The 86,965-nt window shown below is 64.7% G+C and carries 69 protein-coding genes and 2 pseudogenes; 32 read left to right on the forward strand and 39 right to left on the reverse strand.

Annotated elements, in window-relative coordinates; translation table 11 throughout:
* Positions 1 to 484 precede the first annotated feature (484 nt).
* Positions 485 to 2,260: an SWIM zinc finger domain-containing protein gene (locus ACIP1U_RS10185; RefSeq protein WP_400314416.1), complete on the forward strand. Its 1,776-nt coding sequence runs from the start codon at positions 485 to 487 to the stop codon at positions 2,258 to 2,260.
* Between the two features lie 298 nt (positions 2,261 to 2,558).
* Here ACIP1U_RS10185 and ACIP1U_RS10190 read toward each other — a convergent pair whose 3' ends face one another.
* The 9 genes from ACIP1U_RS10190 to ACIP1U_RS10230 form a co-directional block, all read right to left on the reverse strand.
* A complete protein-coding gene (locus tag ACIP1U_RS10190; RefSeq protein WP_400314417.1) occupies positions 2,559 to 3,002 on the reverse strand; it encodes a hypothetical protein in 444 nt (147 codons plus the stop codon).
* Positions 2,974 to 3,684 (reverse strand): type VI secretion system Vgr family protein, encoded by a 711-nt coding sequence (locus ACIP1U_RS10195; protein WP_400314418.1) that lies wholly within the window; start codon positions 3,682 to 3,684, stop codon positions 2,974 to 2,976. Before ACIP1U_RS10195 ends, ACIP1U_RS10190 begins: the two co-directional genes overlap by 29 nt.
* A 41-nt stretch (positions 3,685 to 3,725) precedes the next feature.
* Positions 3,726 to 5,756: a T6SS phospholipase effector Tle1-like catalytic domain-containing protein gene (locus ACIP1U_RS10200; protein WP_400314420.1), complete on the reverse strand. Its 2,031-nt coding sequence runs from the start codon at positions 5,754 to 5,756 to the stop codon at positions 3,726 to 3,728.
* Entirely contained in the window at positions 5,753 to 6,238 is a 486-nt protein-coding gene (locus ACIP1U_RS10205) for a DUF3304 domain-containing protein (RefSeq protein WP_400314421.1), read from the reverse strand. Before ACIP1U_RS10205 ends, ACIP1U_RS10200 begins: the two co-directional genes overlap by 4 nt.
* Positions 6,239 to 6,418: 180 nt before the next feature.
* On the reverse strand, positions 6,419 to 6,868 hold the full coding sequence (locus ACIP1U_RS10210; protein WP_400314422.1) for a DUF3304 domain-containing protein: 450 nt from the start codon (positions 6,866 to 6,868) through the stop codon (positions 6,419 to 6,421).
* A 17-nt stretch (positions 6,869 to 6,885) separates the two neighbouring features.
* A complete protein-coding gene (locus ACIP1U_RS10215; RefSeq protein ID WP_400314423.1) occupies positions 6,886 to 7,842 on the reverse strand; it encodes a DUF4123 domain-containing protein in 957 nt (318 codons plus the stop codon).
* 187 nt (positions 7,843 to 8,029) lie between these two features.
* Positions 8,030 to 10,513, reverse strand: coding sequence for a type VI secretion system Vgr family protein (locus ACIP1U_RS10220; protein ID WP_400314425.1), 2,484 nt, complete (start codon positions 10,511 to 10,513; stop codon positions 8,030 to 8,032).
* A 593-nt stretch (positions 10,514 to 11,106) separates the two neighbouring features.
* Positions 11,107 to 12,141, reverse strand: coding sequence for an esterase (locus tag ACIP1U_RS10225; protein ID WP_400314426.1), 1,035 nt, complete (start codon positions 12,139 to 12,141; stop codon positions 11,107 to 11,109).
* The gene (locus tag ACIP1U_RS10230; protein WP_400314427.1) at positions 12,131 to 13,513 is read right to left on the reverse strand and encodes a 2-hydroxycarboxylate transporter family protein; all 1,383 of its coding nucleotides are present in this window, start codon (positions 13,511 to 13,513) and stop codon (positions 12,131 to 12,133) included. Before ACIP1U_RS10230 ends, ACIP1U_RS10225 begins: the two co-directional genes overlap by 11 nt.
* A gap of 133 nt (positions 13,514 to 13,646) precedes the next feature.
* Here ACIP1U_RS10230 and ACIP1U_RS10235 point away from each other — a divergent pair, with 133 nt between their 5' ends.
* The 6 genes and pseudogenes from ACIP1U_RS10235 (at position 13,647) to ACIP1U_RS10260 (ending at position 20,857) form a co-directional block, all read left to right on the forward strand.
* Positions 13,647 to 14,615, forward strand: a complete 969-nt coding sequence (locus ACIP1U_RS10235) for a LysR family transcriptional regulator (protein WP_400314428.1) — start codon at positions 13,647 to 13,649, stop codon at positions 14,613 to 14,615.
* Complete coding sequence (locus ACIP1U_RS10240) at positions 14,596 to 15,435, forward strand: ElyC/SanA/YdcF family protein (RefSeq protein WP_400314430.1); 840 nt, start codon at positions 14,596 to 14,598, stop codon at positions 15,433 to 15,435. Before ACIP1U_RS10235 ends, ACIP1U_RS10240 begins: the two co-directional genes overlap by 20 nt.
* Positions 15,436 to 15,505: 70 nt before the next feature.
* Positions 15,506 to 16,330: pseudogene (locus tag ACIP1U_RS10245) on the forward strand (TauD/TfdA dioxygenase family protein); the annotation flags it as partial.
* 24 nt (positions 16,331 to 16,354) lie between these two features.
* Positions 16,355 to 17,414: pseudogene (locus tag ACIP1U_RS10250) on the forward strand (3-keto-5-aminohexanoate cleavage protein).
* A 198-nt stretch (positions 17,415 to 17,612) separates the two neighbouring features.
* Positions 17,613 to 19,505 carry an McrB family protein gene (locus tag ACIP1U_RS10255; protein WP_400314431.1) on the forward strand — a complete coding sequence of 631 codons (1,893 nt, stop codon included), beginning with the start codon at positions 17,613 to 17,615 and terminating at the stop codon, positions 19,503 to 19,505.
* Positions 19,502 to 20,857 (forward strand): McrC family protein, encoded by a 1,356-nt coding sequence (locus ACIP1U_RS10260; protein WP_400314433.1) that lies wholly within the window; start codon positions 19,502 to 19,504, stop codon positions 20,855 to 20,857. The genes ACIP1U_RS10255 and ACIP1U_RS10260 overlap by 4 nt, the downstream gene beginning before the upstream one ends.
* A gap of 237 nt (positions 20,858 to 21,094) precedes the next feature.
* Here the strand turns inward: ACIP1U_RS10260 and ACIP1U_RS10265 are convergent, their stop codons facing one another.
* Positions 21,095 to 21,424, reverse strand: coding sequence for a DUF1484 family protein (locus ACIP1U_RS10265; protein ID WP_400314435.1), 330 nt, complete (start codon positions 21,422 to 21,424; stop codon positions 21,095 to 21,097).
* A gap of 640 nt (positions 21,425 to 22,064) precedes the next feature.
* Here ACIP1U_RS10265 and ACIP1U_RS10270 point away from each other — a divergent pair.
* The 3 genes from ACIP1U_RS10270 to ACIP1U_RS10280 all read left to right on the forward strand — a co-directional run bounded on the left by ACIP1U_RS10270 (position 22,065) and on the right by ACIP1U_RS10280 (position 25,005).
* Positions 22,065 to 23,039, forward strand: a complete 975-nt coding sequence (locus tag ACIP1U_RS10270) for an HNH endonuclease (RefSeq protein WP_400314436.1) — start codon at positions 22,065 to 22,067, stop codon at positions 23,037 to 23,039.
* A 57-nt stretch (positions 23,040 to 23,096) separates the two neighbouring features.
* On the forward strand, positions 23,097 to 24,443 hold the full coding sequence (locus ACIP1U_RS10275) for a hypothetical protein (protein ID WP_400314438.1): 1,347 nt from the start codon (positions 23,097 to 23,099) through the stop codon (positions 24,441 to 24,443).
* Between the two features lie 430 nt (positions 24,444 to 24,873).
* Positions 24,874 to 25,005, forward strand: coding sequence for a hypothetical protein (locus ACIP1U_RS10280; RefSeq protein WP_400314440.1), 132 nt, complete (start codon positions 24,874 to 24,876; stop codon positions 25,003 to 25,005).
* A gap of 41 nt (positions 25,006 to 25,046) precedes the next feature.
* On the opposite strand, the gene ACIP1U_RS10285 is transcribed toward ACIP1U_RS10280, so the two are convergent.
* The 8 genes from ACIP1U_RS10285 to dnaA form a co-directional block, all read right to left on the reverse strand.
* Positions 25,047 to 26,657 carry a type I restriction-modification system subunit M gene (locus ACIP1U_RS10285; protein WP_400314442.1) on the reverse strand — a complete coding sequence of 537 codons (1,611 nt, stop codon included), beginning with the start codon at positions 26,655 to 26,657 and terminating at the stop codon, positions 25,047 to 25,049.
* A complete protein-coding gene (locus ACIP1U_RS10290; protein WP_400314444.1) occupies positions 26,654 to 27,793 on the reverse strand; it encodes an AAA family ATPase in 1,140 nt (379 codons plus the stop codon). The genes ACIP1U_RS10285 and ACIP1U_RS10290 overlap by 4 nt, the downstream gene beginning before the upstream one ends.
* Complete coding sequence (locus ACIP1U_RS10295) at positions 27,790 to 29,076, reverse strand: restriction endonuclease subunit S (protein ID WP_400314446.1); 1,287 nt, start codon at positions 29,074 to 29,076, stop codon at positions 27,790 to 27,792. Before ACIP1U_RS10295 ends, ACIP1U_RS10290 begins: the two co-directional genes overlap by 4 nt.
* Complete coding sequence (locus tag ACIP1U_RS10300; RefSeq protein WP_400314448.1) at positions 29,066 to 32,134, reverse strand: type I restriction endonuclease subunit R; 3,069 nt, start codon at positions 32,132 to 32,134, stop codon at positions 29,066 to 29,068. The genes ACIP1U_RS10295 and ACIP1U_RS10300 overlap by 11 nt, the downstream gene beginning before the upstream one ends.
* A 296-nt stretch (positions 32,135 to 32,430) precedes the next feature.
* A complete protein-coding gene (locus ACIP1U_RS10305) occupies positions 32,431 to 33,171 on the reverse strand; it encodes a hypothetical protein (protein ID WP_400314449.1) in 741 nt (246 codons plus the stop codon).
* 133 nt (positions 33,172 to 33,304) lie between these two features.
* Positions 33,305 to 35,830 carry a DNA topoisomerase (ATP-hydrolyzing) subunit B gene (gene gyrB / locus ACIP1U_RS10310; RefSeq protein WP_400314451.1) on the reverse strand — a complete coding sequence of 842 codons (2,526 nt, stop codon included), beginning with the start codon at positions 35,828 to 35,830 and terminating at the stop codon, positions 33,305 to 33,307.
* Between the two features lie 214 nt (positions 35,831 to 36,044).
* Positions 36,045 to 37,160, reverse strand: coding sequence for a DNA polymerase III subunit beta (dnaN, locus tag ACIP1U_RS10315; RefSeq protein ID WP_400314453.1), 1,116 nt, complete (start codon positions 37,158 to 37,160; stop codon positions 36,045 to 36,047).
* A gap of 357 nt (positions 37,161 to 37,517) precedes the next feature.
* The gene (gene dnaA / locus ACIP1U_RS10320) at positions 37,518 to 39,329 is read right to left on the reverse strand and encodes a chromosomal replication initiator protein DnaA (protein WP_400314455.1); all 1,812 of its coding nucleotides are present in this window, start codon (positions 39,327 to 39,329) and stop codon (positions 37,518 to 37,520) included.
* Between the two features lie 805 nt (positions 39,330 to 40,134).
* Here dnaA and rpmH point away from each other — a divergent pair.
* The 5 genes from rpmH to tam all read left to right on the forward strand — a co-directional run bounded on the left by rpmH (position 40,135) and on the right by tam (position 43,960).
* Positions 40,135 to 40,269, forward strand: coding sequence for a 50S ribosomal protein L34 (gene rpmH / locus ACIP1U_RS10325; RefSeq protein ID WP_008650850.1), 135 nt, complete (start codon positions 40,135 to 40,137; stop codon positions 40,267 to 40,269).
* Between the two features lie 142 nt (positions 40,270 to 40,411).
* Positions 40,412 to 40,864, forward strand: a complete 453-nt coding sequence (gene rnpA, locus ACIP1U_RS10330; RefSeq protein WP_400314459.1) for a ribonuclease P protein component — start codon at positions 40,412 to 40,414, stop codon at positions 40,862 to 40,864.
* Between the two features lie 10 nt (positions 40,865 to 40,874).
* Positions 40,875 to 41,183, forward strand: a complete 309-nt coding sequence (gene yidD, locus ACIP1U_RS10335) for a membrane protein insertion efficiency factor YidD (RefSeq protein WP_400314461.1) — start codon at positions 40,875 to 40,877, stop codon at positions 41,181 to 41,183.
* A gap of 21 nt (positions 41,184 to 41,204) precedes the next feature.
* Positions 41,205 to 42,878 (forward strand): membrane protein insertase YidC, encoded by a 1,674-nt coding sequence (gene yidC / locus ACIP1U_RS10340; protein ID WP_400314463.1) that lies wholly within the window; start codon positions 41,205 to 41,207, stop codon positions 42,876 to 42,878.
* A 311-nt stretch (positions 42,879 to 43,189) separates the two neighbouring features.
* Positions 43,190 to 43,960 carry a trans-aconitate 2-methyltransferase gene (tam, locus tag ACIP1U_RS10345; protein ID WP_400314464.1) on the forward strand — a complete coding sequence of 257 codons (771 nt, stop codon included), beginning with the start codon at positions 43,190 to 43,192 and terminating at the stop codon, positions 43,958 to 43,960.
* A 45-nt stretch (positions 43,961 to 44,005) separates the two neighbouring features.
* On the opposite strand, the gene ACIP1U_RS10350 is transcribed toward tam, so the two are convergent.
* Positions 44,006 to 44,392, reverse strand: a complete 387-nt coding sequence (locus tag ACIP1U_RS10350) for a VOC family protein (protein ID WP_400314466.1) — start codon at positions 44,390 to 44,392, stop codon at positions 44,006 to 44,008.
* A 30-nt stretch (positions 44,393 to 44,422) separates the two neighbouring features.
* On the reverse strand, positions 44,423 to 44,860 hold the full coding sequence (locus ACIP1U_RS10355) for a PaaI family thioesterase (RefSeq protein WP_400314468.1): 438 nt from the start codon (positions 44,858 to 44,860) through the stop codon (positions 44,423 to 44,425).
* 188 nt (positions 44,861 to 45,048) lie between these two features.
* Between ACIP1U_RS10355 and ACIP1U_RS10360 the strand changes: the two genes are divergently transcribed.
* From ACIP1U_RS10360 to ACIP1U_RS10385, 6 genes are all read left to right on the forward strand, one after another.
* Positions 45,049 to 45,879, forward strand: coding sequence for a CHAD domain-containing protein (locus ACIP1U_RS10360; protein WP_400314470.1), 831 nt, complete (start codon positions 45,049 to 45,051; stop codon positions 45,877 to 45,879).
* 100 nt (positions 45,880 to 45,979) lie between these two features.
* On the forward strand, positions 45,980 to 47,407 hold the full coding sequence (gene mnmE, locus ACIP1U_RS10365; RefSeq protein ID WP_400314471.1) for a tRNA uridine-5-carboxymethylaminomethyl(34) synthesis GTPase MnmE: 1,428 nt from the start codon (positions 45,980 to 45,982) through the stop codon (positions 47,405 to 47,407).
* A gap of 36 nt (positions 47,408 to 47,443) precedes the next feature.
* On the forward strand, positions 47,444 to 48,688 hold the full coding sequence (locus ACIP1U_RS10370; protein ID WP_400314472.1) for a glycosyltransferase: 1,245 nt from the start codon (positions 47,444 to 47,446) through the stop codon (positions 48,686 to 48,688).
* A gap of 43 nt (positions 48,689 to 48,731) precedes the next feature.
* Positions 48,732 to 49,307: an OB-fold putative lipoprotein gene (locus ACIP1U_RS10375; protein WP_400314473.1), complete on the forward strand. Its 576-nt coding sequence runs from the start codon at positions 48,732 to 48,734 to the stop codon at positions 49,305 to 49,307.
* A gap of 27 nt (positions 49,308 to 49,334) precedes the next feature.
* A complete protein-coding gene (locus ACIP1U_RS10380; RefSeq protein ID WP_029046432.1) occupies positions 49,335 to 49,535 on the forward strand; it encodes a hypothetical protein in 201 nt (66 codons plus the stop codon).
* A 137-nt stretch (positions 49,536 to 49,672) separates the two neighbouring features.
* Positions 49,673 to 50,227 carry an Sbal_3080 family lipoprotein gene (locus ACIP1U_RS10385; protein ID WP_400314476.1) on the forward strand — a complete coding sequence of 185 codons (555 nt, stop codon included), beginning with the start codon at positions 49,673 to 49,675 and terminating at the stop codon, positions 50,225 to 50,227.
* 43 nt (positions 50,228 to 50,270) lie between these two features.
* Here the strand turns inward: ACIP1U_RS10385 and ACIP1U_RS10390 are convergent, their stop codons facing one another.
* The 3 genes from ACIP1U_RS10390 to ACIP1U_RS10400 all read right to left on the reverse strand — a co-directional run bounded on the left by ACIP1U_RS10390 (position 50,271) and on the right by ACIP1U_RS10400 (position 53,736).
* A complete protein-coding gene (locus tag ACIP1U_RS10390) occupies positions 50,271 to 51,242 on the reverse strand; it encodes a M14 family metallopeptidase (protein WP_400314478.1) in 972 nt (323 codons plus the stop codon).
* 415 nt (positions 51,243 to 51,657) lie between these two features.
* Positions 51,658 to 52,629 carry a Bug family tripartite tricarboxylate transporter substrate binding protein gene (locus tag ACIP1U_RS10395; RefSeq protein ID WP_400314479.1) on the reverse strand — a complete coding sequence of 324 codons (972 nt, stop codon included), beginning with the start codon at positions 52,627 to 52,629 and terminating at the stop codon, positions 51,658 to 51,660.
* A gap of 153 nt (positions 52,630 to 52,782) precedes the next feature.
* On the reverse strand, positions 52,783 to 53,736 hold the full coding sequence (locus tag ACIP1U_RS10400) for a LysR family transcriptional regulator (protein ID WP_400314480.1): 954 nt from the start codon (positions 53,734 to 53,736) through the stop codon (positions 52,783 to 52,785).
* 123 nt (positions 53,737 to 53,859) lie between these two features.
* Between ACIP1U_RS10400 and ACIP1U_RS10405 the strand changes: the two genes are divergently transcribed.
* Positions 53,860 to 54,699 (forward strand): MerR family transcriptional regulator, encoded by an 840-nt coding sequence (locus ACIP1U_RS10405; protein ID WP_400314482.1) that lies wholly within the window; start codon positions 53,860 to 53,862, stop codon positions 54,697 to 54,699.
* A gap of 186 nt (positions 54,700 to 54,885) precedes the next feature.
* On the opposite strand, the gene ACIP1U_RS10410 is transcribed toward ACIP1U_RS10405, so the two are convergent.
* The 6 genes from ACIP1U_RS10410 to ACIP1U_RS10435 all read right to left on the reverse strand — a co-directional run bounded on the left by ACIP1U_RS10410 (position 54,886) and on the right by ACIP1U_RS10435 (position 60,681).
* Positions 54,886 to 55,050, reverse strand: a complete 165-nt coding sequence (locus tag ACIP1U_RS10410; RefSeq protein WP_400314483.1) for a rubredoxin — start codon at positions 55,048 to 55,050, stop codon at positions 54,886 to 54,888.
* The gene (locus ACIP1U_RS10415) at positions 55,047 to 55,922 is read right to left on the reverse strand and encodes a metal-dependent hydrolase (RefSeq protein ID WP_400314484.1); all 876 of its coding nucleotides are present in this window, start codon (positions 55,920 to 55,922) and stop codon (positions 55,047 to 55,049) included. The genes ACIP1U_RS10410 and ACIP1U_RS10415 overlap by 4 nt, the downstream gene beginning before the upstream one ends.
* Before the next feature lie 25 nt (positions 55,923 to 55,947).
* On the reverse strand, positions 55,948 to 56,910 hold the full coding sequence (locus ACIP1U_RS10420) for an alpha/beta fold hydrolase (RefSeq protein WP_400314486.1): 963 nt from the start codon (positions 56,908 to 56,910) through the stop codon (positions 55,948 to 55,950).
* Positions 56,907 to 57,785, reverse strand: coding sequence for an SDR family NAD(P)-dependent oxidoreductase (locus ACIP1U_RS10425; RefSeq protein ID WP_400314488.1), 879 nt, complete (start codon positions 57,783 to 57,785; stop codon positions 56,907 to 56,909). Before ACIP1U_RS10425 ends, ACIP1U_RS10420 begins: the two co-directional genes overlap by 4 nt.
* Before the next feature lie 49 nt (positions 57,786 to 57,834).
* Positions 57,835 to 59,394: a flavin-containing monooxygenase gene (locus tag ACIP1U_RS10430; RefSeq protein ID WP_400314490.1), complete on the reverse strand. Its 1,560-nt coding sequence runs from the start codon at positions 59,392 to 59,394 to the stop codon at positions 57,835 to 57,837.
* 231 nt (positions 59,395 to 59,625) lie between these two features.
* Positions 59,626 to 60,681 (reverse strand): AraC family transcriptional regulator, encoded by a 1,056-nt coding sequence (locus ACIP1U_RS10435; protein ID WP_400314491.1) that lies wholly within the window; start codon positions 60,679 to 60,681, stop codon positions 59,626 to 59,628.
* A 114-nt stretch (positions 60,682 to 60,795) separates the two neighbouring features.
* Between ACIP1U_RS10435 and ACIP1U_RS10440 the strand changes: the two genes are divergently transcribed.
* From ACIP1U_RS10440 to ACIP1U_RS10470, 7 genes are all read left to right on the forward strand, one after another.
* Positions 60,796 to 61,434 carry a hypothetical protein gene (locus tag ACIP1U_RS10440; protein WP_400314493.1) on the forward strand — a complete coding sequence of 213 codons (639 nt, stop codon included), beginning with the start codon at positions 60,796 to 60,798 and terminating at the stop codon, positions 61,432 to 61,434.
* An 8-nt stretch (positions 61,435 to 61,442) separates the two neighbouring features.
* Positions 61,443 to 63,038 (forward strand): GMC family oxidoreductase N-terminal domain-containing protein, encoded by a 1,596-nt coding sequence (locus tag ACIP1U_RS10445; protein WP_400314494.1) that lies wholly within the window; start codon positions 61,443 to 61,445, stop codon positions 63,036 to 63,038.
* A gap of 201 nt (positions 63,039 to 63,239) precedes the next feature.
* A complete protein-coding gene (locus ACIP1U_RS10450; RefSeq protein ID WP_400314495.1) occupies positions 63,240 to 64,232 on the forward strand; it encodes a TetR/AcrR family transcriptional regulator in 993 nt (330 codons plus the stop codon).
* Between the two features lie 219 nt (positions 64,233 to 64,451).
* Entirely contained in the window at positions 64,452 to 65,345 is an 894-nt protein-coding gene (locus ACIP1U_RS10455; RefSeq protein ID WP_400314496.1) for a DUF1571 domain-containing protein, read from the forward strand.
* Between the two features lie 27 nt (positions 65,346 to 65,372).
* Positions 65,373 to 66,728 (forward strand): DUF2957 domain-containing protein, encoded by a 1,356-nt coding sequence (locus ACIP1U_RS10460; protein ID WP_400314497.1) that lies wholly within the window; start codon positions 65,373 to 65,375, stop codon positions 66,726 to 66,728.
* A 32-nt stretch (positions 66,729 to 66,760) separates the two neighbouring features.
* Complete coding sequence (locus ACIP1U_RS10465; protein ID WP_400314498.1) at positions 66,761 to 68,035, forward strand: DUF2957 domain-containing protein; 1,275 nt, start codon at positions 66,761 to 66,763, stop codon at positions 68,033 to 68,035.
* Positions 68,036 to 68,068: 33 nt separating this feature from the next.
* Positions 68,069 to 68,908, forward strand: coding sequence for an OmpW family protein (locus ACIP1U_RS10470; RefSeq protein WP_400314499.1), 840 nt, complete (start codon positions 68,069 to 68,071; stop codon positions 68,906 to 68,908).
* A 202-nt stretch (positions 68,909 to 69,110) separates the two neighbouring features.
* On the opposite strand, the gene ACIP1U_RS10475 is transcribed toward ACIP1U_RS10470, so the two are convergent.
* The 3 genes from ACIP1U_RS10475 to ACIP1U_RS10485 form a co-directional block, all read right to left on the reverse strand.
* Entirely contained in the window at positions 69,111 to 70,598 is a 1,488-nt protein-coding gene (locus tag ACIP1U_RS10475; protein WP_400314500.1) for an efflux transporter outer membrane subunit, read from the reverse strand.
* A gap of 1 nt (position 70,599) precedes the next feature.
* Complete coding sequence (locus tag ACIP1U_RS10480) at positions 70,600 to 73,752, reverse strand: efflux RND transporter permease subunit (RefSeq protein WP_400314502.1); 3,153 nt, start codon at positions 73,750 to 73,752, stop codon at positions 70,600 to 70,602.
* 72 nt (positions 73,753 to 73,824) lie between these two features.
* Positions 73,825 to 75,087 (reverse strand): efflux RND transporter periplasmic adaptor subunit, encoded by a 1,263-nt coding sequence (locus ACIP1U_RS10485; RefSeq protein ID WP_400314504.1) that lies wholly within the window; start codon positions 75,085 to 75,087, stop codon positions 73,825 to 73,827.
* Positions 75,088 to 75,651: 564 nt separating this feature from the next.
* Here ACIP1U_RS10485 and ACIP1U_RS10490 point away from each other — a divergent pair.
* Positions 75,652 to 76,389, forward strand: a complete 738-nt coding sequence (locus ACIP1U_RS10490) for a TetR family transcriptional regulator (RefSeq protein WP_400314505.1) — start codon at positions 75,652 to 75,654, stop codon at positions 76,387 to 76,389.
* 20 nt (positions 76,390 to 76,409) lie between these two features.
* Here ACIP1U_RS10490 and ACIP1U_RS10495 read toward each other — a convergent pair whose 3' ends face one another.
* Positions 76,410 to 77,546 carry an ABC transporter substrate-binding protein gene (locus tag ACIP1U_RS10495; RefSeq protein ID WP_400314506.1) on the reverse strand — a complete coding sequence of 379 codons (1,137 nt, stop codon included), beginning with the start codon at positions 77,544 to 77,546 and terminating at the stop codon, positions 76,410 to 76,412.
* A gap of 231 nt (positions 77,547 to 77,777) precedes the next feature.
* On the opposite strand from ACIP1U_RS10495, the gene ACIP1U_RS10500 reads away from it, so the two are divergent.
* Both ACIP1U_RS10500 and ACIP1U_RS10505 read left to right on the forward strand, forming a co-directional pair.
* Positions 77,778 to 78,452 carry a response regulator gene (locus ACIP1U_RS10500; protein WP_400314507.1) on the forward strand — a complete coding sequence of 225 codons (675 nt, stop codon included), beginning with the start codon at positions 77,778 to 77,780 and terminating at the stop codon, positions 78,450 to 78,452.
* A gap of 22 nt (positions 78,453 to 78,474) precedes the next feature.
* Positions 78,475 to 79,941: a sensor histidine kinase gene (locus ACIP1U_RS10505; RefSeq protein ID WP_400314509.1), complete on the forward strand. Its 1,467-nt coding sequence runs from the start codon at positions 78,475 to 78,477 to the stop codon at positions 79,939 to 79,941.
* A gap of 174 nt (positions 79,942 to 80,115) precedes the next feature.
* On the opposite strand, the gene ACIP1U_RS10510 is transcribed toward ACIP1U_RS10505, so the two are convergent.
* The 6 genes from ACIP1U_RS10510 to ACIP1U_RS10535 form a co-directional block, all read right to left on the reverse strand.
* Positions 80,116 to 81,600 (reverse strand): dihydrolipoyl dehydrogenase family protein, encoded by a 1,485-nt coding sequence (locus ACIP1U_RS10510; RefSeq protein ID WP_400314511.1) that lies wholly within the window; start codon positions 81,598 to 81,600, stop codon positions 80,116 to 80,118.
* 66 nt (positions 81,601 to 81,666) lie between these two features.
* Positions 81,667 to 82,575, reverse strand: coding sequence for a patatin-like phospholipase family protein (locus tag ACIP1U_RS10515; protein ID WP_400314513.1), 909 nt, complete (start codon positions 82,573 to 82,575; stop codon positions 81,667 to 81,669).
* Entirely contained in the window at positions 82,575 to 82,997 is a 423-nt protein-coding gene (locus tag ACIP1U_RS10520; protein ID WP_400314515.1) for a PaaI family thioesterase, read from the reverse strand. Before ACIP1U_RS10520 ends, ACIP1U_RS10515 begins: the two co-directional genes overlap by 1 nt.
* A 269-nt stretch (positions 82,998 to 83,266) precedes the next feature.
* Positions 83,267 to 84,781 carry a tripartite tricarboxylate transporter permease gene (locus ACIP1U_RS10525; protein WP_400314517.1) on the reverse strand — a complete coding sequence of 505 codons (1,515 nt, stop codon included), beginning with the start codon at positions 84,779 to 84,781 and terminating at the stop codon, positions 83,267 to 83,269.
* 28 nt (positions 84,782 to 84,809) lie between these two features.
* Entirely contained in the window at positions 84,810 to 85,283 is a 474-nt protein-coding gene (locus ACIP1U_RS10530) for a tripartite tricarboxylate transporter TctB family protein (RefSeq protein WP_400314519.1), read from the reverse strand.
* A 261-nt stretch (positions 85,284 to 85,544) separates the two neighbouring features.
* On the reverse strand, positions 85,545 to 86,513 hold the full coding sequence (locus ACIP1U_RS10535; RefSeq protein ID WP_400314521.1) for a Bug family tripartite tricarboxylate transporter substrate binding protein: 969 nt from the start codon (positions 86,511 to 86,513) through the stop codon (positions 85,545 to 85,547).
* Positions 86,514 to 86,965: the final 452 nt, after the last annotated feature.

The following is an 86,965-nucleotide window of genomic DNA, read 5'->3' on the forward strand; positions in this document are numbered from 1 at the left end:
CAGTCCACGCAACCCTCGATCTTTGGCTCGTGGGTAACGTTGGTCAGCGCGACCCGTACCTTCTCGGCGGGGGTGAGTTCCTGATTGGTAGTCATGACGCAATTCTCGATTTCAGATCGTCGGTAAAGCGCTGACGCATGGCTGCGAGCTGCAGCGCTCCAACGAAAGTCGGGGGCCCGCGCAAAGCTCCATACCAATCAACGCATGACGCGGAGTAGCCTTTCAGGCTACCCGGCAAACTCCGGATTTCTATAAGAGAGATCCTAAAATCGCGAATGATTTGGCGCTAAGCGCTGCAGCGCTGTCCAATGGCGCGTGAGCGAGGGCTGGCCGACTTTCACCGGAGCAATCGCCTCCTCGACGCCGGCATCCTCCAAACCTGTAGATCAGCCTCAACGTGACCGCGTCCGCAGCGCTCGGACAGGTATCATCGTGCCGATCCGCAGTCCGTCTCGACATGTCCTCAACAGGGCGTCATGTTTCCATGTCCGCACCCGCAGAACTCGCTGAAATTCTCACACTCGCCGAAGTCCTGGCGCAGACCGACGCCAGGACGTTCGAGCGCGGCAAGGCGTACTTCCATGAAGGTGTCGTGTCCCGCCTTGAGGAACGCGAAGGCGCGGTTCGCGCCAGCGTACGCGGAACGCACCGTTACCGTGTCGAACTGGCCGTCGCTGGCGATGGCGCACTCGCCTACGCCTGCAGCTGTCCGGTGGGCGATCAAGGCATTTTCTGCAAGCACGCGGTAGCCGTTTCACTCGCCTGGCTCGAAAACTCTGGCGAAGAGGTGTTCCATGCAGACGAGACCACCCAGGGGAAACCACGCAAGAAGCGAAAGACCTACGGGGATGTCATTCGCGAATACGTGGCGACGCTGGACAAGGACGCGCTTCAGGAGCTGCTGCTGGAAGCCGTCGAACTTGACCGGACGTTACGCGACAAGCTGCTATTCGCCGCGCGCTCGGCGCAGGCGACCGATTTGCCAGGCATGAGAACTGCCGTGCGGCAGTTCACGCGCATCTCCCGGCCGTTGGACTGGACGGAGGCTGACGAATACGGCAACGGCCTATGGTCGCTGGCTGAGATGTTGCGCCAGAGGCTTGCCGGGCCGCATGCCGCGCAAGTGGTCGAACTCGCCGAACTGGCAATTGCCGGCGCGGAAGAAAGCCTTGAGCAGATTGACGATTCCAGCGGCGGGGTGATGCCTGGCATCGTGGAGCTGGCGTCTGTCCATCTCGACGCATGCAAGCAGACCCGCCCCGACCCCGTGAAGCTTGCCGAGCGGCTTTTCCGCCTGCAGACGGAAGGACAATGGGATACTTTCTACGATGTCTTGCCCGCTTATGCAGAACCTCTGGGCAAGAGCGGGTTGCGTCGCTACCGTCAACTCGTCAGCGAAGCCTGGGAAGCCCTTGCTCCGCTACCCCCGGGCAATGAGCGTGGTCCGTCGTTCCAGCCGCACCGCCTGACCCTCGAGAACGCAATGCGAGCCCTGGCGGAGCTTGACGGCGACATTGATGCACTGATCCAAATTTGCGCCAAGGACCTGTCTAGTCCGTACCGCTTTCTTCAGGTCGCAGAACTTTGCGTGAAGCACGGTCGTCCAGACGAGGGACTCGCATGGGCCGAGAAAGGTCTTCGTAAATCGGGCAGTAATGCCGACTCGCGCCTGCTCGACTTTTGCATCGACGCATATCTGCATCGCGGCGAATCCGAACAGGCCTCTACATTCGCATGGCGTCGCTTCGAGATGCATCCGACGGCCGACACGTTCCCCGCCTTGATGAAGGTTGCTACGGCCGTCGGTCTGCATGACGAGACCCGGGAGCGGGCACTCAAGCTCTTTTGGGCGCTTGTCAAAGAGGAGGAGTCGACCGCAAAATCGAAGCGCAAATCCTGGCAGACGCCAACGCGCAGCGAACTGGTCAAGCTTTTCCTCTCCGAAAAAATGGACGACCTCGCCTGGGACGCCTTTGTCGGCGGCGCGGTGGCGACGCAACTGTGGCCCCGGATGGCAGCCGCCCGCGGCAAAACGCATCCCCGCGACGCGATTACCCTCTATCAGCGGCTGCTGCCGGTCGCAGTCCAGAGCGGCGCGGGTAGTGCTCGCTATGACGAGGCATTTGAAATCGTGCGGGCCATCGAAAACCTGCGGGCAAAGCTGGGCGAGCGCGCCGAGTTCAGCAGAGAACTGGAGGAGATCCGCGCTACCTATCGCGCGAAGCGCAACTTCATCAAGTTGCTCGCCACATTGTCCTGAGTTTGTCGTGTCCGCTTGATGTTCCCCATGGTGTCGACATTGATGGAAACGCCTCCAGCGCCAACGGTCTGCAGCAAGTCGTAAGCAAACTGCCGCGCCGCCTGCAATTCGGCGTCATAGAAGGCATCTCCGAAGAGCGGCACGCCCGGGTTCAGAGCGTTGTACGCCAGCCGCAGGTCAAGCGGGGCGCGCCAGATGGATCACGCTTTTGCCGCGCGTTAGAGGCGTTTCGCCAAAAGTAGAACGTCACTCGACGCGGACCCGCCACGCCTGCTCCCAGCCGTCTTGACCAGTCTTCTCATCCCTGACCGGCACATCGGGGAATGCCATATTGGCGGGCAACGTGAACGCCGGTCCACGAGTAGTGCCGCCCATCTGGAAACACTGGCACGTACTTGCCCGCCTGATGGCACATATCGCCGCTCATCGGCAACGGGCCGTAGCGCTGACGCAGCGACACCGGCATCTCGCGTGCCCGCGCCTTGCGTTCTTCCTGGGTGAGCACCGGATAATCGCGATTGATGCGTACCTCCGCCAGCACCGTCGAGGTCAGACCACCCTGTTCCGGGGGCTGAGCCCCCGGCCGGATATAGTCGAGCTGTACCTTTACCGGGAATTTGCTGCCCGGCACCTCCAGCGCTTGGTAACGGTAGGGCTCCGCAAACGGCGTGAGCGGATCAGCCGGGAAGCGGTTATAGGAAATCACCTCCCCATCAACGAACCGGTAACTGCCCACCTTCAATTGCAGCAGCCCCTCCAGCTCTTCGACTGCGAGCTTGTCCAGAAGCGGAGTGAAGTGAATCGAAACGAACGTTGGCACCTCTGCGCAACAGCCCGGCGCCCCCGCGTACCGCGCCCCAGCCATCGGTGCGCAGTTCGACCCCCTCGCCGCGCTTCTCGCGCCGACCCTCGTGATCGGGCACGCGCACGATGTAGCCCAGGCTGAGCATCGTGGCCTGGTGGTCGCTGCCGATCTGCGTCTGGATCTGAGCCTCGGTGTCATCCTGCAGGAAGGTGTTGTGGCGCTCGCCAAACAGCTCCTTGCTGCGAAAGCCCGACAGCGCGTGCTGGTCCGGCAGGGTCCACTGCGGCATGTTGACCCGGTTCGGCACCCGGCCGGTGACGATCGGGCAGTCGGGGTCGCCGTGCGTGAAATTGACAATCACCTCCTGGCCGATGCGCGGCAGGTGGCTCGCCCCGAACTGATCGCCTTGCCAGGCCTGTGCGACGCGCACCCAGCATGAACTATTGGCATTGCGCTGGCCGATCCGGTCCCAGTGGAACTGGACCTTGATGCGGCCGAACTCATCCACCCAGATTTCCTGGTTTTCCGGCCCGACCACGGTCGCCGTTTGCGGCCCGCAGGTGTGCGGTTTGGGGTGGGTGCGCTCGGGCCGAACTCGCGCGTGGCTGGCGATCTGCAATGAAGTACCCGGGAAGGAGAAAAGCAGTAGCGGGGCCAGTGCTATTCTGTCGCTGGGGTTGTCCGTTCTGCTTCGTTTTCCCAGCCGTCCGATTCCACTTTCTTCATGAACACCCACCGCTGCCTGAAATACCCCCCGCCCTCGCGCCGGGTATTGGTGGCAAGCCTAACTGCGGCGACCCGCAGCGCCGGCGCATCGTCATCGGTCATCACCGGGAAGACTAGAGGCTTGTCTGGCTTAGGTGGCTTCTTCCCATCTCGAATGGCCTGCGCTTGGGCATCGGCCCAATAGGGGTTCACGTTATACAGGCGCTGCTGGAAGCTGTTGAGGCGCTCGCCTTCGGCCAGCGCCTCGCACATCCTGTGGAACTCCTCCTCGCGGTCGAATTCCGTCATGGCGCCAGCCAGGTAGAAGCCCGCGAACGAGTCATGCACGTAGTCGGCCAGCAAGACGTCCTCGCTCCAGTGCGGAAACTGGCGTGTCTCGAGGGGGGCATTGAAAATCTTTAGCACCCAGTGCTCCCAGGGTGTGAGCGGATAGCCCAGTTCTGCCAGGGTCACCGGATACTGGTTAGCGCCCGCGCGTTCCTGCGGCGAGAGCGCCAGCCCGCCGCGCTCGTTGCGCATGGCGTTGGGCACGGCGCGCAGCTCCAGCAACTGCAGGTCCCAGCGCATGCGCGTGTCCGACTCTTCCAGGTCCTGCTTGTCCTGCGGATCGGTGGCGTACGCCGAGATGGCCGGGCCACGGTATTGCATCATGCGCGCGCGCCAGCGGTAGTAGAGCAGCATGTGCTTGCACACCAGCGTGCGGTAGTCGGTCGCCTCGCCGGCCTTCAGGCACTGCAGATAGAGATTGAAGGCCGACATCAGCTGCGGCGACACTTCGAAGTCGCGACGCACCCGCTCCGCCATCTTCTCAAAGCGAACGAACGGCACGCCGTGCGTCAAGGCGGCCCGATACATATGCAGCAGCGGGATCTGCGACAGCAGCGAGGCGTGGCCGCCGCGGGAACGCCCCTGCGCCCCCGGCACATATCCGCCGCCTACATCCGAATGCACGCCGGGGAACAGCCATTCCTCGACATTGCTCCCCGTCACGCGCGTGAGTGGGAAGTTCATGCGCACCTCGTGCGCGGCCATCAGGTGCACCGTCTTCCGTACCAGGGCCGGCAGCGGCTGCAGGATCTCGGCGGCCCATGCCGAATGGCCGCTGAGCATCCAGAGGCCAAACTGCTCATGCATCGACGCGGGCGGCCCCACGGATGCGACGGAATCAAACAGGCCGAGGAACTTGATCTCCGTGTCGATCGTGCCAAGGAAGCGGCCATCCTGCAGCACGTCCTGATACCAGTAGCAGAAGGCCCGCGCCTCGACCGCGCCGCGCGAGAAGCCGAACACCGACAGGCTGACCAGCGGCACGCTCGGCAGCTGTCTGGCCAGCAGGCGCTCGCGCAGCTTTTGCGAGAGCCGGTCGGTCAGGGGCTGGAACCAGTCGCGCCGCCGCAGCGGCGGGTCTTCGGGGTTCGGCCGCTGCTGATGGTAGACCTTGTTCTCATAGTCCTGAATTAGGGTCTTCATTTCTTCTTCGTCTAGCATCGGCAGGCCTTTGTAGACGGTTGCGTGCACCGCGTTGTAGACCTGCAGCACGGCCCACAGGATGCGCGCCTGACCGCCCTTGGCGAAGGCCTTGCCGTCTTGCGTTTCCTTGTCCTCGCCGATTTCGGGGAAGGGCGTGCCGACCCCGGGCATATAGAAGCGGAAGTACTGGAAGCTGCCCCGCTGATTGTTGTCCTCGACATCAGGATGGGCAAAATACAATCGGACGATATTGCTGTGGCAGCGCTTCTCTGGCGGCATGCCATAGTAGTCCCGCTTCATATTGTTGTTCGTGCCGTCGAAGAACAGACCCACCTTGACCACATAGTGACAGTTCGTAGCGGTGCCGTTCTCGCGGAGGAGGCAGGACGGCCAGTTGTCGATCTGGTCATCTTCCTCTTCCGGAGTGAGTCGGCAGTAGTCGGCGGCTGGCGCGTATTGTGTGCGCAGGCTCGGGGTGTGGACGGGCTGGCTCATGGGCGATCGCTCCTGCGCTGCTTGTTCGGGTTTACCGGGAAGGGGATCGGGTGCCCCTCGCCGTTGGGATACCAGTTCGACACGACCACGCGGATCACGTCGTTGGGGAAGAAGTGCACATACACGCTGCCAGGCTTGGTGTAGGGCTCGACCGGCACGCCCTTTTTGGTCTTCCAGTTGTCGTCCCTTCCGTCGTTGATCAACAGGTCGTACTCGATATCGACCGTCAGACCCGGGCGCCAGACGCGGGGCAGGCGCACGCAGCAGGTGCCTGGGCCGGCAGCACCGTACTCGCGCACATTGGCTCCGAATGCGCCATTGACGGTGAATCCGTAGAGATACTGGCCGGTGTGGTTGGCTGCGCCCAGCGAGACGTTGATATAGGACTTGTCGTCATCGCGGGTGGACAGTCCGCCGCTGGCGCAGGCCGAGAGCAGCGCGAGGGCCAGCATGGCGATCAACAGGCTGAGTCGTCGAAACATGGCGTCGTTTTCCTTGAAAAAAGGGGGGAAGGGATTCAGCGCCGCAGCGCCGTTATCTGGTGATCCTGATCGTCAGGTGTCAGCCGGCAGTAGTCGGCGGCTGGCGCGTACTGCGTGCGCAAGCTCGGGGTCTGGACAGGTTGGCTCATGGGCGATCGCTCCTGCGCTGCTTGTTCGGATTCACCGGAAGGGGATCGGGTGCCCCTCGCCGTTGGGATCCCAGTTCGACACGACCACGCGGATCACATCGTTGGGGAAGAAGTGCACATACACGCTGCCAGGCTTCATGTAGGGCTCGACTGGCACGCCCTTTTTGGTCTTCCAGTTATGCTCGCTGCCGTCATTCAGCGTCAGGTCGTACTCGATATCGACCGTCAGACCCGGGCGCCAGACGCGGGGCAGGCGCACGCAGCAGGTGCCGGCGATATCCCAGCCGTAGGCACGCGCATTGGCGCCGAAGGCGCCGTTGACATAGAAGCCATAGAGGAACTGGTCGGTATGGTTGACCGGTCCCCGCGAGACGTTGATATAGGACTTGTCGTCATCGCGGGTGGACAGGCCACCGCTGGCGCAGGCCGAGAGCGGCGTGAGGGCCAGCATGGCGAACAGCAGGCTGAGTCGTCGAAACATGGCGTCGTTTTCCTTGGTTAGGGGAGAGGGATTCGACGCCGCAGGGCCTTCAACAGATCGGACAGCAGCGCCTCCTTGCGGCTGGCCGCGAGTAGCGCCTGCTGGACCGCCGGATCCTGTTCGCAATCACCGGCATGGCGCACCGCAAAGCGGGCGTAGACAAAGCGCTGCTGCTGTTCGCCGATGCCCAACCGGTCCAGCGTCGCCAGCGCCTGGCGGACGACGTCGTACTGCTCGATGGGCGTACGCGCCAGCTGCGCGTGATAGGGGTTCTCGGCCATCCGGCTCAGATGCATGTCGGCCTCGCCACAGTCGATCAGGTGGATGAGCTGACGTTCGGTGACGCGGAAGTCCTTGGCCATATCGCCGGGCGCCGCCGGCGTTGCGTTCGGGCTGCCCTCAAGGGTCTGCAGATCGCCATGGCGCTCCACCACCATCCAGGCATCGATACCAGCGAAAGCATGGGCCTGCTGCTCGGCCGTGAGCCATCCCGGCGCCGGCGGCCAGACCCTGGTATCGGCAAAGCGCAGGAGCCAGCGTTTGCCCTGGCCGTCGGTGATGCCGGTCAGGCGCAGGAGTTGGGCCTTGATCACGTCGATCGCGTGCCGGCTTGTCACGAAGCCCAGTGCCGGGATGCCGCTGCAATCGGAGACCAGCGTCCGCACCTGCTGAGTCAGTCCGTCCGGATCTACTGACAGGAGGAGCAGACAGGGCGACCAGTCGCGCCCGCTGTCATAGCCAGGCTGACCGGCATAAACCGAGAGCGGCGCGGGCGAGCCGTGGGCGCTGCACAATTCCACAATGTCCGGCACGAGCAGGCGGTCTACCAGTGCGTACAGGTGCAAGTCGGGCGCCAGCGCGTGCCGGCGCTCCCATTCGGCGAGGATTTCGGCTGGCACTTGTGCCAAAGCCGGAGCCACTGCAAAAAACCACGAATCCCGTCCAACGGTCCTGGCACGCTCGAACTCTGTCATTTGGATCCCATGGAAACCACGGCAATGCCAGCCTTGGCGGACATCACCACACAATCGTGGCAAAGCACCGGCGCCAGAGGCTGCTGAGCGCAAGCACCCTGCAACAGGAACAAGACAAGACCCAGCCAGCGCTGTCTTGACCGGCGGCATCGCGCGCGCTGTCTGAAACAGGCGGAAGCTTCGGCCATCAGCCTCCCCTCTGCGCCTGGCTCAGTGCGGCGCCTTGGCGGGCGGCCAGCTGCATGCACTCCAGGCAGACGTCGTGCGGCATGCTGAATTGGGGGATGGCCAGCGACTTGGGCCCCGGCATGGCATGGCTGGCCGCATGCGCCTTCCAGGTGCCCGAAGTGCCATGCTCGATGCCGTCGGCATTGAGCCGCACATAACTGCCGCCACCATTGACCAGGACCTCCCTGGCGGCGGTGATCTCTATCCGCTCCATGGTGCTGATCACCCTGAGCACCTTCTGCGCAATGATCTCGATGTCATCGCTCTGCGCCTGGATCTCGACCTTGCCCTTGGCCGCGAACAGCCGCATGCCGCTCTTGCGAGCGAACAGCACGATCTTGTCCATGGCACTGGCCAGCCAGCTCTTGCCGGTGGCGATCGACAGGTGTTGGCCGGTGGTCAGGCCGGTATGGTGTTCGCTGTGCAGGTGAATGTCCTGCGCCGCGGTGGCCGCAATGCCTGCCGGGGCGGCTAGCACCAGGTGCGGGGCAGCAAATTCCCCTTGTTCGCCGCGACCTTTCAGGGTGTCGTGCTGGGCCTGCAGCGCCCGCACCACGTCCAGTTGTTGCCCCTCCTGGGCGCGCAGGTGCTCGGCCGCGTCGCCCAGTTCGTGGTGGATGTCGTGCGCGCGGGCCAGCCGCTGTACGGTCTCCGAGATGTCCTTGTGGTAGCTGACGGCGTCGGATCGGACCTCAGCGGTCAGCAGCAGCCCGGCGCCCCCGCGTAGCGCGCCCCAGCCATCGGTGCGCAGCTCGAACCCCTCGCCACGCTTCTCGCGCCGACCCTCGTGATCGGGCACGCGCACGATGTAGCCCAGGCTGAGCATCGTGGCCTGGTGGTCGCTGCCGATCTGCGTCTGGATCTGAGCCTCGGTGTCATCCTGCAGGAAGGTGTTGTGGCGCTCGCCAAACAGCTCCTTGCTGCGAAAGCCCGACAGCGCGTGCTGGTCCGGCAGGTTCCACTGCGGCATGTTGACCCGGTTCGGCACCCGGCCGATGACGATCGGGCAGTCGGGGTCGCCGTGCGTGAAATTGACAATCACCTCCTGGCCGATGCGCGGCAGGTGGCTCGCCCCGAACTGGTCGCCTTGCCAGGCCTGTGCGACGCGCACCCAGCATGAACTATTGGCATTGCGCTGGCCAGTCCGGTCCCAGTGGAACTGGACCTTGATGCGGCCGAACTCATCCACCCAGATTTCCTGGTTTTCCGGTCCGACCACGGTCGCCGTTTGCGGCCCGCAGGTGTGCGGTTTGGGCTGGGTGCGTTCGGGCCGGAAGATCTCCGCCGTGGACTGGGCCTGGAACGCGACCTCGCAGCGCCAGGCCTGCCCCTGGCCGGAGGCCTCGCCCACTTCCTCGAGCGTCAGGGTAGTGTGAAACACCAGGTATTCGCGGTTGGCCTCAGCCTGCGCAAAGCCCTTGAGGGTGAAGGTACAGCCCGGCACCACGGCGCGCACGTTGCCGCCCCCATAGACCCGGCTGCCATGCTGGCGGATTGTCTCCATGCGGATGCGCGACAGCAAGTCGCCTTCTTTCCACGGATCGTTGCCGGTGGCGGGCTGGGCGTGATCGCCGGGGTATTCGCGGATCTCGCCGTTGGCGTGGGCGGTGGCACGTGGATCGTCAGTGGCCACGGTCAGATCGGCGCGCGGCTTGACGAAATCGTAGTCCGTGCTGGTCCAACTGCCCGACACCAGCTGGTCCTGCACATGGAAATCGTACAGGTGCTCGGCGTCGGCCCGGTCCGAGGTCGGCCGCCAGGAGAGCACGTGGTATGCCGGGCTGGCAAAGCGGCGGAAGGCGCCATTGCCATCGGTCAACACCAGCCGGTGGTGGCCACCCGAATGCTCGAAGAACCACGAGATGCCCCATTCCTGGGTCAGGCGCTGGAAGAACCCAAAATCCGTCTCGCCGTACTGGACCTGATATTCGCGGCTGGGATAGCGGGCCACGTCCAACCGCTTCTCGACCGGGAAGTTGTAGTCCGCCAGCAGCGCATCGAGAATCTCGACCGCGGTCTTCTGCTGGAAGATCTTGAAGTCGCTGGTGAGCGTGGCCAGGAACAGCCAGGGTTGGAGCGTGACCCGATAGATAAAGTGGCGTCCCTCCGCAACGGGGCCCATGACCTCGGTCACAATGCCCGTGATTTCGCGCGTGCCAGCGCCAAGATTTCCGGTCAGTCCGGTGCCGCTGCCATCGAGTTCGATCTCCAGCGTCAGTTCCTTGCCCTGCAGCGCCGGCAGGTCAAGATTGGCGGCTGGGCCGACCAGTCCCCAGCGCTCGTCGGGCGTCTTGAGATCGATCGTATAGGAGAACAGGTCGTTCAGGCCTTCGGTGCCTTGCACGCGTGCGACGGTCAGGGCGGCCTGGCCGAGGATCTCGGGCAGGTCATCACCACGCAGGGTGACAGTACGGAAGGACGGCAGCGGCAGTCGGTTGCCCATTGGCAGCGCTCCAACGAAAGTCGTGGGCCCGCGCAAAGCTCGAAACCAACCAGCGCATGACGCGGGGTAGCCTTTCAGGCTACCCGGCAAACACCGGATTTCTATAAGAGAAATCCCAAAATCGCGAATGATTTGGCGCTAAGCGCTGCAGCGTTGTCCAATGGCGCGTGAGCGAGGGCTGGCCGTCTTTCACCGGAGCAATCGCCTCCTCGACGCCGACATTCTTCACACCTTTAGGTCAGCCTAAACGTGACCCGCATCCGCCGCGCTCGGCAGGTATCATCGTGCCGATCCGCAGCCCGTCTCGACATGTCCTCAACAGAGCGTCATGTTTCCATGTCCACACCGGCAGAACTCGCTGAAATTCTCATGCTCGCGAATCTTGACGCCAGGACGTTCGAGCGCGGCAAGGCCTACTTCCATGACGGTGCCGTGTCTGCCCTTGAGGAACATGAATGCGCTGTTGCCCTGAGTTTGTCGTGCCCGCTAGCTCATAGCGGTCACCGCCTCGCTCCATCTGTTGATAGGTGCTGCGCTGGTTTTGGCGGCAACGCCTCAGTCCTGCCCCCAACTGCACCTGCGAACATGCGACCTCAAGGATGGCCTTTCACTCCACGCGGCAAAGTCATCCGGCCGCCGCCTTCCACCGCACGACTGACCCACTCGTGGACGCGCTCGGCAATATGCAAGTTGTTGTTGTCCATCATCGGCAGATGCGAATTCCCGCGGATGCCCATGGCTGGCAAGTCAAATTCAGTAACGCCCGCCCCCGCTTGCTGCACGGCCGACAACCACTCGTCTACCTGCCGGCGATATATCGTCCATAACGAGTTCTGCGGAATATAGTCTCCCCAAAACACACAGTGAGGAATGCCGCGCAGTCGGCTTGCATCCGCCACTGCTGCCGATGGCGCACCGGCAGGTTCAACGAGGATCAGTCCCTTTACCAGTTCGGGCACCGACAGGGCGGCATGCTGAGCCAGGCGTCCGCCTTCGCTGTGCGCGAGAATCGTGCACGGGCCAACCCGTCGTATCAGTTCCACATAGGCGTCCAACGCCATGCCGCCTGTGCTGGTCCATCGCGCCACGAACTGCTTGGCGAGTTCGTCCAGCGCGTGTACGGGAAACCGCTGTCCCTGGAAGGCCTGGCGCTTCCCATTCGCAGCGTCATATCCCTCCACCGGGCCAAAGCGAAAGATGTCCCATGCCTGCTCCAGCGTTCGGTGCTCCGGAATTTCCGAGACCAGGCACGCAGGCGCCCAGGAAGCCCTGCCACGCTCCACCGCGTCGCTCACAAAGGTGTCGTAACCCTTGCGCATGAAATAGTCATGCCAACCCGGACGACCATCCGGTGTGCATTCCCAGGTGGCACCGGTCATGCCGCCACCATGCCACATCAGCAGCGGATACCTGGCCGTGGGCGCAGCCAGGGCGAATTGTTGGACATAGAGCTGTCCCACCTGATAACGCCCGTTCGGGTTGGAGACGCGTGGCTGGACGCCCGGAACCGTGGCAAGCTGCCGATGCGGCAGGTCGACCAGATCGACTGGCCGTCCGCCGACATGAAAGCCGCGCACTGCCCTGAGCGCGATGGGTCTTGTTGCATCGATCGGGGAATCAGTAGACATGGCGAATTGCAATCAGAGCCAACGTTACGGTAATGGCGCCGCCGATGCGGGTCGCAATCTGCGCAAACGGCATCAGCTGCATTCTGTTTGCCGCAGTGAGAATGGCGATGTCTCCGGCGCCTCCCTGGCCGCTGTGGCAACCGGTCACGACGGCCACATCGATGGGATACATAGCCACGAAGCGCGCCACAAAGAACCCGCTGGCAATCATCGACCCGACCGTGGCAAACACCGTGACGACGGTGGGCACCGTGAACGCACTCACAAACTCGCGCCACGGCGTCAGTGCGACGCCCAGCGCAAAGAGTAACGGCCAGGTGACGATGCCGGAGAAAAACTGATACACGCCTTTTCCGCCTTGCTCCAGCGCGGGCGAGATGGCACGACCAAGCTTGGCCGCGACGATCAGGAATAGCATGGTGATCGGCGCCGGAAAATCCAGAACCCGCTGGACCAATACGCCGATCAGATAGAACACGACGATAGTCACCATGGCTCCGGCAAGACTGACCGGATCGAACGCCGGAGCCGTTGCGGACGCGGACGCCGCCTTCCCGCTCGCCGTAGTTTGCGGGCCCCGCTGCAGCACACCTTCTCCTGTGAGGTGCGGAAAGCGTTTGCCCAGTACATTGAGCAGCCCGCACAGCAACACTGCGGTAAAGCTGCCAAGCATGACCACCGGAATGATCTGCGCGAACAACTCCGATTGTTGCTGTCCCGTAATCATCGCGTAACCCATTGAAAGCGGGATGGCGCCTTCGCCAAGTCCGCCGGCCATGATGGGGACGACGACAAAAAAGAATGCCCGGTAAGCATCCAGCCCCATCGCCATGCCGGTCAGTGTCCCGACGGCACCCGCGACGACCGAGCTGACTGTCAGCGGCACAAAGATCTTCAGGAAGCCACCAAGAAGCACCTCCCGGTCCATGCTCACAATGCTGCCGACAATGATGGCCGCGACATAGAGATAAAGGAAATTGGACGCCTTGACGAACTCCTTGATCGATAGCGCCAGCGAAGGCGGAATCAGGCCGTAGTAGGTCATCGCCGATGGCACGACAAACGCAAGAATCGCGGCGCCGCCCATCAGGCTGAGCATCGGCACACGGCGACCGAGTTCCATGAAGAAGAACCCACCCAGCGACAATACGGCGATCGCCATCGTGAGATCCGATGGCACCTGGCCAATGGTGGCAAATCCCACCACGATTGGGAGCAGCGCGAGATATACCGGCAACGGTACAACGCCAATCCGGCGATCCAGCAGGCGCCACCATTGCGCACGCAGCGCAGACGTGGGTGCCACGGTCGGCTCGGCCGCAGAGACCCGGGAGATCTCTGCGGCTGACTGGGAAACATGATCTGGTAGCACGATGTCCTCCTCCGTCTGTTCATGACCTCGGCCGCATGACGTAGCGGCTTCCGGGTCCGTAGTCTGTTGCTCATCGTCAATGCCGTCCAATATCTGTTTTGTTGGAGGGCATAAGTTCGTACTATGGCAACCTATGCAGAACGCCCGCAAACTGGACATCCCTCGCCTGATCGCCTTTATCGCAATTTGCGAAGAGGGCAGCATCACGGCCGCCGCGCGCAGGCTTGGGATTGCCCAGCCGGCATTGACCGTCACCGTGAGCAGGCTGGAGGATGTGCTGGGGACGGTGTTGCTGACGCGAGGAATTCGCGGGGTCAAGCCGACCGAAGCGGGACAACGCCTCCTGAGGCGCGCCTACGAGGTTGTGAATCTCGTCGAGTCCACGTTCCAGGAGCTGCAGGAGTGCACAGCCGACCCTGGCGGCGACGTTTCCCTGGGTCTGCCTTCCTCATCTGCCGCCGTACTCGCCCTGCCTCTGGTAGAACGCATCTCCATGCGCTACCCGAAAATTCGCCTGCGCCTGGTAGAAACGTTCTCCGGGTACCTGTGGAATTGGCTATCAGAAGGGCAGCTTGATCTGGCGGTGGTGTTTGACCGGACAGCGACGCCGGAAGTGCGATGCGAGCCCATCGCCAGCGAGGACATGCAACTGGTAGGCCGGCCAGGGTCGCTACCAGACGCAAGCACGGTGCAGGCAAGGACGTTGGACAGGTATCCCCTCGTGATGCCGTCGCGTCTGCATGCCATTCGGTCAACCCTGGAGGCCCATGCCGCACGAGAGAACGTGTCACTCGACGTTCGCGTTGAAATAGACGCCGGCCAACGGCTGATACGACTGGTGGAAACCGGTCGCATGTTCAGCGTTCTCGCCAAGAGTGCCGTGACACGGGAGATCCAGCAAGGGACGCTGGCGGCGTGCATGATCGACCCACCTATTACGCGCGCCGTATGCCTGGGACAGCGGCGCGCACGCATGGCAGATCCGGCAGTCCGCGCCGTTATCACGGAATTGGTCGCGGAGACCCAGGCGTTGATAGCTACCGGCATTTGGAAGGCAGCCAGCGCGGAGCAACCCCTGATGCATGAATATGCCGTCGGATAATCTGCCAATCAACTATCTGGAGAACCCCGCAGTGAAACGAAGCGCGCGCTGGAGACGCCTCGCCCTGGCGCTGGTTGGCGCCGTCCTGCTTGGCGACGCCGTCGCACTGATGGGAATGGGGCTATTCAACTTCGGCATTGTGTTGCCGGGATCTATTGGGATCGCGTTCCTGTTGCTCGCCCTGTGCTGGGATGGGGTGGCTCGGTGGCGGAAGTCAGATCGCCGGCGCCAGGTGCTTTGGCGCGCGGGCTGGATTGCGTTTGCTGTGTGGCTGGTGACTGTCGGGGCGTTCTTTTATGACATCCGCAGCGGCATGGGCGTCCCCGTGCCGGCAGGGACTTCAGTGAAGGCGATCGTCATCCTTGGGTCAGGTACGCCTAACTGCGAGGCATCGCCGACATTGATTGCGCGGCTGGATCAAGGGTTGATGCAGGCGCAGCGATGGCCGGAGGCCAAGTTGGTTGTGAGTGGCGGACAGGACTTCGGGCTGCGGTGTGTTGAGGCGGACATCATGGCGGACTACCTCGTATCGCGTGGGGTGGCGGCGGACAGGGTGATTCGCGAGGGGCGGAGTACGAGTACCGAGGAGAACCTGGTGTTCAGCCGTCAGTTGCTGGAGGGGCAAGGCGTCGATGCCGGGAAGACGATTGTGGTGGTGACCAGCGATTTCCACGTGCGGCGGGCGGTGGGAATTGCGCGGAAGGCAGGGTTCAGCGAGGCCTTCGGCGTGGGTGCCGGGACGCCTTTGTACCTTCGCTTCAATGCGTGGCTGCGTGAGTACTTCGCGGCAATCAGTAGTTGGGTCTTCAGGGAGTACTAGGGCTTCAGCTTGTGGCACTCCGCAGTGTCAGAGCCAGGTCGGCGCGATACCGGTTGCCTCGTGCCGTTTCGACGGCCTGTTCGCCGAGATCCGCGCCGCGCTGCTGCAGCACAAGGTGCTGTTCCTGCGTGACCAGGACATTTCCCGCGCCGAGCACGTCGCCTTTGCCGAGCGCTTCGGCAAGCTGGAAGATCACCCGGTCGCCGGCAGCCATCCGCAATACCCTGGCCTGGTGCAGATCTACAAGCGCCCGGACCAGCCGATGGATCACTACGAGAACGTCTGGCATACCGATGCGACCTGGCGTGAAGCGCCGCCCATGGGTTGCGTGCTGCGCTGCCTGGAAGGCCCGGCAGTCGGGGCCGACACCATGTGGGCGAACATGGTGCTCGCCTACGAGAACCTGCCCGCGCATGTGAAGACGGAGATCGCCGGCCTGCGTGCCCGCCACAGCATCGAGGCAAGCTTTGGCGCCGCCATGCCGATCGAACGGCGCCTGGCGCTGAAGGAGCAGTACCCGGACCCGGAACACCCGGTGGTGCGCGTCCACCCCGAGACCGGTGAAAAGGTCCTGTTCGTCAACGCGTTCACCACGCACTTCACCAATTTCCACACCGCGGCACACGTGCGTTACGGCCAGGACTACAACCCTGGCGGCGCTGACCTGCTGCGTTACCTGGTGTCGCAGGCGTTCATTCCCGAGTACCAGGTCCGCTGGCGCTGGAAGCCCAACAGCATGGCCATCTGGGACAACCGCAGCACCCAGCACTACGCGGTGATGGACTACGCGCCCTGCCACCGCAAGATGGAGCGCGCCGGCATCATCGGCGACAAGCCCTTTGGCATCGGCGAGCGCGACCTCAACGCCCGCACCCCCGAAACCGCACTGGCCTGAACCACATATCCGCAGGAGACAAAGATGGATTTCATCGACGGTTCGCTGTTCCCCGAGAACCAGCAGAAGCTGGTCATTACCGCCGCGCCTTACGGTCCGGAATGGATGCCTGCCGACTTCCCGGAAGACATTCCGGTGACGATGGAGGCACAGATCCAGAAGGCCGTGGACTGCTACAACGCCGGCGCTACCGTGCTGCACGTGCATGTGCGTGAAGCCGATGGCAAGGGCTCCAAGCGCTTGTCCAAGTTCAACGAACTGCTGGCCGGCATCCGCGCCCGCGTGCCGGACATGATCCTGCAGGTGGGCGGCTCGATCTCGTTTGCGCCCGAGAACGAAGGCGACGTCGCCAGGTGGCTGTCGGACGATACCTGCCACATGCTGGCGGAGCTGAAGCCGACGCCGGACCAGGTGACGATCGCCATCAACACCAACCAGATGAACGTGGTCGAGCAGATGTGCGCGGCCGACGTGGCCGGCACCTCGCTGGCCGAGCCGGCGAACTACCGCGCCTATCGCGAGATGACCATTCCCGCCGGGCCGGAATGGGTGGAAGAACACATCCACCGCCTCAGCAGCAACGGCATCCAGACCCACTTCCAGCTCGCCACCATCGCCCAACTGAAAACGGTGGAGCGCATGATGCGCAAGGGCACCTGCAATGTGCCGCTGCTCCTGACCTGGGTGGCCATTGGCGGCGGCTTTGAAGCGCCCAACCTCTACAACCTGGCCAACTTCGTGCGTGCCTGCCCCAACGGCTCGGTGCTGACGCTGGAAACCTCCATGCTCAACGTGCTGCCGCTGAACATGATGGCCATCGCCATGGGCCTGCCGTTGCGGCATCGAGGACAACATCTGGACCCAGCGCCGCGACCGCAAGATGGGCACCGTGGAGTAGATCGAGCAGCTCGTGCGCATGTCACGCGAGTTTGGCCGCGACGTGGCCAACGGGAAGGAAGCGCGCGAGATCTACAAGATCGGTACGTTCTATGACAGCGCGGATGAAACGCTGGCGGAGAATGGGTTCGCGGCGAACCGTAAGCCGGGGCAGGTTGGCTTCACGCGGCATGCTGGCTGCCGATAGTCGAACGTCGCCGCCCACAAGCTGCTGATAGTCGCCGGTGGACGGCGACGTTATGCCGGGCACCGCCCGGCCCGCCCTCCGTGCCGCCCCGAAACGTCGGAGGCAACGTGTACGGAAATTGACCTGCCTCCTTATTCATATAGTATTCAGCTAATTCCCCAAATCAGAGCACTTACCGCTAATACGCGCACCATAACTATGTCCATCAACAAACAAGCCTATCTAAACGAGGACGCTCGAACCCTCTTCGAAAGCCGCATATCCGAAGAAACTGGACGCGAATGGGCATGGCGTGCATTGGAGAAGATTCGCAACCGATTTCCCCGGGCCGATCACTGGACTACGGGCGGCAGGGACAAAAACTACATCGACATCCGGATCGGTGCGAAGAAGAAAGGAAAGAGCAGGGGGGTTCCGGCGATGTACCTGTACGTCGAGCAAAACGTGCCTTCGCTGTCATTGAATCGGAGATTTGCGGGGGGCGAGCGGCACAGCATCAATGCTCAGACATCTCCCGGCGACGACGCACTCGACGAGTGGCTCGATGGTGCCGAGCAACACCTCACGGATTTCATCAAGGATCACCTCCCGCAGTACAAAGACCCCGGCCTCGCTCCAAGCGATTTCCAGCCTGAGGACGCCGAAGCGGATGAGCTGCTAGCCGGCCCGGAATCTGCCAGTATCTCGCTCGATTCCGCCGAATCTGGCCCTCAAAACCTGATTTTGTTTGGCCCTCCCGGCACGGGCAAGACACACCGCACTGTCGATGAGGCGCTGCGCATTCTCGATCCCGCGCTTTTCCACAGCCGTCCCAGCCGCGAAGAACTCACGGCGGCGTTCGCGAATTTTGTAGCGAACGGACAGATAGTCTTTACCACTTTCCATCAGAGCTTCAGTTATGAGGACTTTGTAGAAGGGCTGCGCGCCACGACCAAGGATGGGCAGATCGAGTATGTGGTGGAGCCCGGTGTGTTCAAGCGGTTGTGCGACCGCGCGGCGCAAGGCGTTCCAGCGAGCGACGATCCGTTTGACAAGGCGCTTGCGGTGCTGAAGGAGAAGCTGGAAGCAGGTAACGGAAAAATCTCCATGCCCACCAGCCGGGGTAAGCAATTTGCGGTCATGTATGACAGCGGGTCCACATTTAGTATCTTCCCCGAAAGCAGCCAGGATCTAAAGGTGGGCTACACGGGCAATATGGACATGGTTCGACAGCTATACCGTACCGGTGATGAAACAGGTATTTACAACACATCGTACGTCAAAGGCATGCTCGCGTACCTCAAGAAGGAGTGTGGGCTGCGTGATTCGGCGCAGGCACTGCCCACCATGAAAGACCGAAAACCTTTCGTCCTCATTATTGATGAGATCAACCGCGGCAACGTCTCTCGCATCTTCGGCGAACTAATCACATTGATCGAGCCCGCTCGCCGAGCGGGCATGCCCGAAGCGCTGAGCGTCACTCTGCCGTACTCGAAGGAGTCCTTCGCGGTTCCGTCCAATCTGCACATCATTGGCACGATGAACACGGCCGACCGGTCGCTGACGGGGCTCGATATCGCGCTGCGCAGGCGCTTTTCGTTCACAGATATGCCGCCCAAGGCGTCCTTGCTCCAAGGCGTCGCCGTCGCCGGCATCGATATTGCGCAGCTGCTGTCGGTGATCAATACGCGCATTGAGGTGCTGCTGGACCGCGACCATGCGATCGGGCATGCGTACTTCATGCCGCTCAAAGCGGAGCCTGACCTGCCCGTCCTGGCGCGGATCTTCCGCAACAAGATCGTGCCACTGCTGCAGGAGTATTTCTTTGAGGACTGGCAGCGAATCCAATGGGTGCTGAACGATCACCGCAAGGGCAAAGGTCTCCGGTTCGTCGTGGCGCCGGACCTGGACGTCGGCGCGTTGTTCGGCACGCAGGTCGGCATCAATGTACAAGGTGCGCGCTGGACGCTGGATGCCGAGGCCTTCAACAAGGCGGCCGCATACGCGGGCATCATCGATGCGAACATCGGATCGGGGTCCACTGGTGCCGCGAATGACGCCACAGATGGCACCGGGAATACGTCGGACACAGCCAGCGCGGGCGCCGCATGACTACACGGGTAACCGTCCGCGAGCACGCCCGCCTGACCACCGATGCGCTCGCTGAGCCGACCCTCGACCGAGCGTATGTTTCCCCGACGGCATTCGACTGGCTCTGCGGCCTAAATGCGGGTTTCACACGAGCAGGCGCGTCGCTGGTGCACGTGGAGGGCCGGCGCTGGCTTGCTCTCGACAATTACGTAGGCGTACTGGAGACGCCGTGCGGCACGTCGATCGAGATCCTGCCCAAGCATGTTGATGACGATGCGGCGGCTGGCGACGACATCGCCAGCCGCGCGTTACTCAAGCGTATGATTTCTGCCACGTCCGGCTTGCGGGCCCGCGAAGCAGGTCCGGCGAGCCTCGATCGCTTTGACGCGCCGCTCAGTGAATGGCTGATGGGCCGATTCCTCAGCGCGCTCGATTACCTGGTCAAGCGGGGCGTGCGGTCAGACTACGCTCGTGTCGAGGCGGCGGAGCGCTTTCTTCGGGGGCAGCTCGACATTGCGCGGCAGATGCGGCAGCCGGCGGGCCGCGCGCATGTGTTCCAATTCCGGCACGAGGTCTTCCTGCCAGACCGCGCAGAGAACAGGTTGCTCAAGCTTGCCCTGGAGCAGGTGGCACGTGCCACGAAGATGCCGTCGCAATGGCAGCTCGCGAGCGAACTGCGCAGCCTGTTGCATGCAATACCGGCGAGCCGCGACGTCGATAGCGATTTCCGCCTTTGGCGCAATGACCGTTTGATGGCGCACTATCAACCGCTGCGACCGCTGTGTGAGTTGATCCTTCACCGACAGATGCCGCTCGCGCTGCGTGGCGCGTGGCACGGCATCAGCATGCTGTTCCCCATGGAGAAGCTGTTCGAACGCTATGTCGCTGGGGTTCTAGCGCGCCAGCTACCAACGGGCGCGCGGCTGCGCACGCAGCCGTCCAGCGCGTCGTTGTGCAGGCATCTCGATGGCGATGCCTTCCGCCTTGAGCCCGATCTACTGATCGAGTACGGGTCGCGGAAATGGGTGCTGGACGCTAAGTGGAAGCGGCTCGACGGTTCCGATCGCGGCAACCTTTACGGGCTAGCCCAGAGCGACTTCTATCAGTTGTTCGCATATGGCCACAAATACCTTGGCGGACGCGGCGAGATGGCGCTGATCTATCCATGCACGCGCAAATTCCCGGCGCCACTGCCTTCATTTGCGTTCGGCCATGGGCTAACTCTACGAGCCATGCCGTTCGACCTGGAGTCCGACCGGCTGATCGGAGGCGAACAGTTCGGGCTGCCCCTCGGCGGCCATGCCATGTCTAACACTATCGATGTTATCGACACCATCGAAACCATCGAAGCGAATGGGCTCGCAAGTGGATAGCGGGGCCGCCAACACCGCGCTCCGCGGTTACTCGAAAATAGGCGATCGCATAAATCGTTCGAGCAAATCTTCCACGCTTTCGATCGCTTGTAGCCCCTGGGGAAATTCTGGTTCAAGCCAGCCGCGCCTTACGGTCCGGAGGCTTTAGCTTGCAGCATGTCACAGTACAAACGACGCGAGGCCAGTTGGCTCGCGCCGTTTTGTTTTCAGGCCCGCATTGCGCGGGCCTGTCCCTCGTCAGACAAGCGCCTGCAGGCGGTCGGCGCACTGGTCGATCTGCCGCGTGAGCGGCGAAATCAGGGCGTGGAGGCCGATGCTGTCAGGAACATCGCCGGCCTGCAAATCCAGCAAGGTCAGGACGGATTGAAAACCGGCGCTGACGCGCAGAAGATCGTCGCTGACTTCGAGGATACGGTCCTCGAGGGTGACGGCTTTGCTGGGTTGCGGTGGGGTGGCCTTGGCGCGGCGACGGAACTGGGCGCGGTCGACTTTGGCCAGGTTTTCGGCTAGCTGGGCTTGTTTTTGGGCAAGGGTGGGCTCTTGGGGAGCTGGGGTGGTGGATGGCATTGTAACCTCCGGTCATAGTGATGGAGGCTCGCGGTCCGCTGTCAACCGGGTGGGCGAGCACGAGGCAGGGTTGACAGACCGGCAATGCACGAACCGGCGAATCCGAAGACTCCCCCGCGACGGCTCGCCCGTAAGGGCGTGCATAGGCGAAAGACGAGAGGATATCGCTTCGCTGCTCGTCGGTGCAGCATTGCACAGGCTGTCAAACCTGGTCGACCATTGTTTTGGCGACGTCGTAAGTCTCCGCCGACGGCCCCTGTCGAACAATGCGCGGATTCTCAAGATTTGTTAAGGGACCGTCACGGCCGAGGTAAGCGACAAGCACTTGTTCTTGCCTACAAGGGCGATCCAGCGGACGCCCGCCAAGGAAACGAAAGGATCGGATGAACCGCTCGACCAAGGACTATTTTCCTCTCCGACCCGCTGAAATTTCGCTTCCAATTGAAGAAAAAAGCGATACCATCTGCTGAAAACATATGGTACGCGCATCCCGACGCTGCCCGCGAAGGATGGCGAGACTCGCGATTGCCACAGGGACGAGTTAATTCTGGCTCCTCGGCCTGCGTCTCCGTCACCGCCCGAAGCTGCCATAGAAATAAGTGACGGACATCGCGGATCCGAGCCTAATTTCGAACGAAGAATGCGATTTTGGTGGGTAAATCATAAGAAGACCTTCGCGGCAGAACTACGAGGCGGCTACATCTGGTCTCCGAAAGTAAAAGCCAACGGCGCTAAGAATCAGACCTACGACAACCTTGCTGAAACGTCGCCCGGCGATGTCGTTTTCTCCTACGCGAACACCGCTATACGAGCGATAGGTATTGTTGCCGCGCGGGCAATGGAGAAATCAAAGCCCGCGGAATTTGGGGCTGCCGGTGATAGTTGGGCAAACGTCGGATGGTATGTACCGATTGACTGGAACCGGCTAGACGCACCGCTTTTCCCGAAAGAACACATTGATCGAATTGCGCCACTCCTGCCTGGGAAGCACTCACCCATACGGGTGAACGGCCACGGCAACGAGTCGTGCTACCTCGCATCTATATCCAATGCCCTGGGTGAATTACTCATGGCCTTGGTCGAGCGAGGGACGCCGGGTCTCCCCGGATTGCTGTCAGATTCCCAGCATGAAATCGATGACGCAAAAGCGGAGCGGGAAATCTTGGGCCAGCCTATTGAGGAGACTGAAAAGTCGCAGCTCATTAAGGCGCGGAAGGGTCAAGGAATTTTTCGGTTTAATGTGGAGCAATTGGAGTCGCGATGTCGCCTTACTCACGTTGCGGATAAGCGCTTCCTCATTGCTAGCCACATCAAGCCCTGGGCGAATGCGACAAACAATGAGCGTCTTGATGGGTCTAACGGTCTCTTGCTAGCGCCGCACGCAGATCGACTCTTCGACAGAGGCTGGATTTCGTTTGGTGACGGTGGTGAGGTGTTTCTCGCTGCATCAGAAATTGCTACCGTCATGATGGCGTGGGGCCTCGATCCGGGAAAAGGCGTGGGACCTTTTAGCGAAAAGCAAAGTGCTTATCTTGCCTACCACCGCGAACACATCCTCCGGCGTGGCAAAGGTGGACAAGAGCTCAATGCAATCGTAACGATGGTTGCGATTTGAGTGCGCTGCGCTCCGAGGTTCGGCTAGCTTAATGAAATAATCGTGACAGTTTGACACATGCCGGCAAATAAGACTGGTTTAGTAATTTACTTCGATGAAGAGAGGCGCCGCGATCTCCTTCAGGCGACGGCCGAAGGCAGCTACGCGCCCTTCTCAGATGCTCTCAGCATTCATGACTGGGAAATAGGACAGCTCAGCATTGCTCTTCTTTGTTTTTCTGAAGCAACGATCGACTACATCGCTCTGGCGAAGAAGGGAAAGCAGGTAGTAACTTCAAAATCGAAGGTTGAGTTTTCCAGCCTACTGAATTTGAAGAACATTCCTATTCAGGCTGTTGAGTCGCGGCTGACTCAGCGTCTTAGACAGTATTTCATTAAGGCATCGCAGGGTACTGGCGGAAGCATTCCAGATTCCACATGGTCCGCCCTCGTCGACGCCATCAAGATTGAGCGGCCACAGCTGACTGAAGAGATTGATCGTCTCCTTTCACTCCGTCGCTACTCTGGACTCCGACTGCACGGTGACGCAGCTGACATTCTTGTTCAAGAAAGAGAAGCGCTGGGTATTTCTCTAGACATTTTTTCCGGAAGCAACCAACTTAGAGAGCGGGTGTTGACCGAGTGGGCGCCAAAATCAGACTCAGTTGCGGAAGTCAATGAAGGCGATTCAAGCGCAAGGTTAGCGAACCTGCAGAGGGGGCGGTCGTCATTTTTGACCGGTATACCGCAACGCTACCTACAAGAGGAAGCTGCCATTCAGCATGACCTCTTCAACTGGCCGGGCATGACTCCAATCCATGAAGCGGGGATATCCACATTCGAGCAAGGTGGCCGCAAGCTCAATGTGATTTACGCGAACAGGAACGACCTCGAGCACACACTTGGCGTGGACTTGATCTACTACAACGAACCTTACGAACTGTTCGTTCTTGTGCAATACAAGCTGATGCGCGAAGAGAGCAACTTGTTCCTTTATCGGCCTGACCCGCAGCTTACACACGAGCTGGCGAGAATGGACAAACACTACCAGGCGACTCGGACTGTCTCCGCCATCCAATCACACGCCGAGTACCGCCTAAGCGATGATGGCTTTATGGTAAAAATGGTGCCGAACAGGGGGTTGACGCCAGCCTCTAGCGAACTGATAAAGGGCATGTACCTGCCACGAGAGTACCTGCATTTCCTCTTAGGGCCGAACGGCCCGAAGGGGCCCAAAGGCGGCACCCAGATCACGTTTGAAGGAGCCCCACGCTACCTTACTAATTCCCAATTCTCTTCTAGCGTTCACGCCGGGTGGATCGGCACTAGGGGAGTCCAGTCCCTGGCCATTAAAGGCATGATTCGGAACTACTACGAAACGGGGCGAGCACTCCTCGTCGCCTATGAGACCAGGGTCACGCCTTGAGTATTACCACTGAGGCGGGCTCGAGTGGCCTGACGAGAAGAGGCGTCGATACAGTGCTCCTGGATCGTTTGGAAAGCTCCCTGGCGCGCCCTCCCTTGAACGCAGTCTGCGCGGACTTCCTCAGTTATAGCGAAATTCGTCGCACCCTTGCTGGTTACACGAACCCGGCAACCCCGCATTAGAGGCTTTAAGCACTTGTTCAAGGCCAACGAAGGCGATCCAGCGGCGCCCGCCTATGGACGGAGGGGATCGCCATGAGGCGCTAAGCTTCCCGGCTCCCCGTCTCGTCGACGTCGTGCCTGAAGCAACCGCCAACCGTTTGCAAGAACGAGACGCCACAGGCAGGCACGCATCGGTAGGCGACGCTCGGAGCGATTAACAGGCATAAGGCTCGAGACCAAGCCGGTTCACAATCTTCCCGGAGCCCTGGGTGCAAGCCATTGATCGGCAGCCCCGGCGGCCGCCGGATGGCACACTTGCTCACCACGAGCGCCGCCGCCCGGAGCAGACCACGCTGGGCCGCCTGGTGCAGCAGCATGCCGAGACCGTCTTCGCAGGCTGAGGGTGACGCCGGGGCCTGCACGGACCCGTCAGTGTGAGTGACTATGGCAACGGCTTCAACTCCAGTTCTCTCAGGAAAGCGTTGTGCTTGTCCTTCGCAGCCGCAATCGCCTTTTCAATCTGCACCAGCTCTTGGTGAGTCTCATCCAGATCAATCTCCACCTCGCCCACTGCCGTACTGATATAGCGCGAGATGTTCAGGTTGAAATCGTTCTTCTCGATCTCGGCCATCTCCACTTTGCGTGAGTAGCGCGCCTCTTCCTCGCGGAACTGGTAGGTCTTGATGATCTTGGCGATATGCCCGGGCTTGAGTTGGTTCTGGCGCTTGCCTTTCTCGAAGCGCTCGGCGGCGTTGATGAACAACACGTCGTCCGGCTTCTTGCACTTCTTCAACACCAGGATGCAGACGGGGATGCCGGTGGAATAGAACAGATTGGCGGGCAGGCCGATCACCGTGTCGATGTGTCCGTCCTTCAGCAGCTTAGTGCGGATGCGTTCTTCCGCCCCGCCTCGGAACAGCACGCCGTGCGGCAGGATGATGGCCATCACGCCTTCGTCTTTGAGGTAGTGGAAGCCGTGCAGCAGGAAGGCGAAGTCGGCAGCGGACTTGGGCGCGATGCCGTGGCTCTTGAAGCGCACGTCGTCGGCCAGCGCGTCGGTCGGCTCCCAGCGGTAGCTGAAGGGCGGGTTGGCGACGATGACGTCAAAGCTCGGCTTCTTAGCCGGGTTCTGCTCCCGCATCATGTCCCACTCGTTAAGCAGGGTATCTCCGTGGAAGATCTCGAATTCCGTGTCCTTCACCCCATGAAGCAGCATGTTCATGCGCGCGAGATTGTAGGTCGTGATGTTCTTTTCTTGGCCGAAAATCTTGCCGATGGTGCCGCCGGCCTTGGCCACTTTCTGGCGAACGTTGAGGAGCAGCGAGCCAGAGCCGCAGGCAAAGTCCATCACGCTTTCCAGCCGCTTCTTGGTGCCGGTTTTGGGTTCCTGGCTGTCTAGCGTGACGATAGCGGAGAGAATGTCGGAAATCTGCTGCGGAGTGTAGAACTCACCCGCCTTCTTGCCGGACCCGGCGGCAAACTGGCCAATCAGGTACTCGTAGGCATCGCCCAGCGCGTCGATGTCAGTGGAAAACTCCGCTAGCCCTTCGGCAATCTTTTGGATGATGGCGCAGAGCTTGGCGTTACGGTCGGCGTAGGTTTTGCCGAGCTTGGGGGAGCTCAGATCGATCTCAGAGAAGAGGCCCTGAAAGGTGCTCTCGAATGATTCCGTCTCAATGTATTTGAAGCCAGCTTGCAGCGTGTTCAGCAGGTCCGCGTTCTGGGTGCGGGCCAGGTTGGCAACGCTGCTCCACAGGTGCGCTGGCTGGATGACGTAATGCACCTTGCGGCGCATTTGCTTCTCAAACGCCGGGATGTCGTCCACGTTGTTCGCATACCAGACCGCCAGCGGCTCCTTGCGGGAGTCGACGCCTACATCAGGGTAGTCCTTCCCCAGTTCCTTCTTCGCCGCCGTCTCGTAGTTGTCAGAGAGATAGCGCAGGAAGAGGAAGGACAGCATGTAGTCGCGAAAGTCGTCCGCATCCATCGCCCCGCGCAGTTGATCGGCGATGCTCCAGAGGGTGTTGCCCAGTTTTTGATTGGTGTCGGTCATGTGGTGGCCACTTTCGTTGGTGCTGATTCCTGTGCGGGCGCTGGTGCTGAGGCGTGCAGCACAAACTTGTACTTTTCTTTAAGCCCATTAAAGACGCGCTCAAACGTCAAGAGGTTGTCGGGTAGAACGTCATCGGACTCGAAATAATAAACTTTCTTGTGTGAGAGAGTATTTACGATGCTTGCCACCTCTTCCACATCATCAATTCCTATTTGCTTGAGGACGTAACTAAACTGCCCCACCCCTAGAAATGATGCGACATTTTCGAGTACCTGACGGAGAAGGGCAAAATGATAGGCCTTCACTTCACCTGCGGCGCGAGCCTGATCCAAAACTTGAAGAAGGCGGAGGTGATAGAGGAAGACATCCTTGCGGCAGCTTTCCAATGAAATCTCACCCTTCTTTAGGCTAAGGGTGCAAACACGCGCTTTGCCTTTGAATTTTGAGGCCTTCTCACCTTTCATCAGCCAGTCTGACAATATAGAAAAAAAACCGATGTGATGGGTGGTGATGACGAATTTTCTTTTTTCGAAGTGCTCTTCAATCAAGTCAAATAGCGTTGAAGCGGTGATGAAGATATTATGGTCGTCTAGGCTCGAGACAGGATCATCAATAAAAAAGTGGGCAGACTGCTTGTCTGCCCACCCCTCGACCTCAAAAAGGGCGAGGAAAAAACACCAGACAAAAATTCTTTCTTCACCCCGCGAAATCTTGCGTGGGACTTTGGAAATGTTGTTCGGATCTTTCGGGTCGGCGATTTCATCAAAGAACAACACAGACTTGATCCCATCCTCAGGATTGTCGTGAGGAATGAACTCAAACCTGTAGTCTGGCCGGAATCTATTCAGCTTGTCACGAATGTCGTCCTCCGTGAGCGCACCATGAAAGCGATTCAAGCTACTCTTCCTAATATCTAACTGGACGTTTACTTCACCGTTCTCCGAATCGTTGTCCCAAACAAAAAGGTCTTCGCTATAGGCGTTGTAGTAAACGCCCGAATGAGTGCCATCAGCGCCTTTGGTGGCATCCTTGAAGGCGACAGACAGTCTCGTCTTGCCAGTCGCATTGAACGCATAGATGAGAACAACTTGCTCTTGCGCGCGCGCAAGTTCCTTTGCGATCAGTTTGTGGCTCATTCCTTAGCGTCCTCCGGAGATGGGAAAAGCTGCTGCATCAACGCCTTTTTATGGTTCTTAAGGGCTTCGAGTTTTTGGGCTTCGACGGTGATCAAGGCGTCGAGGCTGCTCAGGCAAGAGGCGATTCGTTGTTGTTCGGAAAGCCGAGGAAATCGGATTCTGAATTTCAAAAAAGCTGCAAAGTGGACTCGCCTTTTTTCAATCAGTGAACCAATTGCCCTGTCGTCATAGAAGGCAACCATTCTCTCACTCCTGAAATATAACTCACAAAAACTCGAATCCACTGTATCGTCGCACCAGAAGATGTTGTAATACTTTGAGACGGCAACTTTTTCGGTTCCCGAGTGCCGTCCTATTGCCCCAAATCGCAAATTCATGGGATTGAGTGCAAAGTCATTCGGCAATACTAATTTGTATGCTTCTGCTTCGTCATTAACCAAAAAGGAGCGTTCATAGCGTTCAGTTTTTGGTGTCACTCCGTCCTCAATGGTTAGGCTGAAGAGCGGCACCTTCTCCTTAGAATACTCGTTTCGTTCGGTGACGAAATCGGAGAGTTCACGCATTTCCCACTCCCCGGCCCTTTGGAATTCGGGGAAACGGAGCCGGGGTTTGGTTTCTCCTTCGCGGGGAAAAAGCTGCTGCATCAGACCTATTTTATGGGTCCTGAGCGAGTCCACTTTACGCGCCTGCGCCGCTATTAGCTCGTCCACCGAACTCAGGCACTCGGCGATTTTTTGTTGTTCATCGGATGACGGCGCAGGCAAAGGCATTGCCATAAAGTCGTCGCTTGATATGGCCATCCTATCGTGGCGAGCACCAGTGCTGGATGCCTGCCGCATGTAGGTATGCCAGCCCGTAGTCTTGAAAAAGTGTTCGTAAAAGTCGCCCCTGTCGTCTTTGAATTTAAAGACTGTGTACAGTGGCGACATTACACCTGTGCCAATCTTGTTCTTCGATATGGGGCCGACGGGCGCTGTTGACGATATGCGTGGATTGTAGACGTAGCTGCCCAGCTCAACTATAAAATAGCCCTCAAGCTTGCCTTGCGTGGCTATATCCTTATCAAAAAAATCTCTCTGATCTACTACACCAAACTCAGCAGAATTTGTCAGCACACGAACAATCTTTTCGTCTCGATTTTTCTGTTTCGCAAGAATCGCCAAACGATTTAGAGGTATAAATTTCCACCCATCTGCCTCCCGAAACTCCGGAAACCGTAGCTTCGGCACCCGTGCGGGCGTTGCCTCATCCTTGATGGCGCTGGTTTTCGTCTTATTGCTCATACGCGCTGAGTCCTGAGATGTCGCGGCCACCGGCGCGTTTTGTGAGGAGGGGGTGCAAATCAGCCATAAGGGCGAGTTCGGCCTGAGTGCGGGCTTTCCATCCGAGGTCGAGCGGGGCCATGAGGTCGCTGAGTTGCTCGCCATCGAAGATCATGCGATCGAGGATGCCGTCCACGAAGCTTTGAAGGGCGCCGATGGCGAGCCCGTGCTTCGCGGCGATGTCGGCGAGTTCCTTGGCACTCTTCTCGGCCTTGAAGCGGGTATAGCCGTCGCGGATGGCGGCCTCAGAGAGGCCCTCACCCGCCTGGAGTGTGGCGATGTATTCTGCGATGTCGTCGCGCTCGTTCATGAACTTGGCATCGGCGCTGATGAGGCCGATGAGTTCCTCGCGGGTCATCTTAGCCTTGCCGGGCCCCTTGTCGGAGAACTTGGCGATGAGGCCCATGATGTAGTCGTAGTCGATGACGGCGGAAGCGAAGAGGACAAACTCGAAGTCGAGCTGGTCCACGAGGTCATCGGTGCCAGGACCATCACCTTCCTTGGCGTCTTTGCCCTGCTGCGCTCTGAGCTCTTTGGCAGTTTGCAGATACTGGCCTTTGAAGCCGCGCAGGTTTTCATCGGGCAGCACCTGCTCGATGGCGGCTTTGTTGTCTTCGCTGAGATCGGTGTATTGGTCCAGCTGGGTTTTGAGTCGCTGGACTTCTTTGAAGTGGCTGATGAAGGCGGCGCGGGCCTCGTCACCCTTCAGGTTGGCCACGGCGGAGGGCGTACAGGCAAGGCCCTGGGACGTCATGAAGTCGTCCAACTTCTGCACGGCGGTCTCCAGCTTCTGAATGACCACAGGCGCCTTGTCCACGAGCCAGATTTCGCGCGCCTGCTCGCTGGTCTTCTCGCCGGAGAAGAGGGCGATGGCGGCATCGACGGAATCTTGCTGGTGGCGAAAGTCGAGGATGTTGCCGTAAGGCTTGGTGCCGTTGAGCACGCGATTGGTGCGGGAGAACGCCTGGATCAAGCCGTGGTGCTTGAGGTTCTTGTCCACGTAGAGCGTGTTCAGGAACTTGGAATCGAAGCCGGTGAGCAGCATGTCCACCACGATGGTGATGTCGATCTTCTGCGCGGCCGGGTAGTCGGCATTGGGCCACTGCTGGTCCTTGATGCGCTTCTGCACATCCTGGTAGTAGAGGTCGAACTCGCTCAAGCGGTGGTTGGTGCCGTAGCGGGCGTTGTAGTCGGCGAGGATGGCCTTGAGAGCGGATTTCTTGCCCTCGGGGTCTTCTTCGTTGTCCGCCTGCTCCTGCGGCAGATCTTCCTGGATCTGCTTCACATCCGGGTCGCCCTCGGCAGGCGGCGAAAAGACGCAGGCGACGTTCAGCGGCTTGAAGTCGGGGTCGGCGGCCTGTTTGTCCGCCTGCATCGCCTTGAACAGCGCGTGGTATTCGATGGCGTCGTTGATGGACGCGGTGGCGAGGATGGCGTTGAAGCGGCGGCCGCCGGTGGCGGCATCGTGCTTGGAAAGAATGGCTTCGATGACGGCCTTCTTGGCAATGGCCTCGCCGGGCTTTGGTGGGTTCTTACCCTCAGGCTTGAAGTAGTCGACGTGGAAGCGCAGGACGTTGCCGTCCTCGATGGCATGGGTGATGGTGTAGGCGTGGAGCTGCTTCTGGAAGAGGTCCGCAGTGGTTCGCATGGAGGCTTGGGTATCCTCGATCTTCTGCAACGTGGCATTGGCCTCGAAGATGGGCGTGCCGGTGAAGCCAAAGAGCTGCGCCTTGGGGAAGAACGCTTTGATGGCTTTGTGGTTCTCGCCAAACTGGGAGCGGTGACATTCGTCGAAGATGAAGACAATGCGTTTGTCCTTCAGCGCTTCGAGCTGTTCTTTGTAGGTGGCCTGGCCGTTTTTGCTGCGCTGCTTATTACGCTTGCTGTTTTCGTCCAGCGCGAGACCGAGCTTCTGAATGGTGGTAACGATGACCTTGTCGGCGTAGTCCTCTGAAAGCAGGCGGCGCACGAGGGCGGCGGTGTTGGTGTTTTCTTCGACGCAGCCTTCCTGGAATTTGTTGAATTCTTCCCGCGTCTGGCGGTCGAGGTCTTTTCGGTCCACGACGAACAAACACTTGTGAATGTGGTCGTTTTCCTTCAACAGGGTAGAGGCCTTGAAGGACGTGAGCGTCTTGCCGCTGCCAGTGGTGTGCCAGATGTAGCCGTTGCCGTTGTCTTCGTCGATGCATTTGACCATGTGTTGCACGGCATAGACCTGGTACGGCCGCATGATCATGAGCTTTTGCTCACCCGCAAGCAGCACCATGTAGCGGCTGATGGTGCGGCCGAGGTCGCACTTTCTCAGAAAGTGTTCGGCGAACTCGTCGAGTTGGGTGATCTTGCGGTTGTCCTCGCCTGCGAACTCATAGATGGGCAGAAAGCGCTCGTCGGCATTGAAGGCGAAGTGGCGGACGTTGTTGTTGGCGAAGTAGTAGGTGCGGTCGCGGTTGCTGACGATGAACAGCTGCATGAAGCAGAGCAGCGTCTTGGTGTAGCCGTTGCCGGGGTCGTGCTTATATTCGACGATCTGCTCCATGGCCCTGCGTGGATTCACGCCCAGGGTTTTCAGCTCGATCTGCACACAGGGCACGCCGTTGATGAGGATGAGAACGTCGTAGCGGTGGTGGCTGTTGTCGGTGTTGATGCGGAGCTGGCGGACGACTTCGAAGTGGTTCTTGCACCAGTCTTTGATGTTCACCAGCGTGTAGTTCAGTGGCGTGCCGTCGTCGCGGGTGAAGGCATTGATGCCGCGCAGGGTCTTGGCAGCGGTGTAGACATCCGGGGTAACGATTTCATCCAGGAGCCTGGCGAACTCGGCTTCGGTCAGCTTGACGCGGTTGAGGGCCTCGAACTTCTCCCGGAAGTTCCTTTCCAGCGAGGCGCGATCGCGAATGCCGTCGCGGTATTCGTACTTCAGGTTCTGAAGCTTGCCAAGGAAGCCGTATTCGATGTGCTCTTCTTTGAAGACGGGGCTCGGTGCTCCGGACGCCAGATCATAGGTGAACTTGGATGAAGGCATTTGGGGAGGAACGTGCGTTGGCTATGGATCGGAAGGCAATGCGGGTGGCGGGTTGCCATGTATTGTATTGTGCCGGTTGGGGATGTACTACAACCACTTATAAGCTCGCCAGTGTGAGGATCCAACGCGTCGAGACGCCTCAGCTTATCTATACGCAGCGGACCGCTCTCAGTCGGGATTGACTTGCTCCCGCAGCTGAAATTCTTGGGTGTACCGGCCGAGCACTCGGCGCCTACGAAAGGCGTTCGACTAAAAATGTATATACAAATATCAAGATGCACGAAACATCGAAAGTATCAGGGCGCGATCAATTTTGCAGTGTCTTCTTCTGGGCGCCACAACTTCAGCGAGCGACTGCCAATTTCCTCGATGGAGACATCCTCGTGCAGCCACAGCGCCAGTCTTCCATTACCTTGGATCACTGGAAAACCAACAGCGACTTCCTTCCCACCATCTATTAACCTGTAGCAATATTCCTTTTTCTTTGCAGCCTCAAGGCAGCCTTGCGATAAGACTTTTATTTTTTCTTCGGCCGCCCTTGTACCGCCAAAATTGCCAATACGCGGTATAGCAACCAGAACGAGTGCAAGAATAAGCGGAAGATAGAGGAAAACAGAAACCGCGAATGCATTCGCCCCTATCCACATTGCGAATTTATCAAATTTACCACCTAAATGTACTATCTTTTTTATTCGCGAAGACCTCTCCAAAACTTGTGCGAGCCAACGCACCAGAGATGGAGCGAACCATATCAAGCTAACCACAGCAAAGAGACTAATAAGGGGCAACACACTTCCCATCATAAAATTCACCCACCCGGCAAGGCCATATGCAACTGCAATATAAGCAGCCACATACAGCTCACCATCCGCAAATGCAAATAAGACTGGGTCAACCCGCAATGATGTCAAGTAGGCTTCTGTGTATGCCCTTCCTACTAGATATGCCAACTTTAGTCCGATGCCGCCAGTAACGAGCACTCTGACTATCCATTGCGCTCGCATTAACCATGCTTCATTCTTTTCAGAAAGTTCCAAGGCAATCCCCCCCTACTGTTTATGCCAGGCTAGAAACAGAAGAAGCCCCATGAAGGGGCTTCCGTGACTATTTCAATTTTGGCTCAGAGATTTAAACTTCCTTTTTCGCATTACAATAATGCTGCCCCTCGAGTCAAACATCAATATTCCGTGCCACCAACGCATTAGATTCGATGAAGTTCCTTCGCGGCTCCACCTCATCCCCCATAAGGGTGGTGAAGATTTGGTCGGCGGCAATAGCATCCTCAATCTGCACCTTCAACAGCCGTCGCTGCGTAACATCCAGCGTCGTCTCAAACAGCTGCTCAGGGTTCATCTCCCCAAGCCCCTTATACCGCTGCCGAGAAACCCCACGCTCAGCCTCAGCCAGCAGCCATTGCATAGCCCCGTGGAAGTCATTGACAGTCTGATCGCGCAGCTTTTCACCTTCACCACGCTGTACCTTGGTGCCTTCCGGTGTCAACCCCTGGAAAGTCTTCGCAGCATTGGACAGCGCAGCGTAGTCAGCCCCGTGAACAAAGTCGGCATCCAGATGCGACAACCGCACGTTGCCATGATGGCGGCGCGCAATCATCAAGCGATGCTTGTCGGTCTTTTCGTCGAACTGCGCGTACACGTCCGCGGTGCCGTCGTCATTCACCGCAGCCCCAATCAACGTCTTGGCATGCATCTCCGCCAGCTTGGCCTTCAGCGCCACCGCTGAAGCCTCCGCCGCCGCAGCACTATCCAGGTCCAGCGTCACCCCGTCCGCAATGGCACGCAGGGCGTCGGTATCCACCACGCGCGACAAGCGGCCAATCACGCCCTCAGTCAGCTGATACTGCCGCGCCAGCTCGGTCAGCGCATCCCCACTGATCTCCGACCCATCCGGCCGCACCAGCGACGCCTTCTCCATCGCCAGCTTCAGCAGGTAGGCATTGAGCTCGACATCATCCTTGATATACCGCTCTTCCTTGCCATGCTTGATCTTGTACAGCGGCGGCTGCGCGATATAAACATAACCGCGCTCGATGATGTCAGGCATCTGCCGGTAGAAGAAGGTCAGCAGCAGCGTGCGGATGTGCGAGCCGTCCACGTCCGCGTCGGTCATGATGATGATGCGGTGGTAGCGCAGCTTTTCCAGGTTGTAGTCGTCCTTGCCGATGCCGGTGCCGAGCGCGGTGATCAGCGTCAGCACTTCCTGGCTGGAGAGCATCTTGTCGAAGCGGGCGCGCTCTACGTTCAGGATCTTGCCCTTGAGCGGCAGGATGGCCTGGAACTTACGGTCGCGGCCCTGCTTGGCGGAGCCGCCTGCGGAGTCACCCTCCACCAGGAAGAGTTCGGACTGGGCCGGGTCTTTTTCCTGGCAGTCGGCGAGCTTGCCGGGCAGGCCCATGCCGTCCATCACGCCTTTGCGGCGGGTCATTTCGCGGGCCTTGCGGGCGGCTTCGCGCGCGCGGGCGGCGTCTACGATCTTGCCGCAGATGGTCTTGGCGTCGTTGGGCGTTTCCAGCAGGAAGTCGGTCAGGGCCTTGCTGACGAGTTCTTCCACGGGCAGGCGCACTTCTGACGAGACCAGCTTGTCCTTGGTCTGCGAGCTGAACTTGGGCTCGGGCACCTTCACGGAGAGCACGCAGGCCAGGCCTTCGCGCATGTCGTCGCCGGTGGTTTCCACCTTGGCTTTCTTGGCGACTTCGTTCTCTTCGATGTACTTGTTGATGACGCGCGTCATCGCGGCGCGCAGGCCGGTCAGGTGGGTGCCGCCATCCCGCTGCGGGATGTTGTTGGTGAAGCAGAGCACCTGCTCGTTGTAGCCGTCGTTCCACTGCATGGCCACTTCCACGCCGATGCCGTCTTTTTCGGTGTTTGCGTAGAAGATGTTGGGGTGCAGGACGCTCTTGGCGCGGTTGATGTACTCGACAAAACCCTTCACGCCACCGGAGAAGGCAAAGTCTTCTTCCTTGCCGGTGCGCTGGTCGACCAGCTTGATATGGACGCCGTTGTTCAGGAACGAGAGCTCGCGTATGCGCTTGGAGAGGATCTCGTAGTGGAACTCGACGTTGGTGAAGATTTCTTCGTCGGCCAGGAAGTGGACTTCGGTGCCGCGCTTGTCGGTGGCGCCGATGACCTTCATCGGGGAGACTTCAACGGGCTGGCCGTCGGGGCCGGGCACGGTCTCGATGATGCGGTTCTGCACATCGCCCTTGGCGAACTCGATCAGGTGGACCTGGCCATCGCGGCGCACGGTCAGGCGCAGCCACTTGGAGAGCGCGTTCACGCAGGACACGCCCACGCCGTGCAGGCCGCCCGATACCTTGTAGCTGTTCTGGTTGAACTTGCCGCCGGCGTGCAGCTCGGTCATGGCGATTTCCGCCGCGCTGCGCTTGGGTTCGTGCTTGTCGTCGAACTTGACCAGGGGCGGGATGCCGCGACCGTTGTCGACGATGGAGATCGAGTTGTCGCTGTGGATGGTGACCTGGATCTCGGTGCAGTAGCCGGCCAGCGCTTCGTCGATGGAGTTGTCCAGCACCTCGAACACGAGGTGGTGCAGGCCGGTGCCGTCCGACGTATCGCCGATATACATGCCCGGGCGCTTGCGTACCGCCTCCAGGCCTTCCAGGATCTGGATCGAGGAGGCTCCGTAGGTGTTTTCCTGTTGTGCTGCTTGCGGTTGGGTCATGTTTTCCTACTCACGGCAAATGCGGAAACCGGCCATATCGGCAAATTTGCCAGGCCAGGGGCTTCCGCAAGGCGGTTACTAAAAACGGCAAAAGGGGCGGATCGCTTGCGATCCTGCCCCCGCTGCAAAAGGACTGCCCGATTGTTGGCGGGTGTCGTAGCGTGCCGTTTGCTGCTCCGGTATGTCGTTCTCTGCGTGTCCTGTTACCGGATCATCAGATGCGCATCGGCATGACGACGTACTTGAAGTTGTCGTCTTCCGGCACGGTAATCAGCGCACTCGAATTCGAGTCGCCGAGGCTGACCTGCACTTGCTCGGTCTTGAGGTTGGCAAGGACGTCGAGCAGGTAGGTCACGTTGAAGCCGATATCGAGCGCGTCGCCCGAGTAATCGAGTTCCAGCTCTTCCTGCGCCTCTTCCTGGTCGGCGTTGGTGGAGCTGATCTTGAGCATGTGCGTGTCGAGGATGCAGCGCACGCCCTTGAATTTGTCGGTGGTCAGGATCGCGGTGCGTTGCAGCGCCTGCTGCAGTCGCACGCGGTCGATCGCGAAGGCGTTCTTGTAGCCCTTGGGGATCACGCGCTGGAAGTCGGGGAACTTGCCTTCGACCAGCTTGGAGATCAGTTCGATATTGGCGAACGTGAACTTGACCTGGTTGGCGGCCAGCTGCACCGTCACCGGATCGTCGTTGTCTTCCAGCAGGCGCTGCAGTTCCAGGATGGTCTTGCGCGGGATGATGACTTCCTGGCGCGAGCCGACGCCAGCCGCTTCGTTCTCCAGCTCCACGCCGCAGTAGGCCAGGCGGTGGCCGTCGGTGGCGACTGCCATGACCTTCTTGCCTTCCACCACCAGCAGCATGCCGTTCAGATAGTAGCGAATGTCCTGCTGCGCCATGGCGAAGTGGACCATCGCCAGCAGGTGCTTGAAGGTCTTCTGCGGCAGGCTGACGCTGGCGTTGAATTCGCTGGCTTCGGCAACGGTCGGGAATTCTTCGGCGGCGAGCGTCTGCAGTGCGAAGCGGCTCTTGCCGGATTGCACGGTCATGCGCTTGTCGTTGAGCGACAGGGCCACGTCGCCGTCAGGCATGGCACGCAGGATGTCGAGCAGCTTGCGCGCGGCTACGGTGGTGGCGACGCTGTCGTTGCCGACGCCGCATTCCGCAAGCGTGGTGATCTGGATTTCGATGTCGGTCGACAGGAAGGACACGTTCGACCCGGACTTGCGAATCAGCAGGTTGGCCAGGATCGGGAGGGTGTGGCGGCGCTCCACGATGCCGCTCACGATTTGCAGCGGACGCAGCAGGTTGTCTCGCGAGGTTTTGACCAATTGCATTGAATTTATCCTTCGTCGTTTGTAGTCGGCGACCGCAGAACGCAAACAACTCCAAATTCACTTAGGAATCAAGGAGTTAATGTGCCATTGTACCAAGGATAAGCCGCTGCGGTGAAGCGGGGCGGGACCGGCCGGCGGGCCAGCTGTGCACAAAAAGCCACGCTGGCACTGAACGCGCCTGCCATCCCGGCCCGACTCACCGCAAAGCCTTATCGGTGGCCACTTTCCGGACTTTTGCTCCGGCGATGCTGACGTTAATTCCCCAGGCGCCACGGGTTGTCCGTGGCGCGCACCCTACAGTATGCCAGCCTCGGGGGCCGGCCCTTCAAAACTGACTTCCAGCCAGGACTGCGCGCATCAACCCTTGAGCGTCTGCTCCAGCACGTGCAGCTCGTGGTTGAGCTGCGCATCCTTGCTGCGTTCGTCGGCGATCTTGCGCACGGCGTGCAGCACGGTGGTGTGGTCGCGGCCGCCGAACAGCTCGCCGATCTCGGGCAGGCTCTTCTGCGTCAGCTCCTTGGCCAGGTACATCGCGATCTGGCGCGGACGGGCAATATTGGCAGGCCGCTTTTTCGAGTACATGTCAGCGACCTTGATGTTGTAGAAATCCGCGCAGGTCTTCTGGATGTTCTCCACCGAGATCTGCCGGTTCTGCACCGTCAGCAGGTCCTTCAGCGCTTCGCGCGTCACCTCGATGGTGATGTCCTTGCCGTGGAAGTTGCTGAACGCCAGGATCTTGCGCAGCGCGCCTTCCAGCTCGCGCACGTTGGAGCGCAGGTGCTTGGCGACGAAGAAGGCGACTTCTTCCGGAACGTTCACGTTCTCGGCGGCGGCCTTCTTCATCAGGATCGCCACGCGCATTTCCAGCTCGGGCGGCTCGATCGCCACGGTCAGGCCGGAGTCGAAGCGCGAGATCAGGCGGTCGTCGATGCCGGTGATTTCCTTGGGGTAGGTATCGCTGGTGATGATCACCTGCGCCCGGTTGGCAATCAGGGCCTCGAAGGCATAGAAGAACTCTTCCTGCGTGCGGTTCTTGCCGGAGAAGAACTGGATATCGTCGATCAGCAGCAGGTCGAGCGAGTGGTAGTAGCGCTTGAACTCGTCGAACGCCTTGCGCTGGTAGGCCTTCACCACGTCGGACACGTACTGCTCGGCGTGGATGTAGCGGATGCGCGCGCGCGGATTCTCCATCAGCATGTGGTTGCCGATGGAGTGGATCAGGTGGGTCTTGCCCAGGCCCACGCCGCCGTACAGGTACAGCGGGTTGTAGGACTTGCCGGGGTTGTTGGCGACCTGGATGGCGGCGGCGCGCGCCAGCTGGTTGGCTTTGCCGGTGACGAAGTTGTCGAAGGTCAGGATCGGGTTCAGGCGCGAGCGCTCGTGGACCGTGTCGCTGGGCTGGTGGCCGGGCATGCCGTTGGCGCCGCCCATCGCTTGCTGCGACGGGTGCGGCTGATGCGGCTGCGGTTGCACGCGGTAGGAGCGGGCGCTGGCTTCGGCGGGGTCCATGTGGACCACGTCGATATCGCCCATGTCGCTGGCGTGCTGGTTGCCACGGCCACCCATCTGGCCATGGCTCTGCCCGTGATGCTGGCCGCCCGGGCCCATGCCGGGCATCGGCGCACGCGCGCCGGCCGGGACCGGCGCGGCGGAGGGGTTGCCCGGATTGCCATATGGCGGCTGGCCCATGCCGTAGGCGGCGGCGGTGGGATATTCGCCATAGCCCGGCTGGCCCGGCTGGCCGGCCATGGGGTAGGGCGGTTGCGCGCCCATCTGCTGGCCGCCCGGGTAGCCGCCCATCCCCGTACCCGGGGCTGCGTGGCCGTCCATGCCCGGCATGCCCATGGCGCCGCCCTGTGCGTGCGCGCCCGGCCCGATGGCCGGTTGCGGCGCCTGCATATAGGCGGCGGCACGGCCGGAGGCCGCGGGATCGAGCACGAACTGGACGCTGACCTGCGCTTCCCAGTACTCGCAGGCCAGTGCGGTGATTCGCCCGGAGAACTGGCTCTTGACCCAGTCCAGCTTGAAACGGTTGGGCGCAGCAATCCGCAGCGCATGCGTTTCTTCATCGAACGCAACGGGCGCCAGCGGCTTGATCCACGTTTTGAACTGTTGCGGCGTCAGTTCGCGCTCGAGTTGCGCGGCTGCCGCCTGCCAGAAATCTTGCATCGTTTGTTGTTTAGTAGTTGCACCCGGGGATCGCGGCCCGGGCTCATCACAAGCGGCGTTTACGTTGCGTCGGCCGGGCCCTTGCTTGCCGTACTGGTAATCACTACCAGTTGGCGTACCCCCGCGGCATGCCATGCGCCAGCCAGCGAGCGATCGGCTCGCCGCACGGTGCGTGCGTTAACTCATGCGTTTTTCGCGGTGGGGGGCCCGGGTTGCGCCTGCGCCACGCAGCCCGTGATGTGTTTGGACCGGGATTGTACCCCCGCCCCCAAGTTATCCACAAAGGATAAGTCTGTGGACAACTTGTGCAAATGCAGTGGATTGCTGTGCACAACCCGTGCTGCAGTGCGGGGTGGCGGGTCGTGGAAAGCCGCGAAAATTCAGGGAAAACATAGACTTCGGCCTGAGTTGTCTTATATGTTGGCGGCGCGGCATGCACATAGATTTGTGCACTGGCCACTGTGGACAATGGTGCACTGACAGGTTCTTCGGTATGTGGCATATGTGCCGTCGCACAATGCCGTTTACCTTGACACCTTCTTTAAAACTGGGTTAAATGCCGGGTTCTGCGATGCGGCAGGGGATCACGTATGCGCATCGCCGGGTCTGGCCTGTTCGTGCCGTCCGCGCCCACAGGCCTACGCCTGCACTGCGCCGCCGGCCGGCAGCAAGACAGAACCAGAATCGTCGGCATTACCGCGGCAGTTCCTTGCCAGCGGCAGCCCCATGCGAACCATACGCGGCGGCCACGGCACCCCGGCACCGGCCGAAGCCGGGCACGCCCAGATCAACCAGAGAGTGCAACATGAAACGTACCTACCAACCTTCTGTTACCCGCCGCAAGCGTACCCACGGTTTCCGCGTGCGCATGAAGACCCGTGGCGGCCGTGCCGTCATCAACGCTCGCCGCGCCAAGGGCCGCAAGCGCCTGGCCATCTGAGGCCCGGGCAACCGGCCTGACGGCGCCAACGGCGCCGTCGATGCCTCTTGCCTCGGGTCCAGGACGGCCTGCGCAGTTTGCGCCGGGTTGCCGCCGGGTCCAGCTAGTCAGTCAGCAGTATTTCTCGCCAGCCTTGCCCAGCGTGTCAGCCCATGCCTTCCCCAAAGCCGCGAGGCTCACAAAGACGGATGAGTTTTCATCCGTTTTTGCTTTGCGGCCCCGGCGTCGCAGCACGCATTTCGTGCTGTACGTGCGCGCCAACGGCCGGGCCGAAGCCCGGCTGGGCGTGGTCGTGGGCAAGAAGTTCGCGCCGCGCGCCGCCGAGCGCAACCTGGTAAAGCGCATGGCGCGCGAGCTGTTCCGCCAGCGCCGCGAGCAGTTGTCGGGGCGTGATGTGCTGTTGCGCCTGCAGGCAAAATTCCCGCGGGCGGAATTTGCCACGCGCACGGCGGTCCGACAGGCGTGCGCGGCGGAAATCGCCAGCTTGCTGGAGGTGGCGGCCAGGCCGCTGCCGCCGCCGCCCGCTGCCAACCCTGCACCGCCCGCCCCGCCGCCGGCTTCTGCCCCGCAGAGCCAGCCACCGGGCAAGGCCTGACGGTCTCACCATGAAGCGAATCCTGCTTGCCCTGCTGCGTATCTACAAGATCGCCCTGAGTCCTTACCTGGGCTCGCAGTGCCGCTTCCTGCCGACCTGTTCCGACTACGCCCGCGACGCGATCGTCCATCACGGCGCCGCGCGCGGCAGCTGGATGGCCGCCTGCCGGCTGTGCCGTTGCCATCCTTTCGCACAAGGCGGGTATGATCCCGTGCCGGGCACGGAAACCGACACAGCCGGGGCGGACTCCGCATCGGGCCGTTCCGTCCATGCCGCGGCAGGCCATGCGCCTGCCGCGATCCGTCTGCCCAGACCCTGATTTCTCCGACCACAGCCAGACATGGATATCAAACGCACCATCCTCTGGGTCATCTTCTCGATGTCCCTCGTGCTGCTCTACGACAACTGGCAACGCTCCCAAGGCCATGCGTCGATGTTCTTCCCGAGCGTGACGCAGCAGCAGGGCGCTTCGGCGCCGGCAGCCAGCGGCGCGGCCGCGCAGGGCGACGTGCCCAAGGCCAACGTCCAGCCGGGCGCAGCTGCCCCGGCCGCGCCGGGTGCCGCTCCGCAGGCCGCCGTCCAGCCCGCCGGCGAGAAGATCGTGGTGACCACCGACACGGTGCGCGCCGAAATCGACACCGCCGGCGGCATCGTGTCGCGCCTGGAGCTGCTCAAGGAGCTCGAGAAGGACGGCAAGCCGGTGGTGCTGTTCGAGCGTGACAACGTGCGCACCTATATGGCGCGCTCGGGCCTGATCGGCGGCGACCTGCCCAACCACACCACGGTGTTCACCGCCGCGCCGGGCCCGCGCAACCTGGACGGCGCCGAGCAGCTTCAGGTGGTCCTGACCGGCGAGAAGAATGGCGTGAAGCTGGTGAAGACCTACACCTTCCGCAAGGGCAGCTACGTGGTCGACACCAAGTTCGACGTGACCAACGCGGGTACAGCGCCGGTGTCGCCGACGCTGTACCTGGAGCTGGCGCGTGACGGCAGCAAGGTGGAGCAGTCGCAGTTCTACAGCACCTTCACCGGCCCGGCGGTCTACACCGACGCCGACAAGTACCACAAGATCGACTTCGAAGACATCGCCAAGGGCAAGGCCAGCGTGCCGGCCGCCGCCAACAACGGCTGGGTGGCGATGGTGCAGCATTACTTTGCCTCGGCCTGGATCCCGCAGACCGGCAAGGAGCACAGCTTCTACGTCCAGCAGATCGATCCGAACCTGTACCGCGTGGGCATCCAGCAGCCGCTGGGCGAGCTGGCCCCGGGCGCCACGGTGAGCACCGATGCGCGCCTGTTCGCCGGTCCGCAGGAAGAGCACATGCTCGAGAAGATCGCCCCGGGCCTGGAACTGGTGAAGGACTATGGCTGGCTGACCATCCTGGCCAAGCCGCTGTTCTGGCTGCTGGAGAAGCTGCACGGCTTCCTGGGCAACTGGGGCTGGTCGATCATCGCGCTGACGGTGCTGATCAAGCTGGTGTTCTTCCCGCTGTCGGCCGCAAGCTACAAGTCCATGGGCAAGATGAAGGACCTGCAGCCGCGCATGACGGCGATCCGCGAGCGTTACAAGAACGACCCGCAGAAGATGAACCAGGAGATGATGGGCCTGTACCGCACCGAGAAGGTCAACCCGCTCGGCGGCTGCCTGCCGATCGTGATCCAGATCCCGGTGTTCATTGCGCTGTACTGGGTGCTGCTGTCGTCGGTTGAGATGCGCGGCGCGCCGTGGCTGGGCTGGATCAAGGACCTGTCGGTGCCGGATCCGTTCTACATCCTGCCGATCGTGATGGCCGTGTCGATGTTCGTGCAGACCAAGCTGAACCCGACGCCGCCGGATCCGGTGCAGGCCAAGGTCATGACGATCATGCCGCTGGTGTTTTCGGTGATGTTCTTCTTCTTCCCGGCCGGCCTGGTGCTGTACTGGGTGGTGAACAACATTCTGTCGATTGCGCAGCAATGGCAGATTAATCGGATGCTTGGCAAGGGCAAGGCGGCTGTTGTGGCCAAGAGCTGATTGCCTTTGCGTTGATGTAGTACTCGGAAAAGCCCGGCGGTGACGCCGGGCTTTTTGTTTTTGGTGATGGCTGCCGGTCTTTTCGCTGGCTGGCGGTTTGCTCCCCTCTCCCGCGAAGTGGGAGAGGGGCCGGGGGAGAGGGCAGGCGTGTGCGCATAGCGACGGCGGTCACTTCGTGGAAACTCCGGCCCTCTCCCCCTACCCCTCTCCCGCAAGCGGGCGAGGGGAGCCGTGTTCAAGCGGTGTAGGCTGCGGCAGGCGTTATGCAAGCGTATGCTACTGGCCTGCGCCTCAATGCCTGGAGATCCACCATGAGCTGGTCCGCCCGCCAATACGTTGCCTTCGAAGACGAACGCACCCGTCCCGTCCGCGACCTCGTCGCCGCCATTCCCAACGAGATCGTGCGCAACGCGGTGGATATCGGCTGCGGCCCCGGCAACTCAACTGAGGTTTTGCTGGCGCGGTACGCGGGCGCATCGATCACCGGCCTGGACAGCTCCGACGACATGGTCGACGCCGCGCGCAAGCGCCTGCCTGATGTGCAGTTCCGCGTGGCCGACATCGGCGCCTGGGACGATCCCGGCCCATACGACGTGATTCTGGCCAATGCCGTGCTGCAATGGCTGCCGGACCATGCCAGCCTGTTTCCCAGGCTCGTTTCCAAACTCTCGGAAGGCGGCACGCTGGCCGTGCAGATGCCTGACAACCTGGAAGAGCCCGCGCACCGGCTGATGCGGCAGGTGGCGGCGGAGAGCCCGTGGGCGGCGCAGCTGGCCAGCGCCAGCAAGGCGCGCGCCGAGCGTTCACCGGCGCAGTGGTACTACGAACTGCTGCGCCCGCTGTGCCGGCGCGTGGATGTGTGGCTGACCACCTACCACCATCCGCTGGCCGGCGGCGCGGCGGCGGTGGTGGAGTGGTTCAAGGGCAGCGGACTGCGGCCGTTCCTGCAGCCGCTGGACGAGGCCGGGCGCGTGGCGTACCTGGCGCGCTACGAAAGCGAGATCGCCAAGGCGTACCCCGCGTTGCCCGATAAGTCGGTGCTGCTGCCGTTCCCGCGGCTGTTTATCGTGGCGACGCGCTGATCGCCATCTGCCGATTCGGGCCGGTTCGGGCCGGTTCGGGCCGGATCAGGCCGGCTTGTGGCAAACCGCCTCGATGTTGTGCCCGTCCGGGTCCAGCACGAAGGCGCCGTAGTAATCGGGGTGGTAATGCGCCCGGATGCCCGGCGCGCCATTGTCCCGTCCGCCCGCCTCGATCGCGGCGCGATAGAACTTATCCACAAGCTCGCGGCTGTCCACGCGGAACGCCACGTGGATCGGCGGCCGGTTAGGCTCGCCGCGGTGGATCCAGAAATCCGGCTTGTCCGGTGGCCCGAAGCCTGCCACGTCGGTACTGCCAGTGACGCTGGCGGGAAATTCCTTGACGAGGCCGTAGCCGATGGCGCCTAGCGCGGCCAGGTAGAACGCGCGGCTTTTGGCGTAATCGCTGACGCTGGCGCCGGTATGGTCGATCATGCTTGGCTCCTTGCAGGGTTGGGGTTGGGCTCAGGCCAGGTCCAGCACGCTCATGGTGGCGTTGAAGCGGCTCACCAGCACCGATTCGCCGTGCACGTCCGCAAACACATCCGCCTCGACCACGATGATCGAGCGGCCGGACTTGAGCACGTCGGCACGGCAGCGCAGCCGTTCGCTGCGCAAGGCCCTTAGCAGGTTGATCTTGAATTCCGCGGTGACCACGTGCTGGCCCGCCTCGAGGATAGTGGTGGCCGCAGCACCCGCGGTATGGTCGGCCATGGTGGCCTGCACGCCGGCATGGACGATGCCGCCGTGCTGGAGGTGACGCGCGGTGATCGCCAGCGTCGATTCGCACCAGCCCGGCCCGCAGTCCGCCAGCGCGATGCCGATGTCATTGACGAACGCGGCCTGGCGGAAGCCGGCCGCGATGGTGTCGTGCAGCAGTAGACGCTCCTGTTCGGTGGTCATGGCGGGTCCTTGTTTGGTCACTGCAGGTCACTGCATCAGCAGGCGGTGTGCGCATTCCATCGCGACGGCGGGCCGCTGTCAACCGCACGGCAGCGCCTGATGCGGCGCTCGGACGCATTCGCGCGTGCCGTCGCCTACACTGGTGGCATCCGCGTCCCGCCGGCGCGCCTGACTGCATGAAGACCGCCATGACTGACGCCCAGCCGCCCACGCTGCGCCGCAAGACGCAGCCGGTCGTTGCGTTTGCCGCGCTGACACAGGCCAGCCTGGCGCGAATCGATATGTCCCTGCAAAATTTGCTGCACCGAGACGAAGCGGAAGACCTGCACCAACTGCGCGTGGCGGTGCGCCATGCGCGCGCGGTGCTGTGGGCGCTCGGGCCAGCGCTGCCACGGCTGGAACGCGAGCGCTGGAAGCGCGAACTGCGCACGCTGGCGCGAGCGACCAGCGAGGTGCGCGACTGGGACGTCTTCCTGGCCGAGACCGTCGCCCCGGCGCGCGAGAAAGCGCCCGAAGATCCGGTGCTGGCCGCCGTGGCCGACACCGCCGCCACACGGCGCAACACGGCTCGCGCGGCCTTGCTGGCGACATTGGTCACCTATCGCGACGGACAGTTGCCTGTGGTGCAACGCGATCTCGCCCACCTGGGCCGCCTTGCGGAAAAACTTGCCGCCAGAAGCGAGGCGGGGCGGCGCGACCGCCTCGGCCCGTTCGCGCGCCAGCGCGTGCGCCGGGGCCGCAAGCGACTGCGCGCGCTGAAGCAAGCCGCCCGAGGCGGCGACCCGGGCGCGGTGCATGACGAGCGCATCGCGGGCAAGCGGCTGCGCTACACGATCGAGGCGCTGGCACCGGTGTTGCCGTCGCGCTATACCAAGCGGCTGCACCGCAAGCTGGTCAAGAAGCAGACGCGGCTGGGGGACTATGTCGATGCCGTGGTCGCGCGCCGGCTGATGGGCGAGTGCCTGGACGTGCCGGCGCTACCCGACGACGTGCCGCCGCCACCCCCTGGCGCGAGCTGACGCCCCGCCTGACATGGCGGCCGACCCACCGCGCCGTGCGGCGCTCCTGCCAGTGCAACCCGCGCCACGCCAACCGCAATCGATCTGCGACAATACCGCCATGACTGCTCCCCAGGTTCCCATTGCCGCCATCGCCACCGCGCCTGGACGCGGCGGCATCGGCGTGGTGCGCGTGTCGGGCCCCGATGTCGGCCCCGTCATGCGCGCCGTCTGCGGCCAGGCACTGAAGCCGCGCCATGCCACCTACCTGCCGTTCCTCGACGGCCACGGCAAGGTCATCGACCATGGCCTCGCGCTGTACTTCCCCGCGCCCAACTCCTACACCGGCGAAGAGGTGCTGGAGCTGCAGGGCCACGGCGGCCCGGTAGTGATGCAGATGCTGCTGACGCGCTGCCTGCAGGCCGGCGACAGCATCGGCCTGCGCCTGGCCGAGCCGGGCGAATTCACGCGCCGCGCCTTCCTCAACGACAAGCTCGACCTGGCCCAGGCCGAGGCGGTGGCCGACCTGATCGAAGCCAGCACCGAAGCCGCGGCGCGCTCGGCGGCGCGCTCGATGGAAGGCGAGTTCTCCAATGCGATCCGCAAGCTTGTGGACAGGGTCATCCACCTGCGCATGCTGGTCGAGGCCACGCTGGATTTCCCCGAGGAAGAGATCGATTTCCTGGAGCAGTCCGACGCGCGCGGCCAGCTTGCGACCATCCGCAATGAGTTGGGCGGCGTGCTGGCGCAGGCGCGGCAGGGCGCGCTGCTGCGTGAAGGCCTGTCGGTGGTGCTGGCGGGCCAGCCCAACGTGGGCAAGTCCTCGCTGCTCAACGCGCTGGCCGGCGCCGAACTTGCCATCGTCACGCCGATCGCCGGCACCACGCGCGACCGCGTGCGCGAGACCATCCAGATCGACGGCATCCCGCTGCATATCATCGACACCGCTGGCCTGCGCGAGCAGGCCACCGATGAAGTCGAGCGCATCGGCATCGAACGCACCTGGGACGCGATCCGCCGCGCCGACATCGTGCTGCATCTGGTCGACGCCACCGACTACCTGCGCCACGGCCTGTCCGAGATCGACGACGCCATCGACGACCGGCTCAGCGGCCACCTGCCACCGGGCTCGCCAATCGTGCGCGTAGTCAACAAGATCGACAAGGCGCCGGCAGTGGGCGACACGATGTTCGGCGGCAACCGCCCGCACGTGGTCGCCGCCAACGGCCCCAATCCGACCGAGATCTGGATCTCTGCGCGCACCGGTGCTGGCATCGAACTGCTGCGGCGCGAGTTGCTGCGGCTGGTGGGCTGGCAATCCGGCAATGAAGGTACCTTCCTCGCTCGCGAGCGGCATCTGACCGCGCTGCGGCAGGCGCAGTCGCACCTCGATGTGGCCACCGAGCAGAGCGAGCGCCAGGCGCAGGCGCTTGACCTGTTTGCGGAAGAGTTGCGGCTGGCGCAGGAGCACCTGAACAGCATTACCGGCGAGTTCACCAGTGATGATCTGCTGGGGACGATATTTACGCGGTTCTGTATTGGGAAGTGAGGCGGTCGCTACCGGAACGCGCCAACGTCTTCTCCCATGCGCCTCACCCTCATCACCTTCGGCACCCAAGGCGACTGCCGCCCCATCGTAGCCCTCGGCCTGGGCCTGCGTGACGCGGGACATGACGTGCTGATGCTCGGCGAACGCTCCGCGGCGCCGCTGGCCGCCGAGCATGGCCTGCCGTTCGCGCCGATGGCCGGCGATATCCAGCAAACCCTGCTGCCCGGCGGCGCCTTGCACAAGCTGATGACCGAGGGTGGCAACGTGGCCGAGGCCACGCGCGCGTTCGGGCGTATTGCGGAGGACAACACCGAGGCGTGGATGGCGCAGCTGGCGGAGGCGGCCCGCGATGCGGATGGCATTGTGTTCTCGGGGCTGACAGCGTATGTGGCGTTGTCCGTCGCTGAGCAGTTGCGCAAGCCTGTGGTCGGCGCGGGCATGTTCCCGATCTCGCCGACGCGGGATTTCCCTTCGGCCTTGCTGCCGCCATGGCGCATGCCGGGCTGGGCCAACCGGGCCAGCCATGCGGTGATCAACTTCGTGCTGTGGCGGATGTTCCGCAATGCCACCAACGCGGCGCGCGCGAAGCTGTTTGGCGTGGCGCCGCGCCGGGCGATGTGGCGCGATTTCCCGTCGCTGTACGCGATGTCGCCCCACCTGGTGCCGCGCCCGCGCGACTGGCATGCGGACTGGCTGGTCACCGGCGCGTGGAACATGCCGCCGCAGCCGGACTGGCAGCCGGGCGCGGCGCTGCGCGACTTCCTGGTGGCCGGTGCGCCGCCGCTGTATATCGGCTTTGGCAGCATGGCAGGCTTTGACCGGCAGCAGGTGGTCAATGCCATGGTGCAGGCCGTCGATGGGCGGCGCGCGTTGTTCTATCCGGGCTGGTCCGGCATCGATGTGTCCGCGCTGCCAGCCAATTTCCATGTGATCGGGGCCACGCCGCATGACTGGCTGCTGCCTCGCGTGGCGGCGGCGATCCACCATGGCGGGGCCGGCACCACGCATGCAGTGGCCGCGGCGGGCGTGCCGTCGATCGTGCTGCCGTTCGCGGGCGACCAGTTCTTCTGGGCCGGGCGGCTGGCGGCGCTGGGCGTGGCGCCGGCATACGCGCCAGGGCACAAGATCGACGCGGCGCGGCTGGCGTCGATGATCGCGTTTGCCGAGCGCGCGGAGACGCGCGAAAAGGCCGCCGTGCTGGGTCGCGCCGTCGCGGCGGAGCGCGGCGTGGAGCACGCGGCGGCAGCGATCGAACGCTTCTGCGCCCCGGGTGGCGCATAATCGCGCTTTCGCCGTTTGCATGCCCTTCAGGCAGAGCCTCCAGATGTTGAACCGTACCCAGCAGATCCTCATTGCCATCGTCACCGTGGCTGTCCTTGGCATGTTGTGGTTTGCCGGCAATGACCGGCATGACGATGCCGCCATGGCGCCCGCCGGTTCGGGCGAGCAGGCCGCCGCCAGCGCGGTGCCGGCCAGCGACGTGCGCGGCGTGCCGCGCGACGGCACGCTGGACCCGGTCAGCATCGACCCGCAGCGGCCCGCCGACCGCCTGCCGCAATACCAGGCCAGCGCCGTGCTGGACGACTACCGCAACGATCCCAAGGCCGCGGATGCGCGCTACCTGGACCGCTACGTGATCGTCGAAGGCGTCGCCAGCGGCGTGCGCCGCGAGGGCGAGCAGGTCTTTGTCGATATCCGTACCAACGATCCGGCCGCCAATGTGCGCGCCTTGCTGCTGCAGCGGCAGATCTGCGGCCCGGCGGGCCGGGTCTGCGAAGTGGAGGCCCGCGCGACCATGGTGCGGCGCGGCCAGAAGGTGGCGGTGGAATGCAATGGCGCGGGCCTGGCCGATGGCATGCCGCTGCTGCGCGACTGCCTGCTGCGCGGCGGCGCCAACTGAGCGCAAGCCTGAACCGGAGAACCTGCGATGCAATCCGTGCTGTCCGTGCTTGCGCTCATCATCCTGGCGGCCACCGCCGCGGGCCTGGCTTCGCCGCGCTGGCTCAGCGAGACCCTGCTCGGCGGCAGGCCCGTGACGCGGCTGCAGGTCGCCGTGGTGGGCCTGTGCCTGGCGGCGTTTTGCCTGATCCTGGTGGGCCGGCTCGCGCAGGGCGGGGCGGGCGGCTGACGCGCCACGCCGGCACAGCAGCGCGGATTTTGCGTCTCTGTTCCGGGAATTGGCCGGCGCCGGCAGCGCCTACAGTGTGAAGGCACGCTGCCCGCATTGCGCGCCGGCGGCGATGCCCCAAGCCATCCAGGATTCCCATGAACAATGCACTGCTGGCCGCCAGCGTCGGCCTGCTGCTGTGCGGCTGCTCGACCTACCAGGCCGTGACCCCGGTCGACCGGCTCGACCGCTCCGATCCCAATACTGCGTTCCAGGTGCCGGCCGGCGGCGGCCCGCGCGGCACCTACGGTGCCAACGGCATGCTGCTGTGCGTGGTGGTGAACCCGGTGAGCGGCAACAACTATGTCGACGCCTTCCGTGCGTCGCTGGAGCAGCGCAATTTCGAGGTGAAGATGCTGCAGGCCGAAGCGGCGTCGGCGCTCGCCTGCCCGATGGTGGCGTATTACACCGCGCGCAGTGCCTGGTTCTGGACCTCGTACCTGGACAGCGTGGACATCACCGTCTTCCGCCAGGGCGACCGCGTCGGCAAGGCGATCTACAACGCCAACCGCAGCGCGGGCGGGCTCAACCTGAGCAACCTGGTGCAGCCGGCGTCCAAGCTGGACGAACTGGTCGAACAGCTGTTCCCCGGCATGCTGCCACCGCCGGCGCCGTCGGGCGGCACGCCGCAGGCACCGACCGCGGGAGCCTGATCTGGCAAGACCCGATCTTTCTACGGCCCTCGGCAACCGCGGCTCAGCGCTCGAGCCGGCCCAGCCGCACCACGGTCACGCCGGGGCGGAGCTGGCGCAGCGAAGGCATCACCAGCACGCAGTCGGGATAGGGCGTCACCACCGGTTCGCCATCTCGCCAGGCGATCACCGAGCCGGCCTCGGCAAAGGTCTCCAGGCCGGTATAGGGACCGGCGAAGCGGAAATCCATGCTGGCGGCGACCACCGGCTCCGTCACGCGTACCACCCGCTGCGTGGCGGGCAGCGGCTGCAGCCAGCCGGCGGGGAGGTCGGCGGCGTCGACCACGCCGGCGTGCAGCAGGAAGCGGGCGGTGCTGTCCTGCGCCACCGTTACGGCTGCCGGCTCCCAGTGCTGGCCGCATTCGATCAGCAGGGCATTGGCCGGGCTGGCGGGATCGCCGAAGCCGTCGTAGTCGCGCATGCGGCGGCCCTCCGGGTGGCCTTCGTCGACGATCACGTCGGCCGGCGCGCCCAGCGCGCGCGACAGGGCGATGCCCTTGTCGAGCGGGCCGGAGACGATCAGCGGGCGGCTTTTCTCATGCATCGAATGCAGGTCGAGCAGCAGGTCGACGGTGTCGATCACCGGGCGCATGGCGCGCGCGCGGCGCAGCTCGGAGGAATCGCGGCTGGTGTCGTCCAGCGTGGCGGCGGTCCATACGCGGTTGAAATCCTGGTCGACGAAGCGCGAGGCGTCGGGCCTGGCCGGGTCGAAGCTGTGGTAGGCGTCGACGTTGGCGAAGGCCAGCGTCAGGCGGCCGCGGCGCGGGCGCAGGTTGTGGTCGAGCAGCGCCTTGACGGCGATGGCGCCGCAGACCTCGTTGCCGTGGGTCAGGGAGTTGACCATCACGTGCGGGCCGGGCTGTCCGCTGTCGAACGTGTACAGGTAGGGGATGCCGGTGTTGCCGGGGGCGTAGGGGCGGATATCGGGGAAGGTGACGTCGACGGGGTAGGCGTCGAGGTGGCTGGGGTGGGTCATGGGGATCGGTGCTTTCAGGGTGCCCGGTGGCTCTGTGGCTGGCGGGTCGTATGGAATTGGTGTGGCGTTGGTACTGGCACGCGCTGGCCCTCTCCCCCGGCCCCTCTCCCGCAAGCGGGAGAGGGGAGCAAACCGGTGGGTTGAGAGATGGAGTCAGGCCTGGCTCATGCTCGCTGTGGTCTCCCCTCTCCCGCAAGCGGGAGAGGGGAGCAAACCGGCGGGTTGAGAGATGGAGTCAGGCCTGGCTCATGCTCGCTGTGGTCTCCCCTCTCCCGCAAGCGGGAGAGGGGAGCAAACCGGCGGGTGGAGAGGCGGCGTCAAGCCTGGCTCATGCTGACTGTGGTCTCCCCTCTCCCGCATGCGGGAGAGGGGTCGGGGGAGAGGGCCGGCGCTCGCAGCACCGAAAGCCCATCACTCACTCACGAATCCCGGCCGCCTGCACAATCGTCCGGTAACGCCCCGTCTCGCGCTTGATAAAGCTGCCGAACTGGGAAGGATTGCCCGGCGTCACTTCCACGCCCGCCTCGGCCAGCTTCTTCTTCACGTCCGGCATCGCCAGCACGGCCTGCATCTCGGTGTTCAGCCGGTCGACCACCGGCTTGGGCAGGTTGGCCGGCCCCATCAGGCCAAACCAGACGCCCATGTCGACGCCCTTGAGCGCCGGCGTCTCAGCCAGTGCCGGCACGTTCGGCGCCACCGCGGCGCGCTTGGCGCCGGTCACGCCGTAGGCCTGCACGCGGCCCGCCTGGATATGCGGCAGCGCCGACGACAGCACCATCACCGCCAGGTCGATCTGGCCGCCGAGCAGGTCAGTGGCCATGGCCGATGCGCCCTTGTATGGCACGTGCGTGATATTGACGTTGCCCTGCTGCTTGATCAGCTCGCCAGCCAGGTTCAGCGGCGTGCCCACGCCCGACGACGCATACGCCAGCTTGCCCGGCTGGGCCTTGGCCAGCGCGATCAGCTCGGCGGCGTTCTTCGCCGGCAAGCCCGGCTTGCCGACCAGCACCATCGGCTGGGTGCCGACGAAGGTCACCGGCGCCAGGTCCTTCTCGCCGTCGTAGCGCACCGCGGGATTGGTCAGGCGCGCGATCGAGACCTCGCTGCCCGAGCCCATCAGCAGCGTGTAGCCGTCGGCCTCGGCCTTGACCACCTTGGACGCGCCGATGGTGCCGCCGGCGCCGCCCAGGTTCTCGATGACCACGCTCTGGCCGAGGCGCTTGCCCAGCTCCGGCGCGATGGTGCGGGCGACGAGATCGACGCTGCCGCCGGCGGTATAGCCCACCACCAGCGTGATCGGCTTGGCGGGCCAGGTGCTGGCAAAGGCGCCACCGGCGGCGGTGGCAAGGCAGAGTGCGGCAGCGGCCGCGCGCAGGATGGTCTTCATGGTCTTGGCTCTGGGGTCCCGGAATCGATGTTGTGACCGGATATTAGAGAGCGCGCGGCCCGCCCGGCGTGCGGCTTTGGCAAGCGGGGTTGCCGATTTGGCAACCGGTCGCAAGGTCGGTCGCACAGTCGGCCACACAGTCGAAGGTCGCAACTAGCGCGGCGCCGCCACCGCCGCGCGCCAGAACGCCTCGGCCAGCGGCCGCATCGGCGCGCGCGGGCGGTACAGGCGGATATCGAGGGCGAGATCGCCGCCTTCGCCGGCCCCGGCGGCGGTGGCGCCGATCGCCCGCACCAGCCGTCCCGCGTGCAGGTCGTCGGCAATCAGCCGCGCGGGCAGCCATGCCAGGCCCATGCGCTGGCGCACCATTTCGTGCACCGACTCGGCAAAGTCGCTGACCGCGATCACGTCCAGCCGCGGCGCCAGCTTGCGGCGCGCGATCTCCTGGTTGACCATGCGCCCCAGCGTCAGGGTCTCGGCATACGCAATCATCGGCACCGGCTGTTCCTTCGTCGCCTTGCCGGTGCGCAGCCGGTGCAGCGGCGCGCCGTGCGCGTCGGCGGCGCTGACGCAGACCAGCCGCTCCACGCCCGCCAGGTGGAACTGGTAGCGCGCGTCGTCCAGCATGACCGGCACGTCGGGCGGGCTGTAGCACAGCAGAAAATCGGCATCGCCCTCGGCGAACATCGCCAGCGCGTCGTGCATGGGGAAGGTCGACAGCCGCGTGCGAAAGCCTGCCGCGGCGGTGTCGCCGCGCAGCGCTTCGCGCAGGCCGGACAGCCAGGCCGGCACCATCGAGCGCGCCAGCGTCTTGCCGGTGGCAATGGTCACGGTGCTGGCGTCGGCCCGATGCGCCGCGCGCAGTGCCAGCCGCGTTTCATCCAGCGTGCGCAGCGCGCTCTGCGCGGCTTCCAGGAACTGGCGGCCCTCGGCGGTGAGGCGCACCGGGAACACGCTGCGGTCGATCAGCGGGGCGCCAGCCCACACTTCCACGGCCTGCATGCGCCGGCCGAACGCGGGCGGGGTCACGTTGCGCAGCTCGGCGGCGCGCGCCAGGCTGCCGGCCTGCGCCAGGCAGACAAAGTCTTCGAGCCAGCGGATATGCATGGAAGGCGGGCGGTGGGGTTGGTCTGCCCTCATTATCGGCAAAACCAGGGCAAAACAAGGGGAAAGCACGGGCAAAACCGGCCGCCATCTTGCATGCCGCCCGCGTCGGTTAGAATTTTTGCCATGACACTGACCCGGCGCCGCCAACCACCGTCCGCAACCAGCCAGGCCACCGCGTCCGGCGACCCGCCGCAGACGGGGCCCGAGTTCACCATCGACGAGCTGGCGCGCGCGGCCGGCACCACGGTGCGCAACGTGCGCTCCTACCAGGACCGCGGCCTGATCGATCCGCCGCAACGGCGCGGGCGCGTGGGCATCTACACGCAGGTACACCTGGGCCGGCTCAAGCTGATCCACCACCTGCTGGCGCGCGGCTACACGCTGGCCAACATCACCGAGCTGCTCAAGGCCATCGTCGAAGGGCACGACCTGCGCTCGATCCTGGGGCTGGAGACGGCGATCAGCAGCCCGTGGACCAACGAGACGCCGCGGCACTACTCCTACCTTGCGCTAGCGCGGATGTTCGGTCGCGCGATCTCACGGCCGGCGCTGGCCAAGGCCATTGCGCTGGGACTGCTGGAGCCGGATGGTATGGGCTACCTGGCGCGCAGCCCGCGCGCGCTCGCTGCCGGGGCAGAGATTGCCGAGGCGGGTTTCGCGCTGGAAGACGTGCTGGAGATCATCGCGCAGGGACGCGGGCATTTCCAGGCGGTCTCGGACCAGATCGTGGCAACGGTGGTGCGCGAGCTGGACCGCTTCGGCGAGGGCAAGCTGCCGCCGCCGCAGGACGTGCCGCGGCTGGTCGATATCCTGTGGCGCATCCGGCCGCTGGCGCTGGTGATGGCGGAGACCGAGATGATGCGGGCGCTGGAGATCTCGGCCAACAAATATCTGGGGGATCGGGTGGCGGCGATTATCGAGCATTTGCATGATGGAGAGGGTGGAAGCGGCGGCCAGTCGTGACTTGAGCTGGTTTGCTGCGCCCTCGGGTGACGTGGGAGAGGAGTGAGGGCGGGCGTGTCTTGGTGGCGATTCCACTTCGTGGGTGCGCTGGCCCTCTCCCCCTGCCCCTCTCCCGCGAGCGGGAGAGGGGAGTTACGCTGTTGGCTTGCTTGGTGCCGTCAGCCCGTTCACACGACCGCGGCTTTCCTATACCGCGACCATGTCGAAATCCGCTTTCGCCATGCCGCAGTCCGGGCAGCTCCAGTCCGCCGGGACCGCGCTCCACGGTGTGCCCGGCGCGACGCCGTGGTCGGGCATGCCAAGTTCTTCCTCATAGACCCATCCACAGATGCGGCATTGCCAGACCGTCATGCCGCCCCCCGCAGCGAAGGCGCGTGCGTGGACACGCCGGCGCGGCGCGCGTTGTCTTCGATCTCGGCGATCAGCGGCGCGATGCGGTTCAGTTCGGCGCGGTTGTCGTCGTCCCACGGATGGAAGCCCGGCCGGAAGTAGCGCAGCCACTCCGGGATCATCTTCGGCATCACGCCCGGCGATCGCCAGAGAAAGCGCATTACGCTGCCGAAGCCGCTCAGCTTGTTGCGGCAGCTCTTGTCTCCCATCACCAGCGCGATATGGAACACGAACACCATCGCCCAGAACGTCACGGTGGTAGTCAGCATGGTGAAGGTGCGCACGACGTAGCGATACGGGCCGGGCTTCATCACGGTGTTCCACACGTCATAGGCCACGGCCTTGTGCTCGGTCTCTTCCAGCGCATGCCAGGTCCACACCTGCCTGTAGCCGGTCTCCGAAGCGTCGCCCATGTGGCGCCCGTCCTGCAGCAGCCCGCCGGCGAGCATCGCGGTGTAGTGCTCCAGCGCGATGGTGTGAGCCAACTGCCAGGACTTGGGCAGGATCTTGCGCAGCAGGTCCAGCAGCCGCCACACCGCGCGGTCCAGCCCCGCGGCAGGCAATCCGGCGTTTTCCATCAGCCGGTTGTAGAGGATGTGCTCGCGCGTGTGCATCGCCTCTTGCCCGATAAAGCCCGCGATGGCGCGGCGCAGTTCGGGGTCCTTCACCTGGTCGCGATAGTTGCGCACGCTGTCCATGAAGAAGCGCTCGCCGGCGGGAAAGAAGATCGACAGCGCGTTGATGAAATGGGTGACATGGCGGCCCCGCTCGTGCCAGTCGCTGATGCGTTCAGGCGGCAGGTGGGGATGCACGTCGCGGCGGACTGGCATCATGATGGTCTCCTTGTTGGCTGGGCGGCTAGAAATGGCTTAGAAACGGCAACAGGTCGGCGCTGACGCGCTGCGGGTCTTCTTCCATCGGCACGTGGCCAAGGCCCGCATAGGGGCGCACCTGCGCGCCGGGAATGTGTTCGGCAAAGGCCTGCGCATGCGCGGGCGGGATCCAGCGGTCGCGCTCGCCCCACAGCACCAGCGTGGGCGCGCGTACGCTGCCGAGCAGGTGCGTGTCTAGCTGCGCAAAGTCGAGCTTCGGCACCATCCTGCCGACGGCCTCGCGGCTGCCTTCGGCATAGAAGAAGTCGACGTAGCGGCGGAAGGTCGATTCCGGCACGCGCGAGGCATCGCCATAGACGTCGCGCGTGGCGGCGCGGATGATGAACTCCGGCAGCATCCAGGGCGCCGACCAGCGCACCGGCGCATGGCGGAACAGGTCGATGTAGAGCGGCAACTTCATCGGAAAGCCCGCGGCGTCGATCAGCACCAGCTTGTCGACCGCATCGGGCCGGCGCGCGGCCAGGTCCCACGCGATCAGTCCGCCCAGCGAATTGCCGATGATGCTGGCGCGGCGCACGCCCACCGCCGCGAGGAAGGCGTCGATGAAATCGCGGTAGCGGTGCACATCCATGGTGGCGATGCGCCCGTGCGCGTCGCGCAGCGGCCCGGTCAGGCCGAACGGCGCCAGGTCCAGCCGCAGCACGCGCCAGCGCTGCGCCAGCGCCGGCACGATGCCGTCCCACGTATGCAGCGACGCGCCGAAGCCGTGGATCAGTACCAGCGTCTCGCCGTCGCGCGGACCTTCGTCGGCGTAGTGGACCATGGCGTCGAGCACGCGCACCCAGCGCGAAGCGGGCAGCGCATAGCGCCGCGCCAGCGTGGCGCGCGACAGGCTGAACAGCCCCACGCGGCCCTGACCGAACCAGCGCGTCAGCATGCCCGGCGGCGCCATCAGCGCTGCGTCCTGTTCAATGGCAAGCCGGCTCACGATGACTCTCCCTGGGGCGCCACCGCTGGGCCGAGGTCGCGCTTGCGCCGCGTCTCGCGCACCACCAGCGCCTGGTAGGCGGCGGGCAACAGGCGGGCCATGGCATCGGCGGCATAGGCATCGGGCCCGATCAGCACGCGCCGCCGGTTGCGCCGCACGCCGTCGAGGATCACGCGCGCGGCCTTGTCGGGCGACGTGATGAAGAACTTCTCGAACTCATCCTTGCCGTGCTGCGCGTCGCGCACCAGGAAGCCATTGACGCTGGGCGAGACACGGCTGGCCTGCGCGATATTGGTCTTGATGCCGCCCGGGTGCACCGTGGTGGCCGACACGCCGCAGTCCATCAGGTCCAGTTCCTGCCGCAGCGATTCGGTGAAGCCGCGCACCGCGTATTTGCTGGCGTTGTACGCGCTCATGCCGGGCTGCGCAAAAATGCCGAACACGCTGGAGGTGTTGATCACGTGTCCGTCGCCGCTGGCCTTCAGGCAGGGCAGGAACGCCTTGGTGCCATGCACCACGCCCCAGAAATTGATGCCGATGATCCATTCGAGATCGTCGTAGCTCATGCCCTCGATGGTGCTGGACAGCGCTACCCCGGCGTTATTGAAGATCAGGTTGACGCGGCCGTGCGCGTGGGCTGCCGCGGCGGCCCACGCGTAGACGGCGGCGCGGTCGGCCACGTCCACCGTGTGTTGCGTGATGCGCAGCTGCGGCGCCGCGGCCAGTGCCTGCGCGGCGGTCTGCGCCAGCCCCGCCGCGTCGCGGTCCGACAGCGCCAGGTGGCAGCCTTCGCGCGCCAGCGCCAGGGCCAGCGCGCGGCCGATGCCGGAACCGGCGCCGGTGATCGCGGCGACCTTGTTGCGGAAGTCCTTCATGTCCGGTCTCCTTCCGGTCTGGTGTGGTGTGTCTGGATGGGTAAGCGGCTCAGGCCGTGGCGATGTCCACGGCGGACGGCGGGGTGTCGTCGGCAACCGGCCGCAGCGCCGGGTACAGGTCGTAGTCGGTCATGCGGAAGCACGCGGTGGCGTGGCGGAACTGCCAGGTGAAGCCCGGCCACAGCGTGGTGTTGCGGCCGCTGCGCGGGTCGAGGTACCAGCTGGCGCAGCCGCCGGCGGACCAGATCGCATGGCCAAGCTCGCGCTGCAGCCTGTCGTTGAAGCGGCGCTGCACGGGCTCGCGCACATCCACCGCCTGCACGCCTTCGCGGCGCATCTGCCGCAGCGCGTCGAGGATGTAGGCCACCTGCGACTCGATCATGAACACCATCGAGCTGTGGCCCAGCCCGGTATTGGGACCGACCACGAGGAACAGGTTGGGGAAGCCTGAGACCGTGGTGCCAAGGTAGGCCTGCGCGCCGTCGCGCCAGGCATCGACCAGGTCGACGCCGCCGATGCCCGAGATCACGCCGCGCGGCAGCGGGTCGGTGGCATGGAAGCCCGTGCCGAGGATGATGGCGTCCGCCGGCCGCCGCGTGCCGTCGCGCAGCACCACCGCATCCGGCTCCACGCACGCGATGCCGGTGGTCACGACGTCGACGTTGTCGCGCGCCAGCGCCGGGTAGTAATCGTTGGAAATCAGCACGCGCTTGCAGCCGATGGTGTAGTCCGGCGTCAGCGCGGCGCGCAGCGCGGGGTCGCGCACCTGCCGCGCCAGGTGCCGGCGCGCGATGCGCTCCACCAGCTTCATCACGCCCGGATGCATCACGAAGCCGAGCACGCGCGATTCCAGCATCCAGTAGATGCCGGTGCGCACCAGCGCCTGCGTGAACGGCAGTCGGCGGAACAGCCAACGCTCCGGCGCGCTGACCTCGCGGTCTGGCTTGGGCATGATCCACGGCGGCGTGCGCTGGTACAGGTCGAGCCGCGCCACCTGCGGGGCGATCTTCGGCACGAACTGGATCGCGCTGGCGCCGGTGCCGATCACGGCAACGCGCTTGCCGGCGAGCGGATAGCCGTGGTGCCACTGCTGCGAGTGGAAGCATGCGCCGGCGAAGGACGACAGCCCCGGGATATCGGGATACGCGGGCCGGCTCAGCCCGCCCATGCCCGATATCAGCACGCGCGCGCGCACCACCTTGCCATCGGCCATTTCCAGGCGCCAGCCCTGCGCGGACTCGTCCCAGGCGGCGTGGCGCAGTTCATGGTGCAGCCGCAGGTGCGGGCGCAGGCCGAAGCGTTCGCTGCAGTCTTCCAGGTAGGCGCGGATTTCGGGCTGGGTCGAGAACATGCGCGACCAGTCCGGATTGGGCGCGAACGAAAACGAATACAGATGCGACTGCACATCGCAGGCGCAGCCGGGATAGTGGTTGTCGCGCCAGGTGCCGCCGACCGCGCCGGCCTTCTCGAACACCAGGAAATCGCGCTCGCCGCGCTCGCGCAGGCGGATCGCCATGCCAAGGCCAGCGAAGCCGCTGCCGATGATGGCGATGTCGGTGTGCTCAGTGGCCGGGGGCTTCTGCTGCGGCAGTTCGGCGGTGGCGTTCATGGGCGCTCCTCACTGTTTTGACAGTGTTTATTGTGACATTGATGAATGTCATCGTAGGAAGCGCACCGGAGCCGGTCAATGCCGTGGACCGAAGGATGGCTCTAATTCCGGGGCAAAACCAGCGGCGCATGGCGCACATGAAACAACGGCCTAGCGCGCCGATGCCACGCCGGCGGCGGCAGTCGGCGGTGTGTTTGAAACGCGGAAATTTTTTGCGTTGGACCGGCTTTGCTACGCCCGCGCGGCCCGCCGGCGCCAGCCGTGCGGCGTCTCGCCAGTCCAGCGTTTGAACGCGTGCGTGAACGCGCTCTGCTCGGAATATCCCAGCCGCATCGCGCACTGCGCCAGGCTGACGGCGGGATCGGCCAGGTATTGCTCGGCCAGCGCGCGCCGCACGTTATCCACAAGCTGTGAATAACTGATGCCCTGCGCCTGCAGGCGGCGCTGCAATGTGCGCACCGGCAGGTGCAAGTGCGCGGCCACGTCGGCAATCGGCAGTTCGCCGTCCTGCAGGCGGGCGCTGATGTAGGCACGCGCCTGCGCCAGTTCGTCGGCGCCGGCGTGGACGCAACGCTGCAGCTGCGAGTCGGCGATGCGCGTCATCTGCGCCTGCATGCCGGCATCGGCCTGCAGCGAAGGCAGGGCGAGCAGCGCCGGGTCGATATGCATGGCATGGCGGCCGGTGCTGAAGGCAACCGGGCAACCGAACACCTCCGCATGCAGGCTGGTGTCCGCCGGCGCGGCGTGCGGAAATTCAACCTGCGTGGCGATATAGCGGTCGCCGATCAGCCAGCGCGCGAATACCGACCAGGTGGCCATGTGCAGCTCATGCGCATGGCGCGACAGCGGGCCGTGCTGGGCGGTCCAGGTCATGCAGGCCGTGCCCGGCGCTTCGACCAGGCGGGTGCGGCCGATATCGTTGGCCAGCACCTCGTAGCGTATGCCCTGCAGGATGGCGTCGCGCACGGTGGGCGTGGTCAGCACCACATAACCCATCTCGGCATAGTGGCGCGGCACGAACGCGGCTCCGGCGCGCAGCCCGACATGCGGATCGCCGGTGGCCTCGCCGAGCCAGTCGAGCAGCGCGAGGTAGGCGGCGCCCGGAATGCGCGTGGCGATCGGCGCACCGGTGGCGCCGAGGATGTCTGCCGCCACGCCGACGGCGCGCAGCTGGTCGGCGGCGGCAATGCCCTGGCGTTCGCCGTGGTCGAGCACGGCGCGAAGGTAAGCGAGCGACACGGTGCCGGATACCGTGGCACCGCCGGCGGACGGGTTGGCGCGTGGCATCAAATCACCTGTCATGCGGAATCAAGACGGGGACCCGATCTTTATCCAAACTACAGGTAGCGTCAATGCGGGCTCGCCCCGCCCTGACAAGAACACCGACGCACAGGAGACCACATGCCCCCGCATTCCCAACCTGCGCCACACCGGGGCGCAAACGCCGACGCAAATGCCGACACAGCTGCCGGCGCCGAGGCGCTGCACGCGCTGTCGCGCCGCGGCTTCCTCAAGGTCGGACTCGGCTTCTCGGCCGCGCTGGCGTGTACCGCGCTGGTGCCGTCGCTGGCTGGCTGCAGCGCGGCGGACGCGGCGCCGCAGGCCGGCATGGTCTGGCTTCGGCCCGACGACGTGGCCATGTTCCGCGCGCTGCTGCCGGCCGTCATCGCCGAACTCGCCGAAGCACCGCCGCCGCGGCGCGAGACCCTGGTGCAGGAGACGCTGCGCAATATCGACATCACCTGCGCAGCCATGAACGCCGGCGCACAGGCCGAACTGCGCAAGCTGTTCGGCCTGCTCGCCAGCACGCCGCTGCGCTGGGCGCTGGCCGGCATTCGCCAGCCCTGGGACGCCACTACGCCGGGGCAGGTCCAGGCCTTCCTGGAACGCTGGCGCGCCAGCCGGCTGGCCACGCTCAATGCCGGCGCGGTGGTGCTGGTCAAGCTCGTCAGCGTGAGCTACTACGTGCTGCCTGCCGCCTGGGCGGGCAGCGGCTATCCCGGCCCCAATGCGCCGATCTATAAGGCGCTGCACGCCTGAAACCCGACATGGCCATCGACAATCTCTACGACGCCGGCATCGCCGCCGGCTGGAAGGTGCTGGATGCCGGCACCTTCACCACCTCCCGCACGCTTGACGCGGACGTTGTCATCGTCGGCAGCGGCGCGGGCGGGGGCATCAGCGCCGAAACGCTGAGCCGCGCCGGGCTGCGCGTGGTGCTGCTGGAAGAAGGCGCGCTGCGCACCTCCGACAGCTTCCGTGACATGGACGAGAACCGCGCCTACCGCGAGCTGTACCAGGAGGCGGCGGCGCGCACCACCGCGGACGGCGCCATCGCCATCCTGCAGGGCCGCGCCGTTGGCGGCAGCACCACGGTGAACTGGTCGTCCAGCTTCCGCACGCCGCCGCAGACGCTGGCGCACTGGGCCGAACACCACGCCGTCAGCGGCCACGGCGAGGCCGATATGGCGCCGTGGTTCGCGCAGGTGGAAGCGCGCCTTGGCATCGCGCCCTGGGCGATGGCGCCCAACCCCAACAACGATGTGCTGCGCCGCGGCTGCGAAAAGCTGGGCTGGGAGTGGCACGTGATCCCGCGCAACGTGAAGGGCTGCTGGAACTCGGGCTACTGCGGCTTCGGCTGCCCGGTCAATGCCAAGCAGTCGATGCTGGTCTCGACCATCCCGGCGGCGCTGGCCGCCGGCGCGACGCTGGTGCACCGGGTGCGGGTGCGCACGCTCGAACACGATGGGCAGCGCGTGCGGTCGGTCACCGGCGAAGCGCTCGGCGCCGACGGCAATACCCCCACCGGCGTGGGCGTGACCGTGCGCGCGCGGCACGTGGTGGTCGCCGGCGGCGCCATCAACACGCCGGCACTGCTGCTGCGCTCGCGCGTGCCGGATCCGCATGGGCGCCTGGGCGTGCGCACATTCATCCATCCGGTGAATATCAGCATCGCCATCATGCCGGAGAAAATCGATCCTTATTATGGCACGCCGCAGTCGGTAGCCTCCGACCACTTCCAGTGGGCCAACGGCGCCACCGGCCCGATGGGCTACAAGCTGGAGGTGCCGCCGCTGTTCCCCGGCATCAGCGCCGGGGTGCTCAACGGCATGGGCGACGCGCTGCGGCGCGATATCGCGCAGTTGCCCAACACCAACGCCATGCTGGCGCTGCTGCGCGACGGCTTCGTGCCGCAGAGCGAGGGCGGGCGCGTGCGGCTGGCCCCCGACGGCAGCCCGCTGCTGGACTACGAGATGAGCGACTACGCCTGGGACGGCGTGCGCCGCGCATGGCTGAGCATGGCGCAGGCGCAGTTCGCCGCGGGCGCGGTCAAGGTGCGGCCGGCCCACCTGGATGCCACCGACTACCGCAGCTGGCCCGAAGCGCGCGACGCGATCGCGAAGCTGCCGCTCAAGCCGTTCCGCACCACGCTGTTCACCGCGCACCTGATGGGCGGCTGCGGCATGAGCGACGACCCGCGCCGCGGCGTGGTGGACAGCCACGGGCGCCACCACCAGCTGGCCAACCTGTCGGTGTTCGACGGCTCCGTCTTCCCCACCAGCGTGGGGGCCAATCCCCAGTTGTCAGTGTTCGCGCTGACGGCACAGAATGCAGAGGCGCTGGCCCGCCATATCACGGCATGACGGACCGGCGCCGCTGCAGTGCGATAGCCCACACAAGCGCCGGATTTAGAATGGCAATTCCAATTCAGCGCTTGTGAAACGCTCGAAGCCGTGGATAGGCTTCGTACAGCTGTTTCAAGCATCCGTATGCCGCCAGAGCTGGGAGCGGAACAGCGTAGATTTTTGAAAGGGGTTTACGGCAGCACCAGAGAGAGACGCCCCATGAAGACCGGCAGAAGCTCGGCAGGAGACACCAAGGCCCGGATTCTCGACGCCACGGAGAAATTGTTCATCGAGGTCGGCTACGAAGCCACCTCGCTCAGGCAAGTCACTTCACGTGCCATCGTCAACCTGGCAGCCGTGAACTACCACTTCCGCAGTAAAGACAGCATGATGCACGCCGTGCTGAGCCGGCGGCTCGATCCGCTCAACGCGCGGCGCCTGGCGCTGCTCGATGCGTGCGAAGCGAGCTGGCCCGGCCAGAGCATTCGCTGCGAGCACGTGATGGGCGCGCTGTTCGTGCCCGCGCTGCAAATGGCGCGCGACCCGGCAGTGGGCGGCCCGTCGTTCCTGCGGCTGCTCGGGCGCGTGTATTCGGACACCTCGCCCTTTATCCAGCAGTATTTGCTGGAGCATTACGCACCGGTGTACGAACGCTTCTTCGATGCCTTTGCGCGCGCCATCCCGGCATTGCCGCGGCATGAGCTGGGCCGGCGCCTGCAGTTCGCGCTGAAGGCCTTGTCGGGCGTGCTGGCCGGCGAGGAGCTGTGCAACCTGCTGCCCGCCTTTACGCAAGGCAGGCCGATGAGCGACGCCCAGCTGCTGGCCAACCTGACGGCAATGGTGGAGGCGGTGCTGAACGTGGCGCCACCCGATGCGCAGGCGCAGACGGCCTTTCAGTCGGTGTTCGATCTCGCGGCATCGCAACAGGCTGTACAGCCGGCCAGCGCGCAGGCGCATGACGCCGCGCTGGCGGCAACGGTGCCGGACCCGGCCGCCGCAACCTCCACAACGAGCGCCGCAACGAGCACCACAACGAGCGCCGCAGTGACCGCCGCCACCATCGGCAAGGCCCGCGAGAGCGCACGCACCGTGCGCAATGCGGGCACCAGGCGCGCCGCCGCTGCCACCGTGGCAGTGCGCGAGCGCGAGCATGCCGTGAGTTTCCCCAGCAATCCGCTGGATGACTGGATGCGAATGCGCAGCCGGACATAGCGGCGCGCGCCGCGCCCGGTTACCGCCGGGCCGGCGCCACCGCGCTCACGTAGCGGCCCCGGCCGCCAACCTGAACCTTCGATCGACGTAGCGAGGCATCGCGCATGCCCCCGCGGACTCCGTGCGCCCGATTTCCGACCCCGGGCGCGGCGGCGCCCCCGTTCGTCCTGCGCTGGCCTGCGCGCCGCCTGGCGGCGCTCACCCTGAGGAGATAGCAGCATGCCGATCCGACCCCCGATCCGACCCCTTTTCCTTGCCGCTGTCGCCGGTACCGTCATCGGGCTGGCCGCGCCGCTTGCAGTTGCGCCCGTGGCGCACGCACAAGGCGCGACCGCAGCCAGCGCCTATGAAGGCCAGCCTTCGCCACAGCAAGCCGCGCTGTTCTCGCGCCAGGTCGCCAGCGGCGAACTGGCGCGGCTGCCGGACGACCAGGTGCTCGCGGTGTTCCAGGCGCTGCAGCCCGATGCGCTGCTGAAGTGGGCGCGCGCGGAGATGAACCGCTACCCCGAGTACGAGTACTGGATGTCGCGCCAGGAGCGGCTTAACGGGCAGTGGCAGGAGCAGCCCGCGAAGATGCAGATCCGCTACCGCCATGCGCCGCGCCAGCTGTATGCGAAGTGGCTGCCCGGCGGTGCGCAGTCAGGCCAGGAAATCCTCTACGACGAAACGCGCCGCAAGGACGAGATGTACGGCCATCTCGGCGGCGTGCTCGGTTTTACCTCGATGTGGATCGCGCTCGACGGCTCGCTCGCGCGTTCGCAGTCGAACCATACCGTGCGCAACCTCGGCTTCCAGTTCGTGCTGTCGATGCTGGAGCGCGATGCCAGGACGCTGCGCGCGGCGGGCCTGTCCGAGAAATACGGCAAGGCCGAGATCGTGCAGGAGCAGGGCGTGCGCATGGTCGCGCTGACGTGGGACCTGCCCGCCGGCGCGCCGCAGTACTACGCGAAGAAGGTGCAACTGATGCTGGACCTGAAGCACCCGTATATCCGCGTGGAAACCGCGTGGGATGCCGACGGCAACATGGTCGAGAAGATCGTCTTCGACAAGCTGGTGCGCAAGACCTTCGAGGCTTCGGCATTCGACCCGGCCAATCCGGAGTACCGCTTCTGAACTGAGACAAGAACGAGGAGACAGGCAATGACCATGTCGAAGCATCGACGCAGCATTTTGTTTCTTACCGGGGTGGGCCTGGCCGCGACGCTGGCAGCATGCGGCGGTGGCGGTGGCGGCGAGGAATCGACGCGCACCGGCACGCAGGCGCCGCAATGCGCGGACACTGGCACGTGTCCGGCACAGGGCCCGGTCACGGTGGGAGGTCCGCCGGGATCGCTATGTCCGGCGGCGCTGGATTACGGCACCACCTTCACCGGCGGCTCCGGCGCAGGCGAGCTGGTGAAGCTGCGCTTCGACACCGCCGCGCGTACGTACCAGCTCGAGATCATCGAATCGCCGGTACCCAAGCAACCGGGCAGCGTCAGCCCGACGCGCGCCGGCGTGACCTTTACCGGCACCTTCGCCAACCTGACCACGCTGCCCACCGCCGAGCAGAACCGTTGCGCGATCGCGCTGCAGACCGCGACACCGTCCGACGGCGTCTCGCAGGCCGGCATCGACAGCGCGCGCCCGCCGGTGATCTTCCTCGGCAACGGCGTGGCGGGCGGCGGCATTCCCGGCGCCACGATTTCCTACGGCGGCCTGTTGCTGGGGCAGGGCGCGATCCCGTCGACGACGTTCCCGTTCTACCCGGTACTGGCGTTTGCCGAGACCGAGACCGACTTCGCCAAGGTCGCCGGCAGCTACAACGTGCTCGGCTACCACCAGGTGCCATCGGGCGGCTCGATCACGTCGCAAAGCCATTTCACGCCCGCCGCCGCGCAGACGACCGAGACGCTCAATGCCGACGGCAGTTGCACTGCCGCCAATGGCAGCTGCGTCAGCACCGGCAACAACTGGAAGCTGCGCAGCGCCGACGGCGCCTTTGAAAGCAGCAATGCCGACGGCAGCCGCCGCTATCCGTCGTTCCAGGGCGCGGCCATCACCGCCAACAACAGCAGCCGCGCCAAGGGACTGATGGTGGTGGGCAAGCTGAAGGGCGCGCTGGTGCCGCTGCTGATCCGCACCGGTTACGCCGAGCTGTCGCTGCTGCCGCTGGTGATCAACGTCGACGATGAATCGGGGCTGGCGATGCTGGCGCCCGCGACGCGGCTGGCGCAGGGACAGATCGATGGCGGCTACATCGGCTCGGGCAGCGATTTTGTCTACACCGCCTCGCTGATCAAGGCTGCGCGCGCCGACTTGCTCGACCCGATGACGATGGCCCAGACCGGCGGCTTCCAGCTCGACTTCACACAGAACGCAGCAGGCATGGTCGGCACCACCGACAACAGCGGCACCACCGGCGCACTGATCGCCAGCGGACGCGTGTTCAGCCATCTCGCGGGCACCGGTGGCAGCAGCCCTACCTTCCGCGTCGGCGTGCTGGCAAACCCCTGACACGCCACCACAAGACATCAAGGAGACAAGCCATGCCATTCCAACGACTGTTCCGCACCGATGCCCCCCGCTTGCCGGCACGTACGCTTGCGGCAACTGCTGCCGCCGCCATGCTGGCCGCCTGTGGGGGCGGTGGCGGCGATGATGCGCCCGCCACGCCGTCTGCCGTCGCCACGCGGCTGTGCCCCGCATCGCTCGACTATGCGACCACCTTCACCGGTGGCACCGGCTCCGGCGAACTGGTGAAGGTGCAGATCGACACCACGCGCATGACCTGGCAGGTCACGTTCGTGGACTCTTCGGTGCCGCGCCAGACCGGCACGGTGCAGCCCACGCGCAGCGATCCCACCAACGGGCAGAACGTGATGCGCGGCACGCTGAAGGCCGAGACCGGCCTGCCGACCGAAAAGCTGAACCAGTGCGCGTTCGAGCTGGCCGGCGCGAGTCTCGATCCATCGCGGCCGGCCAAGCTGTTCGTCGGCGAGGGCGTGGTGGGCGGCACCATCCCGGGCGCGCGCATCCAGTTCGGCGGCGTGCTCGGTGCGGGCGCGGTGCCCGACACCACGTTCCCCTATTTCCAGTTCATCGGCTTTGCGCAGACCGAGACCGACCTGTCGAAGATCGCGGGGCAATACAACGGCGTGGGCTTCCACGAAGTGCCGTCGAAGAACTTCCAGACCGTGGCACAGGATTACCGCATGTCGCTCGCGGCGGACGGCTCGTTCAGCGTTTGCGACAACGCCACCAACGCGTGCAAGCGCAAGGGCAACAACTTCGTGCCGCAGGCCAATGGCGCACTGCTGTCGACCAACTACGAGGCCGAGAGCCAGCCGCCCACGCTGGGCGCGACGCTGGGCAAGGCTTACCTGATCGTCGGCAAGCTGCGCGGCCAGCTGGTGCCGGTCATGATCCGCGTGGGCTATGCCAACGACTCGCTGGCGAACGGGCCCCTGGGCGCCGATGACGAGATCGGCATCGGCATGATGGCGCCGGCGGTGGCGGTGACCGAAGGCACCGTCAATGGCGAATACGTCGGCGTCGACAGCAACTTCAACTATCGCGTGACAGCGCTGGTCGGGGCCGCCGCGACGATGATGGATCCGTTCCGGCCCTCGGATGCGTCGCTCGCCATTCCGTACCGGCTCGACTTCTCGCAGCAGGTGCCGGGCGTGGTGCGCATCTCGCGCCGCGAAGCGCCCGCGGGCTCGGCGCCGACCGGCAAGCTGATGTTCACCGGCGGTGTGTTCGGCTTTTTGGAAACGCGCGACACCGGTCCGTACTTCACTGTCGGCGCTTTCGTGCAGTAAGCGCGCCACCGACTTCCACTGCCGGGGACTCCGATGAATTTCTCACGCCTTACCGCCAGCATTGTGCTGGCAGCGCTGGCCATGCTCGCGCTTCCTGCCCACGCCCAGAAGAAGGGCGACAACGTCGTTTCCGCGGGCTGGTTCCATATCCGCACGCATGGCCAGAGCGATCCGCTGACCACGTCGGTGCTCGACGTGCCGATCAACTATCCGCTGGGCCTGCCGTCGACCTTCACCGCGCCGGGCAGCGCAATTTCGTCGTCCAATGCCAATACGCTGGGGCTGACCTTCAGCCACTTTGTCACCGACCATATCGCCGTGACCGCGGTGGGCGGCGTGCCGCCGGAGTTCAAGCTCTACGGACATGGCGAGCTGATCCCGCCGGGGCCGGCCGGTGCGCTCGGGCGGCAGAGCCTGGGCGACCCGGCGCTGAACCCGATCATCACCAAGGCGCGCCAGTGGAGCCCGGCGGCAATGGTGCAGTACCACTTCCTTGAGCCCGACACGCGCTTCCGGCCATTCGTGGGGGTGGGCGTGTCATACAACTTCTTCACCAACATCGAAGTGAACCCGGCGTTCTCGGCGTCGGTGAACAGCAACCTTGGGGCGATCCTGGCAGCCGGTGCAGGGATACCGGGACCAACTTCGGTGGAGGCGGACGCGTCGTCGTCGTGGGCACCGGTATTCAACATCGGTGGGACCTACAACTTCAACGAGCATTGGGGGTTGACCGCGGCGGTGACGTATATCCCGTTGAAGACGACGTCGACGATGACGATCAAGGCGTCCGACGGGACGGTGTTGTCGACGTCGAAAACCAAGCTGGAGCCAAATCCGCTGGTGTTCTTCCTGGCGGCTTCGTACAAGTTCTGAGGGCGAAAAAAAACCAGTGGCGGGTGCCACTGGCTCTATCGTTTCCTTCACCGCAGGTTTGCTCCCTCTCCCGCTTGCGGGAGAGGGTTGGGGAGAGGGCGGGAGTGTCGACGGAGTGCAGGCCATCAGTACTGCCACCGCCGGCCCTCTCCCCCGGCCCCTCTCCCGCAAGCGGGAGAGGGGAGCAAACCCTTAGCGAGCGCTACTGCGTCAACTGTTGCTGCCCCGCAGGCGCCGCCTGCTGCGCGACCGCGCTGTCCTCCTTCAATCCACCACCCAGCGCGCGATACAGGTCGATCGCGTTGTTCAGCCGCAGCTGCCGCGCCTGGATCAGCGCCTGCTCCGCGGTGAACAGCTGGCGCTGCGCATCGAGTTCGTCCAGGTAGCTGGCCACGCCGCTGCGGAAGCGCAGTCGCGACAGCTCATAGCGAGCGGATTCGGCGTCGCGCACTTGTTCCTGGCCTGTGACCTGGTCTTCCAGGGTGCCGCGCGCCACCAGCGCGTCCGCCACTTCCGCGAAGGCCGTCTGGATGGTCTTCTCGTAGTTGGCGATCTGGATGTTCTTGCGCACGTTGGCGAGATCCAGGTTCGACATGTTGCGGCCATAGTCGAAGATCGGCAGCGTCAGCTGCGGCGCGAACGACCATGCGCGCGTGCCGGCATCGAACAGCCCCGAGAACGTCGGGCTGATGGTGCCCACGCTGGTGGTCAGCGAGATGCGCGGGAAGAACGCCGCGCGCGCCGCGCCGATATTGGCGTTGGCCGACAGCAGCTGCTGCTCGGCCTGGCGGATGTCGGGACGCTGCTCCAGCAGTTCCGACGGCAGGCCCGCCGGGATATCGCTGATGATGCGCTCGTCCGACAGCCGCATCGGCTCGGGCAGGTTCTCGATGGTGCCGATAGGCTTGCCCACCAGTACTTCGAGCGCGTTCTGCGCCTGCGCGCGCTGGCGTGCCAGCTGCGCCGCGGCGACGCGTGCCTGCGCCACCAGCGATTCGTTGTCGCGCAGGTCCAGCGCCGACGTGGCGCCCGCTTCGAAGCGTTGCTTGGCCAGCCCATAGGTGCTTTCGCGCGCCTGCAGCGTGTTGCGTGCCAGCTCGTACTGCTCGGCAAAGGAGCGCTCGGCCAGGTAGGCCTTGGCGACTTCCGACACCAGCGATATATACGCCGAGCGGTGCGCTTCTTCGGTGGCGAAGTACTGCGCCAGCGCGGCGTTGGACAGGCTGCGCACGCGCCCGAAGAAATCGAGCTCGTACGACGAGATGCCCAGGCCGACCTGGTAGACCTCGGTCACGCCCGCTTGCCCGAGCACCGTCGCCGCCTCGGCAGCGGTGGTGCGGGCACGGGTGTAGCCACCGTTGACGTTCACCGTCGGCAGCAGGTCGGCGCGCTGCACCTGGTACGTGGCGCGCGCTTCCTCGATGCGCAGCGCGGCCTGGCGCAGGTCGCGGTTGTTATCCAGCGAGGTGGCGATCAGCGCCTGCAGGCGCGGGTCGCGGAAGAACTCGCGCCAGCCGATGTCGGTCGCGCGGCGGGTTTCGCCGCTCTTCACCTCGGCGGTGGCATAGCCCTCGGGCGCCACCGGATAGTTGCCGGCCACCGGCGGGACGGGGCGCTCATACTTGGGCGCCAGCGTGCAGCCGCTCAGAACGCCGGCCACCAGCAGCAGTGTGGTCAGGGTCTTGGTCATGTCAGAGTTCCTCTTGCGGGTCATGCCACTTCTTGTCAAGCATGCGCTGGCGCTCGCTGCCCTTGAAGCGCTTGCGCACCACGACGAAGAAGACCGGCACCAGGAAGATCGCCAGCACCGTGGCCGTGATCATCCCGCCCATCACACCCGTACCGATGGCGCGCTGGCTGCCCGAGCCCGCGCCGGTGGCGATCGCCAGCGGCAGCACGCCCAGGATGAACGCCATCGACGTCATCAGGATCGGGCGGAACCGCAGGTGCACCGCTTCCAGCGTGGCTTCGATCAGGCCCTTGCCTTGCGCCTGCAGGTCCTTGGCGAATTCCACGATCAGGATGGCGTTCTTCGCCGACAAGCCGATCGTGGCGATCAGGCCCACCTTGAAGTACACATCGTTAGGCATGCCGCGCAGCGTCACGCCCAGCAGCGCCCCAAGCACGCCCAGCGGCACCACCAGCAGCACCGAGAACGGGATCGACCAGCTCTCGTACAGCGCGGCCAGGCACAGGAACACGATGATCAGCGACAGCGTGTACAGGATCGGTTCCTGCGCGCCGGCCAGGCGCTCTTCATACGACTGGCCCGACCACTCGAAGCCGAAGCCCGGCGGCAGCTTGGCGAAGTTCTCTTCCATCGCGCGCATGGCCTCGCCGGTACTGCGTCCCGGCGCGGCCTGGCCCGCGATCTTCACCGCCGGCATGCCGTTGTAGCGCTCCAGGCGCGGCGAACCCATGATCCACCTGGACGTCGCAAACGCCGCGAACGCCACCATGTCGCCATTGCTGTTCTTCACGCGCAGCTTGGTCAGGTCGTCCGGCAGCCGGCGGTCGGCGCCGTCGGCCTGCACGATCACCTTGCGCACCCGGCCTTCATAGATGAAGTCGTTGACGTAGCTGGAGCCGAACGCAATCGACAGCGTCGAGTTGATCTCGGCCACCGACACGCCCAGCGCACGCGCCTTCTCGCGGTCGATGTCGATCTGCAGCTGCGGCGCATCTTCCTGGCCTTCGGGGCGCACGCCCATCAGCACCGGGTTCTGCGCGGCCATGCCGAGCATCATGTTGCGCGCTTCCATCAGCTTGGCGTGGCCCTGGCCAGTGCGGTCCTGCAGGCGGAAGTCAAAGCCCGAGGAGTTGCCCAGCTCGGCAATCGCCGGCGGATTGAGCGGGAAGATGATCGCGTCCTTGATGAACGACAGCGCGCCGAAGGCACGGCCCACCAGCGCCTGCGCGGTCTCGTCCGCGCCGGTGCGCTCCTTCCAGTCCTTCAGGCGCACGAACGCGATACCGCCGTTCTGGCCGCGGCCGAAGAAGGAGAAGCCCGCCACCGTGATCATCTGGTCAACCACCTTGCTTTCCTTCTCCAGGTAGTAGTCCTCGATCTGCTTGAGCACGCCGATGGTTCGGTCTTGCGTGGCACCGTTGGGCAGCTGCACCACGGTGATCATGTAGCCCTGGTCTTCATCGGGCAGGAACGACGACGGCAGGCGCTGGAACAGCACCACCACGCCCGCGATGATCACCGCGTAGATGATCAGGTAGCGGCCGGTGCGCTTGAGGATGCGCGCGACCACGCCCTGGTAGCCGGTCGACGCGGTGGCGAAGGTGCGGTTGAACCAGCCGAAGAAGCCCTTCTTCTCATGGTGATGGCCAGCTTCCACCGGCTTGAGCAGCGTCGCGCACAGCGCCGGGGTCAGCGTCAGCGCCAGCAGCGCCGAGAACGCCATCGAAGCGATCAGCGAGAGCGAGAACTGGCGGTAGATGTTGCCGACCGAGCCCGAGAAGAATGCCATCGGGATGAACACCGCGGTCAGCACCAGCGTGATGCCGACGATGGCGCCGGTGATCTGGCCCATGGCCTTGCGTGTCGCTTCACGTGGCGAGAGTCCTTCCTCGCTCATGATCCGCTCGACGTTTTCCACCACCACGATGGCATCGTCCACCAGGATACCGATGGCCAGCACCATGCCGAACATGGTCAGCACGTTGATGGAGAAGCCGAACGCCAGCAGCGCGCCGAACGTACCCAGCAGCGCGATCGGCACCACCAGCGTCGGGATGATGGTGGCGCGGAAGTTCTGCAGGAACAGGTACATCACCAGGAACACCAGCACCACGGCTTCCAGCAGCGTCTTGATCACTTCCTCGATCGAGATCTTGACGAAGGCCGAGGTGTCGTAAGGCACCGTGTACTGGTAGTCCCCGGGGAAGTTCTTCGACAGCTCTTCCATCTTGGCGCGCACCGCGGTGGCCGTGGCCAGCGCGTTGCCGGTCGGGGCCAGCTTGATGGCGATGGCCGCCGACGGCTTGCCGTTGGTGCGGGCCAGCGTCGAGTAGTCGGCGCCGCCCAGCTCCACGCGGCCCACGTCCTTGATGCGCACCGACGAACCGTCGGGGTTGGTGCGCAACAGGATGTTGCCGAACTGCTCCGGCGTGGACAGCCGGCTTTCGGTGGTGACGGTGGCGTTCAGCTCGGTGCCCTTGGGCGAGGGCGTGCCGCCCAGTTCGCCCACGGCAACCTGCACGTTCTGCTCGCTCACCGCGGCGGTCACGTCCAGCGGCGTCAGGTTGTAGCCGGTCAGCTTGGCCGGGTCCAGCCAGATGCGCATGGCGTACTCGGTGCCGAACAGGTCGGCCTGGCCCACGCCGGGCACGCGGCGGATCGAGTCGATCACCTGTGCAGAGACATAGTTGCCGAGCTGGATCGCGCTGGCCGTGCCGGACCTGGACGACACAGTCAGGAACATCATGTAGTTGTTCCCGGCCTTGTCCACGCGCACGCCCTGCTGGCGCACTTCCGCCGGCAGGCGCGCTTCCACGCGCTTGAGGCGGTTCTGCACTTCGACCGAATTCAGGTCGATGTTGGAACCCGGCGCGAACGCGATGGTGATCGTCGCCAGGCCGGTCGATTCGCTGGTCGAGTTGTAGTAGAGCAGGTTGGGGGCGCCGTTAAGCTCCTGCTCGATCACCGACGTGACGGAATCCTCCAGCGTCTTGGCCGACGCACCCGGGTAGGTGGCCGTGACCGAGATGATCGGGGGGGCGATGTTCGGGTATTGCGCGATCGGCAACTGCATGATCGACAACATCCCGCCCAGCACGATGATCAGCGCGAGCACCCACGCGAACACCGGCCGGTCGATAAAAAACTTGGCCATAAGACTGGCTCCCTCTTTGTCTAGCCCTGTGTGCCGCGGCGGCTGGCTTCAGCTGCCGCGGCGCGGCGGTGTTCAGCCTTGCTTGCCCTCGGCCTTCGTTTCCTGCTTCGCTTCCTGCTTCGCTTCGGCCTTGGGGGCGGAGGCCGGGGCAGCGGAAGCCGAAGCCGGCGTGGCGGCCGGTGCCGAGGCATCCGCCTGCACGAACGGCACAGGCTTGGCCGGCGCGCCGACCTTGACCTTCTGCAGGCCCTCGACGATCACCTTCTCGCCGCCCTTCAGGCCTTCGGTGACGATCCAGCGGTCGCCGATCGCCTGCGGCGCCTTGACCGGCACCGAGGCAACGTTGCCGTCCTTGCCGACCACCAGCACGGTGGCGCCCTGCGCGCCGCGGATCAGCGCCCGCTGCGGCACGGTCAGCGCGTTCTCATCCACGCCCTGCTCGATCTTCACGCGCACGAAGGTGCCCGACAGCAGCTCGCGCTTCGGGTTGGGGAACTGCGCGCGCAGCGTGATCGCGCCGGTGGTCGGATCGACCGTCATGTCCGAGAACAGCAGCTTGCCGGTGTGCTCGTACTCGCGGCCGTCCTCGACGTACAGGTGCACGTTGGCGCCGCCGTTGACGCCCTTGACGGCGCCCGACTCGATGGCGCGGCGCAGGCGCGTGACTTCCGAAGCCGGCTGCGTGAAGGTGACCCACATCGGGTCGACCTGCTCCACCAGCGCCAGCTTGGTCGCCTCGCCCTTGCCCACCAGCGCGCCCTCGGTCACCAGCGCGCGGCCGGCGCGGCCGCTGATCGGCGCGGTCACGGTGGTGTAGCCCAGGTTGATCTGGGCGGTGCGCACGGCGGCCTTGGCCGATGCCACGTCGGCATTGGCCTGGCCGGCGGCGGCCACGGCGTCGTCGTATTCCTGCTTGCTGACCGCGTTGACGGCCACCAGCGGCTTGTAGCGCTCGGACTTCAGGCGCGCGGTGACGGCGTTGGCCTCGGCGCGCTGCAGCGCGGCCTGGGCCGACGACAGCTCGGCCTGGTAGGGCGCCGGGTCGATACGGAACATCACCTGGCCGGCCTTTACTTCGCCGCCCTCGGTGTAGTTGCGCGACAGCACGATGCCTTCGACGCGAGCGCGCACTTCGGCCGTGCGCACGCCTTCCAGGCGGCCCGGCAGTTCATTGACGACGGCGACCGGCGACGGCGTCACGGTGACCACGCCCACTTCCGGCGGCGGCGGGGGGCCGCCGGCGGCCTGCTTGTCGCCGCAGGCAGCGAGCGCCAGCGCCGACAGCGCAGCGGCTGCATAGGTGGCAACGCAACTGATACGTTGGGACTTCCTCATCGATAACCCCATGATGGCAATTTGAGATCTGCCGCATCGCCCCGGCCTGCCTTCTCAGGAAAGCGGAAACGACGCAGCCCGCCGCAATATTTGCGGCGGATAAAAGCGTGATGCTAGCCACAAATCGCGTCGACGCGGTGACGAATGCGACGAACGGTGGCTTTTATATGACGACTGGATTGTCGACCGGCTGGCCTGTGCAATGAGTCGCCCAAGGTGCTTGGCTATGTCACAGGGGGCGGGTGGCCGAAAGCCGGGCGAGCGCGTATTATATATACATTCAAGCATGTATGTTAAGTCGATTTATTAGCAAGGGCTTTCGGGCGCACATCGCGTCGGGTGGATCCGGTGAGAACCATCGGATCCCAACGAAAAGCCGGCAAACCTGATCCGGATATCCGGCGCAAACCGCCGACTCGGGTTAGGATGCGCGCCGTCCTGTCGGACCCAGGCCTGCGACAACATCGCCATGTGACGACAACGACCCGCCGCGCGCTTGCGCAGCACCGGGGAGATTCAACAAGCCGGACCGTGGCCACCAGTCCGCCGGCATATGAGACAGAAATGGTCAGACGCACCAAGGAAGAGGCGCTTGAAACGCGCCACCGGATTCTCGACGCGGCCGAAACCGTGTTCCACGCCCGCGGCGTGGCACGGCCGTCGCTGGCCGACATTGCCGAGGCGGCGGGGGTCACCCGCGGCGCGATCTACTGGCACTTCAAGAACAAGAGCGATGTGTTCGCCGCCATGTGCGACCGCGTGCATCTGCCAGTGGAAGCGCTGTGCGATCCGGAGCGCCTGGCGCGCCAGGAAGACCCGCTCGGCGGCATCCGCGATATCTGCGCCTATGTGATGCGCCAGACCGTGGTCAACCCGCGCTGGCGCCGCGTCTTTGAGATCATCTTCCACAAGTGCGAGATGGTCCAGGACAACGGCGCCATCTTCGAGCGGCAGCGCCAGTCGCACAAGGAAGGGCTGGTCAAGATGCGCGAGCACCTGCGCCTGGCGCTCGACCGCGGGCAACTGCCGGCCGACCTCGACCTGGATCTTGCGGTCAACGCCTTCCACGCCTGCATCGGCGGCGTGCTGGCGCACTGGCTGTTCTCGCCCGAGGACTTCGACCTCGACGCCAATGCCGAACGCATGGCGGATGCCTTCGTCGATACCCTGAAATTCTCCCCCGCGCTGCGGCACGGCTATGTGCCGCGCCCGATGGCACAGCTCGACGACGAACTGTCGACGCTGTGCGAGCAGGCCTGCCAGCAGGCCGCGGGCCTGGGCACCAGCGACCTGGTGCCCTGAGCCCCTGATACCGGCCTGCGCTAGCCGCGCACGGCTTCGTGCCAGCGTGCGAGGAAGGCGCGCTTGCGCAGGGTGTCCTGCGCGGCCAGCAGGCCCGGTCCCACGCTGATCGGCTTGAGCGCGTAGCCCAGGCGCTCCGACAGCGCCGCGGCGGTATGCACGCTGTCGGTATCGGTGCGAATGGTATAGAGCTGCGTGGTCGACTTGGCCAGCAGCGCCTGGCCCTCGCGCGACAGCAGGAAATCCAGCCACAGCCGCGCCGCATTTGGCCGCGGCGCGCGCTTCGCAATAAACGCTACCCGCGACATCACCAGCGTGTAGTCGCGCGGCGCGATCACGTCGATCGCCGCACCGCGCTCCATCAGCGACAGCGCGTAGGAACCCAGCAGGTTGTACCCCATCACCAGCTCGCCGCTGGCAATGCGCTCGACCATCTCGGCGGTGGACGACGACAACTGCACCCGGGCGCGCCCCAGCGCCTGCGCCAGGTACCAGAACTCGCTGCCCATGCGCGCGTCCTGCTGCGCCAGCAGGTAGCCCACGCCGGAGCGCTCCACGTCATATGTCACCACCTTGCCGCGCCAGCGCGGCGCGTTCTCCTGCAGCAGCCGCGCCAGCCCGGTGCGGCTGCGCGGCGCGCGCATGCCGGCGAAGTGGTGGCGGTTGTAGACGATCACCGCGGGCTCGAAGGTGGTGCCCCAGGCCTCGTCGCGCCACACCGCCCAGCCGGGCAGGCCGGCCCGCTCGGGCGAGGCGTAGCGCTGGGCGTTGCCGTCGTTGACCAGCTTGATCTGCAGGTCCATGGCGGTGCTCCACAGCACGTCGGCATAGCGCGCACCCGGCGCCGCGCGGCCGCTGCCGAGCGCGGCGGTTTCCGCCAGGAAGCGCTGGTTCAGGTCGATGGTGTTCAGGTCCTCGTAGCGCACCCGGATGCCGGGATAGCGCGTCTCGAATGCCGTGATCAGCGGCTGCGCCACCTCCAGGTCGGTCGAGGCGTAGACCACCACCTCGCCTTCGCGCTGCGCGCGGGCGATGGTGACGTCATACCCGGAGGGGTAGCCAGGCGGCGGCGCCGGCAGCCTGGACTGGGCCTGCAGCGGCAATGACAGCGAAGTCCCGGCCAGCAGCGAGGCGCCGACCAGCCGGCGGCGTTGCAATGAGACGGGTGATGCGAGGGATGCGGGAGTTGCGGGCGAGCCATGCGCCGCGGGCAGCATGGAAGCGGACAGCTGGGGCGGACACTTGGGCACGGTGGTCGGGAACTGGAGGGCGGCCCTGGCAGCGGGCGCGCCGGGACAAGCGGGGCGGGGTTATTATAGGCGCCCGCGGCACGCGCGCCATAGCGCCGGGGCCGCCTGGCACAGAACCGGCAGAGGAGGAGAACCGGCATGCGCATCCTGCTGGTGGAGGATGAAGTCGAACTGGCACGCTGGGTCGCCCGCGCACTGGAGCAGGGCGGCTTCGTGATCGAGCACGTCGCCGACGGCCTGCAGGCCGAGACACGGCTGCAGGCCGAGGAATACGACGCGGTCGTGCTCGACCTGCGCCTGCCCGGCAAGGACGGGCTGGCCGTGCTCAAGTCGATGCGCGGGCGCGACGACCGCACCCCGGTGCTGATCCTGACCGCGCAGGACACGCTCGACGAACGCGTGCGCGGCCTCAACCTCGGCGCCGACGACTACCTGCCCAAGCCTTTCGCCATCGCCGAGCTGGAAGCGCGCCTGCTGGCGCTGATCCGGCGCAGCCGCGGCCGCGCGCACCCGCGCCTGCAGTGCGGCACGCTGGTGTTCGACGGCGAGACCCGCAGCTTTACGCTCGATGGCCAGCCGCTGGCGCTGACGCCGCGCGAATCGACGCTGCTGGGCGCGCTGCTGGCGCGCAGCGGCCAGCCGCTGACCAAGGCGCAGCTGCTCGACAAGGTGTTCTCGCTCGACGCCGATGTCTCGCCCGATGCCATCGAAGTGCTGGTCTACCGGCTGCGCAAGAAGCTGGCCGGGCACGGCGTCACCATCGTCACGTTGCGCGGCTTCGGCTACCTGCTGGAGCCCGAGGCCGGGCGCTGACATGCGCTGGAAGGAAACGGACATGCGCTGGCGCATGGGGCCGCGCCATCCCGTGCTGCGGTGGCGGCGCGGCAGCCTGCGCCGCCAGCTGCTATTGCTGCTGGTGCCGGCGCTGGCGGCCATGATGGCGATCGACACCTGGCTCACCTACGGCACGCTGCGCGATGCGGCCAACCGCGCTTACGACCGCTCGCTGTACGGCTCGATCCGCACCATCGACAACGCCATCGGCATGGCCGGCGAGAGTATCCAGCTCACCCTGCCCGACGCCGCCATGGAGATGTTCGAAAGCGCGGCGCAGACCCACGTGTATTACCGCGTGTCGCTGGAACGGGCCGGCAAGGTGGAAACCATTACCGGCTATGACGACCTGCCGCTGCCCGCCGGCAACCTCGTCAACAACCAGCCGCGTTTCTACGATACCGAGTACCTGGGCGACGCGGTGCGCATTGGCGTCATGGCGCGCCCCGTGTACCGGCCCGATGCGCGCATGCGCGTGATCATCCAGGTCGCCGAGACCGCCGAGCCGCGCAGCGCGCTGATCGCCACGGTATGGCGCAGCGCGCTGGCGCGCGACCTGCTGCTGATCCTGCTGAGCGCCGCGATCCTGGTGGGCGGCGTCACTTACGTGCTGCGCCCGCTCAAGCGCGTGCGCGACGACGTCGAGGCGCGCTCGCCCGACGACCTCGCCCCGCTGGCCTTCGAGCGCGTGCCGTCCGAGGTGCGGCCGCTGGTCGACGCGGTCAACCTGCACGTGTCGCGCTCGGCGGCGATGGCGCAGTCGCAGGCGCAGTTCATTGCCGATGCCGCGCACCAGCTGCGCACGCCGCTGGCGATCCTGAAGACGCAGGCCGAATACGCCCAGCGCCAGCTGCGCGATCCCGATCCGGAAGCCGCGCGCCGCGCCGCGGGCGAAGCGGTGGGCGGCATCGTCACGCAGCTGGAGCAGGCCGCGCGCCTGACTAACCAGTTGCTGGCGCTGGCGCGGGTACGCCAGCACCATGGCGAGAACGCACAGGAAGCGGACGCCATCGACATCATCGACGCCGTCGCCGTGGCCGAGCAGGTGGCGCTCGACTACCTGCCGCTGGCGCGCGGCAAACAGCAGGACTTCGGCTGGGAGCCGGTGCCGGGGCTGAAGCTGCCGGTGCGCGCCGATCCCGCGCTGCTGCGCGAGGCGCTGGCCAACCTGGTGCACAACGCGATCCAGTACTCGCCGCGCGGCAGCCGGATCACCTTGTCGGCAAAACGCAGCGACGAAACCGCCTGCCTGATCGTGGAAGACGACGGGCCGGGCATCCCGCCCGAAGAGCGCGAAAAGGTCTTTGCGCGCTTCTACCGCCGCGTGGGCAACGCCGAGCCCGGCTCGGGGCTCGGGCTGGCGATCTCGCGCGAGATGGCGGCGCGCTTCGGCGGGACCGTGGAGCTGGGCGAAGGGCAGCAGGGTACCGGCGTGCGGGCGGTGCTGAAGCTGCCTGTCGGCGAATAACTCGGCCAAGAACGCATCGCGACCGACTGCGGTCCCCCTCTCCCGCTTGCGGGAGAGGGTTGGGGAGAGGGCTGGAATGTCGACGAAGTGAGGCTCCTCGGTATGCCAGTGCCTGCCCTCTCCCCCGGCCCCTCTCCCGCAAGCGGGAGAGGGGAGCAAACCGGCGGCAATCAGCTAGCTGAACAGCTCCTCCGCCACCGTCGGATGCAGCTGGACCGTGGTCTGCAAATGCGACTCACGCACGCCCAGTCGCAGCGCCACCGCCAGCGCCTGCACGACCTCCGGCGCGGCGTTGTCCATCAGGTGCACCCCCAGCACGCGGCCGCTGCGCGCGTTCAGCACCAGCTTGAACACGCTCTGGTGCTGCGTGCCGCCGAAGCGGTTTTCCAGCGAGACGAAGCGCTTGACCACGGTGCGGATGCGTTCGGGCTTGCCGGCATCGGCGATCGCCTGCGCCTCGGTCATGCCGACCGCGCCGATGGCGGGTTCGCAGAACACCGCGGTGGGCACGAAGTCGAAGTCAGCACGCTCGCCGCGCCGGCCATAGAGCCGGTCCGCCAGCCACCGGCCCTGCGCGGTCGCCACCGGCGTCAGGTGCAGGCCGTCGGTGGCGTCGCCGATCGCGTAGATCTTGCGCACGCTGCTGCGGTGCTGCTTGTCGACATGAATGCCACCCTTGTCGCCAAACACCACGCCAAGCTCTTCCAGCCCCAGCCCCTGCACATTGGAGATGCGCCCGATCGCCGCCAGCGCGGCCTGCGCGCGTACGGCCTCGGTCTGGCCGGGGCGGTCGGTGGGGCGGTAGCAGACTTCCACCGCGCCGTTGGCCTGGCTGAGCAAATGCACTCGCGCATTCAGGTGCACGCGCACGCCTCGCGCAGTCAGCGCATCGGCCAGCGCTGCCCCGATCTCATGGTCGAAGTGCTGCAGCAGCCGGTCGCCGGCAACGATCAGGTCTACCTTGACGCCGTAGCGCGACAGGATCGATGCCTGCTCCACGCCGATATAGCCGCCGCCGATCACCGCGACCGAGGCGGGCACGGTCTGCCAGGTAAAGACATCGTCGGAGCTGGCCGCCAGTTCGCCGCCGGGCACGTCCAGCGTGCGCGGGCGCGCGCCAGTGGCGATCAGGATGCGGCGCGCATGGATGGTCTCGTCGCCGACGCGGACTTCATCGGGCGCGGTGACGCGCGCGTCGCCACGCAGGATCTCCACGCCGGATTCATGCAGGCGCTGGGTGTAGCCCGCGTTCAGCCGCGCCACCTCGGCGTTGACGCGCACGATCGCGTCGCGCCAGTCCTCACGGCCGCCGGTGTGCGAGAGGCAGCCTGACAGGATCGCCGCCCACGAGGCGCCGTAGGAGAGCATCTTCTTGGGCACGCAGCCGCGGTTGACGCAGGTGCCGCCGATGGCATCGCGCTCGACCAGGATCACGCGCGCCCCGTGCGCCGCCGCGCGCCGCGCGCACGCCACGCCGCCGGAGCCGCCGCCGATCACGACCAGATCGGCGTCGCGCTCCTTGCCGTTGCGGCGCTTGCCGGCACCTGTGGAGCGGGCGCGCGGCACCCGTTCCACGGGTGGCGCGGCGCTGACCTGACGGGCACGCCGCGGTTCGTTGGTCCCCTGCGTTCCGTTGGGGGTTGTCTTGCGCTCGGTCATCCATGCCTCCTGTCGCGGCACGCGGGCCGCATCGACAAACGATCAGGCCGGTGCCACGCCGCGAAGCTAGGCGGCCGGCCGCAGTTCGGTATTCAGGATCGACGGCCACTCGCGCAGGAAGGTTTCCCCGTCGCGGCGGCCGAGTTCGTAGGCGTGCGTCATGGCATCGGGCCGGGTGTAGTCCCAGCTAGAGATCGGCACGCGTTCCGAGGGCTGCAGGTACAGGCGGCGCTGGCCGCCGTGCTCGATGACGAAACGGCGCGGGCGCGGATAGAGCCGCGTGACCAGCACCAGCACATTGCCCGGCGCGGCGTCGAGCGCATCAACCGGGACGTTATCCACAAGGCCGCCGTCGAGCACCGGCCGGCCGTGGCGGCGCAGCACCGGCGTGAACGGCGGCGTCGACGCCGACTGCAGCAGCAGGTCGGCCAGCTGGTCGGGCGAGGCGCAATCCTGCGCGCGCACGAACTCCGGCCGGAAGCCCAGCTTGCGCCCCAGCCGCGGATGCAGCGTCTTGAGCATATGCTTGTCGATGTTGTAGGCCAGCAGCCCTGCCGCCACCGCCAGCCGCGGGCCGCTCCAGCGCGGGATATGCGCCACGCCGATGCGGATCTCGGGCGCCTGCTGCAGGTGCGCCAGGCGGCCGTCGGCAAAGATCGTCAGCAGGGCGGTGCGGTAGATGCCGTAGTGGGGGAACACGCGCTCGTTGCGCAGCAGGTTGCCCCAGTAGGCATTGCGGCGGTTCCTGGACAGCACCTCGCGGTAGTAATCCATGGTCTGGTGCGAGTCATGCGCATAGACCATGCACGCGGTGGCCGCGCCGGCCGAGATGGCCGCGATCACGCGCGGACGCAGCTGCAGCTCGGGCGCGACCGTGTCCCACCAGCCCGCCTGCCACCAGCAGCGGTTACCGCCGCCGGCAAAGACGACCTGGTCAAAGGGATTGGCGGGATTGGCGCCCGCGCTGGCCGGCATCAGAGCAGCGCGTAGGTGGTGGTGGCCTGCACCGCCAGCTTGCCGTCGGTGCCGGTCAGCGCGATCTCGCCGAACACCACGGTCTTGCCCAGGCGCAGCACGTTGGCGCGCACCAGCACGTCGCCGTCGATCACGGGACGCATGAAATTGGTGGTGAGCGAGACCGTGGTCATCGGGCGGAAGCCGCCGAGCGCACTCGCGACGGCGACGATCATGGCGGTGTCGGCCGCCGACATCAGCACCTGGCCGCAGACCACGCCACCGGCGTGGCGAAATGATTCGTTGAACGGCAGGCGCAGCGTTACGCCGTTTGCATCGATGGCTTCGGCACGCAGACCAAGCTGGCGCACCCACGGCGCCAGCACGCGTTCGAGCGTGGCGTCGATGTCGGCAAGGGCAAGTTGCGGTGATGCTTCAGACATGGCGGTCCTCGTTCTTGTATCCATGTTCCATAGCCGCGGCCGTGGCTGGCCCGTGGCGGACCGCTACGCTGTCTCCCCGGCGCGACGCGATGCTTCAGGCAATGATACAGGGGGCCGCTGGCAAGCACCACGAAGGCCATCCGGATCACATGGAAGGCCGTCAGCAACGGCACGCCCGGCGCCAGCAGGCCCGGCGCCGGAGTGCAAATGCAAAGGGCCCGCACGCCATGGCGCCGGGCCCCGGGGAGGCTACCGCATGCTAGCGCGCATCACGCCGCATTGTCAGCCTGTGCGTGCGCCGAGCCACGCGCGGCATGCCAGCGCAGCAGGCGCGGGATCACCACCACCGCCACGGTCATCGCCAGGATGGTGGCCGAGATCGGCTGGCGCAGGAACAGCGTCCAGTCGCCCTGGCCGATCGACAGCGCGTTGCGCAGCTGCTTCTCCGCCATCGGCCCCAGGATCATGCCCACGATCACCGGCGCGGTGGGGAAGTCGAAGCGGCGCATCACCATGCCGAGCAGGCCGACCACGAACAGCAGCAGCAGGTCGAACCATGACTGGCGGATGCCGTAAGCACCAAGGCCCGCGAAGATCAGGATGCCGCCGTACAGCAGCGGCGTGGGCACGCGCAGCATGCGCACCCACAGGCCGATTGCCGGCAGGTTCAGCACCAGCAGCATGACGTTGCCGATATACAGCGACGCCAGCAGGCCCCACACCAGGTCGCCCGAGGTCTGGAACAGCATCGGGCCCGGCTGCAGGTTGTAGTTCTGGAACGCGGCCAGCAGGATCGCGGTGGTGTTCGAGGTGGGGATGCCCAGCGTCAGCAGCGGGGCCAGCGTCGCGGTCACGGCCGAGTTGTTGGCCGCTTCCGGGCCGGCCACGCCTTCGATCGCGCCGACCTTGCCGAACTCTGCCTTGTGGTCCGACAGCTTCTTCTCGGTCGCATACGACAGGAAGGTCGGGATCTCGGCACCGCCCGCGGGGATCAGGCCGAACGGGAAGCCGATGAACGTGCCGCGGATCCACGCCGGGATCGAGCGCTTCCAGTCCGACTTGTTCATGTGGACTGAGCTGAGCTTGTTGTAGGTGCTCGCCGGCTGCGGGAAGAAGGCGTTGAAGAGCGCCTCGCCGACCGCGAACAGGCCCACCGCCACCACCACGATGTCGATGCCGTCATACAGCTCCTGCACGTTCATCGAGTAGCGCGTCTGGCCCGACAGCGAATCCATGCCGATCAGGCCGATGCCCAGGCCCAGGAACAGCGCCGTCATGCCGCGCAGCAGCGACGAACCCAGCACCGCGGAGACCGTGGTGAAGGCCAGCAGCATGATCATGAAGTACTCGCCCGGGCCGAACTGCAGCGCCACGTCGGCCGCCACGGGCGCGAACAGCGACAGCATCACGGTGGCGATGGTGCCGGCCACGAACGAGCCGATCGCCGCGGTCGCCAGCGCCGGGCCGGCGCGGCCGTTCTTGGCCATCAGGTTGCCTTCCATGGCCGTGACCATGGTGGAAGACTCGCCCGGCGTGTTCATCAGGATCGAGGTGGTCGAGCCGCCGTACATCGCGCCGTAGTAGATGCCGGCGAACATGATCAGCGCGGCGGTCGGTTCCACCTTGGCGGTCAGCGGCAGCAGCATCGCCACCGTCAGCGCGGGGCCGATGCCAGGCAGCACGCCGATGGCGGTGCCGAGGAAGCAGCCCACCAGGGCCCACATCAGGTTGATTGGCGTGATCGCGACGGCAAAGCCGTGCATCAGCATGTTCAGGGTTTCCATTCGAAGACTCCTTGCTGGACGGGCGGGCTCAGAAGCCGGCGATGGGGAGCAGCGGCAGGTTGATGCCGAGCAGGAATTCAAACAGCGCCCACATCGGCACCGTGATGCACAGGCCCACGATCACGTCGCGCACGATGCGACGGCTGCCGTAGCCGCGCGCCACGCACACCATCAGCAGCGTGGAAGAAAACACGAAGCCCAGCGTGCCGATCAGCGCCATGTTCAGCACCAGGCCGCCCGCCACCCACAGGAAGCCTTTGAAGTTGTGCGGCGCGTTGGGCAGCTCGGCATCTTCCTCCGGCATGTTGGCGAAGCCGCCGCGCACGCCCTGCCAGGTCAGCAGCGCGCCGCACACGGCCAGCCCGACGGCCACCAGCGTGGGCACGAAGCGCGGCGACAGGCCGGCATAGCCTTCCTCTCCGGAGATGCCCGACAGGCCGAGAAAGAAGAACAGCGAAAGCGCCAGGACGGCAATGCCGATGGCAACGTGCGAGGGTTTCATTGGAGACTCCTTGGCCTTTGTCGCCAGCAAGGGGAGGCTGGCGTCCGCGACGCTGGCTTGCTGACCTTGCGGCCCGCGCGGCAATGAGGCCCGGCGACATATGGTTGTTGTCTTCGGTATCGCAGGTGGACACCGGGCCCCATGCCGTTTTCCTGCCGCCGGGATCGACCGGCGGTGTTGGCAGGCACGACAGGTAAAGCGGTTTTGATGCGGTAATGCGGGGGGTTTACAGGCCGCGCCGGGTTGGCGCGGCAGCGGGCTTTACTTGGCGACGCCCAGCTCGCGCAGCGTGCCGCCCAGGCGGGTCGATTCGCTGTCGACGAACTTGCCGAACTCATCGCCGGTCAGCAGGAAGGGCGTCCAGTCGTTCTTCTGCAGCGTGTCCTTCCAGGCCTGGCTCTCGGTGGCCTTGACCACCGCGTCGATCATGGCCTTGCGCTGCTCGGGCGTGGTGCCGGGCGCGCCATACACGCCGCGCCAGTTGTAGATCTCGACATTGACGCCTTGCTCCTTCAGCGTCGGGATATCGGCGGTGCGGTCCTTGGAAGTCACCGCCAGCGCGCGCATCTTGCCACTCTTGACGAAGGGCAGGAACTCCGACACGCCAGCGATGCCCACGGTCACGTGGCCGCCCATGATCGAGGCCGAGGCTTCGCCGCCGCCCTGGAACGGCACGTAGTTGATCTTCTTGGGATCGACGCCGCTTTCCTTGGCGACCAGGCCGGCCAGGATATGGTCGATCGAACCCTTGGAGCCGCCGCCCCAGCTGACGCTGCCCGGATTGGCCTTCAACTGCGTGGTCAGGTCCTTGATCGACTTGATCGGCGAGCTGGCCGGCACGGTGATGACCATGGTGTCGGCGAACAGGCGCGCGATCGGCGTGGCGTTCTTCAGCGTGACCGGCGGCTTGTTGGTCTCGATCGCGCCGACCATCACCGCACCTACCACCATCAGCGCGTTGGGGTTGCCCTTGTCGGTGTTGACGAACTGCGTCAGCGCGATGGTGCCGCCGGCGCCGCCCTTGTTGTCGTACGAAGCGGTCTTGGCCTGGCCCGCGGCGATCATCGCGGCGCCCAGCGAGCGGCCGGTCTGGTCATAGCCTCCGCCGGGGTTGGCGCCGATCATGACCTTGACGCTGTCCAGCGCATAGGCGGGCGCGGCAACGACGGTGGCGGCAACGGCGGCCGATGCCAGCGCGGCATGGGCGAAACGGGAAAGCGAACGGCGCATAGCGGTCTCCTTGGTAGTAGTACCGGTGATCGCTTGCCACTCACTGGCGACCGCGATCCGACCCGGGGGTTCCGGCAGCCTCTGCATTGCCGGGGACGAGGACACGGCCTGGCGGCAGCGCGCGAGGCGCTGCCGGGGTTGTCTCCTGTCCGGGCGCGGCGGGGCGTGGCCGGGACTGTTCTTGGATTATTGGTGAACATCAGACCGGGGTTAGCGGCCTTGGGGCGGATTCTAGGCGGGGGAAACTGTCAAAAGGCTGTCAAAAGGGAAGGGAAGGGGTTGGGGTTTACGTGGATGGCGTGGGATTGGCGTGTGGGCGGGCGGGACTTCGTGGTGGCGCCGGCCCTCTCCCCCACCCCTCTCCCGCGTGCGGGAGAGGGGAGCGATCGCCAGCGGTGTCGGCAAACTCTCAAGCCCTCGAATATCGACACCTTGCACCCCTCTCCCGCCTG

Source organism: Cupriavidus sp. NPDC089707, from assembly GCF_044748965.1.
In the GTDB taxonomy this organism is placed as follows: Bacteria; Pseudomonadota; Gammaproteobacteria; order Burkholderiales; family Burkholderiaceae; genus Cupriavidus.

Coding starts and splice junctions, on each gene's coding strand:
- ACIP1U_RS10185 (WP_400314416.1), top strand. CDS start 485: ATGTCCGCACCCGCAGAACTCGCTGAAATTCTCACACTCGCCGAAGTC.
- ACIP1U_RS10200 (WP_400314420.1), bottom strand. CDS start 5,756: ATGAGCCAGCCCGTCCACACCCCGAGCCTGCGCACACAATACGCGCCA.
- ACIP1U_RS10205 (WP_400314421.1), bottom strand. CDS start 6,238: ATGTTTCGACGACTCAGCCTGTTGATCGCCATGCTGGCCCTCGCGCTG.
- ACIP1U_RS10210 (WP_400314422.1), bottom strand. CDS start 6,868: ATGTTTCGACGACTCAGCCTGCTGTTCGCCATGCTGGCCCTCACGCCG.
- ACIP1U_RS10215 (WP_400314423.1), bottom strand. CDS start 7,842: ATGACAGAGTTCGAGCGTGCCAGGACCGTTGGACGGGATTCGTGGTTT.
- ACIP1U_RS10220 (WP_400314425.1), bottom strand. CDS start 10,513: ATGGGCAACCGACTGCCGCTGCCGTCCTTCCGTACTGTCACCCTGCGT.
- ACIP1U_RS10225 (WP_400314426.1), bottom strand. CDS start 12,141: ATGTCTACTGATTCCCCGATCGATGCAACAAGACCCATCGCGCTCAGG.
- ACIP1U_RS10235 (WP_400314428.1), top strand. CDS start 13,647: ATGCAGAACGCCCGCAAACTGGACATCCCTCGCCTGATCGCCTTTATC.
- ACIP1U_RS10240 (WP_400314430.1), top strand. CDS start 14,596: ATGAATATGCCGTCGGATAATCTGCCAATCAACTATCTGGAGAACCCC.
- ACIP1U_RS10255 (WP_400314431.1), top strand. CDS start 17,613: ATGTCCATCAACAAACAAGCCTATCTAAACGAGGACGCTCGAACCCTC.
- ACIP1U_RS10260 (WP_400314433.1), top strand. CDS start 19,502: ATGACTACACGGGTAACCGTCCGCGAGCACGCCCGCCTGACCACCGAT.
- ACIP1U_RS10265 (WP_400314435.1), bottom strand. CDS start 21,424: ATGCCATCCACCACCCCAGCTCCCCAAGAGCCCACCCTTGCCCAAAAA.
- ACIP1U_RS10270 (WP_400314436.1), top strand. CDS start 22,065: ATGCGATTTTGGTGGGTAAATCATAAGAAGACCTTCGCGGCAGAACTA.
- ACIP1U_RS10275 (WP_400314438.1), top strand. CDS start 23,097: ATGCCGGCAAATAAGACTGGTTTAGTAATTTACTTCGATGAAGAGAGG.
- ACIP1U_RS10285 (WP_400314442.1), bottom strand. CDS start 26,657: ATGACCGACACCAATCAAAAACTGGGCAACACCCTCTGGAGCATCGCC.
- ACIP1U_RS10290 (WP_400314444.1), bottom strand. CDS start 27,793: ATGAGCCACAAACTGATCGCAAAGGAACTTGCGCGCGCGCAAGAGCAA.
- ACIP1U_RS10295 (WP_400314446.1), bottom strand. CDS start 29,076: ATGAGCAATAAGACGAAAACCAGCGCCATCAAGGATGAGGCAACGCCC.
- ACIP1U_RS10300 (WP_400314448.1), bottom strand. CDS start 32,134: ATGCCTTCATCCAAGTTCACCTATGATCTGGCGTCCGGAGCACCGAGC.
- gyrB (WP_400314451.1), bottom strand. CDS start 35,830: ATGACCCAACCGCAAGCAGCACAACAGGAAAACACCTACGGAGCCTCC.
- dnaN (WP_400314453.1), bottom strand. CDS start 37,160: ATGCAATTGGTCAAAACCTCGCGAGACAACCTGCTGCGTCCGCTGCAA.
- dnaA (WP_400314455.1), bottom strand. CDS start 39,329: ATGCAAGATTTCTGGCAGGCGGCAGCCGCGCAACTCGAGCGCGAACTG.
- rpmH (WP_008650850.1), top strand. CDS start 40,135: ATGAAACGTACCTACCAACCTTCTGTTACCCGCCGCAAGCGTACCCAC.
- yidD (WP_400314461.1), top strand. CDS start 40,875: ATGAAGCGAATCCTGCTTGCCCTGCTGCGTATCTACAAGATCGCCCTG.
- yidC (WP_400314463.1), top strand. CDS start 41,205: ATGGATATCAAACGCACCATCCTCTGGGTCATCTTCTCGATGTCCCTC.
- tam (WP_400314464.1), top strand. CDS start 43,190: ATGAGCTGGTCCGCCCGCCAATACGTTGCCTTCGAAGACGAACGCACC.
- ACIP1U_RS10350 (WP_400314466.1), bottom strand. CDS start 44,392: ATGATCGACCATACCGGCGCCAGCGTCAGCGATTACGCCAAAAGCCGC.
- ACIP1U_RS10355 (WP_400314468.1), bottom strand. CDS start 44,860: ATGACCACCGAACAGGAGCGTCTACTGCTGCACGACACCATCGCGGCC.
- ACIP1U_RS10360 (WP_400314470.1), top strand. CDS start 45,049: ATGACTGACGCCCAGCCGCCCACGCTGCGCCGCAAGACGCAGCCGGTC.
- mnmE (WP_400314471.1), top strand. CDS start 45,980: ATGACTGCTCCCCAGGTTCCCATTGCCGCCATCGCCACCGCGCCTGGA.
- ACIP1U_RS10370 (WP_400314472.1), top strand. CDS start 47,444: ATGCGCCTCACCCTCATCACCTTCGGCACCCAAGGCGACTGCCGCCCC.
- ACIP1U_RS10375 (WP_400314473.1), top strand. CDS start 48,732: ATGTTGAACCGTACCCAGCAGATCCTCATTGCCATCGTCACCGTGGCT.
- ACIP1U_RS10380 (WP_029046432.1), top strand. CDS start 49,335: ATGCAATCCGTGCTGTCCGTGCTTGCGCTCATCATCCTGGCGGCCACC.
- ACIP1U_RS10385 (WP_400314476.1), top strand. CDS start 49,673: ATGAACAATGCACTGCTGGCCGCCAGCGTCGGCCTGCTGCTGTGCGGC.
- ACIP1U_RS10390 (WP_400314478.1), bottom strand. CDS start 51,242: ATGACCCACCCCAGCCACCTCGACGCCTACCCCGTCGACGTCACCTTC.
- ACIP1U_RS10395 (WP_400314479.1), bottom strand. CDS start 52,629: ATGAAGACCATCCTGCGCGCGGCCGCTGCCGCACTCTGCCTTGCCACC.
- ACIP1U_RS10400 (WP_400314480.1), bottom strand. CDS start 53,736: ATGCATATCCGCTGGCTCGAAGACTTTGTCTGCCTGGCGCAGGCCGGC.
- ACIP1U_RS10405 (WP_400314482.1), top strand. CDS start 53,860: ATGACACTGACCCGGCGCCGCCAACCACCGTCCGCAACCAGCCAGGCC.
- ACIP1U_RS10410 (WP_400314483.1), bottom strand. CDS start 55,050: ATGACGGTCTGGCAATGCCGCATCTGTGGATGGGTCTATGAGGAAGAA.
- ACIP1U_RS10415 (WP_400314484.1), bottom strand. CDS start 55,922: ATGATGCCAGTCCGCCGCGACGTGCATCCCCACCTGCCGCCTGAACGC.
- ACIP1U_RS10425 (WP_400314488.1), bottom strand. CDS start 57,785: ATGAAGGACTTCCGCAACAAGGTCGCCGCGATCACCGGCGCCGGTTCC.
- ACIP1U_RS10430 (WP_400314490.1), bottom strand. CDS start 59,394: ATGAACGCCACCGCCGAACTGCCGCAGCAGAAGCCCCCGGCCACTGAG.
- ACIP1U_RS10435 (WP_400314491.1), bottom strand. CDS start 60,681: ATGCCACGCGCCAACCCGTCCGCCGGCGGTGCCACGGTATCCGGCACC.
- ACIP1U_RS10440 (WP_400314493.1), top strand. CDS start 60,796: ATGCCCCCGCATTCCCAACCTGCGCCACACCGGGGCGCAAACGCCGAC.
- ACIP1U_RS10445 (WP_400314494.1), top strand. CDS start 61,443: ATGGCCATCGACAATCTCTACGACGCCGGCATCGCCGCCGGCTGGAAG.
- ACIP1U_RS10450 (WP_400314495.1), top strand. CDS start 63,240: ATGAAGACCGGCAGAAGCTCGGCAGGAGACACCAAGGCCCGGATTCTC.
- ACIP1U_RS10455 (WP_400314496.1), top strand. CDS start 64,452: ATGCCGATCCGACCCCCGATCCGACCCCTTTTCCTTGCCGCTGTCGCC.
- ACIP1U_RS10460 (WP_400314497.1), top strand. CDS start 65,373: ATGACCATGTCGAAGCATCGACGCAGCATTTTGTTTCTTACCGGGGTG.
- ACIP1U_RS10465 (WP_400314498.1), top strand. CDS start 66,761: ATGCCATTCCAACGACTGTTCCGCACCGATGCCCCCCGCTTGCCGGCA.
- ACIP1U_RS10470 (WP_400314499.1), top strand. CDS start 68,069: ATGAATTTCTCACGCCTTACCGCCAGCATTGTGCTGGCAGCGCTGGCC.
- ACIP1U_RS10475 (WP_400314500.1), bottom strand. CDS start 70,598: ATGACCAAGACCCTGACCACACTGCTGCTGGTGGCCGGCGTTCTGAGC.
- ACIP1U_RS10480 (WP_400314502.1), bottom strand. CDS start 73,752: ATGGCCAAGTTTTTTATCGACCGGCCGGTGTTCGCGTGGGTGCTCGCG.
- ACIP1U_RS10485 (WP_400314504.1), bottom strand. CDS start 75,087: ATGAGGAAGTCCCAACGTATCAGTTGCGTTGCCACCTATGCAGCCGCT.
- ACIP1U_RS10490 (WP_400314505.1), top strand. CDS start 75,652: ATGGTCAGACGCACCAAGGAAGAGGCGCTTGAAACGCGCCACCGGATT.
- ACIP1U_RS10500 (WP_400314507.1), top strand. CDS start 77,778: ATGCGCATCCTGCTGGTGGAGGATGAAGTCGAACTGGCACGCTGGGTC.
- ACIP1U_RS10505 (WP_400314509.1), top strand. CDS start 78,475: ATGCGCTGGCGCATGGGGCCGCGCCATCCCGTGCTGCGGTGGCGGCGC.
- ACIP1U_RS10510 (WP_400314511.1), bottom strand. CDS start 81,600: ATGACCGAGCGCAAGACAACCCCCAACGGAACGCAGGGGACCAACGAA.
- ACIP1U_RS10515 (WP_400314513.1), bottom strand. CDS start 82,575: ATGCCGGCCAGCGCGGGCGCCAATCCCGCCAATCCCTTTGACCAGGTC.
- ACIP1U_RS10520 (WP_400314515.1), bottom strand. CDS start 82,997: ATGTCTGAAGCATCACCGCAACTTGCCCTTGCCGACATCGACGCCACG.
- ACIP1U_RS10525 (WP_400314517.1), bottom strand. CDS start 84,781: ATGGAAACCCTGAACATGCTGATGCACGGCTTTGCCGTCGCGATCACG.
- ACIP1U_RS10530 (WP_400314519.1), bottom strand. CDS start 85,283: ATGAAACCCTCGCACGTTGCCATCGGCATTGCCGTCCTGGCGCTTTCG.
- ACIP1U_RS10535 (WP_400314521.1), bottom strand. CDS start 86,513: ATGCGCCGTTCGCTTTCCCGTTTCGCCCATGCCGCGCTGGCATCGGCC.